Origin of the sequence: Streptomyces sp. NPDC032161 (assembly GCF_040636995.1) — a bacterium.
In the GTDB taxonomy this organism is placed as follows: Bacteria; Actinomycetota; Actinomycetes; order Streptomycetales; family Streptomycetaceae; genus Streptomyces.
Map to the genome: position 1 here is coordinate 113,433 of NZ_JBEZVN010000002.1, position 115,343 is coordinate 228,775.

97 protein-coding genes, 2 tRNA genes and 1 pseudogene (2 of these 100 cut by a window edge) are annotated in these 115,343 nt (G+C 71.0%); 42 read left to right on the plus strand and 58 right to left on the minus strand.

From position 1 onward, the window contains the following. Window positions 1-689 carry the 5' portion of an antibiotic biosynthesis monooxygenase gene (locus AB0E67_RS06310; RefSeq protein WP_362021732.1) on the minus strand. The gene continues 25 nt to the left of window position 1, outside the view, so only the first 689 of its 714 coding nucleotides appear in the window; it begins with the start codon at window positions 687-689; its stop codon lies beyond the left edge, outside the window. Window positions 690-969: 280 nt separating this feature from the next. Between AB0E67_RS06310 and AB0E67_RS06315 the strand changes: the two genes are divergently transcribed. After that, window positions 970-2,103, plus strand: a complete 1,134-nt coding sequence (locus tag AB0E67_RS06315) for a peptidoglycan bridge formation glycyltransferase FemA/FemB family protein (RefSeq protein ID WP_362021735.1) — start codon at window positions 970-972, stop codon at window positions 2,101-2,103. Window positions 2,104-2,158: 55 nt separating this feature from the next. On the opposite strand, the gene AB0E67_RS06320 is transcribed toward AB0E67_RS06315, so the two are convergent. Together AB0E67_RS06320 and dapD are read right to left on the minus strand one after the other, a co-directional pair. Then, window positions 2,159-2,821: a DUF4232 domain-containing protein gene (locus AB0E67_RS06320; protein ID WP_362023505.1), complete on the minus strand. Its 663-nt coding sequence runs from the start codon at window positions 2,819-2,821 to the stop codon at window positions 2,159-2,161. Window positions 2,822-3,286: 465 nt separating this feature from the next. Then, a complete protein-coding gene (gene dapD / locus AB0E67_RS06325) occupies window positions 3,287-4,276 on the minus strand; it encodes a 2,3,4,5-tetrahydropyridine-2,6-dicarboxylate N-succinyltransferase (RefSeq protein ID WP_362021738.1) in 990 nt (329 codons plus the stop codon). Between the two features lie 246 nt (window positions 4,277-4,522). On the opposite strand from dapD, the gene AB0E67_RS06330 reads away from it, so the two are divergent. Then, the gene (locus AB0E67_RS06330) at window positions 4,523-5,410 is read left to right on the plus strand and encodes a winged helix-turn-helix transcriptional regulator (protein ID WP_362021741.1); all 888 of its coding nucleotides are present in this window, start codon (window positions 4,523-4,525) and stop codon (window positions 5,408-5,410) included. A gap of 140 nt (window positions 5,411-5,550) precedes the next feature. Here the strand turns inward: AB0E67_RS06330 and AB0E67_RS06335 are convergent, their stop codons facing one another. Then, window positions 5,551-6,087, minus strand: coding sequence for a TetR family transcriptional regulator (locus AB0E67_RS06335; RefSeq protein ID WP_362021743.1), 537 nt, complete (start codon window positions 6,085-6,087; stop codon window positions 5,551-5,553). Next, complete coding sequence (locus AB0E67_RS06340; RefSeq protein WP_362023507.1) at window positions 6,087-6,407, minus strand: multidrug efflux SMR transporter; 321 nt, start codon at window positions 6,405-6,407, stop codon at window positions 6,087-6,089. The genes AB0E67_RS06335 and AB0E67_RS06340 overlap by 1 nt, the downstream gene beginning before the upstream one ends. A gap of 204 nt (window positions 6,408-6,611) precedes the next feature. Here AB0E67_RS06340 and AB0E67_RS06345 point away from each other — a divergent pair, with 204 nt between their 5' ends. After that, entirely contained in the window at window positions 6,612-7,649 is a 1,038-nt protein-coding gene (locus tag AB0E67_RS06345) for a hypothetical protein (RefSeq protein WP_362021746.1), read from the plus strand. Between the two features lie 91 nt (window positions 7,650-7,740). Here the strand turns inward: AB0E67_RS06345 and AB0E67_RS06350 are convergent, their stop codons facing one another. Next, the gene (locus tag AB0E67_RS06350) at window positions 7,741-9,135 is read right to left on the minus strand and encodes a hypothetical protein (RefSeq protein WP_362021748.1); all 1,395 of its coding nucleotides are present in this window, start codon (window positions 9,133-9,135) and stop codon (window positions 7,741-7,743) included. 248 nt (window positions 9,136-9,383) lie between these two features. On the opposite strand from AB0E67_RS06350, the gene AB0E67_RS06355 reads away from it, so the two are divergent. Beyond that, window positions 9,384-10,538, plus strand: a complete 1,155-nt coding sequence (locus AB0E67_RS06355; RefSeq protein WP_362021751.1) for a cation diffusion facilitator family transporter — start codon at window positions 9,384-9,386, stop codon at window positions 10,536-10,538. Between the two features lie 137 nt (window positions 10,539-10,675). On the opposite strand, the gene AB0E67_RS06360 is transcribed toward AB0E67_RS06355, so the two are convergent. The 8 genes from AB0E67_RS06360 to AB0E67_RS06395 are packed head-to-tail and all read right to left on the minus strand — an operon-like array spanning window position 10,676 to window position 17,279. Beyond that, on the minus strand, window positions 10,676-11,050 hold the full coding sequence (locus AB0E67_RS06360; protein WP_362021754.1) for a metal-sulfur cluster assembly factor: 375 nt from the start codon (window positions 11,048-11,050) through the stop codon (window positions 10,676-10,678). Then, the gene (gene sufU / locus AB0E67_RS06365) at window positions 11,047-11,502 is read right to left on the minus strand and encodes a Fe-S cluster assembly sulfur transfer protein SufU (RefSeq protein WP_093899506.1); all 456 of its coding nucleotides are present in this window, start codon (window positions 11,500-11,502) and stop codon (window positions 11,047-11,049) included. The genes AB0E67_RS06360 and sufU overlap by 4 nt, the downstream gene beginning before the upstream one ends. A 24-nt stretch (window positions 11,503-11,526) precedes the next feature. Then, window positions 11,527-12,783 carry a cysteine desulfurase gene (locus tag AB0E67_RS06370; RefSeq protein WP_073788543.1) on the minus strand — a complete coding sequence of 419 codons (1,257 nt, stop codon included), beginning with the start codon at window positions 12,781-12,783 and terminating at the stop codon, window positions 11,527-11,529. Continuing rightward, window positions 12,780-13,544 (minus strand): Fe-S cluster assembly ATPase SufC, encoded by a 765-nt coding sequence (sufC, locus tag AB0E67_RS06375; RefSeq protein WP_362021757.1) that lies wholly within the window; start codon window positions 13,542-13,544, stop codon window positions 12,780-12,782. The genes AB0E67_RS06370 and sufC overlap by 4 nt, the downstream gene beginning before the upstream one ends. 7 nt (window positions 13,545-13,551) lie before the next feature. Beyond that, window positions 13,552-13,869: a bifunctional 3-phenylpropionate/cinnamic acid dioxygenase ferredoxin subunit gene (locus AB0E67_RS06380; protein ID WP_073788547.1), complete on the minus strand. Its 318-nt coding sequence runs from the start codon at window positions 13,867-13,869 to the stop codon at window positions 13,552-13,554. Further along, window positions 13,869-15,050 carry a Fe-S cluster assembly protein SufD gene (gene sufD / locus AB0E67_RS06385; protein WP_362021760.1) on the minus strand — a complete coding sequence of 394 codons (1,182 nt, stop codon included), beginning with the start codon at window positions 15,048-15,050 and terminating at the stop codon, window positions 13,869-13,871. Before sufD ends, AB0E67_RS06380 begins: the two co-directional genes overlap by 1 nt. A 58-nt stretch (window positions 15,051-15,108) precedes the next feature. Further along, complete coding sequence (sufB, locus tag AB0E67_RS06390) at window positions 15,109-16,530, minus strand: Fe-S cluster assembly protein SufB (RefSeq protein WP_362021762.1); 1,422 nt, start codon at window positions 16,528-16,530, stop codon at window positions 15,109-15,111. Beyond that, on the minus strand, window positions 16,527-17,279 hold the full coding sequence (locus tag AB0E67_RS06395) for an ArsR family transcriptional regulator (RefSeq protein ID WP_362021764.1): 753 nt from the start codon (window positions 17,277-17,279) through the stop codon (window positions 16,527-16,529). Before AB0E67_RS06395 ends, sufB begins: the two co-directional genes overlap by 4 nt. Before the next feature lie 200 nt (window positions 17,280-17,479). On the opposite strand from AB0E67_RS06395, the gene AB0E67_RS06400 reads away from it, so the two are divergent. The 3 genes from AB0E67_RS06400 (at window position 17,480) to AB0E67_RS06410 (ending at window position 20,303) form a co-directional block, all read left to right on the plus strand. Beyond that, the gene (locus AB0E67_RS06400; protein WP_362021767.1) at window positions 17,480-18,406 is read left to right on the plus strand and encodes an ABC transporter ATP-binding protein; all 927 of its coding nucleotides are present in this window, start codon (window positions 17,480-17,482) and stop codon (window positions 18,404-18,406) included. Continuing rightward, on the plus strand, window positions 18,403-19,170 hold the full coding sequence (locus AB0E67_RS06405; protein WP_362021769.1) for an ABC transporter permease: 768 nt from the start codon (window positions 18,403-18,405) through the stop codon (window positions 19,168-19,170). Before AB0E67_RS06400 ends, AB0E67_RS06405 begins: the two co-directional genes overlap by 4 nt. A gap of 119 nt (window positions 19,171-19,289) precedes the next feature. Continuing rightward, window positions 19,290-20,303: a COX15/CtaA family protein gene (locus tag AB0E67_RS06410; protein ID WP_362021772.1), complete on the plus strand. Its 1,014-nt coding sequence runs from the start codon at window positions 19,290-19,292 to the stop codon at window positions 20,301-20,303. Between the two features lie 105 nt (window positions 20,304-20,408). Here AB0E67_RS06410 and AB0E67_RS06415 read toward each other — a convergent pair whose 3' ends face one another. Together AB0E67_RS06415 and AB0E67_RS06420 are read right to left on the minus strand one after the other, a co-directional pair. Then, window positions 20,409-20,765, minus strand: coding sequence for a hypothetical protein (locus AB0E67_RS06415; protein WP_362021775.1), 357 nt, complete (start codon window positions 20,763-20,765; stop codon window positions 20,409-20,411). 107 nt (window positions 20,766-20,872) lie between these two features. Continuing rightward, entirely contained in the window at window positions 20,873-21,826 is a 954-nt protein-coding gene (locus tag AB0E67_RS06420; protein ID WP_362021778.1) for a heme o synthase, read from the minus strand. Window positions 21,827-22,460: 634 nt separating this feature from the next. On the opposite strand from AB0E67_RS06420, the gene tkt reads away from it, so the two are divergent. The 5 genes from tkt to pgl are packed head-to-tail and all read left to right on the plus strand — an operon-like array spanning window position 22,461 to window position 29,095. Continuing rightward, on the plus strand, window positions 22,461-24,563 hold the full coding sequence (gene tkt / locus AB0E67_RS06425; RefSeq protein ID WP_362021781.1) for a transketolase: 2,103 nt from the start codon (window positions 22,461-22,463) through the stop codon (window positions 24,561-24,563). A gap of 35 nt (window positions 24,564-24,598) precedes the next feature. After that, window positions 24,599-25,717, plus strand: a complete 1,119-nt coding sequence (gene tal, locus AB0E67_RS06430) for a transaldolase (RefSeq protein WP_362021784.1) — start codon at window positions 24,599-24,601, stop codon at window positions 25,715-25,717. A gap of 5 nt (window positions 25,718-25,722) precedes the next feature. After that, window positions 25,723-27,255, plus strand: a complete 1,533-nt coding sequence (zwf, locus tag AB0E67_RS06435; protein WP_362021787.1) for a glucose-6-phosphate dehydrogenase — start codon at window positions 25,723-25,725, stop codon at window positions 27,253-27,255. Then, complete coding sequence (opcA, locus tag AB0E67_RS06440; RefSeq protein ID WP_362021790.1) at window positions 27,252-28,316, plus strand: glucose-6-phosphate dehydrogenase assembly protein OpcA; 1,065 nt, start codon at window positions 27,252-27,254, stop codon at window positions 28,314-28,316. The genes zwf and opcA overlap by 4 nt, the downstream gene beginning before the upstream one ends. After that, on the plus strand, window positions 28,313-29,095 hold the full coding sequence (gene pgl / locus AB0E67_RS06445; RefSeq protein WP_362021792.1) for a 6-phosphogluconolactonase: 783 nt from the start codon (window positions 28,313-28,315) through the stop codon (window positions 29,093-29,095). The genes opcA and pgl overlap by 4 nt, the downstream gene beginning before the upstream one ends. A gap of 168 nt (window positions 29,096-29,263) precedes the next feature. On the opposite strand, the gene AB0E67_RS06450 is transcribed toward pgl, so the two are convergent. The 14 genes from AB0E67_RS06450 to uvrA form a co-directional block, all read right to left on the minus strand. Further along, the gene (locus tag AB0E67_RS06450; RefSeq protein WP_362021795.1) at window positions 29,264-30,853 is read right to left on the minus strand and encodes a PH domain-containing protein; all 1,590 of its coding nucleotides are present in this window, start codon (window positions 30,851-30,853) and stop codon (window positions 29,264-29,266) included. Beyond that, window positions 30,850-31,353, minus strand: coding sequence for a PH domain-containing protein (locus AB0E67_RS06455; protein ID WP_362021798.1), 504 nt, complete (start codon window positions 31,351-31,353; stop codon window positions 30,850-30,852). The genes AB0E67_RS06450 and AB0E67_RS06455 overlap by 4 nt, the downstream gene beginning before the upstream one ends. Before the next feature lie 4 nt (window positions 31,354-31,357). Continuing rightward, window positions 31,358-33,010 (minus strand): glucose-6-phosphate isomerase, encoded by a 1,653-nt coding sequence (gene pgi / locus AB0E67_RS06460; RefSeq protein ID WP_362021801.1) that lies wholly within the window; start codon window positions 33,008-33,010, stop codon window positions 31,358-31,360. Window positions 33,011-33,161: 151 nt separating this feature from the next. Then, on the minus strand, window positions 33,162-33,449 hold the full coding sequence (locus tag AB0E67_RS06465) for an RNA polymerase-binding protein RbpA (protein ID WP_242434136.1): 288 nt from the start codon (window positions 33,447-33,449) through the stop codon (window positions 33,162-33,164). 158 nt (window positions 33,450-33,607) lie between these two features. Beyond that, a complete protein-coding gene (gene secG, locus AB0E67_RS06470; RefSeq protein WP_335935959.1) occupies window positions 33,608-33,841 on the minus strand; it encodes a preprotein translocase subunit SecG in 234 nt (77 codons plus the stop codon). A 114-nt stretch (window positions 33,842-33,955) separates the two neighbouring features. Next, the gene (tpiA, locus tag AB0E67_RS06475; protein WP_362021803.1) at window positions 33,956-34,732 is read right to left on the minus strand and encodes a triose-phosphate isomerase; all 777 of its coding nucleotides are present in this window, start codon (window positions 34,730-34,732) and stop codon (window positions 33,956-33,958) included. 6 nt (window positions 34,733-34,738) lie between these two features. Next, a complete protein-coding gene (locus AB0E67_RS06480) occupies window positions 34,739-35,950 on the minus strand; it encodes a phosphoglycerate kinase (RefSeq protein WP_362021805.1) in 1,212 nt (403 codons plus the stop codon). A 109-nt stretch (window positions 35,951-36,059) separates the two neighbouring features. After that, the gene (gap, locus tag AB0E67_RS06485) at window positions 36,060-37,067 is read right to left on the minus strand and encodes a type I glyceraldehyde-3-phosphate dehydrogenase (RefSeq protein ID WP_362021808.1); all 1,008 of its coding nucleotides are present in this window, start codon (window positions 37,065-37,067) and stop codon (window positions 36,060-36,062) included. Between the two features lie 286 nt (window positions 37,068-37,353). Beyond that, the gene (gene whiA / locus AB0E67_RS06490) at window positions 37,354-38,343 is read right to left on the minus strand and encodes a DNA-binding protein WhiA (RefSeq protein WP_073788620.1); all 990 of its coding nucleotides are present in this window, start codon (window positions 38,341-38,343) and stop codon (window positions 37,354-37,356) included. Next, window positions 38,334-39,368 (minus strand): uridine diphosphate-N-acetylglucosamine-binding protein YvcK, encoded by a 1,035-nt coding sequence (gene yvcK, locus AB0E67_RS06495; protein WP_073788622.1) that lies wholly within the window; start codon window positions 39,366-39,368, stop codon window positions 38,334-38,336. Before yvcK ends, whiA begins: the two co-directional genes overlap by 10 nt. Continuing rightward, a complete protein-coding gene (rapZ, locus tag AB0E67_RS06500; RefSeq protein WP_073788624.1) occupies window positions 39,365-40,354 on the minus strand; it encodes an RNase adapter RapZ in 990 nt (329 codons plus the stop codon). Before rapZ ends, yvcK begins: the two co-directional genes overlap by 4 nt. Next, entirely contained in the window at window positions 40,351-42,456 is a 2,106-nt protein-coding gene (uvrC, locus tag AB0E67_RS06505) for an excinuclease ABC subunit UvrC (protein WP_362021812.1), read from the minus strand. Before uvrC ends, rapZ begins: the two co-directional genes overlap by 4 nt. Before the next feature lie 189 nt (window positions 42,457-42,645). Then, entirely contained in the window at window positions 42,646-43,074 is a 429-nt protein-coding gene (locus AB0E67_RS06510; protein ID WP_362021815.1) for a Rieske (2Fe-2S) protein, read from the minus strand. 361 nt (window positions 43,075-43,435) lie between these two features. Next, entirely contained in the window at window positions 43,436-46,495 is a 3,060-nt protein-coding gene (gene uvrA, locus AB0E67_RS06515) for an excinuclease ABC subunit UvrA (protein WP_362021818.1), read from the minus strand. Window positions 46,496-46,671: 176 nt separating this feature from the next. Here uvrA and AB0E67_RS06520 point away from each other — a divergent pair, with 176 nt between their 5' ends. Continuing rightward, on the plus strand, window positions 46,672-47,361 hold the full coding sequence (locus AB0E67_RS06520) for a maleylpyruvate isomerase family mycothiol-dependent enzyme (RefSeq protein WP_362021821.1): 690 nt from the start codon (window positions 46,672-46,674) through the stop codon (window positions 47,359-47,361). Window positions 47,362-47,371: 10 nt separating this feature from the next. Next, window positions 47,372-48,028, plus strand: coding sequence for an MBL fold metallo-hydrolase (locus tag AB0E67_RS06525; protein ID WP_362021824.1), 657 nt, complete (start codon window positions 47,372-47,374; stop codon window positions 48,026-48,028). 211 nt (window positions 48,029-48,239) lie between these two features. Here AB0E67_RS06525 and AB0E67_RS06530 read toward each other — a convergent pair whose 3' ends face one another. The 5 genes from AB0E67_RS06530 to AB0E67_RS06550 form a co-directional block, all read right to left on the minus strand. Further along, window positions 48,240-49,244 (minus strand): TerC family protein, encoded by a 1,005-nt coding sequence (locus AB0E67_RS06530; protein ID WP_362021827.1) that lies wholly within the window; start codon window positions 49,242-49,244, stop codon window positions 48,240-48,242. Between the two features lie 285 nt (window positions 49,245-49,529). Then, on the minus strand, window positions 49,530-51,479 hold the full coding sequence (locus AB0E67_RS06535; protein WP_362021830.1) for a TerD family protein: 1,950 nt from the start codon (window positions 51,477-51,479) through the stop codon (window positions 49,530-49,532). A gap of 194 nt (window positions 51,480-51,673) precedes the next feature. Continuing rightward, window positions 51,674-52,252 carry a TerD family protein gene (locus tag AB0E67_RS06540; protein ID WP_073788639.1) on the minus strand — a complete coding sequence of 193 codons (579 nt, stop codon included), beginning with the start codon at window positions 52,250-52,252 and terminating at the stop codon, window positions 51,674-51,676. 132 nt (window positions 52,253-52,384) lie between these two features. Then, window positions 52,385-54,499, minus strand: a complete 2,115-nt coding sequence (uvrB, locus tag AB0E67_RS06545) for an excinuclease ABC subunit UvrB (RefSeq protein ID WP_362021833.1) — start codon at window positions 54,497-54,499, stop codon at window positions 52,385-52,387. A 93-nt stretch (window positions 54,500-54,592) separates the two neighbouring features. Beyond that, on the minus strand, window positions 54,593-55,480 hold the full coding sequence (locus AB0E67_RS06550) for an MHYT domain-containing protein (RefSeq protein WP_362021836.1): 888 nt from the start codon (window positions 55,478-55,480) through the stop codon (window positions 54,593-54,595). A gap of 448 nt (window positions 55,481-55,928) precedes the next feature. On the opposite strand from AB0E67_RS06550, the gene AB0E67_RS06555 reads away from it, so the two are divergent. The 3 genes from AB0E67_RS06555 (at window position 55,929) to AB0E67_RS06565 (ending at window position 59,084) form a co-directional block, all read left to right on the plus strand. Next, window positions 55,929-56,756, plus strand: a complete 828-nt coding sequence (locus tag AB0E67_RS06555) for a glycerophosphodiester phosphodiesterase family protein (protein ID WP_362023510.1) — start codon at window positions 55,929-55,931, stop codon at window positions 56,754-56,756. 160 nt (window positions 56,757-56,916) lie between these two features. After that, the gene (locus AB0E67_RS06560; protein WP_362021839.1) at window positions 56,917-57,459 is read left to right on the plus strand and encodes a methylated-DNA--[protein]-cysteine S-methyltransferase; all 543 of its coding nucleotides are present in this window, start codon (window positions 56,917-56,919) and stop codon (window positions 57,457-57,459) included. A gap of 305 nt (window positions 57,460-57,764) precedes the next feature. Further along, complete coding sequence (locus AB0E67_RS06565; protein WP_362023513.1) at window positions 57,765-59,084, plus strand: MFS transporter; 1,320 nt, start codon at window positions 57,765-57,767, stop codon at window positions 59,082-59,084. A gap of 247 nt (window positions 59,085-59,331) precedes the next feature. Here AB0E67_RS06565 and AB0E67_RS06570 read toward each other — a convergent pair whose 3' ends face one another. After that, window positions 59,332-59,694, minus strand: coding sequence for a cupin domain-containing protein (locus AB0E67_RS06570; RefSeq protein WP_073788646.1), 363 nt, complete (start codon window positions 59,692-59,694; stop codon window positions 59,332-59,334). 170 nt (window positions 59,695-59,864) lie between these two features. On the opposite strand from AB0E67_RS06570, the gene AB0E67_RS06575 reads away from it, so the two are divergent. Beyond that, window positions 59,865-60,866 carry a pseudouridine-5'-phosphate glycosidase gene (locus AB0E67_RS06575; protein WP_362021842.1) on the plus strand — a complete coding sequence of 334 codons (1,002 nt, stop codon included), beginning with the start codon at window positions 59,865-59,867 and terminating at the stop codon, window positions 60,864-60,866. A gap of 310 nt (window positions 60,867-61,176) precedes the next feature. Beyond that, on the plus strand, window positions 61,177-62,139 hold the full coding sequence (locus tag AB0E67_RS06580; RefSeq protein ID WP_362021845.1) for a sugar kinase: 963 nt from the start codon (window positions 61,177-61,179) through the stop codon (window positions 62,137-62,139). Between the two features lie 115 nt (window positions 62,140-62,254). Here AB0E67_RS06580 and AB0E67_RS06585 read toward each other — a convergent pair whose 3' ends face one another. The 3 genes and pseudogenes from AB0E67_RS06585 to AB0E67_RS06595 all read right to left on the minus strand — a co-directional run bounded on the left by AB0E67_RS06585 (window position 62,255) and on the right by AB0E67_RS06595 (window position 64,742). After that, window positions 62,255-62,902, minus strand: coding sequence for a uridine kinase (locus AB0E67_RS06585; RefSeq protein ID WP_362021848.1), 648 nt, complete (start codon window positions 62,900-62,902; stop codon window positions 62,255-62,257). Between the two features lie 275 nt (window positions 62,903-63,177). Beyond that, window positions 63,178-63,651, minus strand: a pseudogene (locus AB0E67_RS06590) (cupin domain-containing protein). A 356-nt stretch (window positions 63,652-64,007) separates the two neighbouring features. Then, window positions 64,008-64,742 (minus strand): helix-turn-helix domain-containing protein, encoded by a 735-nt coding sequence (locus AB0E67_RS06595; protein ID WP_362021851.1) that lies wholly within the window; start codon window positions 64,740-64,742, stop codon window positions 64,008-64,010. Between the two features lie 86 nt (window positions 64,743-64,828). On the opposite strand from AB0E67_RS06595, the gene AB0E67_RS06600 reads away from it, so the two are divergent. After that, window positions 64,829-66,040, plus strand: coding sequence for a pyridoxal phosphate-dependent aminotransferase (locus AB0E67_RS06600; protein ID WP_362021854.1), 1,212 nt, complete (start codon window positions 64,829-64,831; stop codon window positions 66,038-66,040). Between the two features lie 13 nt (window positions 66,041-66,053). Continuing rightward, the gene (locus AB0E67_RS06605) at window positions 66,054-66,734 is read left to right on the plus strand and encodes a peptidase (RefSeq protein WP_362021857.1); all 681 of its coding nucleotides are present in this window, start codon (window positions 66,054-66,056) and stop codon (window positions 66,732-66,734) included. A gap of 306 nt (window positions 66,735-67,040) precedes the next feature. Here AB0E67_RS06605 and AB0E67_RS06610 read toward each other — a convergent pair. The 3 genes from AB0E67_RS06610 to AB0E67_RS06620 all read right to left on the minus strand — a co-directional run bounded on the left by AB0E67_RS06610 (window position 67,041) and on the right by AB0E67_RS06620 (window position 68,788). Beyond that, a tRNA-OTHER gene (locus AB0E67_RS06610) sits at window positions 67,041-67,126 on the minus strand. A gap of 31 nt (window positions 67,127-67,157) precedes the next feature. Then, window positions 67,158-67,889 carry a hypothetical protein gene (locus AB0E67_RS06615; RefSeq protein WP_362021859.1) on the minus strand — a complete coding sequence of 244 codons (732 nt, stop codon included), beginning with the start codon at window positions 67,887-67,889 and terminating at the stop codon, window positions 67,158-67,160. Between the two features lie 371 nt (window positions 67,890-68,260). Beyond that, entirely contained in the window at window positions 68,261-68,788 is a 528-nt protein-coding gene (locus AB0E67_RS06620) for an HXXEE domain-containing protein (protein WP_362021861.1), read from the minus strand. 82 nt (window positions 68,789-68,870) lie between these two features. Here AB0E67_RS06620 and AB0E67_RS06625 point away from each other — a divergent pair, with 82 nt between their 5' ends. Continuing rightward, window positions 68,871-69,494: a TetR/AcrR family transcriptional regulator gene (locus AB0E67_RS06625; protein ID WP_362021864.1), complete on the plus strand. Its 624-nt coding sequence runs from the start codon at window positions 68,871-68,873 to the stop codon at window positions 69,492-69,494. Between the two features lie 144 nt (window positions 69,495-69,638). Next, window positions 69,639-69,947, plus strand: coding sequence for a hypothetical protein (locus AB0E67_RS06630; protein WP_362021866.1), 309 nt, complete (start codon window positions 69,639-69,641; stop codon window positions 69,945-69,947). Window positions 69,948-70,105: 158 nt separating this feature from the next. Here AB0E67_RS06630 and AB0E67_RS06635 read toward each other — a convergent pair whose 3' ends face one another. From AB0E67_RS06635 to AB0E67_RS06645, 3 genes are all read right to left on the minus strand, one after another. Beyond that, complete coding sequence (locus tag AB0E67_RS06635; RefSeq protein WP_362021869.1) at window positions 70,106-71,650, minus strand: SWIM zinc finger family protein; 1,545 nt, start codon at window positions 71,648-71,650, stop codon at window positions 70,106-70,108. After that, window positions 71,647-74,730: a DEAD/DEAH box helicase gene (locus AB0E67_RS06640; RefSeq protein WP_362021871.1), complete on the minus strand. Its 3,084-nt coding sequence runs from the start codon at window positions 74,728-74,730 to the stop codon at window positions 71,647-71,649. The genes AB0E67_RS06635 and AB0E67_RS06640 overlap by 4 nt, the downstream gene beginning before the upstream one ends. Before the next feature lie 185 nt (window positions 74,731-74,915). Further along, the gene (locus AB0E67_RS06645) at window positions 74,916-76,079 is read right to left on the minus strand and encodes a slipin family protein (protein WP_362021874.1); all 1,164 of its coding nucleotides are present in this window, start codon (window positions 76,077-76,079) and stop codon (window positions 74,916-74,918) included. A gap of 277 nt (window positions 76,080-76,356) precedes the next feature. Between AB0E67_RS06645 and AB0E67_RS06650 the strand changes: the two genes are divergently transcribed. Next, window positions 76,357-76,704 (plus strand): hypothetical protein, encoded by a 348-nt coding sequence (locus AB0E67_RS06650; protein WP_362021876.1) that lies wholly within the window; start codon window positions 76,357-76,359, stop codon window positions 76,702-76,704. A 95-nt stretch (window positions 76,705-76,799) separates the two neighbouring features. Here AB0E67_RS06650 and AB0E67_RS06655 read toward each other — a convergent pair whose 3' ends face one another. Continuing rightward, the gene (locus AB0E67_RS06655) at window positions 76,800-78,182 is read right to left on the minus strand and encodes a helix-turn-helix domain-containing protein (RefSeq protein WP_362023516.1); all 1,383 of its coding nucleotides are present in this window, start codon (window positions 78,180-78,182) and stop codon (window positions 76,800-76,802) included. Window positions 78,183-78,369: 187 nt separating this feature from the next. Here AB0E67_RS06655 and AB0E67_RS06660 point away from each other — a divergent pair, with 187 nt between their 5' ends. The 3 genes from AB0E67_RS06660 (at window position 78,370) to AB0E67_RS06670 (ending at window position 82,595) form a co-directional block, all read left to right on the plus strand. Continuing rightward, the gene (locus AB0E67_RS06660; RefSeq protein WP_362021878.1) at window positions 78,370-79,272 is read left to right on the plus strand and encodes an SGNH/GDSL hydrolase family protein; all 903 of its coding nucleotides are present in this window, start codon (window positions 78,370-78,372) and stop codon (window positions 79,270-79,272) included. A gap of 185 nt (window positions 79,273-79,457) precedes the next feature. Beyond that, window positions 79,458-81,398: a hypothetical protein gene (locus AB0E67_RS06665; protein WP_362023518.1), complete on the plus strand. Its 1,941-nt coding sequence runs from the start codon at window positions 79,458-79,460 to the stop codon at window positions 81,396-81,398. Between the two features lie 102 nt (window positions 81,399-81,500). Then, window positions 81,501-82,595, plus strand: coding sequence for a tyrosine-protein phosphatase (locus AB0E67_RS06670; protein ID WP_362021880.1), 1,095 nt, complete (start codon window positions 81,501-81,503; stop codon window positions 82,593-82,595). 137 nt (window positions 82,596-82,732) lie between these two features. Here AB0E67_RS06670 and AB0E67_RS06675 read toward each other — a convergent pair whose 3' ends face one another. Beyond that, a complete protein-coding gene (locus AB0E67_RS06675) occupies window positions 82,733-83,851 on the minus strand; it encodes an ADP-ribosylglycohydrolase family protein (protein ID WP_362021883.1) in 1,119 nt (372 codons plus the stop codon). A 94-nt stretch (window positions 83,852-83,945) separates the two neighbouring features. Here AB0E67_RS06675 and AB0E67_RS06680 point away from each other — a divergent pair, with 94 nt between their 5' ends. After that, window positions 83,946-84,224, plus strand: coding sequence for a DUF6343 family protein (locus AB0E67_RS06680; protein WP_362021886.1), 279 nt, complete (start codon window positions 83,946-83,948; stop codon window positions 84,222-84,224). Window positions 84,225-84,317: 93 nt separating this feature from the next. Here AB0E67_RS06680 and AB0E67_RS06685 read toward each other — a convergent pair whose 3' ends face one another. The 3 genes from AB0E67_RS06685 to AB0E67_RS06695 form a co-directional block, all read right to left on the minus strand. Further along, the gene (locus AB0E67_RS06685) at window positions 84,318-84,686 is read right to left on the minus strand and encodes a tetratricopeptide repeat protein (RefSeq protein WP_362021889.1); all 369 of its coding nucleotides are present in this window, start codon (window positions 84,684-84,686) and stop codon (window positions 84,318-84,320) included. 147 nt (window positions 84,687-84,833) lie between these two features. Next, on the minus strand, window positions 84,834-85,439 hold the full coding sequence (coaE, locus tag AB0E67_RS06690; RefSeq protein WP_362021892.1) for a dephospho-CoA kinase: 606 nt from the start codon (window positions 85,437-85,439) through the stop codon (window positions 84,834-84,836). A 57-nt stretch (window positions 85,440-85,496) separates the two neighbouring features. After that, window positions 85,497-86,435, minus strand: a complete 939-nt coding sequence (locus AB0E67_RS06695) for a PAC2 family protein (RefSeq protein ID WP_362021895.1) — start codon at window positions 86,433-86,435, stop codon at window positions 85,497-85,499. A 487-nt stretch (window positions 86,436-86,922) separates the two neighbouring features. Between AB0E67_RS06695 and AB0E67_RS06700 the strand changes: the two genes are divergently transcribed. Then, the gene (locus AB0E67_RS06700) at window positions 86,923-87,900 is read left to right on the plus strand and encodes a right-handed parallel beta-helix repeat-containing protein (RefSeq protein WP_362021898.1); all 978 of its coding nucleotides are present in this window, start codon (window positions 86,923-86,925) and stop codon (window positions 87,898-87,900) included. A gap of 195 nt (window positions 87,901-88,095) precedes the next feature. Here AB0E67_RS06700 and rpsA read toward each other — a convergent pair whose 3' ends face one another. Then, window positions 88,096-89,604: a 30S ribosomal protein S1 gene (gene rpsA / locus AB0E67_RS06705; protein ID WP_073788681.1), complete on the minus strand. Its 1,509-nt coding sequence runs from the start codon at window positions 89,602-89,604 to the stop codon at window positions 88,096-88,098. A 412-nt stretch (window positions 89,605-90,016) separates the two neighbouring features. Between rpsA and AB0E67_RS06710 the strand changes: the two genes are divergently transcribed. Further along, a complete protein-coding gene (locus AB0E67_RS06710; protein ID WP_362023521.1) occupies window positions 90,017-90,817 on the plus strand; it encodes a methyltransferase domain-containing protein in 801 nt (266 codons plus the stop codon). A 166-nt stretch (window positions 90,818-90,983) separates the two neighbouring features. Beyond that, a complete protein-coding gene (gene hrpB, locus AB0E67_RS06715) occupies window positions 90,984-93,491 on the plus strand; it encodes an ATP-dependent helicase HrpB (protein ID WP_362021901.1) in 2,508 nt (835 codons plus the stop codon). On the opposite strand, the gene AB0E67_RS06720 is transcribed toward hrpB, so the two are convergent. The 3 genes from AB0E67_RS06720 to AB0E67_RS06730 all read right to left on the minus strand — a co-directional run bounded on the left by AB0E67_RS06720 (window position 93,478) and on the right by AB0E67_RS06730 (window position 96,612). Then, window positions 93,478-94,494, minus strand: coding sequence for a DUF3068 domain-containing protein (locus AB0E67_RS06720; RefSeq protein ID WP_362021904.1), 1,017 nt, complete (start codon window positions 94,492-94,494; stop codon window positions 93,478-93,480). The genes hrpB and AB0E67_RS06720 overlap by 14 nt on opposite strands. Before the next feature lie 89 nt (window positions 94,495-94,583). Beyond that, on the minus strand, window positions 94,584-94,724 hold the full coding sequence (locus tag AB0E67_RS06725; RefSeq protein WP_362021906.1) for an SPW_0924 family protein: 141 nt from the start codon (window positions 94,722-94,724) through the stop codon (window positions 94,584-94,586). A 166-nt stretch (window positions 94,725-94,890) separates the two neighbouring features. Then, window positions 94,891-96,612 carry a lytic murein transglycosylase gene (locus AB0E67_RS06730; protein ID WP_362021909.1) on the minus strand — a complete coding sequence of 574 codons (1,722 nt, stop codon included), beginning with the start codon at window positions 96,610-96,612 and terminating at the stop codon, window positions 94,891-94,893. A 351-nt stretch (window positions 96,613-96,963) separates the two neighbouring features. Between AB0E67_RS06730 and AB0E67_RS06735 the strand changes: the two genes are divergently transcribed. Then, complete coding sequence (locus AB0E67_RS06735) at window positions 96,964-97,821, plus strand: DUF4184 family protein (protein WP_362021912.1); 858 nt, start codon at window positions 96,964-96,966, stop codon at window positions 97,819-97,821. A gap of 156 nt (window positions 97,822-97,977) precedes the next feature. On the opposite strand, the gene polA is transcribed toward AB0E67_RS06735, so the two are convergent. Next, window positions 97,978-100,689, minus strand: a complete 2,712-nt coding sequence (gene polA / locus AB0E67_RS06740) for a DNA polymerase I (RefSeq protein WP_362021914.1) — start codon at window positions 100,687-100,689, stop codon at window positions 97,978-97,980. 211 nt (window positions 100,690-100,900) lie between these two features. Here polA and AB0E67_RS06745 point away from each other — a divergent pair, with 211 nt between their 5' ends. From AB0E67_RS06745 to AB0E67_RS06775, 7 genes are all read left to right on the plus strand, one after another. Beyond that, entirely contained in the window at window positions 100,901-103,177 is a 2,277-nt protein-coding gene (locus tag AB0E67_RS06745; RefSeq protein ID WP_362021917.1) for an FdhF/YdeP family oxidoreductase, read from the plus strand. A gap of 357 nt (window positions 103,178-103,534) precedes the next feature. Then, window positions 103,535-104,005, plus strand: a complete 471-nt coding sequence (locus AB0E67_RS06750) for a hotdog fold thioesterase (RefSeq protein ID WP_362021919.1) — start codon at window positions 103,535-103,537, stop codon at window positions 104,003-104,005. Between the two features lie 736 nt (window positions 104,006-104,741). Then, window positions 104,742-105,968 carry a branched-chain amino acid ABC transporter substrate-binding protein gene (locus AB0E67_RS06755; RefSeq protein WP_362021921.1) on the plus strand — a complete coding sequence of 409 codons (1,227 nt, stop codon included), beginning with the start codon at window positions 104,742-104,744 and terminating at the stop codon, window positions 105,966-105,968. A 104-nt stretch (window positions 105,969-106,072) separates the two neighbouring features. Continuing rightward, window positions 106,073-107,002 carry a branched-chain amino acid ABC transporter permease gene (locus AB0E67_RS06760; protein WP_362021924.1) on the plus strand — a complete coding sequence of 310 codons (930 nt, stop codon included), beginning with the start codon at window positions 106,073-106,075 and terminating at the stop codon, window positions 107,000-107,002. A 5-nt stretch (window positions 107,003-107,007) separates the two neighbouring features. Continuing rightward, window positions 107,008-108,804, plus strand: coding sequence for a branched-chain amino acid ABC transporter permease (locus AB0E67_RS06765; RefSeq protein ID WP_362021927.1), 1,797 nt, complete (start codon window positions 107,008-107,010; stop codon window positions 108,802-108,804). A 5-nt stretch (window positions 108,805-108,809) separates the two neighbouring features. Beyond that, window positions 108,810-109,748 (plus strand): ABC transporter ATP-binding protein, encoded by a 939-nt coding sequence (locus AB0E67_RS06770; RefSeq protein WP_362021929.1) that lies wholly within the window; start codon window positions 108,810-108,812, stop codon window positions 109,746-109,748. After that, the gene (locus AB0E67_RS06775) at window positions 109,745-110,461 is read left to right on the plus strand and encodes an ABC transporter ATP-binding protein (protein WP_362021932.1); all 717 of its coding nucleotides are present in this window, start codon (window positions 109,745-109,747) and stop codon (window positions 110,459-110,461) included. The genes AB0E67_RS06770 and AB0E67_RS06775 overlap by 4 nt, the downstream gene beginning before the upstream one ends. Before the next feature lie 115 nt (window positions 110,462-110,576). Here the strand turns inward: AB0E67_RS06775 and AB0E67_RS06780 are convergent, their stop codons facing one another. Further along, window positions 110,577-111,269 carry a response regulator gene (locus AB0E67_RS06780; RefSeq protein WP_362021935.1) on the minus strand — a complete coding sequence of 231 codons (693 nt, stop codon included), beginning with the start codon at window positions 111,267-111,269 and terminating at the stop codon, window positions 110,577-110,579. Between the two features lie 98 nt (window positions 111,270-111,367). On the opposite strand from AB0E67_RS06780, the gene AB0E67_RS06785 reads away from it, so the two are divergent. Both AB0E67_RS06785 and AB0E67_RS06790 read left to right on the plus strand, forming a co-directional pair. Further along, window positions 111,368-111,442 (plus strand) — tRNA-Leu (locus AB0E67_RS06785). A gap of 109 nt (window positions 111,443-111,551) precedes the next feature. Beyond that, window positions 111,552-112,328, plus strand: coding sequence for a transcriptional regulator (locus AB0E67_RS06790; RefSeq protein WP_362021936.1), 777 nt, complete (start codon window positions 111,552-111,554; stop codon window positions 112,326-112,328). Window positions 112,329-112,335: 7 nt separating this feature from the next. Here the strand turns inward: AB0E67_RS06790 and pyk are convergent, their stop codons facing one another. Both pyk and AB0E67_RS06800 read right to left on the minus strand, forming a co-directional pair. Then, the gene (gene pyk / locus AB0E67_RS06795; RefSeq protein WP_362021939.1) at window positions 112,336-113,769 is read right to left on the minus strand and encodes a pyruvate kinase; all 1,434 of its coding nucleotides are present in this window, start codon (window positions 113,767-113,769) and stop codon (window positions 112,336-112,338) included. A gap of 156 nt (window positions 113,770-113,925) precedes the next feature. Then, window positions 113,926-114,621, minus strand: coding sequence for an SIMPL domain-containing protein (locus AB0E67_RS06800; protein ID WP_362021942.1), 696 nt, complete (start codon window positions 114,619-114,621; stop codon window positions 113,926-113,928). A gap of 310 nt (window positions 114,622-114,931) precedes the next feature. Between AB0E67_RS06800 and AB0E67_RS06805 the strand changes: the two genes are divergently transcribed. Further along, window positions 114,932-115,343: the 5' portion of a 5'-nucleotidase C-terminal domain-containing protein gene (locus tag AB0E67_RS06805; protein WP_362021944.1), read on the plus strand. It continues 1,394 nt past the right edge of the window; 412 of the gene's 1,806 nt are visible here — the first part of the coding sequence; its start codon is at window positions 114,932-114,934; the stop codon falls past the right edge of the window.

The following is a 115,343-nucleotide window of genomic DNA, read 5'->3' on the forward strand; positions in this document are numbered from 1 at the left end:
CTGAGCGCGGGCGCGTAGCGGTTCACGGTGCTCGCGGCCACTCCCGGGTAGGACCGCACGCGCTCCCACTGCGGCGTCCTGGACCCGATCCCGTCACCGGGCGCGGCCAGCGCGTCGGCGTGGGCCCGAGCGCTCTCCCATTCGGCGTAGTTGACCACTCGGGTCCCGTCGACGCTCACGTGGAAGTGCGCGGAGATCCCTCCGGGGGCGAGCGCCGGGTCGGTCCCCAGTGCCTCGAACACCGTGTCCACCCAGTCCCGTTGGCGGGCCTTGTCCGCCCCCTCGAACTCGACGTCGACGATCACCACGCATCCCGGCTCCCGCCCGTCCCCCTCCCCCGGGCCCGTCGAGCGGTACATTTCGAGGCTGTGCAGCCCGAGCCGCCGGATGCCCGGCACGGCGGCGTCGATGTCCGCGTTGCGCGCGTCCCGGCCGTGCCGGAAGAAGTCCTGGTACGCCTGCTCCCCACTCCACTGGGTGTAATGGAACAAGGTCTTTCCGTCCTCACCGGTATGGACGGTGTACGAAAGCAGTCCCGCATGCGGCCACTCCCTGCTGTCCCACGCCTCGCGGATCGCCTCGACCGTCCGCCGTTGGCGCTCCGGAGTGCCGACGTCCCAGGTGCTCGCCTTGACCAGTCCGACGTCATTGCGGGCAGGATCGGGACGGGATTCGAAACGCACACTCATGACGGGTCCTCCTGACCCGGCGCACCCGTGCGGTACGCCGCCGACGGCCACACTGCTACGTCAAGCACGCTCGAGGTCAACGGCGCTCCCGCCGCCGGAACCGATGGGACGAACGGGGCGGACCAGAGGACCCAGCGGACCAGAGGACCAGAGGACCGGAAGAGCGAGCGGACCAGAAGACGAACCGAACCGGATGGCGAGCAGAACCGGATGGCGAACCGGGCCGGATGACCGAATGAGCCGGAAGACGGCCGGAACCGGAAGACGATCGGAGCACCGCATGAACCCGCACCTCAGGGCGATCACCCGCGAGGAACATCTGGCATTCGTCGCGAGCAGGCCCGCCGTGAGCCATATGCAGGTTCCGTCGTGGGGCGATGTGAAATCCGACTGGCGCGCGGAGAGCATCGGCTGGTTCGAACCGGACAGCACCGGCCGGGAACAGCTCACCGGAGCGGCGCTCGTGCTCCACCGTCCGATCCCCCGGACGAGGCGCACACTGGCCTATCTGCCGGAGGGCCCCGTCATCGACTGGAACGACCCCGACCCGGGGCGGTGGCTCGGGCCGATGCTGGCGCACCTGAAGTCGGGCGGCGCGTTCGCGGTGCGCATGGGCCCCCCGGTGATCGCCCGGTACTGGGACGCCGAGACCGTCAAGGAGGCCGTCGCGGACCCGGCGGCCCGGCGCCTGCGCGACGTACGGGCGGACGCGGACGATCCGCGGGCCGCCGCGCTCGTCGACCGGCTGCGCGGGATGGGCTGGCGACGGGGCGAGGAGGACGGCGAGGACGGCTTCGCCGCCGGGCAGCCCCGGTACGTCTTCCAGGTGCCGCTCGCCGGGCGGTCGCTGGAGGAGGTCCGGACCGGTCTCAACCAGCAGTGGCGGCGCAACATCAAGAAGGCGGAGAAGGCGGGCGTCAAGGTCGACGAGGGCGGCTACGAGGACCTGTCGGTCTTCTACGAGCTGTACCGCGAGACCGCCGAGCGCGACCGCTTCGCCCCCCGCCCGCTCGGCTACTTCCAGCGCATGTGGACCGCGCTGCGCGCCGAGGACCCCGACCGCATGCGGCTCTACCTCGCCCAGCACGAGGGCGAGACACTGGCCGCCGCGACGATGCTGACCGTCGGCAACCACGTCTGGTACTCCTACGGCGCCTCGACCGCCCGCAAGCGCGAGGTCCAGCCCGGCAACGCGATCCAGTGGCGCATGATGAGCGACGCGCACGAGCGGGGCGCGGCGGTGTACGACCTGCGCGGGATCACCGACACCCTGGCCGAGGACAATCATCTGCTGGGCCTGTTGCGTTTCAAGGTCGGCACCGGTGGCCGGGCCGCCGAGTACGTCGGTGAATGGGACTACCCCATCAACAAGCTGCTCCACCGGGCCTTCACGCTCTACATGGCACGCCGCTGACCCCGCCCGCGCGACGCGACACCGACCATCCATGGGGCGCGGCGCCCGTGCCGCACTACGCGGGGCCGGTCCGCCAGGCGGTCATGTTCAGTTCGTCGAGCAGCCGCACGTCGCTGCCCTCCAGCGGGAAGACGCGCGCCTCCATGCCGGGGGCCGGTGCGATCTCCAGCGCGTCGCCCTCGACGAGGTCGCCGCCGGTCGGGGTGGAGACCCAGGCGAGCAGCGACCGCACCGTCTGCCCCGGTTTCAGCACGACCTCCTGCGGGCCCCGATCGGTCCCCATGTACGAGGAGGCCGGGTTCACCGGCACCGGCAGCGGGTCGCCCGCCCCGTCCAGGGCCCGGACGGACGGGTAGCCGTGGACGCGGTACGGCTTGCCGCCGCAGTTGGTGAGGGTGAGCCCGACGGCCCGATGTCCCAGCGCGGCCTCGATCCCGCCCATGCCGACGACGACCCCGGAGGACGGACAGTCCGCCCGGCCGCTCGCGGTGGGCGTGGGGGCGGGCCCTTGCGCCGACGGGGGCGACGGCCGGTCGAGGAGCTCCGCGGGAACGCTCGGGAAGGGCGAGGGCAGCTCGTCGGCGTGCACGGAGCCGGGCGGATACGACGCGCTCGGCATCGCCGCCGGAGCCGACTCCGGTTCGCCCTCGCCCGCCGGTACGAGGAACCCCGCGCATGCCGAGAGCGACAGCCCCAGAGCCCCCGTCGTGAGCGCCACGCGCACGGCCGCCGCCGGTCCCCGTCTCCCGGCCCCGGTTCCCGCCCGTTCTCGTGCCCTTGCCCCCGCGATCGCGCCTGCCCGCATCCGTGCCCGTCTCCGTGCCCACACGCTCATGCACCCGCCCCCACGTCGGCCTGCCGCATAGGCGTTCGATCATGCCAGAGCCCACCGGAGCCCAGGAGGCCCGCCGGGCGCGGGGCGACCGACGGGCCGGGCGGAGCCTACGAGGAACTGCTCGCCGACACGGAGCGGAGGACGGGCACTCTCTCTCCTGCCCCGGGGGCCCCAGGGCGTGTTTCGGAAGTAGCGTCGTCCGCCCGAAGGGCGGGGCCTGCGGCGTCCGGTGCGGTGCATCGCAAGGCGGAGGGTCGTCCTCGTACTGGGCGTACGTGGACGATCCCGACAACGTGGCGAGGCGCCGTGCCGGGCGTCGCGGGCCGGACGGGACTTTCGAAACACGCCCTAGTTGTGGCTGTGCAGGATGTCGTTGAGACCGTCCCACACCGCGTTGTTCGGACGGGCCTCGACCGTGCCGGTGACCGAGTTGCGGCGGAAGAGGATGTTCGAGGCACCGGAGAGCTCACGAGCCTTGACGATCTGGCCGTCCGGCATCGTGATGCGGGTGCCCGCCGTGATGTAGAGCCCGGCCTCGACGACGCACTCGTCGCCGAGCGCGATCCCGACCCCGGCCTCGGCGCCGATCAGGCAGCGCTCGCCGATGACGATGCGCTCCTTGCCGCCCCCGGAGAGGGTGCCCATCGTGGAGGCGCCGCCGCCGATGTCGGAGCCGTCGCCGACCACGACGCCCGCGGAGATCCGGCCCTCGACCATCGACGTGCCCAGGGTGCCCGCGTTGAAGTTGACGAAGCCCTCGTGCATGACGGTGGTGCCGGGGGCCAGGTGCGCGCCGAGCCTGACCCGGTCGGCGTCGGCGATCCGGACGCCCTTCGGGGCGACGTAGTCCGTCATCCGGGGGAACTTGTCGACCGAGGTGACCTGGAGGTGCAGACCGTCGGCGCGGGCGTTCAGCCGCACCTTCTCGACGTCGTCCACGGCGACCGGGCCGAGCGAGGTCCAGGCGACGTTGGCGAGGAGCCCGAAGAGGCCGTCCAGGTTCTGGCCGTGCGGCCGGACGAGACGGTGCGAGAGGAGGTGCAGACGCAGGTACGCGTCGTGGGCGTCGAGCGGCTTGTCGTCGAGCGAGGCGATGACCGTGCGTACGGCGACGACCTCGACACCGCGCCGGGCGTCCACCCCGATGGCCTTGGCGGCACCCGCGCCGAGGAGGTCGACGGCCTGGTCGGGAGTGAGCCGTTCGGTCCCGGCCGGGCCGGGGGCGTCGGCGAGTTCGGGCGCGGGGAACCAGGTGTCGAGAACGGAACCGTCACCTGCGACGGTGGCGAGGCCGGCGGCGACGGCGCCGGTGGTGCGGGGAGAAGTCGTATCGCTCATGCACGAAACCTAACCGGGCATGTGTGATCGGAGCCAACCGGTCTCGCCGGGTGGTCGCGGCAAGCCCCCCGGAAGGCCGCGCCCGCTCCCCGCAGGGCTCACCGGGACTCCCGGACCTTTCCCGGACCGCACTCGGTCTCTTTTGGGAACCGACCATGGCATCATGGTTCCCCGGCGCCGATCCGGGCGACGGGCCGGGAACGGAGACCCGGAGACCCGGAGAACCGGAGACCCACGGAGAATCCCATGCCCCAGCGCACCAGCCTGGCCGACGCCGACTGCGCGATCGCCCAGGCGCTCGACGTCGTCGGCGACTGGTGGACCCTGCTGGTCGTGCGGGACACGGCACGCGGAGTGCGCCGTTTCGACGCGCTCCAGTCGGAACTGGGCGTGTCCCGCAAGGTGCTGACCGAGCGGCTGCGGCTGCTGGTCGACGCGGGCGTGCTGTCGCGCGAGCCGTACCAGGACCGGCCGCCCCGGTACGAGTACCGGCTCACCCCGCGCGGACACGCGCTGCTGCCCGTGCTGATCGCGCTCCAGGACTGGGGCGACACCTGGGTCATGGGGGAAGGGGACGTGATGGCGACGGCCGCGGAGAACTCGAAGGAGGCGGCCCGGGTGCACGCCCTGGTGGGCACCCGCCTGCCCGAACTGCGCCTGCTGGACCACGACGGCGAGTGGCGCGACCCGGTCGCCGACACACCGCGCACCGTCCTGTACTGCTTCCCCGGCGCCTATGCCCGCCGCGACGCCTATCCGCCGGGCTGGGCGGGCATCCCGGGCGCGAGCGGCTGCACGCTCGAATCCTGCACATACCGCGACCAGTTGGCCGAGTTCACGAAGGCCGGCGCGACCGTGCACGGCGTGTCCACCCAACGGCCCGACGAGCAGCGGGCGTTCGCGGCGGCGGAGCGGCTGCGCTTCCCGCTGCTCTCGGACGCCGAGCTGGATCTGACCGCGGCCCTGCGGCTGCCGACCTTCCGGGCGGCCGGTGTCAGCCGGCTGAAGCGGCTGACGCTGGTGGTCGACCGGGACCGGACGATCCGCGAGGCGCTGTACCCGGTCACGGACATCGAGGCGAGCGTACGGGCGGCGCTGCAGGCCGTACGAGGAGCGGCCCGGCCGGACGAGTAAGAGGTCGCGCGCAGAGGCGGGGCGGCGTCGCGTGCCGATGGGCGGCGCCTGGCGGCGTTGTCGTCGGTCGGCGGGCAGCCGCCATGGTCGGCGCACACCGGACGCCACACGTCGGCAACGCACCACGCGCCGAGGACCGGTCAGCCGACGACGCGCCCCATCATCTCCCGCGTGTACGCCTCGTCGTACTCCCCACCGGTGAGCAGCACCTGCAGGCAGATCCCGTCCATGAGCGCGATCAGGGCACGCGCCGTGGCCGGATCGGCGCGCCGGGACAGCAGCTCGGCCGCGCCCTCGGTCCACTCGGCGGCGACGGGCCGCAGCGCGGGTCTGCGGAGTGCGGCGAGGTACAGCTCGTACTCCAGCTCCGCGCGTCCCCGCCCGCCGCGGAAGTACTCCCCCAGCAGCCGGGCCAGTTCCTCGGCGAGGTCGGCCGCGGGGTCGGCGAGGGCCCGGCTCTCCCGCATGACCTTCGCGAAGTTCTCGTTCGACCGGCGCAGCGCGGCGATCAACAGCTCGTCCAGCGAGGCGAAGTGATACGTCGTCGAGCCCAGCGGCACATCGGCCTCGGCGGCGACGGAACGGTGGCTGAGGCCCGCGATGCCCTTGGCGCCGACCACGCGGATCGCGGCGTCGATGATGCGATCACGCCGCTCGGGGTCGTACCGGCGGGCCATCAGTGGGCCCCGCCCAGGTTCAGCACCACCACTCCGGCGATGACGAGCGCTATGCCCGCGAGCTTGACCGGGCCGCCGGACTCTCCCATGAAGAGGACGCCGATGGCGGCGACCGCGGCGGTGCCGATACCGGCCCATATCGCGTAGGCGGTCCCCACCGAGAGCGTCTTCAGCGCCCGGGCGAGCAGCGTGAAGGCGGTGAGGTAGCCCACGACGGTGATCAGCGAGGGCCACAGCCGGGTGAAGCCCTCGCTGTACTTCATCGCCGTCGTGCCGGCGACCTCCGCCGCGATCGCCGCGGCAAGCAGTCCGTAACCCATGTGTACGAGTGTACGCATCGCCGCTCCTCATACGGTACGACGACTTCTCGCCGATGGGGAGCTACGGTGTCCCGGACCGGGGCGCGGACGGCGGCAACGGACACGAGACACGACGGAGCAGCAGTGACGCAGGACGCAGGGTGGGGTGGCGGGGCACCGTACGGAGGAGCGCCCTACGGAGGACCGCCCGGTTGGGGTGGCTGGATGCCGCCGCCGAAGCCCGGAGTGATACCGCTGGCGCCCCTGAAGCTCGCGGACATACTCGGGGGCGCCTTCGGCACGACGGGCCGTTACTGGAAGCAGCTGCTCGGGGTCGGCGGGGCCGCGTACGGCGGGACGCTGGCCGTCGTGGCGGTGACGGCCCTGGTCGCGTACGCGGCGGCCGGTGAGCACCTGCGCCGGCTCCTGGAGCTCAGCGCGGACGAGGACCCGGCGGCGGGCGATGTCGTACCGGTGCTGACCGGTCTGGGCGCCGTCTGGCTGGTCGGCGTGGTCACCTTCGTGCTGGCGACGGCCCTGGTCTACGCGGCGGTGCCGACCGTCCTCCAGGAAGCGGTGCTGGGCAGGCCGACGACCTTCTCCGCCGTCTGGCGCCGGGCCTGGTCCCGTGTACCGTCGGTGGCCGGGACGGTGATCCTCGTGTCCCTGGTCGTGATGATCCCCGTCGTGCTCGCGATGGTCGGCTTCATCGCCCTCGTGGTCAGTGTGATCACCCTGTCGGACAGCGCCGGCGCCGCCGTGCTGTGGTCCGCCTTCGGGCTCCTGGGCGCCCTCGCCACCGCCCCGCTGGCCGCCTGGCTCTGGGTGAAGTTCAGCCTGGCCCCCTCCGCCGTGGTCTTCGAGGGCCTGCGACCGGTGGCGGCCATGCGCCGCTCGGCGCAGTTGGTGCGCGGCGACTGGTGGCGGATCTTCGGAATCGCCCTGCTGGGCCTCGCCATGGCCGCGGTGGCGAGCTACATGATCCAGATGCCGTTCTCGTTCCTCGGCATGTTCTCCGGCGCCATCGGCGGCGCGACCCTCGACGCGGACCCGAACCCCGCCTCGGTCGTCCTCGCCATGAGCGGCTACATGGTGATCATGCTGCTGGGGCAGCTGGTCGGCCAGTTCATCTCGGCGACGTTCCCCCAGCTGGTGATCGGGCTTCTCTACGTCGACCGGCGCATGCGTACGGAGAACCTGGGCCCGGTCCTGGCCGAGGCGGCGGCCGCCGCTCCGACCCCGTACGGCCCGCACGGCCCGTAGCGGTGCTCGCGGCGCCCGGGACCCGGCGCCCGGCACTTCCGAGCGGCCTCCGGCCCGGCGACCAGGGACCGGGCCGGTGCCCGTCGTGCCGTCAGTCGCCGACGGTGAACCGGACGGCGCGCGACTTCTTCCATTCGGCGTGGTCGAGGTCCTTCGCCTCCGTGCCGTCCCCGTACAGATCGGCCGACCCCGAGTCCGTGATCAGCTGGACCCGGGCGCCCGGCACCGTCAGGTCCGGGACGTCGACGACGGCCTCCCAGCCGCCCGGGTCGCCTGTGGGCAGGTCCAGCCGCCTGACCGGGGCGTGGGCGGCGACCCCGTCCCAGCTGTAGAGGGCGTACGGATCGGAGTTGTCGTCGGCCGCCCAGGAACCGGCCACGATCAGGTACTGGTCGGCGGCGTTCTTCCGGATGTCGCGGATGCTGAGCCCGCCGAGGTCCAGCTCGATCGGCGTGCCGATGACCGCCTTCGCCCCGCCGCCGACCACCCTGTCGAAGTTGGTGACGGGCACGATCAGCGCCTTGCCGCCCGTCTTCGGCGGCACGAGAGGGGCCCGGAAGCCCAGGTACGCGGTGGTCGTGGAGCCGGGCGCGAACTCCAGGCCCTCGATGTTGAACCCGTCGATCTGCTTGGGCACCTCGCCGTCCGCCGTCCCCGCCGCGAATCCGAACCGGTCGCCGTGCGCCTCGTCCCAGGCGACGAGGTCGTCCCGGAGCCTCTTGTACGAGCCGCCCATCGTCAGCCGGGTGTCGGCCCCCGTCCCGGTCACCGTCGTGGTGAACACCGTGTTGCGGTCGGCCTTGTACTCGCCGCTCTTGTTGTTGCCGAGCGAACCGGTCCAGTAGATGGTGTTCCCGACCCGGGCCGCGGCCTCGATGTCGATCTCCTTCGACACCCCGAGCTCCGGACCGACGTCCCAGCTCCTGAGCGGCGCGCCGGAGACGGAACGGTCGTACAGGCGCAGCGTGTTGGACTCGTCGTCGGCGACGACCGCGTAGCCGCCGCCGACGTCCACGGCGGCCGAGGCGTCCGACGAGCCGGTGAGGTAGCGCGTGTCGGCGGCGTCCCGCACGGCGGCCGACGCCGCGTAGTGCAGCTTCTTGGTGGCGGTCCTGCCGCCGAGTCCGGTGACCTTGATCGTGAGGTCGGTGAAACCGCGCCCGCGGGCGGCGACGGACAGGGTCCGGGTGGTGCCCGTCCCGGCCACGGTCACATCGCCGGCCCCGGCGACGGACGGCTTGGAGCTGGCGGACGCCGCCACCGTGAGCGCCCCGGCGTCGGCACCGCTCTGCGCGACGGTGACGGTGACCACGGGGTCGCCGGTCGCACCGACGGCGCCGGAGAGGTAGGAGACTGAGAGCCCGATGGTCGGCGTCCCGTAGCTCGCGGCGTGCGCGGGGGCGTTCGGCCCGAAGGCGGTCAGCGCGAGAACGGCGCCCGTGGCGGCGGCCGTCCGGCGGTTCCGTAACGAAGACGTGTGCAGCACGGCATGCCTCTCGTCGGCGTGGTGGCGCGGAAGGTGCGGAAGGTGCGGAAAGGCTCCGATACCCGCGACGACACCGGGCACACCGAGCAGACTTCGGGCGTACGTTCTGTGTCCGGTTCGGCGCGCCGGGCCGGTACCGGCCGTCGGCACCGGGCGCCACAGCAGCGCTGTTGCGAGCACATCGCACCTGGTCACAGGGCGTACGACGGCTGTAGCCGCAATCGGATTCGTGTGCCACCGTGAACCGCATGGAGGGGAATCGGCACACTCACGCACACGACCGCCACGACCACGGACGGCTCCCCGACCACGGCCACGACGGCCGACACGGCCACGCAGGGAGCCGCACGCACAGCCACGGCCACACGCCCGGCGAGGCCGGACGCCGGCCCGGTCACGGCGTCTCCCGCACCGCGCGTCTGCGGCACCGGCTCGCGCACCTCGTCACGCCGCACGGCCACGAAACGGCCGACAAGGTCGACACGGCGATGGAAGCCTCCCGCGAGGGCATGCGCACGCTGTGGATCTCACTGGTCGTCCTCGGTGCCACGACCGTCGCCCAGGCCGCCGTCGTCGCCCTGTCGGGGTCGGTGGCCCTGCTGGGCGACACCGTCCACAACGCCGCCGACGCGCTGACCGCCGTCCCGCTGGGGGTCGCCTTCCTCCTCGGCCGACGGGCGGCGAACCACCGCTACACCTACGGCTACGGCCGGGCGGAGGACCTGGCCGGCGTCCTGATCGTCGCGACCATCGCCGCCTCCGCCGTCCTGGCCGCCTGCGCGGCGGTGGACCGGCTGCTCCACCCCCGCGACATCACCCACCTGTGGGCCGTCTCCGCCGCCGCGCTCATCGGTTTCATCGGCAACGAATGGGTGGCCCGCTACCGCATCCGCACCGGGCGCCGCATCGGCTCCGCCGCGTTGGTCGCCGACGGGCTGCACGCCCGGACCGACGGATTCACCTCGCTGGCCGTCCTGCTGGGCACGGGCGGCGCGGCGCTCGGCCTGCCCGCCGCCGACCCCGTGGTCGGCCTGCTCATCGCCGTGGCCATCCTGATGGTCCTCAAGGACGCCGCCCGCGAGGTCTGCCGACGTCTGATGGACTCCGTCGACCCCGGCCTCGTCACCGCCGCCCACTCCGCCCTGCGGAACGTCGACGGCGTCCTGGACACCGGGCGCGTGCGGATGCGGTGGATCGGCCATGAGCTGCGCGCCGAGACCGAGGTCGTCGTCGATCCGCGGCTGACCGTCGTCGAGGCCCACCGCATCGCCGTCGCCGCCGAGCACGCCCTCGTCCACGCCGTGCCCCGGCTGACCGCCGCGACCGTGCACATGGACCACGCCCCCGTCGCGGGAGACCCGCACGCCGTCCTCGCCCACCACGGCGAACGGCCCCCGGTGTGAACCGGAGGCCGTTCGTCGGTCGGTACGGATGCCACGCGCCGCCCCGCGCTGCCACATCGTGCGACGCGGCACGACAGCGAACGCGGCGACGCGTACGGGGTGACACGCAAGGGGGTTCCGCGTACGACGCGGTGGGATCAGACGTTGAAGCCCAGCGCGCGCAGCTGTTCCCGCCCGTCGTCCGTGATCTTGTCCGGACCCCACGGCGGCATCCAGACCCAGTTGATCCGCAGCTCGTTGACGATGCCGTCGGTCGCCGACTTCGCCTGGTCCTCGATGACGTCGGTCAGCGGACAGGCCGCGGACGTCAGGGTCATGTCGAGGGTGGCGATGTTGGCGTCGTCGATGTGGATGCCGTAGATCAGCCCAAGGTTGACGACATCGATGCCCAGCTCGGGGTCGACGACGTCGTACAGGGCCTCGCGGACCTCCTCCTCGGAGGCCGGCTTGTTCACCGGGGTCTCTTCGGAGGTCACCGGGGTCTCCTCGGAAGTCACCGTGTTCTCGCTCATGCCGTCTTCCCTTCGGACAGCGCCTTCGCCGTCGCGTCCTTCCACGCCATCCAGCTCAGCAGCGCGCACTTCACCCGGGCGGGGTACTTGGAGACACCGGCGAACGCGACGGCGTCCTCCAGCACCTCCTCCATGGCGTCGTCCGGCTCCAGCTGGCCCTTCGACTGCATCAGCTCCAGAAAGGTCTCCTGGATCTTCTGCGCCTCGCCCAGCTCCTTGCCGACCAGGAGGTCGTTCAGCACGGACGCACTGGCCTGGCTGATGGAGCAGCCCTGACCCTCGTACGACACGTCGACGATGGTCTCGCCGTCGTACTTCACCCGGAGAGTGATCTCGTCGCCACACGTCGGATTGACGTGGTGCACCTCGGCGTCGCCGTCCCGCAGGCCGCGCCCGTGGGGGTGCTTGTAGTGGTCCAGGATCACTTCCTGGTACATGGAATCAAGCTTCACCAGTCAACCTCAGCCGCTCGTCCCTCATCCGAAAAAGTTCCGTACGTGCTCCAGGCCGGCCACCAGGGCATCGACCTCGGCGGGCGTGGAGTACAGATAGAATGACGCTCGCGTCGTCGCGGGAATTCCGTACCGCAGACAGACCGGCCGTGCGCAGTGGTGTCCGACCCGGACCGCGATGCCCTGCTCGTCGAGCACCTGGCCCACGTCGTGCGGGTGGATGTCGCCGAGCGTGAAGGAGATCGTGGCGCCGCGGTCCTCGGCCGTCGCCGGACCGATGATCCGCAGGTCGGGGACCTCCAGCAGCCGCTTCACCGCGTACTCGGTGATCGCCTGCTCGTGGCGGTGGATCTTCTCCATGCCGATCGACGAGAGGTAGTCCACGGCCGCGCCGAGGCCGACGGCCTGCGCGATCGGGGGCGTACCGGCCTCGAACTTGTGCGGCGCGGGGGCGTACGTCGACGAGTGCATCGACACGGTCTCGATCATCTCGCCGCCGCCGAGGAACGGCGGCAGGTCCTCCAGGAGCTCCTGCCGTCCCCAGAGCACGCCGATGCCGGTCGGGCCGACCATCTTGTGGCCGGTGAAGGCCACGAAGTCGGCCTGGAGCGCCTGCACGTCGAGCACCATGTGCGGGGCCGCTTGCGAGGCGTCGATGCAGACCAGCGCGCCGACCTGCTGGGCGCGGCGGACGATCTTCTCGACCGGGTTGATCGTGCCCAGGATGTTCGAGACCAGCGTGAAGGTGACGATCTTCGTCTTCTCGGTGATGATCTCGTCGATGTCGGACAGGTCGAGACGGCCGTCGTCGGTGATGCCGAACCACTTCAGCTTCGCGCCGGTGCGCTGCGAGAGCAGCTGCCAGGGCACGATGTTGGAGTGGTGCTCCATCTCCGTGGTGACGATCTCGGTGTCATGGTCCACCCGGTAGGGCTCGTCGGCCCAGCCGAGCATGTTGGCCACGAGGTTCAGCGACTCGGAGGCGTTCTTGGTGAAGATCACCTCGTCGCGGCTGGGCGCGTTGATGAACGCGGCGACCTTGTCACGGGCGCCCTCGTACAGCGCCGTGGCCTCTTCCGCGATCGTGTACACACCGCGGTGCACGTTGGCGTTGTGGCGCTCGTAGTACTCGTTGAGTGCGTCGAGGACCTGGCGCGGTTTCTGCGAGGTCGCCGCGCTGTCCAGGTAGACGACCTTCTTCCCGTCGTGGACCGTGCGATCCAGAAGGGGGAAGTCCTTGCGGATCGCCTCGGTGTCGAGGAGGCCCGGCAGCTGTGTCACGCGGAAGCGCCACCCTTCACGTATGCCTCGTAGCCCTCGTTCTCCAGCTTGTCGGCGAGCTCGGCACCGCCGGACTCGGCGATGCGGCCGTTGGCGAAGACGTGCACGAAGTCGGGCTTGATGTAACGGAGGATCCGCGTGTAGTGCGTGATCAGCAGCGTGCCGACCTCGCCGGTCTCACGGACCCGGTTGACGCCCTCGGACACGATCCGCAGGGCGTCGACGTCGAGACCGGAGTCGGTCTCGTCAAGGATCGCGACCTTCGGCTTGAGGAGCTCCAGCTGGAGGATCTCGTGGCGCTTCTTCTCACCGCCGGAGAAGCCCTCGTTGACGTTGCGCTCGGCGAAGGCCGGGTCGATCTGGAGCCGCTCCATGGTCTCCTTGACCTCCTTCACCCAGGTGCGCAGCTTGGGCGCCTCGCCGCGGACGGCGGTGGCGGAGGTGCGCAGGAAGTTGGAGACCGAGACGCCGGGGACCTCGACGGGGTACTGCATCGCGAGGAACACGCCCGCGCGGGCGCGCTCGTCGACGGTCATCTCCAGGACGTCCTCGCCGTCCAGGGTCACCGAACCGCCGGTGACCGTGTACTTGGGGTGACCGGCGAGCGAGTACGCGAGGGTGGACTTGCCGGACCCGTTGGGGCCCATGATGGCGTGGGTCTCGCCCTGCTTCACGGTCAGGTCGACGCCCTTGAGGATCTCCTTCGTGGCGTTGTCGGCCTCGACGGTGACGTGCAGGTCGCGGATTTCAAGCGTTGCCATGGGTGACTCAGGACTCCTGGGTGACGGAGACGAGCACATCGTCCCCTTCGATCTTGACGGGGTATACGGGGACGGGGCGCGTCGCGGGAAGGCCGGACGGCTTGCCGGTGCGGAGGTCGAAGCTGGAGCCGTGCAGCCAGCACTCGATCATGCAGTCCTCCACCTCTCCTTCGGACAGCGACACGTTCGCGTGCGAGCAGATGTCGTTGATCGCGAACACCTCGCCCTCGGTACGGACGACGGACACCGGGACGCCGTCGAGCTCCACACGCTTCGGGGTGTCCTCTTCCAGCTCACTGAGCGTGCAGACTTTGACGAAGGCCATCAGACGGACGCCTTCAGCTCGGTCTCGATCTTGTCGAGCAGCCGCGCCTCGACGTCCGGCAGGCCGATCTGCTGGACGAGCTCGGCGAAGAAGCCGCGTACGACGAGTCGGCGGGCCTCCTCGGCCGGGATGCCGCGCGCCATCAGGTAGAACAGCTGCTCGTCGTCGAAGCGGCCGGTCGCGGAGGCGTGGCCGGCGCCGACGATCTCGCCGGTCTCGATCTCCAGGTTCGGCACGGAGTCGACGCGCGCGCCGTCCGTGAGGACGAGGTTGCGGTTCATCTCGTAGGTGTCGGTGCCCTCGGCGGCGGCCCGGATCAGCACGTCGCCGATCCACACCGCGTGCGCGTCGTCGCCCTGGAGCGCGCCCTTGTAGGCGGCGTTGGACTTGCAGTGCGGGGTGTTGTGGTCGACCAGGAGGCGGTGCTCCTGGTGCTGGCCCTTGTCGGTGAAGTACAGGCCGAACAGCTCGGCCTCGCCGCCGGTGCCCGCGTAGCTGACGCGCGGGTGGAGGCGGACGAGGTCGCCGCCGAAGGTGACGACGATCGACTTGAACGAGGCGTCCCGGCCCACCAAGGCGTTGTGCTGGCCGACGTGGACCGCGTTCTCGTCCCAGTCCTGCACGGAGACGACGGTGAGCTTCGCGCCGTCGCCGAGGACGTAGTCCACGTTGGCAGCGAGCACCGCATCACCGGTGTGGTCGATGACGACGACGGCCTCGGCGAAGGCACCCAGCTCCACGACCTGGTGACCGAAGGCCACCCCGCCCTCGCCGTGCACCGTGATGCGGATCGGCTCGGTGAGCACGGCCTCCTTGGGGACCGTGACCACGGAGGCCTGCTCGAAGGACGAGTACGCCTGGGCGGCGACGCGGTCCACCGGGGTACCGGCCCGGCCGAGCCGGGAGTCGTCGCGGCCGACGGTCTCGACCGTGACGCCCTCGGGGGCCTCGATGGCGACCTTGACGCCGTCGCCGGTGGCCACCGCCGTGCCGTCGTGCAGCCCGCGCAGCCGGTCCAGCGGCGTGAACCGCCACTCCTCCTCGCGGCCGTGCGGGACCGGGAAGTCCGCGACGTCGAAGGACGGCGGCGCGCTCATACGCGTGGCGACGGTCGATTCGGCGGCCACCGCGATGGAACCGGTGGTGGTGGATCCCGCCGGGATGTTCTGAGCCTCAGCCATGGCTGTCGTAGTGCTCGCTTTCTCAGTGAAGTGTCCGGGGATTCGGTCGTGGGCCGGGTCAGCCGACCGAACCCTCCATCTGCAGCTCGATCAGCCGGTTGAGTTCGAGCGCGTACTCCATCGGCAGTTCCTTGGCGATCGGCTCGACGAAGCCGCGCACGATCATCGCCATCGCCTCGAACTCCGTCATACCGCGGCTCATCAGGTAGAACAGCTGGTCCTCGGAGACCTTGGAGACGGTCGCCTCGTGCCCCATGGACACGTCGTCCTCACGGACGTCGACGTACGGGTAGGTGTCGGAGCGCGAGATGGTGTCGACCAGCAGCGCGTCGCAGAGCACGTTCGACTTCGCGCCCGGAGCGCCCTCGCCGATCTCGATCAGACCGCGGTAGGAGGTGCGGCCGCCGCCCCGCGCCACCGACTTGGAGACGATGTTGGAGGAGGTGTTCGGCGCCATGTGGACCATCTTGGCGCCGGCGTCCTGGTGCTGGCCCTCGCCCGCGAAGGCGATGGACAGGGTCTCGCCCTTGGCGTGCTCGCCCATCAGGTAGACGGCCGGGTACTTCATGGTGACCTTGGAGCCGATGTTGCCGTCGACCCACTCCATGGTCGCGCCCTCGTAGGCCACGGCGCGCTTGGTGACCAGGTTGTAGACGTTGTTCGACCAGTTCTGGATCGTCGTGTAGCGGCAGCGGCCGCCCTTCTTCACGATGATCTCGACGACCGCGGAGTGCAGCGAGTCCGAGGAGTAGATCGGAGCGGTGCAGCCCTCGACGTAGTGCACGTACGCGCCCTCGTCGACGATGATCAGCGTCCGCTCGAACTGGCCCATGTTCTCCGTGTTGATACGGAAGTACGCCTGGAGCGGGATGTCGACGTGGACGCCCTTGGGCACGTAGATGAACGAGCCGCCGGACCACACGGCCGTGTTCAGCGAGGCGAACTTGTTGTCGCCGACCGGGATGACGGTCCCGAAGTACTCCTGGAAGAGCTCGGGGTGCTCCTTCAGCGCGGTGTCGGTGTCGAGGAAGATGACGCCCTGCGACTCCAGGTCCTCACGGATCTGGTGGTAGACCACCTCGGACTCGTACTGCGCGGCGACGCCGGCGACCAGGCGCTGCTTCTCCGCCTCCGGGATGCCGAGCTTGTCGTAGGTGTTCTTGATGTCCTCGGGCAGGTCCTCCCAGGACTCCGCCTGCTTCTCCGTGGACCGCACGAAGTACTTGATGTTGTCGAAGTCGATGCCCGACAGATCGGAGCCCCAGGTGGGCATGGGCTTCTTGTCGAAGAGCCTGAGGCCCTTGAGGCGCAGCTTCAGCATCCACTCGGGCTCGTTCTTCTTCGCGGAGATGTCGCGGACGACGTCCGCCGAGAGCCCGCGCTTGGCCTCGGCGCCTGCCGCGTCGGAGTCGGCCCAGCCGTATTCGTACCTGCCCAGCCCCTCGAGTTCGGGGTGGGCGGTCTCCGTGGGGAGCGTCATGCGGGGTTCCTCCCGGCCTTGCTTGCAGATGCTGAATGAGTGGTCTTCGGTGCTGTGCGGCGACCGCTGCGCGGGATGTACGTCGTGCACACCTCGTCGCCGTGGGCGATGGTGGCCAGACGCTGCACATGCGTACCGAGAAGGCTGGAGAAGAATTCCGTCTCCGCCTCGCACAGCTGCGGATACTGCTCGGCGACATGAGCGACCGGGCAGTGGTGCTGGCACAACTGCTCGCCCTGCTGCGGGCCGGGCGCGCTACGCGCCGTAGCAGCGTACCCGTCGGCGGACAAGGCCTTGGCCAACGCCTCGGTGCGCGAATCGGGATCCGCGGCCTCGATCGCCGCCCGGTAGGCCTCGGTCTGGGCCGCGATCCTCGCTCGGGCGAAGGCGGCGACCGCGGCCTCGCCCGAGGTCTCGGCGATCCACCCCAGGGCGTCCACCGCGAGCTTGTCGTAGGACTGGTCGAATGCGTCCCGTCCGCAGTCGGTCAGGGCGAACGCCTTGGCCGGACGGCCACGCGTCCGTGCTCCGTAGACCCGCTGCTCACGGGCCTCGACGACGCCGTCCGACGCGAGGGTGTCGAGATGGCGGCGGACCGCGGCCTGGGTGAGACCGAGGCGCTTGGCCAGCTCGGCGACGGTGGACGGGCCGTGGTCCAGGATGGAGCGCGCGACCCTGTTGCGCGTCGAACGCTCGCCGGTCGCGAGTTCCTCCTGGGGTGTCTCCCGCTTGGTCTCGCCGTTTTTCACAACGCCATTGTTGCGTAATTAATCCGGCCCTGACAACCACGGTCCGGAACGATCTACGGTGCGCTTCATCACTTAGGGTCACCTAATCCACCTCCGCGCACCGGTCCGGGAACCGGGCCGCGAGCCCCTCCCGACGGGGGTCCGGCGGGACGCCCCCGCGCCCGCCGGGGGCAAAGTGGCAGCCCTTAGACTTACCGGCCATGAAGAGCGAGCCGGTCGTCCAGATCCGCGGGCTGGTGAAGCGGTACGGCCGCAGGGCCGCGGTGGACGGCCTCGACCTGAGCGTCCGCGCCGGTACGGTCACCGCCGTCCTCGGCCCCAACGGCGCCGGCAAGACCACCACCGTCGAGACCTGCGAGGGCTACCGCCGCCCCGACGCCGGGACGGTGCGGGTCCTCGGCCTCGACCCGGTCGCGGACGCCGCCCGGCTGCGCCCTCGGATCGGCGTGATGCTCCAGTCCGGTGGCATCTACTCCGGGGCGCGCGCGGACGAGATGCTCCGCCACATGGCGAAGCTCCACGCCCACCCCCTGGACGTCGACACGCTGATCGACCGCCTCGGCCTCGGCACCTGCGGCCGCACCACCTACCGCAGGCTCTCCGGCGGCCAGCAGCAGCGCCTCTCCCTGGCGATGGCCGTGGTGGGCCGCCCCGAGCTGGTCTTCCTCGACGAGCCGACCGCCGGGCTCGACCCGCAGGCCCGGCGCTCCACCTGGGACCTCGTGCGCGAGCTGCGCGCCGACGGCGTGTCCGTGGTCCTGACCACGCACTTCATGGACGAGGCCGAGGAGCTCGCCGACGACGTCGCCGTCATCGACGCGGGCAGGGTCATCGCCCAGGGCAGCCCCGAGGCACTCTGCCGCGGCGGCGCCGACAACACCCTGCGCTTCACCGGCCGCCCCGGCCTCGACCTGGGCTCCCTGCTCAAGGCACTGCCCGACGGCGCGGAGGCGGCCGAGCCCACCCCGGGCACGTACCGCATCACGGCCGACGTCGACCCGCAGCTGCTGGCCACCGTCACCTCCTGGTGCGCGCAGCACGGGGTGATGCCGTCCGGCATCTCCGTCCAGCGGCACACCCTGGAGGACGTCTTCCTCGAACTGACCGGCAAGGAGCTGCGCGCATGAGCGCCGGTACGTACGCCCCGCGGCCGGGCGCCGCCCCGCTCTCCCGGATGATCGCCGCGCAGGCGGCGCTGGAGACGCGGATGCTGCTGCGCAACGGCGAGCAGCTGCTGCTGACCGTGATCATCCCGGCGCTGCTGCTGGTGCTGTTCAGCGCGGTCGACGTCGTGGACACCGGCGCCGGGCGGTCCGTGGACTTCCTCACGCCCGGCGTCCTGGCGCTCGCCGTGATGTCCACGGCCTTCACCGGCCAGGCCATCGCCACCGGTTTCGAGCGGCGCTACGGGGTGCTCAAGCGGCTCGGTGCCTCGCCGCTGCCGCGCTGGGCGCTGATGACCGCCAAGACCCTCTCGGTGCTGGTCACCGAGGTGCTGCAGGTGGTGCTCCTGACGGTGATCGCGTTCGCGCTGGGCTGGTCGCCGCACGGCGACCCGTTCGCCGTGGTGCTGCTGCTGGTGCTCGGCACCGCCGCGTTCTCCGGGCTCGGGCTGCTGATGGCCGGGACGCTGAAGGCGGAGGCCACGCTGGCCGCGGCCAACCTGGTCTTCCTGCTGCTGCTGGTCGGCGGCGGGGTGATCGTGCCGCTGGACAAGTTCCCGGACGCGGTGCAGTCGGCGCTCGGGCTGCTGCCCATCGCGGCCCTGTCGGACGGGCTGCGCGACGTGCTCCAGCACGGCGCCGGGATGCCGTGGGGCGAGCTCGCTGTGCTGGCGGTGTGGGCGGTGCTCGGGCTGGGCGCGGCGGCGAAGTTCTTCCGCTGGGAGTGAGCCGGACGGGTGCGGGGGCGCCCGGGTCCGGGTGCTCGACGTGAGTCCTCTGCAGCGCACCGTCGCCGTTTCGCGCTACTCGTCCCCCTCGTGAAAGCTTGCACAAGCCGCCGCCTACGATGGTGCGCGTGCCCAAGCTGACCCGAGCCGAAGTCGCTCAAGCCGCGCGGAACCCGCTTCCCTACATCGCCGAACGGTGGACGCCGACGGAACGCATCGTCCGCCGCGCCGTCATGTCGGCCGTCGTCATGTCCGTCGTCATCGTCGTCACCGGCGGTGCGGTACGGCTGACCGGTTCCGGCCTCGGCTGCCCCACCTGGCCCAAGTGCACCGAGGACAGCCTCACCTCGACGAGCGAGATGGGCATCCACGGTGTCATCGAGTTCGGCAACCGCCTGCTGACGTACGTCCTGTGCGCGGCGGTCGGCTGGGCGATCATCGCCGCCCGCTCGGCGAAGCCCTGGCGGCGCAGCCTCACCCGGCTCGGCTGGGCCCAGTTCTGGGTGGTCATGGGCAACGCGGTGCTCGGCGGCATCGTGGTGCTGGTCGGCCTCAACCCGTACACGGTCGCGGCGCACTTCCTGCTCTCCACGACGCTGATCACGGTCGCGATGGTGATGTGGCAGCGGGTCCGCGAGGGCGACGAGGCTCCCCGGCCGCTGGTGGGCAAGGCGGTGTCCCAGCTGACCTGGCTGCTCGTGGTGGCCGCGGGACTGCTGATCGCGGTCGGTACGGTCGTCACGGGCGCCGGGCGGCACGCGGGAGACTCCAGCGACGTGCACCGCATCCCGGTCGACTGGAAGATGGTCGCGCAGCTGCACGCCGACCTGGCCTGGGTCGTGGTGGCGCTGACCGTCGCCCTCTGGTTCGTGCTGAAGGCCGTGGACGCGCCGGTCGGCCCGCGGAGCCGGGCCCGCGACCTGTTCCTGGTGCTGCTGGGGCAGGGCGTGATCGGCTACGTCCAGTACTTCATGGACACCCCGGAGATCCTGGTCGGCCTGCACATGTTCGGTTCGTGTCTGGTGTGGATCGCGGTGGTGCGGGTGCTGCTGTCGCTGCGCGAGCGCCCGGAGGCCGTACCCGCGACGGCCGTCCCCGCCGCCGAGAAGCCGGAGCCGGCCGCCGCGGGGTGAGCCGGGGCGGGGCCCGCGCGGGCCCCGATACGTCTGTACGCCGATGCCGGGCGGTCCTTGATCAGGACCGCCCGGCATCGGCGTACAGACGTATCGGGGCCGCTCTCAGTCCTTGTTGGACGGGCCGCCCACCTGGATCCCCGCCATCCGCGTCCACTCGTACCGGCCGGTGCGGACCTTCGCCGCGAGCTCCCCGTCGAAGGACTCGTGCATCGTGATCCCGGCCTTCCGGGCGGCGCTCTCGGCGACCGCGTACGAAGGGGCGACCAGATCGCCCCAGCCGCCGTCCTCGCCCACGAGAACGATGCGGGCGCCCATCTGCCCGAGGTAGGCGAGCTGCCCCTCCGCGCCGCCGTGCGCCTTGGAGAAGGCACCGATCTGCTTGGCGAGCTTCGCCGCCCTGCGCTCCGCGCGGGCCGCCCGCTTGCCGCTCTCCACCTGGGTCTCAGCCGTCTCTGCCATGGTCAGGATGCTATCGATGGGCAGATCGACGTGCGACGGGCGGGGTACGTGGCGTGGGCCACGTACCCCGCCCGTCGGCGGGACCGCTTCGGTGGAGCGGGGCGGGACTACCTCAGGAAGGGGTCGATCGCCACGGCGAGGAAGAGCAGCGAGACGTAGGTGATCGACCAGTGGAACAGCCGCATCTCCTTGAGCTTCGCGCCGGTCACCCCCGCCTTGGCCCGGTTGAGCAGGGCGTGCGCCTCCCAGAGCCAGAAGCCGCCGGTCAGCAGCGCCACCGCGGTGTAGAACCAGCCGGTGTAGCCGAGCGGGGTCAGCAGCAGCGAGACGATCACCATCGCCCAGCTGTAGAGCACGATCTGGCGGGCCACCACGCGGTTGGACGCGATGACCGGGAGCATCGGGACCCCGACGCGGGCGTAGTCGTCCTTGACCTTCATCGAGAGCGGCCAGTAGTGCGGCGGCGTCCAGAAGAACATCACGACGAAGAGGATGACCGCGGCCCACGACATCGAGTTCGTCACGGACGACCAGCCGATGAGGACCGGCATGCAGCCCGCGATGCCGCCCCAGACGATGTTCTGCGCGGTACGCCGCTTCAGCACCAGCGTGTAGCCCACGACGTAGAACAGCAGCGCGCCGAGCGCGAGCGCGGACGACAGCCAGTTGACCAGCAGCCCGAGCCAGACCGTGGAGACCACCGCGAGGACGATGCCGAAGGCCAGGCACTCGCGCGGGCTCACCATGCCGGTGACCAGCGGGCGCTGCGACGTACGGTGCATCACCGCGTCGATGTCGCGGTCGATGTACATGTTCAGGGCGTTGGCGCCGCCCGCGGAGAGGTATCCGCCGATGGTGGTCGTGAGCACGAGCCACAGATCGGGTACGCCCTGGGCCGCCAGGAACATCACCGGCACGGTGGTGATCAGCAGCAGTTCGATGATCCGAGGCTTGGTCAGCGCCACGAATGCCTTGACACGAGTCCCGAACGGGCGATGGCCCCCCGGGCTGGAAGTCAAGGCGACCCCTGCGGGTCGGGACTCGACGGCCGTCACGCACACCCCTGACAGAGAAATCCAGCAAGCTCCGGGCGTGAGGACCCGGTAAAGACTTGCGCGAACCAGACCACTGTAGACGTTGGGAACATGCCGTCCTTCGTGGGGGTCGGATCGTGTTGGCGTGGCACGGAAGCGGGGAATCACGCCCGTCACGGCGGTGTCGGGGCGGCGACGGGCGCCCCTCGCGGCGACGCGGGAGGACCACCGGAGCGGCACACTCCGCACACCTCCGGGCGCCGTGCCCCCGCGCACCCCGGCGGGACACGCCCACCGGATCGACACACGGACGGACGGTCCGGCGCGCGTACCGGTACGGGTACGGCTCCCGCGGCCTCGCCCGCGGGAGCGGCACGCAGGCTCCGGACGCCACTCGTCGGAGCGGTCACGGAAACGCGGAACCCCGCTCACCGGAGCGGCACGGAAGGGCCCTCGCCCGCTCACCGGAGCGGCGCAGAAGTGAGCCCCCGCGCTCATACGGGAGGCGGACCCGTCGGGCCGCCCACACCCTGGAAAGCAGCGGAAAACGCGCGTTCCGACACAGGTAGGCTCGACCATCCCGGTGCGGTCACAGACACCGGAATCCCCGGTGCGGTCACAGACACCGGTTGACAACAGTGGAGAGGAGCCCTGACTCAGGGTGAGCACCAAGCCGACCACCACAGATCTCCAGTGGACCGAAGTGGACCAGCGGGCCGTGGACACCGCTCGCGTCCTCGCCGCCGACGCCGTTCAGAAGGTCGGAAACGGCCACCCGGGCACGGCGATGAGCCTGGCTCCCGCCGCGTACACCCTCTTCCAGAAGGTGATGCGGCACGACCCCGCCGACCCGGAGTGGACCGGCCGCGACCGGTTCGTGCTCTCTGCCGGCCACAGCAGCCTGACCCTCTACATCCAGCTCTACCTGGCCGGCTACGGCCTGGAGCTCGACGATCTCAAGTCCTTCCGGACCTGGGGCTCCAAGACCCCGGGCCACCCGGAGTACGGACACACCGCGGGCGTGGAGACGACCACGGGCCCGCTGGGCCAGGGCGTCGCCAACGCCGTGGGCATGGCGATGGCCTCCCGCTACGAGCGCGGGCTGTTCGACCCGGAGGCGGCCCCCGGAGCCTCCCCGTTCGACCACATGGTGTGGGTCGTCGCGGGTGACGGCTGCCTCCAGGAGGGCATCGCCGCCGAGGCGTCCTCGCTGGCGGGGCACCAGAAGCTCGGCAACCTGGTCCTGCTGTGGGACGACAACCACATCTCGATCGAGGGCGACACGGAGACCGCGGTCTCCGAGGACACCCTGAAGCGGTACGAGGCGTACGGCTGGCACGTCCAGCGCGTCGAGCAGCTGCCCAGCGGCGATCTGGACCCGGCGGGTCTGTACCGGGCGCTGGAGGCCGCCAGGGCCGAGACCGGGCGCCCGTCCTTCATCGCCGCCCGCTCGATCATCGCGTGGCCCGCGCCGAACGCCCAGAACACCGAGGCGTCGCACGGCTCGGCGCTGGGCGAGGAGGAGGTCGCCGCGACGAAGAAGGTCCTCGGCTTCGACCCCGAGAAGTCCTTCGAGGTCTCCGACGAGGTCATCGCGCACACCCGCAAGGCGCTGGACCGCGGCCGTGAGGCCCGGGCCGAGTGGGAGAAGTCCCTCGCCGCGTGGCGCACCGCCAACCCGGAGCGCGCCGCCGAGTTCGACCGGATCTCCGCGGGCGAACTGCCCGCGGGCTGGGAGGACAGGCTCCCGGTCTTCGAGCCCGGCAGGAGCGTGGCCACCCGCGCCGCCTCCGGCAAGGTGCTCCAGTCGCTCGGCGAGATCGTCCCCGAGCTGTGGGGCGGCTCCGCCGACCTGGCGGGCTCGAACAACACGACGATCGACAAGACGTCGTCGTTCCTCCCCGTGGGCAACCCGCTGCCCGGCGCGGACCCGTACGGGCGCACGATCCACTTCGGCATCCGCGAGCACGCCATGGCCGCGGCCATGAACGGCATCGCGCTGCACGGCAACACCCGCGTCTACGGCGGCACCTTCCTGGTGTTCTCCGACTACATGCGCAACGCCGTACGGCTCTCCGCGCTGATGCACCTGCCGGTGACGTACGTGTGGACGCACGACTCGATCGGTCTCGGCGAGGACGGCCCGACCCACCAGCCGGTGGAGCACCTGGCCTCGCTGCGCGCCATCCCGGGTCTGAACATCGTCCGTCCGGCCGACGCCAACGAGACCGCCATCGCGTGGCGCGAGATCATGCGCCGCCACACCAAGGTGTTCGGCGAGGGGACCCCGCACGGTCTGGCGCTGACCCGCCAGGGCGTGCCGACGTACGAGGCGAACGAGGACGCGGCCAAGGGCGGTTACGTGCTCCTCGACGCCGAAGGGCCCGAAGGGCAGCACGCGTCGCCCCAGGTGCTGCTGATCGGCACGGGCTCCGAGGTGCACCTCGCCGTCGAGGCGCGCGAGGAGCTGCAGGCGGCCGGCATCCCGACCCGTGTGGTGTCGATGCCGTCGGTCGAGTGGTTCGAGGAGCAGGACCAGGCGTACAAGGACAGCGTCCTGCCGCCGTCGGTGAAGGCGCGGGTCGCGGTCGAGGCCGGCATCGGCCTGACCTGGCACCGGTACGTCGGGGACGCCGGCCGGATCGTCTCGCTGGAGCACTTCGGTGCCTCGGCCGACGCCAAGGTCCTCTTCCGTGAGTTCGGCTTCACCGCCGAGCACGTCGCCGCCGCCGCGCGGGAATCTCTCGCCGCCGCCGCGCGCTGACGCCCTTATAGAGACAAGTAGGAGATGCAACTCTCATGACAGACGCACTCAAGCGCCTCTCCGACGAGGGCGTGGCGATCTGGCTCGACGACCTGTCGCGCAAGCGGATCACGTCGGGCAATCTGGCCGAGCTGATCGACGAGCAGCACGTGGTGGGCGTCACCACCAACCCGTCGATCTTCCAGAAGGCGATTTCGAGCGGGGACGGCTACGAGCGGCAGCTGACCGACCTCGCCACCCGCAAGGTCACCGTCGACGAGGCCATCCGCATGATCACGACGGCCGACGTGCGGGACGCGGCGGACATCCTGCGCCCCGTCTTCGACGCCACGGACGGCCAGGACGGCCGGGTCTCCATCGAGGTGGACCCACGTCTGGCCCACCACACCGCCGCCACCGTCGCCGAGGCCAAGCAGCTGGCCTGGCTGGTGGACCGGCCCAACACGCTCATCAAGATCCCGGCGACGAGGGCCGGCCTCCCGGCGATCACCGAGGTCATCGGCAAGGGCATCAGCGTCAACGTCACGCTGATCTTCTCGCTGGAGCGCTACCGCGAGGTCATGGACGCCTACCTGGCAGGTCTGGAGAAGGCCAAGGCCGCGGGCCTGGACCTGTCCAAGATCCACTCGGTGGCGTCGTTCTTCGTGTCCCGGGTGGACACCGAGATCGACAAGCGGCTCGACACGATCGGCACTCCCGAGGCCAAGGCGCTCAAGGGCAAGGCGGCGCTCGCCAACGCCCGCCTCGCCTACCAGGCGTACGAGGAGGTGTTCGGTTCGGAGCGCTGGGCCGCCCTGGACAAGGCGCAGGCCAACAAGCAGCGCCCGCTGTGGGCCTCGACCGGCGTCAAGGACCCCGCGTACAAGGACACCCTGTACGTCGACGAACTGGTCGCCCCCGGCACGGTCAACACCATGCCCGAGGCCACCCTGGACGCCACCGCCGACCACGGGCGGATCACCGGCAACACCATCGCCGGCACCTACGAGCAGGCCCGCGCCGAGCTCGACGCCGTGGCGGAGCTCGGCATCTCCTACGACGACGTCGTCCAGCTGCTGGAGGACGAGGGCGTCGAGAAGTTCGAGACGTCCTGGATCGACCTGCTCAACTCGACCGAGGCGGAGCTCAAGCGCCTCGCCCCTTCGGAGGGCTGACCGCCTTGTCTGGTGTTCCCGGAGCCAATCCGCTTCGTGACCCCCAGGATCGACGGCTCCCGCGCATCGCGGGGCCGTCGGGCCTGGTGATCTTTGGCGTCACGGGTGATTTGTCCCGCAAGAAGCTGATGCCCGCCGTCTACGACCTGGCCAACCGCGGCCTGCTGCCGCCGGGCTTCTCGCTCGTCGGTTTCGCGCGCCGGGAGTGGCAGGACGAGGACTTCGCACAGGAGGTCCACGACGCCGTCAAGCAGCACGCTCGCACCCCGTTCCGCGAGGAGGTCTGGCAGCAGCTCATCCAGGGGATGCGCTTCGTCCAGGGCAACTTCGACGACGACGAGGCGTTCGAGACGCTGAAGGCGACGATCCAGGAGCTCGACGAGGCACAGGGCACGGGCGGCAATTTCGCCTTCTACCTGTCCGTGCCCCCGAAGTTCTTCCCCAAGGTCGTCCAGCAGCTCAAGAAGCACGGGCTGGCCGACCAGAAGGAGGGCTCCTGGCGGCGTGCCGTCATCGAGAAGCCCTTCGGACACGACCTGCAGAGCGCGCAGGAGCTCAACCGGATCGTGCACGACGTCTTCCCGCCCAACGAGGTCTTCAGGATCGACCACTACCTCGGCAAGGAGACGGTCCAGAACATCCTGGCGCTGCGGTTCGCCAACACGATGTTCGAGCCGATCTGGAACAGGTCGTACGTCGACCACGTCCAGATCACGATGGCCGAGGACATCGGCATCGGCGGCCGGGCCGGTTACTACGACGGCATCGGTGCCGCCCGTGACGTCATCCAGAACCACCTGCTCCAGCTGCTGGCGCTGACCGCGATGGAGGAGCCCGGCTCCTTCCACCCCAAGGCCCTGGTCGCCGAGAAGCTCAAGGTGCTCGCGGCCGTGGAACTGCCGGAGGACCTGGGCAAGCACACGGTGCGCGGCCAGTACGTGCACGCCTGGCAGGGCGGCGAGGAGGTCCCCGGCTATCTGGAGGAGGACGGCATCGACCCCGGGTCGACGACCGACACCTTCGCCGCGATCAAGCTGACGATCAACAACCGCCGCTGGGCGGGCGTGCCGTTCTACCTCCGTACCGGAAAGCGGCTCGGCCGCCGGGTCACGGAGATCGCGGTCGTCTTCAAGCGCGCTCCGTATCTGCCGTTCGAGTCCGGCGCGACGGAGGAGCTGGGCGGCAACGCGCTGGTCATCCGGGTCCAGCCGGACGAGGGCGTGACCGTCCGGTTCGGCTCCAAGGTGCCCGGCACCTCGATGGAGGTCCGGGACGTCACGATGGACTTCGCGTACGGCGAGTCCTTCACCGAGTCGAGTCCGGAGGCGTACGAGCGGCTCATCCTCGACGTGCTGCTCGGCGACGCCAACCTCTTCCCGCGGCACCAGGAGGTCGAGCTCTCCTGGAACATCCTCGACCCGATCGAGGAGTACTGGGCCGAGCACGGCAAGCCCGCGCAGTACCCGGCGGGCACGTGGGGCCCGGCCGAGGCGGACGAGATGCTCGCACGAGACGGACGGAGCTGGCGCCGGCCATGAAGATCGACCTCACGGAGACCACCTCCAGCAAGATCAACCAGGCGCTGGTGTCGGCCCGGCGTGCCATCGGCACCCCGGCCATCGGCATGGTGCTGACCCTGGTCATCGTCACCGACGAGGAGAACGCGTACGACGCCCTCAAGTCGGCCGGTGACGCCTCGCGCGAGCACCCCTCGCGGATCATCGCGGTGATCAAGCGGCTCAGCCGCTCGCCGCGCAGCCGCCGCGACGCCCGGCTCGACGCCGAGGTGCGGGTCGGCTCCGACGCGGGCACCGGCGAGACGGTCGTGCTGCGCCTCCACGGCGAGCTGGCCAACCACGCCCAGTCGGTCGTCCTGCCGCTGCTGCTGCCGGACGCCCCGGTCGTGGTCTGGTGGCCGCAGGACGCGCCCGCCGAGCCGGCGAAGGACCCGCTGGGCGCGCTCGCGCAGCGCCGGATCACGGACGCCTACTCGGCGGAGCACCCCTGCGACGAGATCACCCTGCGCGCCCGGTCGTACGCCCCCGGCGACACCGACCTGGCCTGGACCCGCGTCACGCCGTGGCGCTCGATGCTGGCCGCCGCGCTCGACCAGCAGCACGCCGAGATCGTCTCGGCGACGGTCGAGGGCGAGTCGGAGAACCCGAGCTGCGAGCTGCTCGCCATGTGGCTGGCGGACCGGCTCGGCGTCCCCGTCGAGCGCACCCAGTCCGACGGTCCCGGCCTGACGGCCGTGCGGATGGAGACCAGGAGCGGTGTCATCGTCCTGGACCGGCCGGACGGTTCGATGGCCACGCTCTCGATGGAGGGCCAGCCGGACCGCGCGGTGGCGCTCAAGCGGCGGGACACCGCCGAACTGCTCGCCGAGGAGCTGCGGCGTCTGGACCCGGACAACACCTATGAGGCGACGGTGAAGTTCGGCGTGGACAGGCTCGGCGGACCGGCACGGCCGAAGGCGGAGGGCTCGAAGCCCGCCGATCCGAAGCCGGCCGACCCGGAGCCCGCCGGGGCCGCCCCCGCCCCGCCCGCCGCGAAGAAGGCCACGGCCAAGTCCCCGGCCAAGAAGGCGGCGTCGAAGTGAGTGCCCCTCAACTCGTCGTGCACCGCGACAAGGAGCTGATGGCACAGGCCGCCGCGGCCCGGCTGATCACGAAGGTGGTGGACGCCCAGGCCGCGCGCGGTCACGCCTCGGTGGTCCTCACCGGCGGGCGCAACGGCAACGGCCTGCTGGCCGCCCTCGCCGCCGCGCCCGCCCGGGACGCGATCGACTGGTCGCGGCTCGACCTGTGGTGGGGCGACGAGCGGTTCCTGCCGGAGGGCGACCCGGAGCGCAATGTCACGCAGGCCCGTGAGGCACTGCTGGACACGGTGCCGCTGGACCCGTCGCGGGTGCACGCCATGCCCGCGTCGGACGGCCCCTGGGGCAACGACGCCGACACGGCGGCGGCCGCGTACGCCGCCGAGCTGGCCGCCGCGGCCGGTCCGGAGGACCACGGGCCGGTGCCGACGTTCGACGTGCTGATGCTGGGCGTCGGCCCGGACACGCATGTCGCGTCGCTCTTCCCGGAGCTGCCCGCGGTACGGGAGACCGAGCGCACCGTCGTCGGTGTGCACGGCGCACCCAAGCCGCCGCCCACCCGTGTCTCGCTGACGCTGCCCGCGATCCGGGCCGCGCGCGAGGTGTGGCTGCTCGCCGCGGGCGAGGACAAGGCGGAGGCCGCGGAGATCGCGCTCTCGGGCGCCGGGGAGATCCAGTCCCCGGCGGCCGGTGCGTACGGACGCGCCCGAACGCTGTGGCTGCTGGACGCGGCGGCGGCCTCGCGGCTGCCGCGCGCCCTGTATCCGCCGGCCTCGTCCTGATCGGTCCCGGCACCGACGCCCGCGGGCCCGGTCCGCTCCTCGGAGCGACCGGGCCCGCGGGCGTTCCGGGAGGCGGCCATGCCCAGGGCGTACCGGAAGCGGGGCCGCGCCGGGCACACCGTCCTCGCGGCCTCGGCCCGTACCGGCAGAGGAGCCGTCCTCGCGGTCTCAGCCGGTGGGCGGGGTGCGCTCCAGGAAGGGCTCCAGCAGGCCCGGGACGGCCCGGAAGGCGAAGTCCAGGCCCTCGCTCTCGTCGGCGTCGTAGGCCGTGTACGCGCCCGCCCCGGCGGCCGTGGTCGCGGTGATGCCGATCACCCCGGACCGCCGCTGGAAGTACGTCTGCCGGACCGTCCAGCCGATGACCCCGGCCCGCTCCAGCGCGGCGGTGGAACGCCTGAGCGTGCCGGACCGGACCACCAGGTAGTCGCCGCTGAGCACGTGCCCCAGGCCCCGGTAGGCGTCCCGGGCCAGGAACAGCCCGAGCGGCAGCCCCACGACCGCGCAGACGAGCGCCGCCCACAGCAGGACGGGGGTCAGCAGCAGCCCCAGCACGACCAGGACGAGCACGGGCACGGCGACGGCCCACAGGGCCCGGCGCAGCCGCCGTCCCCGCGCCGCCGTGGGGTGGGGGGTCAGCGCGGCACCGGTCGGGGAGACGGACTCGCGCAGGACGTCGGCGGCCACCGCGTCGGCCACGGGCCGGGGCGCGACGGGCAGCAGGGTGTCCTGGTCTCGGTGCCGCTCCTCGTCGTCCTTGGCGAGTCCGGTGGTGATCGCGTCGACCCGGGCGGCACCGAACAGCCGGACGCCGAGCGGTTCGACGAGATCGACACCGCGCAGTCGGCGTTCCTCGATGGAGACGGAACGTGAGGTCAGCAGCCCGCGCCGGATGCGCAGGGTGCCGCCCGGTTCGCGCTCCAGCCGGTAGTTCCACCACATCTCGATCCACAGACCGAGCGCGCCGACGACACCGGCGGCCAGCACGACGAGGGCGACGACCCCGATCACGGCCGGCAGCGCGGTGTCCCGGAACCGGTCACCGACCCAGCCGATGACCTTGCCCTGCGCCCCGAACCAGTCGCTGACCTGCATCACCGCACCGGCCGCCGCGCCGCCGAGCGCCGGGGCGACGAACGACACCGGCGCGTAGCGGATCCAGCGCGGGTCCAGGACGGCGAGCTCGCCCTCGCCATGAGTGCCCGGGGCGCCCGTGTCCGCGCGCTCCAGCAGTTCGCGGCGGAGCCGTTCGCCCTCGGCCCGTGCGACCGGGTCGAGTTCCAGGGTGGAGTCGTTTCCGGAGTGCTCGCCGGTACCGATGCGGACGGTGACCAGGCCGAGGACCCGTTGCAGCGGATGGGCGGTGAGATCGACGCTGCGGACGCGCTCACGGGCCAGCGAGCGCTTCTTGACCATGAGCAGCCCCGTGTGCAGCTCGACCCGCTGGGCACCGACGCGGTAACGGGTGCGACGCCACCGCACGTAGTCGCCCGCCGCGGCGCAGCCGACCAGCGCGAGCGCACCGGCCACCACGAGGGCCACCGCCGCCCCGAGCCCGAACCGCCCGGAGAGCCCGAGCGTGACGGGCACGGACGCGCCGACCGCGACACCGGCCGTGAGCAACGCGCTGACGAGGACCGTGCGCCGGTCCAGCCGCCGCCAGGCGATGCCGTCGCCGGTCGCCGTCACCGCGCCGGTGGCATCGGTGTCGACGCCGTCCTCGCCCGCTCCGGGCGGCGGAACGGTCGCCTCCGTGCTCATGTGGCGTCCCCGGGGGTGTCCTGGGTGATCCTGGTCAGGCGTTCGGCCAGCTCGGCCGCCGACTCGTGACCCAGCCCCGCGATCCGTACCGCGCCCTTGGACGAGGCGGTGGTCACGGTGACGGTGGCGAGCCGGTAGAGCTGTTCGAGCGGTCCGCGCACGGTGTCCACGGTCTGGATGCGGGACATCGGGGCGATCCGCCACTCCTGCCACAGGAGGCCCGTCCTGACGTAGACGGCTTCGTCGGTGACCTCCCAGCGGTGGGTACGGAACCACCAGAGCGGGAAGAGGACGGCGCAGCCGGCACCGAGCACCGCGAGAACCGCGGCGGGCAGCAGCAGCCAGAACCTGGCGGGCTCGATGAACACACCCAGTACGACGAGGACCACCACCGGTAGCGCGGTCAGCAGCAGCCACTGGGCGCGCCACCAGTCGACCGCCCTCGGATCCAGGGTGTTGTTCGGCGGCCTCAGCCGCACCGTCCGCTCCCTCGCACTCACCGGCTCAACGCCCCCTGCGGGCGCGGTACGCCCCGACGAGGGCCGCGGTGGAGCTGTCCAGCCCCTCGCCACCACTGCCGTCGGTCAGCACCGGCTCGATCCGCTTGGCGAGGACCTTGCCGAGTTCGACGCCCCACTGGTCGAAGGAGTCGATGTTCCAGACGGCTCCCTGGACGAAGACCTTGTGCTCGTAGAGCGCGATGAGCTGGCCGAGGACGGACGGGGTCAGCCGGTCGGCGAGGATCGTCGTCGTCGGGTGGTTGCCCTTGAAGGTCCTGTGCGGCACGAGTTCCTCGGCGACGCCCTCGGCACGGACCTCGTCCGGCGTCTTGCCGAAGGCCAGCGCCTGGGTCTGTGCGAAGAAGTTGGCCATCAGCAGATCGTGCTGGGCGACCAGACCGGGCAGCAGGTCCTCGACCGGCTCGGCGAAGCCGATGAAGTCCGCCGGGATGACCTTGGTGCCCTGGTGGATCAGCTGGTAGTAGGCGTGCTGTCCGTTGGTGCCGGGGGTGCCCCAGACGACCGGTCCGGTCTGCCACTCGACGGGGCGGCCGTCCCGGTCCACGGACTTGCCGTTGGACTCCATGTCCAGCTGCTGCAAGTACGCGGTGAACTTGGACAGATAGTGGCTGTACGGCAGCACGGCATGCGACTGGGCGTCGAAGAAGGCCCCGTACCAGACGCCCAACAGGCCCATCAGCAAAGGGGCGTTGGCCTCGGCGGGGGCGGTGCGGAAGTGCTCGTCGACGAGGTGGAAGCCGTCGAGCATCTCGCGGAACCGCTCCGGGCCGATCGCGATCATCAGGGAGAGGCCGATGGCGGAATCGTACGAGTAGCGACCGCCGACCCAGTCCCAGAACTCGAACATGTTGGCGGTGTCGATGCCGAAGTCCGCGACCTCGCCGGCGTTGGTGGACAGCGCCACGAAGTGCTTGGCGACCGCTTCCTGACCGGCGTTCAGGCCGGTCAGCAGCCAGTTGCGGGCGGAGGTCGCGTTGGTGATCGTCTCGATCGTGGTGAAGGTCTTCGACGCGATGACGAACAGCGTCTCGGCGGGGTCGAGGTCGCGCACCGCCTCGTGGAGGTCGGCGCCGTCCACGTTGGACACGAAACGGACGGTGAGCGAGCGGTCGGCGAAGGAGCGCAGCGCCTCGTAGGCCATGGCGGGGCCGAGGTCGGAACCGCCGATGCCGACGTTGACGACGTTCCTGATGCGCTTGCCGGTGTGGCCGGTCCACTCACCCGACCGGACGCGGTCGGAGAACGCCGCCATCTTGTCGAGCACCGCGTGCACGCCCGGCACCACGTTCTCGCCGTCGACCTCGATCACCGCGTCGCGCGGGGCGCGCAGCGCCGTGTGCAGGACGGCGCGGTCCTCGGTGGTGTTGATCTTCTCGCCGCGGAACATCGCGTCCCTCAGCTGCGCCACTCCGGTGGCGGCGGCGAGGTCGCGCAGAAGACGCAGCGCCGTGTCGTCGACCAGGTGCTTGGAGTAGTCGATGTACAGGTCGCCGACCTGGAGGGTGTAGCGGGCGCCGCGTTCCGGATCGTCGGCGAAGAGCTGCCGCAGACGCGCTTCCCCGAGCTGCTCACGGTGCTTGCCCAGAGCCGCCCATTCGGGGGTCCGGTTGAGACTGGTTCGGTTCGGTGTGTTCATCCCGGTTGTCGGCCCACTTCTTCTCGTGATTGCAGATGCCCCGCCGAGTCCCCAACTTAATTGATCGAAGGGGCCGACGAGGCAACGGCGAAGTGCGGCACCGGTGGATGCACTCCGGCCGGGCCCCTCATGGGTACCCGGCCGGTGGTTTTCAGATCTCGCCCCGGAGTTTCGCCAGGGCCTCGGCGAGGATGGCTTCGCCGTCCGCGTCACTGCGCCGCTCGCGCACGTACGCGAGGTGCGTCTTGTACGGCTCGGTGCGCGGCGGGTCGGGCGGGCAGTCCCGGTCCTGGCCGGCCGGGAAACCACAGCGCGGGCAGTCCCACGTCTCGGGTACCTGCGCGTCACTGGCGAAGCTCGGCTGCGTCTCGTGCCCGTTCGAGCACCAGAAGGAGATGCGGAGACGCGGCGCGGACTCGCCCCGCTCGGCCTCCCCCATCGGCCCCGCCCCGACCCGGCTCCCCCGGATCGCGTTGCCACTTGCCACGGTCGTAACTCCCCTGCGTGATGGTGCTCGAAGATGCCCCAGTCTACGTAAGGCCCAACGCGCGTCCAGTGAAAGGAGTTACACCCTCACCGGGATTCGCTCACGACGCGTCAGTCCAGCTTGATCAGCAGACCGAGCACGACGATGCACGCGAACCAGAGCAGGCCCACGACCACCGTGATCCGGTCGAGGTTGCGCTCCGCGACCGAGGAGCCGCCCACGGACGACTGCATGCCGCCACCGAACATGTCGGAGAGGCCGCCGCCCTTCCCCTTGTGCATCAGCACCAGCAGCATCAGCAGCAGGCTGAAGACGATCAGGGCGATCTCGAACCCCAAAATCACGGCTGGTCCCTACTTTCCGGAGTCCTCTGGACTGCATGTGCGAGCAACGGGGGCCGGGAGGCTGAGCCCTTCCCGGCCCCCGCAAGGGTACGACGGATCCGCGCTACCGCATACTCACTGGTCGCGGAAGCGGACGATCTTGACGAACTCGTCGGTGTCGAGCGAGGCACCTCCGACCAGGGCGCCGTCCACGTCGGGCTTCTCCATGATCTCGGCGACGTTCCCGGACTTCACGGAGCCGCCGTACTGGATGCGGACCTTGTCGGCCAGGTCCTGGGAGTACAGCTCGGCGAGGCGCCCGCGGATCGCCGCGCAGACCTCCTGCGCGTCGTCGGCGCCGCACACCTTGCCGGTGCCGATCGCCCAGACCGGCTCGTACGCGATCACGATCGACTCGGCCTGCTCGGCGGGCAGGTCCTTCAGCCCGCCGTCGACCTGGGCGAGGGTGTGCGGGACGTGGTTGCCCGCCTCGCGGACGGGCAGTTCCTCGCCGACGCAGAGGATCGGGGTCAGGCCGTGCTTGTAGGCGGCCTTCACCTTGGCGTTGCAGAGCTCGTCGGTCTCGCCGTGGTACTGGCGGCGCTCGCTGTGCCCGACGGCGACGTAGGTGCACTTCAGCTTGGCGAGCATCGGTCCGGAGATCTCACCGGTGTACGCGCCGGAGTCGTGCGCCGAGATGTCCTGGGCGCCGTACTTGATCCGCAGCTTGTCGCCGTCGACCAGGGTCTGTACGGAGCGCAGGTCGGTGAAGGGCGCCAGGACGGCGACCTCGACGGCTTCGTAGTCCTTGTCGGCCAGGGCGAAGGCGAGCTTCTGGACGTGGGCGATGGCCTCCAGGTGGTTGAGGTTCATCTTCCAGTTGCCCGCCATCAGCGGGGTGCGGGTGGTCATGAAAGTTCAGTCCTCCAGAGCGGCGAGGCCGGGAAGCGTCTTGCCCTCGAGGTATTCGAGGCTGGCGCCACCACCGGTCGAGATGTGTCCGAATGCGTTGTCGTCGAAGCCCAGGGTGCGGACGGCCGCGGCGGAGTCGCCGCCGCCCACCACGGTGAAGCCCGGGGAGTCGGCGAGGGCCTGGGCCACGGCCCTGGTGCCCTCGGCGTAGTCGGGGTGCTCGAAGACACCCATGGGGCCGTTCCAGAAGACGGTGGCCGCGTCGGCGAGCTTCGAGGCGTACAGCCGGTTGGTCTCGGGACCGTTGTCGAGGCCCATGAAACCGGCCGGGATGGCGTCCGCGGGCACCGTGCGGTGCTCGGTCGGGGCCTTGGCCCCGAGGTCGGGGAACCGCTCGGAGACGACCACGTCGACGGGGAGCACGAACTCCACGCCCTTGTCCTCGGCACGCTTCAGGTACTCCAGCACCACCGGGATCTGCTCCTCCTGGAGGAGGGAGCTGCCGACCTCGTGGCCCTTGGCCTTGAGGAAGGTGTACGCCATGCCGCCGCCGATGAGGATGCGGTCGGCGCGCTCCAGCAGGTGGTCGATCACTCCGAGCTTGTCGGAGACCTTGGAGCCGCCGAGCACGACGGCGTACGGACGCTCGACGTTCTCGGTGAGCTTCTTCAGGACGCCGACCTCGGTGGCGATCAGGTCGCCGGCGGCGTGCGGGAGGCGGGCGGGGAGGTCGAAGACCGAGGCGTGCTTGCGGTGCACCGCACCGAAACCGTCGCCCACGTACACGTCGGCGAGCTCGGCGAGCCGGTCGGCGAACTCGCCGCGCTCGGCGTCGTCCTTGGACGTCTCACCGGGGTTGAAGCGGAGGTTCTCCAGGACGGCGACCCGGCCGTCGGCGAGCCCGGCGACCGTGGCGCGCGCGGACTCGCCGACCGTGTCGGTCGCGAAGGCCACGTCGGCCCCGATGATCTCGCCGAGCCGGGCGGCGGCGGGCGCCAGGGAGAACGCCGGGTCGGGAGCGCCCTTGGGGCGGCCCAGGTGCGAGGCGACGACGACCCGCGCACCTGCCGCGGCGAGCTTCTCCACGGTCGGCGCGACGGCGCGGATGCGTCCGTCGTCGGTGATGGTGGTGCCGCTCAGCGGCACGTTGAGGTCGGCGCGGACGAATACGCGCCTGCCGGTGACCCCTTCGGCGAGGAGTTCGTCGATCGTCTTCATTCCTGCTGGACTCCTTGGAGGACGAGAGAACATGCGACGGGGCCCGAACGGCGCGCCAGTGCGCCGTTCGAGCCCCGTACTCACATCGAGGTGCCTGCCGACCGGACGGTCAGAGACGGCTGCCGACGAAGACGGTCAGGTCGACGAGGCGGTTCGAGTAACCCCACTCATTGTCGTACCAACCGATGATCTTCACCTGCGAGCCCTCCGCCATGGTCAGCAGGGAGTCGAAGGTGCAGGACGCCGGGGTCGAGACGATGTCCGAGGAAACGATCGGGTCCTCGGTGTAGAACAGCTTGCCCTTGAGCGGGCCTTCCTCGGACGCCTTCTGGAAGGCGGCGTTGACCTCGTCGCGGGTGACCTCGCGCTCCAGCGTGACCACGAGGTCGGTGACCGAGCCGTCCGGTACGGGAACCCGCATCGCGAGACCGTCGAGCTTGCCCTTGAGCTGAGGGAGCACCAGGGCGGTGGCCTTGGCGGCACCGGTGGTCGTCGGGATGATGTTCTGCGCGGCTGCACGGGCACGGCGCAGGTCCGAGTGCGGGAAGTCCAGGATGCGCTGGTCGTTGGTGTACGCGTGGACCGTCGTCATCAGGCCCTTGACGATGCCGAAGTTCTCGTCCAGGACCTTCGCCATCGGCGCGACGCAGTTGGTGGTGCAGGAAGCGTTGGAGATGACGTGGTGGTTGGCCGCGTCGTAGGTGTCCTCGTTGACACCCATCACGATCGTGATGTCCTCGTTCTTGGCCGGAGCCGAGATGAGGACCTTCTTGGCGCCGCCGGCGAGGTGCTTCTCGGCGTCCGCCTTCTTGGTGAAGATGCCGGTCGATTCGACGACGATGTCGACGCCCAGCTCGCCCCAGGGGATGAGCTCCGGGTTGCGCTCGGAGAGGACCTTGATGGTGTGGTCGCCGACGGTGATGCTGTCGGCGGTGTGGCTGACCTCGGCCTCCAGACGACCCAGGATGGTGTCGTACTTCAGAAGGTGAGCCGTGGTCGCAGTGTCACCCAGGTCGTTGACAGCCACGATCTCGATGTCCGCCCCCTGCTCCAGCAGCGCGCGGAAGTAGTTACGACCGATGCGACCGAAGCCGTTGATGCCTACGCGGATCGTCACGAAACCGATCTCCTCGTCAGGTACGCCGATTCCTAGGAATCGGCGAGTTGTATACGGATGTCCCCGACCGCCTCCGACCCTACCTCTCCGAGGGGCGGGGAGTGACATCGAACGGGTCCGGACGAAACCGCGGAGGCCCGTACTCCACGGTAGGGGTACGGGCCTCCGGAGACATGGCCGCTCATCGGGTGGGTGTCACGGAGCGTCAATACACGTACGTGTGTTGCCTGTTCCGCATTCAGCCGGTTTCTCGCCTTTCGGCTCACCTCACCAAGCGATTGTCAGGTCATCCCACGAGACCGTCGGCGAGCTCGTCACTGAGAGTGGACTCGGTACCCGGGATCCCCAGGTCCTGCGCCCTCTTGTCGGCCATCGCCAGCAGCCGGCGGATCCGGCCCGCGACCGCGTCCTTGGTGAGCGGCGGATCGGCGAGCGCGCCCAGCTCCTCCAGGGACGCCTGCTTGTGCTCCATGCGCAGCCGGCCGGCCGCGGCGAGGTGCTCGGGCACGTCCTCGCCCAGGATCTCCAGCGCGCGCCCGACCCGGGCGCCCGCGGCGACCGCGGCCCGCGCGGAGCGGCGCAGGTTGGCGTCGTCGAAGTTGGCGAGCCGGTTGGCGGTGGCGCGGACCTCGCGACGCATCCGCCGCTCCTCCCAGGCCAGCACCGAGTCGTGGGCGCCGAGCCGGGTGAGCAGGGCGCCGATCGCGTCGCCGTCGCGGACGACGACCCGGTCCACCCCCCGGACCTCGCGGGCCTTCGCCGCGATGGAGAGCCTGCGCGCCGCACCGACCAGGGCGAGCGCGGCCTCCGGACCCGGACATGTCACTTCCAGGGAGGAGGAGCGGCCGGGTTCGGTGAGCGAGCCGTGCGCCAGGAAGGCACCGCGCCAGGCGGCCTCGGCGTCGCAGGTGGCCCCCGAGACCACCTGCGGGGGCAGGCCGCGGATGGGACGGCCGCGGCCGTCCACCAGGCCCGTCTGGCGGGCCAGCTGGTCGCCGCCCGCCACCACGCGTACGACGTAGCGGGAGCCGCGCCGCAGTCCGCCGGGGGCCATCACGATCAGCTCCGAGCTGTGCCCGAAGATTTCCAGGATGTCCCGCTTCAGCCGGCGCGCCGCCATCGAGGTGTCCAGCTCCGCCTCGATCACGATCCGGCCGCTCACCAGGTGGAGCCCGCCCGCGAACCGAAGAATCGCCGAGACCTCCGCCTTCCTGCAGCAGGTCCGGGTCACCGGAAGCCGGGAGACTTCGTCCTTCACCGCCGGCGTCATCGCCATGGGCCGATCCTTCCATGCATCCGAAAAATACGGTCGTACGCGGCGGCCAACAGCTCCGGATCATGGATCGGAACGCCGTCGGGTGAGGCCACCGGCGCCAGCTCGACCGCGGCGCCGAGCCGCTTGGCGGCATCGACGAGGGACTCACGATCGGGCACGGCGGCTTCGTCGGCCAGCACCACGTCCATGGCGAGTTTAGGGGCGTGTCGTCCCAAAACCTCCAAATGACGCTGCGGGGAGAAGCCATCAGTTTCGCCGGGTTGCGGAGCGAGATTGAGCGAGAGGACCTTGCGGGCCCTGGTCTCGACCAGTGCTTCGAGCAGTTCCGGGACGAGCAGGTGCGGGATCACGGACGAGAACCAGGACCCCGGGCCGAGCACCACCCAGTCGGCGTCCAGGACCGCGGCGACGGCCTCGGGGACGGCCGGCGGGTCGTTCGGGACGACATGGACGGACTGCACCTCGCCCGGGGTCAACGCCACCGTCGCCTGGCCGCGCACCGTGTCCACGTCGTCCGGGCGGGCCGGGTCGTGTCCGCGTACGAGCGCCTGGAGCTCCAGCGGCACGGCGGACATGGGCAGCACCCTGCCGTGCGCGCCGAGGAGCCTGCCGACCAGGTCCAGGGCCTGGACGTGATCGCCGAGCTGCTCCCACAGGGCGACGATCAGCAGATTGCCGACGGCGTGCTCGTGCAGGTCGCCCTTGGACTGGAAGCGGTGCTGGATGACCCGGGCCCACGTCTGGCCCCAGTCGTCGTCGCCGCACAGGGCGGCCAGCGCCTTGCGCAGATCACCCGGCGGCAGCACGCCCAGCTCCTCACGGAGCCGGCCGCTGGAGCCGCCGTCGTCGGCGACGGTGACCACCGCCGTGAGGTCGCCGGTGATCCGGCGGAGCGCCGCCAGCGAGGCGGACAGCCCGTGGCCGCCGCCGAGGGCGACGACCTTGGGCTGCGTACCGCGTTTGCGGCCGGACAGCGCGGAGGTGGCTCTGCGCAGTCGGCGCAGGCGCTGGTTGCGGCTGGTCACTCGCGCCCCATGTCCCGGTGCACCAGAACGGTCTCGATCCCTTCGGTCGCGAGCCTGGCCGCGAGCTTCTCGGACATGGCGACCGAGCGGTGCTTGCCGCCCGTGCAGCCGACGGCGATCGTCACGTAGCGCTTGCCCTCGCGACGGTATCCGGCGGCGACGAGATGGAGCAGTTCCGTGTACTGGTTGAGGAACTCCTTGGCGCCGGGCTGGTCGAAGACGTAGGCGGAGACCTCCTCGTTGAGTCCGGTGAACGGGCGCAGCTCGGGGACCCAGTGCGGGTTGGGCAGGAAGCGGCAGTCGACCACCAGGTCGGCGTCGACCGGCAGGCCGTACTTGAAGCCGAAGGACATCACCGTGGCGCGCAGCTCCGGCTCCTCCTCACCGGCGAACTGGGCGTCCATCTTGGCGCGCAGCTCGTGCACGTTGAGGCTGGAGGTGTCGATCACCAGGTCGGCGTCGCCGCGCAGCTCGCGCAGCAGGTCGCGCTCGGCGGCGATGCCGTCGACGATCCGGCCGTCGCCCTGGAGGGGATGCGGGCGCCGGACCGACTCGAAGCGGCGGACCAGGGCGTCGTCGGAGGACTCCAGGAAAACGATCCGCCGCGTGACGTGCTTGGCCTCCAGGTCGGCGAGGGACTCGCGGAGGTTGTCGAAGAAGCGGCGGCCTCGCACGTCGACGACGACGGCGATGCGCGCCACGTTGCCCTGCGATCGGGCGCCGAGCTCGACCATGGTGGGGATCAGGGCGGGCGGCAGGTTGTCGACGACGAACCAGCCGAGGTCCTCCAGGCACTTGGCCGCGGTGCTGCGGCCTGCGCCCGACATCCCGGAGATGATCACCAACTCGGGGATGGCCCCGTCGCCGTTGTCGATCGTGGTGCCCGTACTCACGTGTCCTGCTCCGTCTGTTCGGTCGGTGCCGCCGTGCTCGACCCGGTACTCGTGACCGGTCTTGTGCTGATTCTCGTGTTCGTGCTCAGTCATGTCGTGCTGCCCCCGTCGTCCTCTTCGATGATCTCTCCGGTCGCCGTGTTCACGGCGGGCGCGGCCGGGGCCGCCGTGGCCAGGGCGACGGCCACGGACTCCGCCGTCCGGCGGCCTATGCCCGGGACCGCGCAGATCTCGTCGATTGTCGCCTGCCTCAGCTTCTTCACTGAGCCGAAATGCTTGATCAACGCCTGTTTCCGGGTCTCGCCGAGTCCGGCGACGGCGTCGAGGGGACCGGAGCGGATGCGTTTGGCCCGCTTGGTGCGCTGGTACGTGATCGCGAACCGGTGGGCCTCGTCGCGCACGCGCTGGAGGAGATAGAGCCCCTCGCTCGACCGGGGCAGGACGACGGGGTCGTCGTCGTCCGGCAGCCAGACCTCTTCGAGCCGCTTGGCGAGGCCGCACACGGCGATGTCGTCGATGCCCAGTTCGTCGAGGGCCCGTTTCGCCGCCGCGACCTGGGGCTGCCCGCCGTCGACCACGACGAGCTGGGGCGGATAGGCGAACCGCTTGGGACGGCCGTCGTCCTCACGGGGCTCGCTCCCCGGACCGGTCTCGGCGTCCGGGGCGGGACCGACGGGTCCGGACGCGGTCGGAAGTCCGTCCGGGGAAGGAGCGACGGGGTCCTTCGCGGCGAGGCCGTCCGGGAACGCGGTGGAGTCCGTCGGGTCGGTCGTCTCCCCCCACTCCCCCGTCCGCTCCTTCTCCTGGAGGTACCGCTTGAAACGGCGACCGATCACCTCGTGCATCGACCGGACGTCGTCCTGACCCTCGAAGCCCTTGATCTGGAAGCGTCGGTATTCGCTCTTGCGGGCCAGCCCGTCCTCGAAGACGACCATGGAGGCGACCACGTCGTCGCCCTGGAGGTGCGAGATGTCGTAGCACTCGATACGGAGCGGGGCGGTGTCGAGACCGAGCGCCTCGGCGATCTCCTCCAGCGCGCGGGAGCGGGTCGTCAGGTCGGAGGCACGTTTCGTCTTGTGCAGCGCCAGGGCCTGCTGGGCGTTGCGCTGGACCGTCGCCATCAGGTCCTTCTTGTCGCCGCGCTGCGGGATGCGCAGGCTCACCTGGGAGCCCCGGCGGCCGGCGAGCCACTGGGAGACCGCGTCCGGGTCCTCGGGCAGGGCCGGGACGAGGACCTCCTTGGGGACGGCGTCGCCCGTCTCCTCGCCGTACAGCTGTTGCAGGGCGTGCTCGACCAGACCCGAGGTGTCGACGTTCTCGACCTTGTCGGTGACCCAGCCGCGCTGCCCGCGCACCCGGCCGCCGCGCACGTGGAAGATCTGGACGGCGGCTTCCAGCTCGTCCTCGGCGACGGCGATCAGGTCGGCGTCGGTGGCGTCGGCGAGGACGACGGCGCTCTTCTCCATGGCCCGCTTGAGGGCTTCCACGTCGTCGCGGAGCCTGGCCGCCCGCTCGTACTCCATCTCCTCGGCCGCCGCCATCATGTCCTTCTCCAGGCGGCGGATGTACGTGCCGGTGCGACCGGCCATGAAGTCGCAGAAGTCCTCGGCCAGTTCGCGGTGTTCCTCGGGGGTGACCCGGCCGACGCAGGGGGCCGAGCACTTGCCGATGTAGCCGAGGAGGCACGGGCGGCCGGTCCTGGCCGCGTTCTTGAAGACCCCGGCGGAGCAGGTGCGCACCGGGAAGACCCGGAGCATCAGGTCGACCGTCTCGCGGATCGCCCAGGCGTGCCCGTAGGGGCCGAAGTAGCGCACGCCCTTCTTCTTGGCACCGCGCATGACCTGGACGCGCGGGAACTCCTCGTTGAGCGTGACCGCGAGGTAGGGATAGCTCTTGTCGTCGCGGTACTTGACGTTGAACCGGGGGTCGAACTCCTTGATCCAGGAGTACTCCAGCTGGAGCGCCTCGACCTCCGTGGAGACGATCGTCCATTCCACCGACGCGGCCGTGGTGACCATCGTGCGCGTACGCGGGTGGAGGGAGGCCAGGTCCTGGAAGTAGTTGGCCAGACGCTGGCGCAGGTTCTTGGCCTTGCCGACGTAGATCACCCGGCGGTGCTCGTCGCGGAATCTGTAGACCCCCGGGGAGTCGGGGATCTGTCCCGGCTTGGGTCGGTAGCTGGAGGGGTCTGCCATGTGTCCCACCCTACTTGCGGGCAGTGACAGTGCGGCCTGTCCGGACGCGCCCCTTCGCCCGGCGCGGCCCGGGACGGGTCGGCGCCGGGCGGAGCGGCGGGACCGGGCGGATCGCCGGCACGGGCGACGCGGATGGCCGGTCGCCGCCGTGGCGGGGACGCCCGGTCCCGGGGGCGGTCGTGGCGGGTCTCAGGCCTTGGGGCCGGCGACGAGCTTGCCGCCCTCGATCCTGACCGGCACCTCGGGCAGCGGCGCGGTCGCCGGTCCCTTCGTCGCCGTGCCGGTCGTCGTGTCGAAGTGGCTGCCGTGACAGGGGCAGCTGCCCACGTTGTCCTCGACCTTGTCCAGCACGCAGCCCCCGTGGGTGCACTGGGCGCTGAACGCCTTGTACTGCCCCTTCGCCGGACAGCTGACGACGACCCGCTGCTCGCGGTAGAGCTTGGACGCGCCGACCGGGATCTCCTCCGGCGCGCCGAGGCCGACGGGGGCGGTGGGCGTGGGCGGCCCGGCGTGGCCGAGCACCGATTCGGTCGAGCAGGCGGCCGCTCCCAGCCCGGCGACGCCGACGAGAGCGGCGCCCTTCAGCACGGTACGGCGGGCGGCGGGCTGGCCGGGCATGCGGTCTCCACTGGTCGGAGGGGTGGAAGGTACGGAGGTCGCCCGGCGACGGGGACACGGGAGTACCGGAGGTACACGGGCATCGGCGCCATCGGTGACGGAACCGACGATACCGGCGAGGGCCGAGCGGCCGACGCGCGGGCCACCCGAGACCGGTTCCCGCTGGTCAGGGGCACATTCGGGCCCGGATCGGTACGGCTTGCGCTGTGCCGACGGGACCGGGGACGACGCCGGGAGCGGCCCGTGGATCCGGCGACGGCGGCGGGCCCGCGACAGCGACGAGGCCGGCCCGGGAAGTCCCGCTACAGCGACGAGGCCGACAGCCCCCTTCGTCGGAGGCCGCCGGCCAGGGACGCGGTCGTCAGGACTTGCGCGCGCCGGTCGCCTTCTTCACCGCGGGCTTCTTCGCCGCGGTCGTCTTGGCCGTCCTGGCCGTGGTGGACTTGGCGGCCTGCCCCGCGCTCGTCCTGGCCGTGGCCGTCTTCCTGGCCGGGGTCGCCTTCGCGGCGACCGCCTTCTTGGCGGCGACCTTCCGCATCGGCTTGCGGGCCGCGGGAACCGCTGCCTCGCTCACCCGGTCCGGGTCCAGGATGTCCTGGAGGAACTTGCCGGTGTGGCTCGCCGGAACTCCGGCGACCTGCTCCGGTGTCCCCTCGGCGACCACCTGGCCACCGCCGTTGCCGCCCTCGGGGCCCATGTCGACGACCCAGTCCGCGGTCTTGATCACATCGAGGTTGTGCTCGATCACGATCACCGAGTTGCCCTTGTCGACCAGCCCGGACAGCACCTTGATGAGCTTGCTGATGTCCTCGAAGTGCAGGCCCGTGGTCGGCTCGTCCAGCACGTAGACGGTGCGGCCGGTGGAGCGCTTCTGCAGCTCGCTCGCCAGCTTCACCCGCTGGGCCTCACCGCCGGAGAGGGTCGGCGCGGACTGGCCGAGCCGTACGTATCCCAGGCCGACCTCGTTGAGCGTACGGAGGTGCCGGGCGATGGTCGGGACGGCCTCGAAGAACTCCAGGCCCTCCTCGATCGGCATGTCCAGCACCTCGGCGATGGACTTGCCCTTGTAGTGGACCTCCAGGGTCTCGCGGTTGTACCGCGCACCGTGGCAGACCTCGCACGGGACGTAGACGTCCGGCAGGAAGTTCATCTCGATCTTGATCGTGCCGTCGCCGGAGCAGTTCTCGCAGCGGCCGCCCTTGACGTTGAAGGAGAAGCGGCCCGGCAGGTAGCCGCGCACCTTCGCCTCCATCGTCTCCGCGAACAGCTTGCGGATGTGGTCGAAGACACCGGTGTACGTGGCCGGGTTGGACCGGGGCGTACGTCCGATGGGCGACTGGTCGACGTGCACCACCTTGTCGACCTGGTCGTCGCCGTCGACCCGGGTGTGCCGTCCCGGCACCGACTTGGCACCGTTCAGCTCGCGCGCCAGGTGGGTGTAGAGGATGTCGTTGACCAGCGTCGACTTCCCGGACCCCGAGACGCCCGTGACGGCCGTGAGCACACCGAGCGGGAAGGAGACGTCGATGTCCTGGAGGTTGTTCTCCCGGGCACCGTGCACCGTGAGGCTGCGGGACGGGTCGACGGGGCGCCGGAAGTCGGGCGTCGTGATCGCCTTCGTGCCGTTCAGATACTGGCCGGTGATCGACTCGCCGTTGCCCAGCAGTTCCTTCAGCGATCCGGAGTGGACCACCTTCCCGCCGTGCTCACCGGCGCCGGGGCCGATGTCGACGACCCAGTCGGCGACCTTGATGGTGTCCTCGTCGTGCTCGACGACGATGAGCGTGTTGCCCATGTCGCGGAGCCGGACGAGGGTCTCGATGAGGCGGTGGTTGTCCCGCTGGTGCAGGCCGATGGACGGCTCGTCCAGCACGTACAGCACACCGACCAGGCCGGAGCCGATCTGGGTGGCCAGCCGGATGCGCTGGGCCTCACCGCCGGACAGGGTGCCCGCGGCACGGTTCAGCGAGAGGTAGTCGAGACCCACGTCGACCAGGAACCGCAGCCGCTCGTTGACCTCCTTCAGCACCCGCTCGGCGATCTTCTTGTCCCGGGCGTTCAGCGTCAGCCGGCCGAGGAATTCCGCGCACTCGCTGATCGACATCGCGGAGACCTCGGCGATGGACTTCTCCATCACCGTCACCGCGAGGACGATCGGCTTGAGGCGGGTGCCCTCACAGGTCGGGCAGGGCACCTCGCGCATGTACCCCTCGAAGCGCTCCCGGCTGGAGTCGCTCTCGGCCTCGGAGTGACGCCGCTTGACGAACTGCACCGCGCCCTCGAAGGCGGGGGTGGTGTACGCGCGCTCGCGTCCGTAGCGGTTGCGGTAGCGGACCTCGGTCTGGATCTTGTGACCGTAGAGGAGTGCCTTCTTGGCACGCTGCGGCAGCCCGGCCCACGGAATGTCCGTGCGGAAGCCCAGGGCCTTGGCGAGGGCTCCGATCAGCCGGCCGAAGTACTCCTTGGTGTGGCCGTGCGACCAGGGGTGGATGGCGCCGGCGTCGAGCGACCTCTCCTCGTCGGGGACGACCAGCTCGGGGTCTACCTCCATCCGCGTGCCGATGCCCGTGCAGTCGGGGCAGGCGCCGAAGGGCGAGTTGAACGAGAAGGAGCGCGGCTCCAGCTCCTCGAAGGAGAGGTCGTCGTACGGGCAGTAGAGGTGCTCGGAGTACATCCGCTCGCGCTCGGGGTCGTCCTCGGGGAGGTCGACGAAGTCGAGCACGACCATGCCGCCGGAGAGCCCGAGCGCGGTCTCGACCGAGTCGGTCAGCCGCCGCTTGGCGCCCTCCTTCACCGTGAGGCGGTCGACGACCACCTCGATGGTGTGCTTCTCCTGCTTCTTCAGCTTGGGCGGCTCGGCGAGGTGGATCGTCTCGCCGTCGACGCGGGCCCTGCTGTAACCCTTGGTCTGGAGATCGGCGAAGAGATCGACGAACTCGCCCTTGCGCTCGCGCACCAGCGGCGAGAGCACCTGGAAGCGGCTTCCTTCGGGGAGACCCAGCACCTTGTCCACGATGGCCTGCGGCGACTGGCGCGCGATGGGCCGGCCGCACTCGGGGCAGTGCGGCTTGCCGATCCTGGCGAACAGCAGCCGGAGGTAGTCGTACACCTCGGTGATGGTGCCGACCGTCGAGCGCGGGTTGCGCGAGGTCGACTTCTGGTCGATGGAGACGGCGGGCGAGAGGCCCTCGATGAAGTCGACGTCCGGCTTGTCCATCTGGCCGAGGAACTGCCGGGCGTACGAGGAGAGGGACTCCACGTAGCGCCGCTGGCCCTCGGCGAAGATCGTGTCGAACGCGAGGGACGACTTGCCCGACCCGGAAAGCCCGGTGAAGACGATGAGCGAGTCGCGGGGAAGGTCGAGGGAGACGTTCTTGAGATTGTGCTCGCGAGCGCCACGGACGATGAGACGGTCGACCACGCCGGTCCGCACCTTTCTAGAGAGAAGTGGGGGAACTGAGCCCCTGTCCCAGGGTATGGGGGGCGCCACAGCGGTGTACGAAGCTTTTCGACTCCGAGCGTATAGCACGCACATTCGATTTACGGACGGCTGTCGCTCCCTTCACCCGAATGAGTGGGCGGGCTACGCTCGGCGCCATGACTGATCACGCGCACGACCTGCGCGCCGTACGTGAAGCGACCGATCGGCTGCTCAGCGCCACCCGGAAATTGGACGACGCCGCGCTTGCCGAGCCCTCGCACCTGCCGGGCTGGAGCCGCGGCCATGTCGTCGCGCACCTCTCTCGTAACGCCGACGCGCTCGTAAATGTTCTCCAGGGCCGCCCGATGTACGCAGACAGCGAAACCCGCGACCGGGACATCGAACGCGGCGCGCCCCGGCCGAAGGCGGAGCAGCTGACCGACCTCGCCGACAGCGCGGCCCGCTTCGCGGACGCTGCCTCGGCCCCGGCCGACTGGTCCCGCACCGTCACACTGCGCAACGGCGTGACGGACTCGGCCTCCCGGATCCCCTTCCGCCGCCGCGGCGAGGTCGAGCTGCACCATGTCGACCTGGACGTCGGCTACGAGCTGGAGGACCTGCCGGACGAGTTCGTCGCCCGGGAGATCGACTTCCTCGCCGAACGGTTCGCCGGACACTCCGAGGTCGTGGCCACGCGGATCACCGCCGACGACGGCCGTGCCTGGTCCACGGGCGGCGGCGCCGAGGGCGCCCCCGTCGTGGTCCGCGGCACCGCGCCCGAGCTGCTCGGCTGGCTCTGCGGACGCCGCGACGGATCGGCGCTGGCCGTCGACGGCGGGCTCCTCCCCGCACTGCCTCCGCTATAGGCTGGAACGCATGACGTACAGCGGAGCGGTCAAGGTCGGCGGTCGTGCTGACGTACACGAGTTGACGGATCTGATGATCTCCAAGGTCGCCGTGGGGCCGGGGAACAACAACGCCTATCTGCTGCGCTGCCGGGCCACCGACGAGCAGCTCCTCATCGACGCGGCCGACGAGGCCGGGACGCTGCTGCGGCTCATCGGTGACGACGGCATCGCCTCCGTCGTCACCACCCACCGGCACCCCGACCACTGGCAGGCGCTCGGCGAGGTCGTCGCCGCCACCGGAGCGCGTACGTTCGCCGGCAGGTACGACGCCGAGGGCATCCCGGTCCCGACCGATGTCCTGGTGGACGACAACGACACGATCCGGGTGGGCAGGGTGGAACTGACAGCCCGTCACCTCGTCGGCCACACCCCGGGGTCCATCGCGCTCGTCTACGACGACCCGCACGGCGCCCCCCACCTGTTCACCGGGGACTGCCTCTTCCCCGGCGGTGTCGGCAACACCCGCAAGGACCCCGAGGCGTTCGCGAGCCTGATCCACGACGTGGAGACCAAGCTCTTCGACCAACTGCCCGACGAGACCTGGGTCTACCCGGGCCACGGTCTCGACACCATGCTCGGCGTCGAACGCCCGCGGCTGCCCGAGTGGCACGCACGCGGCTGGTGACACCCGGCCGCTCCCGCGGCCGCTTCGCCCGTGCCGGGCCCATCGGGTCCACGCGGGACACGCACGTGATTCCGGAGCGCCCCGCCCCTCCCGCCTCCCGGCGGACACGGGCCGGGGCGCGCCCCCGTGTCCCCGTCGCAAGCGGCACGGGCACGGGGGCGCGCCCCTCACGGCTGTCGGCCGACGGCAACCGCGTCGGCCGACAGCCGCGTCAGGCGTCGATGCCGGCCTTCTCGTCCGCGGCCCCGCCCGCCTCCACGGCCGCTTCGGCCCGCTTCCGCTTCCGGCCCGCGATCAGGCTGGTGATCGTGGTGATCACCAGGACACCGCAGATGACGCCGAGCGAGACCGGTATCGAGATCTCGGGGACGTGCACCCCGGACTCGTGCAGCGCGTGCAGCACCAGCTTCACGCCGATGAAGCCGAGGATCACCGAGAGCCCGTAGCTGAGGTGGACCAGCTTCTTCAGCAGGCCGCCGATCAGGAAGTACAGCTGCCGCAGCCCCATCAGGGCGAAGGCGTTCGCCGTGAACACGATGTACGGGTCCTGGGTCAGGCCGAAGATCGCGGGGATGGAGTCCAGGGCGAACAGCACATCGGTGGTGCCGATGGCGAGCATGACGACCATCAGCGGCGTCAGGACGCGCTTGCCCTTGTCGCGTATGAAGAGCTTGGTGCCGTGATACCGGTCGGCGACCCCGAAGCGGCGCTCGATCGACTTGAGCAGGCGGTTCTCCTCGAACTCCTCCCCTTCTTCGTCGGCCCGCGCCTCTTGGACGAGCTTCCAGGCGGTGTAGATCAGGAACGCGCCGAAGATGTAGAAGACCCACGAGAAATTGGCGATGACCGCGGCACCCGCGGCGATGAAGACCGCTCGGAGCACCAGCGCGATCAGCACGCCGACGAGCAGCACGCGCTGCTGGAGATGGGAGGGGACCGAGAACTTCGCCATGATCAGGACGAAGACGAACAGGTTGTCGACGCTGAGCGACTTCTCCGTGATGAAGCCTGCGAAGAACTCGCCCGACGCCTGGCTGTCGCCGAAGACCAGCAGGCCGAGCCCGAAGAGCACGGCCAGCGTGATCCAGATGATCGTCCAGATTCCGGCTTCTTTGGTCGACACGTCATGGGGCCTGCGCCCGATGAAGAAGTCGACGGCGATGAGGGCCGACAGACCGAGAATGGTCAGCGCCCAGAGGGTCCATGAAACGTCCACTGCGCCTCCGGCAGTTCACTACGGCTACTGATTCAGCGTCGTCGCTGCCGGAGGTCTCTTCCGCCCGGGCGCGCGATGCGCACCAGGACCGGCGCCCCGGGACCGGTCAGGGTCCGTACTGACGGGAACGCCGCGTGTGGGAGTACTCCCCTCCGCCCAAGAAACAGTACAGGAAACACCAAAGGGAGGTAAAGAGATAGCTAAAGAATCACCAAAACACCAGGTCGGAGGCGGTGTGAAGGAGAGTGGGGCGGTGTGGTCAGAGGCCGCTCGGGGCGCCTCGGCTCAGCGGCGCCAGGTACGGCGGGCCGCGGCCACCTGGGCCAGGACGTCGTCGAGCACCCGGCTGCCGGGCGGCACCCTGAGCGGCTCGTACGTCCAGGCGTGACCCACCCAGGGGTCGGCCAGGTGGTCGTCGGCGACCGGGGTGAGCCGGAGCAGCGAGCGCCACAGCGGGTCGAGCACCGGCCCGTAGGCGGCGGCGTCCTCGCGATCCGCGACCATCAGCAGATGGACGCCGACCGAGGGCCCCTCGTCGGCCAGGTAGCGCAGCTGGGTGACGGCCCGGTCGTCGAAGCCGTGGGGGAAGTCGTTGACGATCAGCAGGTGCTGGCCGGTGTCCACGTCCGGCGGCAGCGAGTCGGCGGCACCCGCGCGGATGGCCATCTGGACCAGGTCCACGCGCCGGGTGAGCCGGGTGAGGACCGAGGTGACCCCGCCGGGGCCTGCGGCGGGCGGCTCGACGAGCGCCCCGGACCGCACCAGCGGGGCGAGCGGTCCGGCCGCCGCGCCCGCGGGGTCGATGACGTGCACGGAGAACTCGTCGGCCGGGTACACGGCCAGCAGCCGGGCCGCGTGCGCGACGGCGCTCTCCACGGCCAGACGGCGCAGTTGCCCGGTGTCCGCCAGGGCCGCCGCCCCGGACGCCGTACGGCCGCTGTCGACCCAGATGCCGCGCTCCAGCGGGAGCCGTACCAGCAGCGGGATGCGCAGACCGGTGGCCTCGGGCAGATGGAGGTCGCCGATCCGCAGTGCCATGGGGATCTCCATCGGGACGCGGTAGGCGTGCCAGACGGGGTTGTCCCATCCCGCGTACGCGGTGGGGAGCGCGGGTTCCACCACGGCGGCTTCGGCGGTGAGCTGCGCGATGTCGCGGTCGAGTGCCTCCTTCGCCCGGGAGGTGAGTTCGTCGCGCTTGGCACGGGCCTGTTCACGGGCCCGGTCCCCGGCGCCACCGATCCGGTTGCGCGGGTCGGACAGCGTCCGGTCGAGTTCCTGGTCCATGCGGGACTCGGCGAATTCGACGGCGCTGCGGTACGCGGCGGTGGTGCGGGCCAGGTCTTCGAACATGCCCCAGATCTGGTTGTAGAGGCGCTCCTCCATGGACCAGCCGGTGGCGTCCCCGGCGACGGGCTGGGCGGGGCTGCCGGGCGCGGCGGGCGGCGCGGTGGGAGGGGGCGGCGGGGGTGCGGAGGTCTGGCGGCGCGGGTGGGTGTAGTCGACGGGGCCGCCCGTGGCGGCGGTGCCCGGCGGCGGAGCGGGCTGGGTGAGTGGCTCGGCCCCGGGGGTCGTGGGCGGTGCGGCAGGCACCGGGGGGACGTCCGGGGCCGGTGCGGGGCGCGGGCAGTGGCCGACGCGATCACCGTCCGGGGTACGGGGCGGGGGCGGTGCGACCGTGCGGGCCGTCGCGCGGGTGACGGCGTCCTGGATCGAGTGGGCCAGCTCGGCCGCCCCGTTCAGGCCCTGGTCGGCGAGCATGGCGGCGAGGCCGCCCGCGTAGCCCTGACCGACGGCGCGGACCTTCCAGGCGCCCTGGCGGCGGTAGAGCTCCAGGGCCGCGACGGCCGATTCGGTGTCGAGCCCGGTGAGGGTGAAGGTGGCGATCTCGTCGCCGTCGAGCCCGGTGACCGCGACGAAGGGCGCGGCGACCGCGCCGAAGCGGACCGGGCCGCCGATGCCCGTGGGCAGGGCCAGCAGCACGGTGATCCGGTGCACCTGGGCCGGCACGGCGTCGAGGTCGGCGGCGAGCCGGTGACCGGCGGCGGCCTGACGGGGCACTTCGAGCCCGGGCAGCCGGGGCGCGCCGGGATGGGCGACCCACTCTGCGCCGTGGACGGTGCCGTTCTCGTCGGCGAGCGTGACACCTGCCACGACGGGCGTGCCGGCCGATACCCGGATCTCCAGTCGGGTCTGGGGCAAGGTGTGGTTCTGCCCCCGGACCAGCTCGGCCGTCATTGCCCTGTCCCCTCGACGAGTTGCTGCTGCGCTGTGCGGTGTCGCCCGGTGCCGTGCGGCATCATGTGGTGCAGCTCCCGGCGGCCGTTGCCTCCGGGAGCTGCGCGTATCCCTGTCGGCCGGCTGGTCCGGCCGTGCTCACGAACCCGGGGCGGACAAGGAGCGGGAGCTCCGCCCCCTGCCGCCCCAGGTCGTTACAGATGCGGCAGGATCGCCGGCATCAGGTCCTGGAAGGTACGGCCGTTGGCCGGGTTGCCGAGGGCGGTCATCTGCCACCCGTTCCCCGAACGGTGCACCTTCGCCATGATCTGGGCGGTGTACTGCCCGCCGCCGTCCAGCGTGTAGCGGGCGAGCTCCTGCCCGTTGGTCTCGTCGACGAGGCGGCAGAAGGCGTTCTGCACCTCCTGGAACGTCTGGCCGGTGAAGGAGTTCACCGTGAAGACGATCTGGTCGATGTGGACCGGCACGCGCTGGAGGTCGACGAGGATCGCCTCGTCGTCGCCTCCCGAACCGGCGCCTCCGACCAGGTTGTCCCCGGTGTGCTTGACCGATCCGTCGTCACTGACGAGGTGACGGAAGAAGACCACGTCGACCGGCTGCTTGTCGGCGAACAGCACCGCCGACGCATCGAGGTCGATCTCCCGCGTGCGCGAACCGAACAGGCCGCGGCGCGGTGCCGCCTGCCAGCCGAGCCCCATCCGCACCGCGGTCAGGGTTCCCCCGTCGCTCTTCTGCAGGCTGATGGCCTGGCCCTTGGTCATATTGACCGTCACGCGCTGTCCCCTCTCGGCTTGCCCCGCAACCATCCGTGCGCGGTGTTCTCAGCACCCTACGCAGTCGCACTGACAACGAGGCCGCTTGAGGTGTTTTTGTGTCGGTCCTGCAACACATCGACCGCATGGCGGTCAGGCGAGACCCGCTTCCCGCATCTGGCGCAGCTCCTTCTTCAGCTCGCCGACCTCGTCGCGCAACCGGGCCGCCACCTCGAACTGCAGGTCCGCGGCGGCCGCCCGCATGCGTTCGGTCATCTCCTCGATGATTCCGGCGAGTTCGGTGGCGGGGCGGTCGGTGACCACGGCGGCGGCCTTCTTCCCGGAGCCGGACGCCTTGGCACCGAGTGCGGGGACAGGGGCCTTGGCCCCCTTGGCCTGGCGGTAGCCGGTGCCGAGCAGCTGCTCGGTGTCGACCTCCTCGCGGGCGATCGTCGCGACGATGTCGTTGATCTTCTTGCGCAACGGCTGGGGGTCGATGCCGCGCTCGGTGTTGTAGGCGATCTGCTTCTCGCGGCGACGGTTGGTCTCGTCGATGGCCTGCGCCATCGCCGGGGTGATCGTGTCCGCGTACATGTGGACCTGCCCCGACACGTTGCGGGCGGCGCGCCCGATGGTCTGGATCAGGGACGTGCCCGAGCGCAGGAAGCCCTGCTTGTCCGCGTCGAGGATGGCGACGAGCGACACCTCGGGGAGGTCGAGGCCCTCTCGCAGGAGGTTGATGCCGACCAGGACGTCGTACTCGCCGGAGCGCAGCTCGCGCAGCAGCTCGACACGGCGCAGGGTGTCCACGTCGCTGTGGAGGTAGCGGACCTGGATGCCGAGCTCCAGGAAGTAGTCGGTGAGGTCCTCGGCCATCTTCTTGGTGAGGGTGGTGACGAGGACGCGTTCGTCCCTCTCGGTGCGCTTGCGGATCTCGTGCACCAGGTCGTCGATCTGACCCTCGGTGGGCTTGACCACGACCTCCGGGTCGACGAGGCCGGTGGGACGGATGATCTGCTCCACGAAGCCGTCGCTCCGGGACAGCTCGTACGTTCCGGGGGTGGCCGAGAGGTAGACCGTCTGGTTGATCCGGCCCAGGAACTCCTCCCACTTCAGCGGACGGTTGTCGAGCGCGGAGGGCAGCCGGAAGCCGTGGTCGACGAGGGTGCGCTTCCGGGACGCGTCGCCCTCGTACATGGCACCGATCTGCGGCACGGTGACGTGCGACTCGTCGAGGACGAGGAGGAAGTCCTCGGGGAAGTAGTCGAGAAGGGTGTTGGGGGCGGTCCCGGGCGAGCGGCCGTCGAAGTGCATCGAGTAGTTCTCGACGCCGGAGCAGGTGCCGATCTGCCGGAGCATCTCGATGTCGTACGTGGTACGCATCCGCAGGCGCTGGGCCTCCAGCATCTTGCCCTGCTTCTCCAGCTCGGCGAGGCGCTCCTCCAGCTCCCGCTCGATGCCGTTGACCGCCTTCTCCATGCGCTCGGGGCCCGCGACGTAGTGGCTGGCGGGGAAGACGTGGAGGGACTGGTCCTCGCTGATCACCTCGCCGGTGAGCGGGTGGAGGGTGGAGAGCGCCTCGATCTCGTCGCCGAACATCTCGATGCGGACGGCGAGCTCCTCGTAGACCGGGAAGATCTCGATGGTGTCGCCGCGGACCCGGAACGTGCCGCGGGTGAACGCGAGGTCGTTGCGGGTGTACTGGATCTCGACGAAGCGGCGCAGCAGCTCGTCGCGGTCGATCTCGTCGCCGACCTTGAGCGGAACCATCCGGTCCACGTACTCCTGCGGCGTACCGAGGCCGTAGATGCAGGAGACGGAGGCGACCACGACGACATCGCGCCGGGTGAGCAGCGAATTCGTCGCGGAGTGGCGCAGCCGCTCGACCTCCTCGTTGATCGAGGAGTCCTTCTCGATGTAGGTGTCCGACTGGGGGACGTACGCCTCGGGCTGGTAGTAGTCGTAGTACGAGACGAAGTACTCGACGGCGTTGTTGGGCAGGAGCTCACGGAACTCGTTCGCCAGCTGGGCGGCGAGCGTCTTGTTCGGCGCCATCACGAGGGTGGGGCGCTGCAGCTTCTCGATCATCCAGGCGGTGGTCGCCGATTTGCCGGTGCCGGTCGCGCCGAGCAGGACGACGTCCTTCTCGCCCGCGCGGATGCGCCGGTCCAGCTCGGCGATGGCCGCGGGCTGGTCGCCGCTGGGCTGGTAGGGACTGACGACCTCGAAAGGCGCCACCGTACGTTCGATCTTCGAAACGGGCCGCATGACACCACGGTACGACCCCCCACTGACAACCGGGTCGGCTCGGCCGTCACGCCGGTCACGGAACCCGCGGCCGACGCCGGGCCGGGGCCGGGGTCACCAGTCTCCGGGCGGTGCGGGGTCGCGCGGGCGGGAGTGGAACGAGGCCGGGTCGGCGTACGTGCCGAAGCTGGGGACCTGCCGCCGTGCCGGGGCTCCGGCCGGTCCGTCGGCCCCGCTCCCGGTCCTGGTGTCGTTCCAGTCCGGGGTGCCCATCACCATCAGGGGGTCGAACATCACGACGACGGCGGCGAGCAGCAGGAAGCAGCCGGGGCCGACCAGTAACGGCAGGAGGGGCACGGTCGAGCTGTCGGTGGCGGCGTCGCCGGTCAGGGCGGCCGGGTGCAGATGGACGCTGAGCGCGGCCATGCCCGTGTAGTGCATGCCGCTCACGGCGACGCCCATGACGACGCTGGCACCGAGACCGGCCAGGAAGCCCTGCACGGAGACGGCCGCCCAGAGCGCGGTCGTGGCGGCCACCACGGCGATGACGACGGAGAGCACCACGGTGAGCGTGTCGTACTCGAGCCGTCCCTCCAGTCGCATTCCGGCCATGCCCAGGTAGTGCATGGTGGCCATGCCGAGCCCGGTGATGGTGCCGCCGGTCACCAGCGCCATGCGGGTGGCGCGCCGGTATCCGACGACGAAGATGCCGACGGCGACCATGCCGATGACGACCGCGAGGCTGGCGAAGGTGATCGGCTTGTCGTAGCCGATGGTCACCCCGTCGATGGTGAAGCCCATCATCGCGACGAAGTGCATCGTCCATATGCCGGAGCCGATGGAGGTCGCGCCGAGGGCCAGCCAGCCCGCCTTGAAGGAACGCTCGGTGCGCAGCGAACGGGTCGTGCAGCGCAGCCCGAGGGCCGCGCCGAGACAGGCCATCAGAAAGGCCGCGACGGGCGTCACCGCGCCGTAGCTGAAACCATCGATCGTGCCCTGCATGCTCGTACGCCCTTCGCGGAAGCCCGGGTCCGGGGGTGACCCTAAGCCGCGAGGCCCGGCAAACAAACAGAAGAGCTGCATTTTATCGACACGGAGATCGGCCCGTGACCCGGTCCCGACGGCGGCCTCGGGTTGTGGCCGTCCTTCGTCTGTCGCCCGCCGGGTCACCACTGGCACTCTCGGCCCGTCCGTAACTCCGACGCGAGGAGTACACGTGCACGCACGTACCGCAACCGCCTTCGTCGCCGCCGTCCTGCTGGGCGTCGGCGCGCTGCCGATATCGGCGGCCGACGCGCGGACCACGGCCGACGCGCGGACCACGGGTGGGCCCACGGTCACAGCCGGCCCCACGGGAACGAGCCCGGTCACGGGTTTACGGGCCGGGGACGCCCGGACCCCCGTCACCGAACCGCTCAGCCCGGCCGCCTCGGCCCTCTCGACCGTCCCGATCGTCTCGGCTGCCTCGACCGTCTACACCGCTCCGGTCACCCCGGCCGACGCGGTCGCTCCGGTCGTCCTCGCCCACCGGGGTGCTTCGGCCTACGCTCCGGAGAACACCCTGGCCGCCGTCGACAAGGCCGACGCGCTCGGCTTCGACTGGGTGGAGAACGATGTCCAGCTGACCCGCGACGGCGTGCTGGTGGTCATGCACGACACCGATCTGACACGGACCACCGATGCCGAGGAGGTCTTCCCGGACCGTTCCCCCTGGGCGGTCAGGGACTTCACGGCGGCCGAGATCGCCCGACTGGACGCGGGCAGCTGGTTCGGTCCGCAGTTCACCGGCACCCGGGTGCCGACCCTCACGCAGTACCTGGAGCGCGTCGAGCGCAACGACCAGAAGCTGCTGCTGGAGATCAAGAGCCCGGAGATCTACCCGGGGATCGAGAAGGAGACCCTTCGGGTGCTGCGCCAGAAGGGGTGGCTCGACCGCGCGCACGTCAGGAAGAGGCTCGTCGTCCAGAGCTTCGGCGCAGACAGCGTGAAGCGGGTGCACCAGCAGCGACCGGACGTCACGACCGGCTTCCTCGGGACGCCTCCGGTGGCCGACCTGCCCTCGTACGCGACGTTCACCGATCAGATCAACCCCTCGTTCACGTCGGTCTCGGCGGACTACGTGGAGGCGGTGCACGCCCTGAAGGGCGCCCACGGCAAGGCGCTCCGGGTCAACACCTGGACGGTCGACGACGCGACGAACGCGGTGAGGGCGGCGGGCTTCGGTGTCGACGGGATCATCACGAACAGGCCGGACGTCGTGCGCGAGGCAACGGGCTGACGGCGGCGCGCAGCCGCGGGCGGCGGCACGCACGCTCGTTGGCGGGGCGCGCGGTTGTCCGCGGCGCGCGTCGGCGGCCCACGGTCCGCCGGGCCGGGGCCGGGGGCGGTGTCAGCCGGGCCGGAGGCCGGTGTCAGTGGTCGGTCGTACGGTGGCTCCCATGAACAGCAACGGGGTTGTCGAGTGGGCCGTCGTCGAGAGCGACATCGGCCCGCTGCTGCTCGCCGCGACCGGTACGGGTCTGGTGAACGTGGTGTTCCACGCCCGCCCCGAGGTGCGGGAGAAGGCACTCGCACAGTTGCGGGCGCGGCTCGGTGCGGAACCGGTGGAAAATCCCGGTTCCGCACGGCTCGCCGGGCCGATACGCGAGCTCGCGGCGTATTTCGCGGGTTCGTCGCGGGAGTTCTCGCTCGAACTGGACTGGTCGCTGACCTCCGGCTTCAACCGCCAGGTGCTGCGCGAACTGGCGGTGGGCGTGCCGTACGGGACCGTCGTCGGCTACGGCGACCTGGCCGCGCGCGTGGGACAGCCGGGGGCGGCACAGGCGGTGGGGGCGGCCATGGGTTCCAATCCGCTGCCGGTGGTGGTGCCGTGCCACCGGGTGGTGGAGAGCGACGGCGGGCTGGGCGGGTTCGGCGGCGGGCTCGACACCAAGCGGGAGCTGCTGGCCCTCGAAGGCGTGCTGCCGCAGCCGCTGTTCTGACGTCCTGGCGCGGGCCGCCACCTTCTGCTCACGTGCTCCGGCGCGCCCCTGCTCCGGCACTCCTGAACGGCTGGCTCCCGTGCTTCGCTCCGGGCGGGTGAGGCCGCGCGCCCTGCCGTACGCCGTACGGGGCCCGATCGCGCACGTCCCCGTTCCACGCCCGCGTCGCACGGTCGTATTTCGTACCTGGTGCGGGCTGGCACACTGCGTCAGTGACCAACCCCCTCGATGCTCCTGACACATCCACCCGGCCCGCCCGGTCCGCCCGGTCCGCGGACCGGGTCTCCGCGGGCGATCTTCCCGCGCTGCGACGCAGAACGTCCGCCGTGCTGATAGCCAGCCAGATACTCGGCGGCCTCGGCGTGCCCATCGGTATCGCGCTGGCACCGGTCCTGGCCTCCGAGGTGAGCGGTTCCGAGGCCCTGTCGGGTCTGGCCCCGACCGCGTCGGTGGCGGGCACCGCGCTGCTCTCGCTGCCATTGGCGGCGCTGATGACCTCGCGCGGCCGGCGCCCCGGTCTCGTGCTCGCGTATCTGATCGGTGCCCTCGGCGCGGGGCTCGTGGTCGCGGCGACCGTCGTGGAGAACTTTCCGCTGCTGCTGTTCGGGATGGCCGCGTTCGGTGCCGGATCCTCGGCCAATCTGCAGGCCCGGTTCGCCGCCGCTGATCTGGTCGAGCCGGACCGCCGGGGGCGGGCGATCTCCACCGTCATCTGGGCCACGACCATCGGCTCGGTTCTCGGCCCGAACATCGCGGCCCCGGTGGGGCGGCTCTTCCGCGGCACGGCGATATCCGAGCATGCGGGCCCGTTCTTCTTCGCGGCCGCGATCTTCCTGTTCGCCGCCCTCCTCGTCGCGGTGCTGTTGCGACCGGACCCGCTGCTGACCGCTCGGGCCCTGGCTCCGCAGGGCGACACGTCGCCCGCGGGCCGGTCGCTGCGGGCCGGATTCGCTGCGGTCCGGGGATCGGCGAGGGCGCGCCTGGCTCTGGTGACGGTGGCCGTGTCGCACACCGCGATGGTGTCGATCATGGTGATGACGCCCGTCCACCTGGGCCACCACGGCGCCGGACTCCAACTGATCGGGCTCGTCATCAGCGGCCACATCGCGGGGATGTACGCGTTCTCCCCGGTGATGGGCTGGCTGTCCGACCGGTTCGGCCGACTGGCCGTGATCGGTCTGGCGATCGGGCTGCTCTTCTGCGCCGCGCTTCTGGCCGGCACCGCGGGTGCCAGCCACGGCCGGACCGCTGCGGGCCTGTTCGTGCTGGGCCTGGGCTGGTCGGCCGGGCTGGTCTCCGGTTCGGCGCTGCTCACCGATTCCGTACCGCAGCCCGCCCGCGCCGCCGTGCAGGGGCTTTCGGACCTGACCATGAACACGGCGGCGGGCGTCGGCGGCGCCATCGCCGGGCTGATCGTCGCCCGGGCGGGCTACGGCTGGCTGAACGCGGTGGCGGCATGCCTGCTGCTCCCGCTCGCGGCGATGGCACTGCGCCGGTCCCTCGCCCGGCCCGCCGCGCACGAAGCACCCGGGACGCCGACCCCCGACGCGCCCGGTACTCCGGCGCCCGGCACGTCGGCGCCCACGACAACCGCGGCACCCGTGCCGCCCGCCACCGAGCTCTGACGTCACACCGAAACGATCGCCGACGCCTCGGAGGCGCCCGTGAAGCCTCACGAGCGGAGCGACCTCACGTTCCGGGCGCCCTCGCGGTCGGTGCGAGGGCGCCACGGGCGGTGCGAGGTCACCATCGGTACGGCTTCGACCGAAGCGTCGGGGGTGGCCGCCGATCCATCAGCAACTTCAGAGGCTTCAGCGGCTCCAGGGGCTCCAGGGGCTCCAGGGGCTCCAGGGGCTTCAGGCTTCAGAGGCTTCAGAGGCAGATGTGGTACGCCTTGCGCAGCGTCTCGTGCACGGTCCACGTCGTACGGTCGCCCTCACGCAGTACGCAGGCGTCCCCCGGCCCGATCTCCAGCGTCGCCCCGCCCTCGACCGCCACGGTGGCCCGGCCGCTGACGACCACGAACAGTTCGTCGGCCTCCGTGTCGGTGACGACGCCGGGCGTGATCTGCCAGATGCCTCGCACCTGCTTGCCGTCGGGCGATTCCCACAGGACCTTGCCCGTCACGACAGGTTCGCCCGAGACGATCTGAGCAGGGTCGAGCGGTTCGGGTTCGAGTTCCGCGTCCGGGATGTGCACGACGAACGAGGCCGGAGACTGATCATGTGTAGTCATGGCCGGTCACCATAGCGGCCCCTTCCCGACGTTTCGCCACCAGGATCGAAAGCTTCTCGCCACCAGGGCCGGAAGAGCGCCCGAAGAGCACGCGCATGGGGAGGCCGGAGCGTCCGTACGTTTGAGGACGGCACGTTTGAGGACGACACACCCGCGACAGGGATGTGGACATGTCATTGACTGCGTCGGACGCCGCGCACCCCTACACCCCCGTCCTCTCCACCGAGGTACGGGCGGCTCTCGCCACGCACCAGCCCGTCGTCGCCCTGGAATCGACGATCATCGCCCACGGCCTGCCGCGTCCCCGCAACCTGCGGGTCGCCGAAGAGCTCGAAGGACTGGTGCGGGCCGCGGGCGCGGTCCCCGCCACGATCGCCGTGCTCGACGGAAGGGCCCACATCGGCCTGGACGAGGACGCGCTGGAACGGGTCGCCACCGATCCGGCGATGCGCAAACTGGGCCACCGCGATCTCGCCCCGGCCCTGGCGACGGGTGCGAGCGGGGCGACGACCGTGTCCGCGACGGCGTTCCTCGCCGCCCGCGGCGGACTGCGTGTCTTCGCGACCGGCGGGCTCGGGGGCGTCCACCGGGAATGGACACGGACCCAGGACGAGTCGGCGGACCTGCGGCTCCTCGCACGGACCGGCATCACGGTGGTGTGCGCGGGGGTGAAGTCGATCCTGGATGTCCCCGCCACCTTGCAGCGGCTGGAGACGCTGGGTGTCGGGGTCCTCGGCTACGGCACCGAACACTTCCCCGGCTTCTACCTGCACAGTTCGGGCGAACCGGTCGACTGGACGGTGCGGACGCCCGAGGAGGTCGCGGAGGTGATGCGGGCCCAGGACGCGCTGGACGGCCCCGCCTCCGCACTGATCGTCGCCAACCCCGTGCCCGTACGGGACCAACTGGATCCCGGGCTTCACGACCGCGTGCTGGCGGAGGCCCTCGACGCCTGCCGGGAGCGCGGCATCGTGGGCCAGGCCGTCACCCCCTTCCTGCTGGACAGGCTGATGCGACGGACCGAGGGGGCCTCGTTGGAGGCGAATCTGGCGGCCGTACGCGGAAACGTGTCGCTCGCCGCCCGGATCGCCACCGCCTGGACGGCCCGCGCACACGACACGGCGGAGCACTCCGACGACCGGAACACGTCGCGCCGCGACGGTACGCAGTGAACGGAGCCGGACCGAGAGGTACGGGGAACGTCGCCGGACCAGGAGGCACGAGAAAAGCGGCCGGACCGGAAGGTGACGCGGCGGGCCCCGGAGGTACGGGAAGCGCCGCGCGTCGGACGGCGCGAGCGACAGGACCGGTCCGGAACGCGCGAGGTCCGGAGCCGGACCGGGACGTGCGGGAGTCCCCGCCGTGCCGACGCCCACGGGTCCCGGTACCGCGTCGACGACCATGGGTTCCCGCGCCGTGCCGACGCCCGTGGGTTCCCGCGCCGTGACGGCGCCCACGGGTCCCGGTACCGCGTCGACGACCATGGGTTCCCGCGCCGTGCCGACGCCCGTGGGTTCCCGTGCCGTGACGGCGCCCGACGGCCGGTCGACGGCCCGCGGCGGGCTTCTCGTCATCGGAGACGTGGTCACCGACGTGGTGGCACGGCACACGAAGGAGCTGGCCCGCGGTACGGACACCGCCGCCCTGATCCGCACCCTGCCGGGCGGCGCGGGCGCCAACGTCGCCTGCTGGGCGGCGCGTTCGGGCTGTTCCGACGTACGGCTGCTGGCACGGGTCGGCGCCGACAGCGCGGCCTGGCACCGGGAGGCGCTGCGCCGGGCGGGCGTGCGCTGCCTGCTGGCCGTCGACGACGAGGCACCGACCGCCACCGTCGTCGCCCTCGTCGACTCCACCGCCGAGCGCACCTTCCTCACCGACAGCGGCGCCGTGCTGCGCCTCTCCCCCGGCGACTGGTCGCCGTCGATGCTCGACGGAATCGGTCATCTCCACCTCTCCGGGTACCTCCTCTTCGCCGCGACGAGCAGGGCGACCGTTCTGCTCGCGCTGCGGGAGGCACGACGGCGGCGGATCACGGTGAGCGTCGACCCGGCCTCGGCCGGATTTCTCGCCGAACTGGGCGTGGACCGTTTCCTGACCGCGGTGGAGGGCGTGGACCTGTTGCTGCCCAACACGGACGAGGCCCACCTGCTCACCGGGTTCACGGAACCGGCGGACGCCGCGGTCGAGTTGAGCCTCCGGGTGCCCCGGGTGGTCGTCACGCTCGGCGAGGGCGGCGCGCTGCTGGCCGTGTCGGGCACGGTGACGAGGCGCATTCCGGCCGTTCCGGTACAGGGGGCGGTGGACTCGACGGGCGCGGGCGACGCGTTCACCGGCGGCCTCCTCGCTGCCCTGCTGTCGGGGGCTGACGACGCCTCGGCCGTGGCGGCGGGCTGTCGTTCGGGGGCCGAGGCGGTCACCAGGGTGGGCGGCCGCCCGGGCCCGTGAAGGCTGACCGACGACCGGGTGGGGCGCGGTGTCGAACGGCCGGACCCGCGAAGGCTGCCCGCGGACCGGGACGTGAGTGCCCCGCCGTCGCCGGGTGGCTCCCGCCCGCCACTCGTCACTCGTTCCGCCGCCATCCGGTCCACGCGGGGCGCAGCGGGTCGTCGGCCCGTACCACCGCGTCCGCACGATCGCCGGGCGCCACCTCTTCCTCGTACCGCGCGAACGCGGGCAGGGTCCAGCGCCCGCCCTCCTCGGTGCGCCGCCGCAGCGCGCCCGGCGACAACCGAAGATGGACGCTCAGGTCGAACGGGAACCAGTGCCCCAGCAGCAACGGACCGTGCACCACCAGCACGCCTCCCTCGGGCAGGAGCCGGTACGGGCTGCGCGTGGCCCGGTCCGTCACGGGATCCCACAGGTCGGGCAGCACGCGCCCGCTGCCGTCCGCCTCCAGCGGACCGAGCACCTCGCGCCACAGCGCGCCCGTGTCGAACCAGCCGCTGTAGTACGAGTCGGGGTCCTCCTTGCCGTACTCGTACCGGAGGCTCGCCGGCCGGAGGAATCCCTCGGTCGACACGACGAGCACCGCACGTCCCCGGACCCGCAGAGCCTCTGCGACCTTCTGCGCCAGCTCACCCGTGCGGGCCGCCGGAGCCCCGTCGACGGCGATCCTCGTCCAGGGGCCGGCACCGGCCGGCTCCAGGCCGTCGGCACGCGCGGCGAACGACTCGGCCAGCCGCTCCCAGGTGATCGCTTCGAATCGCATCACGCGGAATCGCATCACGCCGGAGGCCGTCACGTCGAGCCCCGTCCCTTCCGGTCCCGTCGGGTCCAGCCCCGTCGCTTCCGGTCACATCGAGTCCGGTCCCGTCGCTTCCGGTCACGCGGAGTCCGATCGCGTCGAGTACGTCCCGTCGGATCGCATCGCATCGCATCACTTCGAACCACGCGCCACCGTCATCGCTCCCGCTCGGTGCGCCGGACCCGGTCGTTGCACGGGACGCGCGAACACGCCGCGCCGGATCCCCCTCGGACGCGCCACTACGTCGTGCCGCAGTCCGGCGCCTCGGCGTCGTCGGAGAGCTCGCTGCCCCCGGGGCAGCAGGTAGGTCACCCACAGCACCACCGGCTCCGACCCCAGGTTGCGCCCGATATGGCGGTGACGGGCTCCGGAGGGCTCGATGAACGACGAACCGGCGGACGTCGCCTCGACCGAGCAGTCGTGCAGCGTGCGCGTCAGCGTCCCGGACTTGACGACGGCGATCAGCTGACCGCAGTGGGTGTGCCAGCCTGTGGAACCGCCGGGCTCGACCGTGATGGTCGGAAGGTCACATCGGTACGGCCGTCGGGGGTCTTCACCTTCAGCTTCCCCTCCGACGTGCCCTTCGCGACCACCGTGCCACTCACACCACTGCCCGGGGTGGCCACGGCCGACGACGACGCGAACCCGAGCACGGCCACGCAGCCGCCCGTGACCAGGACCCGGGCAAGGCGTGCTCCTCGTCCCCGTCGCATCCACGCTCCCGTACGGCCGCGCCGTCCTTCGCTTCCCGGCCGTCCGCCGGTTGTGCGCTGTCCGCCGATCCTCACGTACGACTCCTCGCCTCGGCATCCGGAAGCCGCAACGCTCCGAGCGCATCAGCACGTGAGTACACCGGGCACATCAGCACACCGGGGCGCGCCGACCGCTCCGGACGTACCGACCACTCCGGACGCGTCGGCCATCCGGAGGCTTCCTGGGTCCTTCGAACGCCCCCACGCTACCCACCTGTTGCCCCACCGAACCCCCTCGTCCGCCGAGCCCCACGGGCCGCCGCCCGCGCACCCTCGAACGCGTCCACGCCGGAACCGCACCGCGTCCGGCCCGCCGTTCACTCCCCGCGGAGTTCGGCGGCGAGCGGTCCGTCGCCGGTCACCTCGGCGCGCCCGTTCCCGACCGCCTCGGCGAGGGTCAACTCGCCCCGCGCGAGCGCGAGACACACTTCGACGTCGAGCGCGATGCGGGCATCTGCACGGGCGGCCGGGCCGTCCCCGTACACCGTCGCATCGACCGACGGGTCCCTCGCACCGCCGTCCACGTCCGCGGTGCCGCCTCCCGCACCGCGCCCCGCGCCGGGCGTCCCGCCACCGGCACGCACATGGAACTCCCCTTCGTCCAGGCGGACTTCGACAACCCCCGCATGCGTCGTCCCGTCCAGGACGCGCAACAACGGCAGCGCGAACCAGTGCGCCCGTACGGCATCGGTGGGCCGCCGTTCGTCGAGCGCGGGCGCCCCCCATTCGGCGAGCGCGGAGAGCACGGGCAGCAACCCGCGGCCGCGTTCCGTCAGTTCGTACACCGAGGCCGCGGCGGGCGGCGGAAGCCGGCGGCGGGTGGCCAGGCCGTTCTGTTCCATGTCCTTGAGCCGGGAGGCGAGGACGTCCGTACTGACGCCCGGCAGGTCCGCGTGGAGGTCCGTGTAGCGGCGCGGTCCCGCGAGCAGTTCACGGACGATCAGCAGGGTCCACCGGTCGCCCACGGAATCGAGGGAGCGTGCGGCGGCACAGAACTGGTCGTAACTCCGGCGGCGGGGCGGACGCGTTGCGGCTTGCTGCTGACGTGGCATGCGACGCAGTCTAGACATGTTGTTGGACTTTCCAAGCCCGAGCTTGGTAAAACCAAGTATCGCAATCAGGTCGGGGAGGCCACCGCATGGAATTCCGGCAGTCCAGCAAGCTCGACGAGGTCTGTTACGAGATCCGGGGCCCGGTCATCGAGCACGCCAACGCCCTGGAGGAGGCGGGCCACAGCGTGCTCCGCCTCAACACCGGCAACCCCGCGCTGTTCGGTTTCGAGGCGCCCGAGGAAGTCGTCCAGGACATGATCCGGATGCTTCCGCAGGCGCACGGCTACACCGACTCGCGCGGCATCCTCTCCGCGCGCCGAGCGGTGGTGCAGCGCTACCAGGCGATGGGACTGACGGATGTCGGCGTCGACGACGTCTTCCTCGGCAACGGCGTCTCCGAGCTGATCTCCATGGCCGTCCAGGCACTGCTGGAGGACGGTGACGAGGTCCTCGTCCCGTCTCCCGACTACCCGTTGTGGACGGCGGTGGTGACCCTCGCGGGCGGCAAGGCGGTGCACTACGCCTGCGACGAGGCCTCGGACTGGAATCCCGACCTGGAGGACATGGCCTCGAAGATCAGCGACCGCACCAAGGCCGTAGTGATCATCAATCCGAACAACCCGACCGGCGCCGTCTATCCGCGCGAGCTCCTCGAAGGCATCCTCGATCTGGCGCGCAGGCACGGCCTGATGGTGTTCGCCGACGAGATCTACGACCAGATCCTCTACGACGACGCCGAGCACCACACCGTGGCGTCCCTCGCCCCCGACCTGCTCTGCCTCACGTTCAGCGGCCTGTCGAAGACGTACCGCGTCGCGGGCTTCCGCTCCGGCTGGCTGGTGATCTCCGGCCCCCAGCAGCACGCCCGCGGCTATCTGGAGGGGCTCACCACCCTCGCTTCCATGCGCCTGTGCCCCAACGCGCCGGCGCAGTACGCCATTCAGGCGGCGCTCGGTGGCCGGCAGTCGATCCGGGAACTGGTCGCGCCCGGCGGCAGACTGCACGAGCAGCGGAACCGGGCCTGGGAGAAACTGAACGAGATCCCCGGTGTGTCGTGCGTGAAGCCGAAGGGTGCGCTGTACGCGTTCCCGCGCATCGACCCGAAGGTGCATCCGATCGTCGACGACGAGAAGTTCGTCCTGGACCTGCTGCTGCGGGAGAAGATCCAGGTCGTACAGGGCACGGGCTTCAACTGGCCGCGGCCCGACCACTTCCGGATCCTGACGCTCCCGTACGCTGACGACCTCGACGCGGCCATCAGCCGCATCGGCCGCTTCCTGACCGGATACCGCCAGTGATCGGATGCCCCTGGTGACCTGCTCCGCATGCCGTGTTCCCGTCCTCACCCAGTTCGCCTCGCCCGACCTCGTCGGACCGATCGTCGAAGGCGGGGTCGATCCGGCGACGGACCCTGCCTGGGCGGAGTCGGGTGCCGCGTCACGGGACGAGTACGCGCGCTGGTCCGGTCATCTGTGCGGTATGACCTGCCTGCGCATGGTGCTCGGCACCGGGGCCCCGTCCCTGTTCGCGCTGCGCGACGGGGCGGTCCGGTACGGCGCGTACACACAGGACGCGGAGGGTGTGATCCGGGGGCTGGTCTACGCCCCGTTCGCGGAATACGCCCGGGAGGTGCACGGCCTCGACGCCACGGTCCACCGTCCCTTGTCGTCGCGGGAGATCCTCGACCTGCTGGACGGCGGCCGTACGGTCCTGGCATCGGTGCACTACGGCATCCGGAGGCCGGAACTGTCTCCTCCGGGACGGGGCGGGCACCTGGTACTGCTGACGTCCCGTACGGCCGACGGCACCGGCGTCCACTTCCACAACCCGTCCGGCACGACGGCCGGAACGCGCGCCGCGGACCTTTCCCTGCCCGACTTCGAGCGATTCTTCGCGGGGCGCGGTGTGTCGCTGGGGGCACGCGACACCCCGTCGGCGGGGTGCGGTGCGCCGAAGGTGGTGCGTGTGCGGCGGGACGCACCGCACACGTGATCAGGAACGGGAGCGGGCCCGGAGGCGTAGCCGGCCCCCGGGCCCTGAGAGTGCCACCCATGCGGCACGCCGACACTTTTAAGAACCCGCGTCAGGTTTATGTCGTCGCGTCCTGCCTTTAGACCATCGGAGACCGAAGCTCTCCGAGCCGGAGTCGAACCGGCATTTCGACGCCCATGGGCACGGGCCCGAGCGATTCGGCGATGGGTGGCGAATGCTGAGCCTGGAGCAAGAGTCTGAGATTGATCGCGGTCTGCCTCTGCCAGTTGGGCCACCCCGGCCCGTTGGTGCGACGGGCGCACCGAGTGCCGGGGGGAGGACTCGAACCTCCACTGGAACCGCGTCGTCACGACAAGCCTCAGTTTCAGCTTGCGCTCCTCGCGCACCCCGGCCGTAGTGGACGGCCGGGGAGTCCATGGTCGGTCACCCGAAGAGGTAACCGAATATCGCATCACCCACCCGCTGGTCGGTGACGTCCACGCCGTTGGCCTCCTCACGGGCGAACTTCACGGCCTGCTGGAGCTTCTCCACCCGGTCCAGCAGTTCGTTGACGCGCCGCGCGGGGAGGGCACCGGAGAACTTCACGGTCGTCCAGTAACCGATCGGAACGTCCTCGTAGTACACCTCGACCTGCGCCGGGTGCTTGTCGGTCGCCTCCGCCTTCACGTGGTTGCGGGGAACCTTCTTCGTACGGAGCGTCCGCACCGGCTCGGTCTTCCAGGAGTCCGTCGACGGGTCCTGGACCCACGCCTCGGCGGCATCGAGCACCGGGAGCTTGCGGACGAACGTGTTGATGTCCGTCAACTGCTTCTCCAGGAAGAGCAGATACGACACCGGCACGTCGCTCACGAGCACCTGCCCGTCGACCTTCACGTCCGCACGGGCGGTGCAGTTCGCCCAGTCCTTCGTGGCGGTCACATCGAAGAGGCGGGTCAGCGTCGTCGCGGTCTGCCTCAGCACGTCCTCGGCCTTGACCTGCACCAGGGTCGACTCGGGCGGCAACTGCTCGCCCTCCTCGTCCTTCGGCTGGTAGGTCCGGGAGATACCGGCCAGCAGACCGGTCTTCTGAAGGCCGTGATGCGCCGCCGTCAGGTCCTGGTGTGCCTTGGACTTGACGCCCTTCTCCACTGCGATGATCTGATTGAGTTTCGCCACGTCGAGAAAGTTAGCAGCGTCAAGTCCGCGACTGCCACGGGTTTCCCGCACCTTCGTTCGAAGGACTTACGTCCCTCGCGACCGGCTCAGGACCGGCATGGGACCGCCGTCGGCTTGCGCGCCGGGGCTGCCCGTCGGTCCGCTGTCGGGCCCGCCCGTCGGTCCACCGTCGGCGATGATCAGGGTGTGCCTGCGAGGCCTTCGGTCCGGTCGGCCAGGGCGGCAGTGAGGTCGACCTCGACCAACTGGCCGGGGAAGCCCGGGCACGCGACACCCAGCAGCGTGCCCGTGCCCCGGCCCGCCGGGCCCCGCCCCTCCCTCGATCGCCACCTGTCCGTGGGCACGAGCGGACTCCCACCCGTGCCGGGCCCTCATCCGCCCGGACGCGTGATCCTGCGTGCCAGCACGTGGGCGCCCGCGACGACCGCCGGAAGCAGCACCGGTGCCACCGCCGAAACGCGGGCGGCGCCGATCCCGATGCCGGCCGCCTTCAGCCGTCGCGCCGCCCAGAGCGAGTACGGGACGACCACGGTCGGCGCCGTGGCGACGCCCGGTGTGTAACCGCGGTACGCCAGCGACTGGGCCACGTGCGCGACTCCGTGCAGCCCGAACCCGGCGAGCACGGTACGGAAGAACGGGCTCCGCCCGCCGGTGCGCGCACCGTCCGCCGAGGCCGCGGCCACGACCGCACCCACGAGGCCGATGGCGACGCCGACTTCACGCCGCGAGAGGTCCATCCGCGCCCAGACCCGTTCGGGCACCCTCGGAAACCGTTCCCGGAGTCGGGGGCGGGCGGAGCGCGCCCATCCCGCCATGGTGACCAACTCCTCCAGATCATTGGCCACCCAGGCGGCGAGCAGCCCCCAGGTCACCGCCTTCGAAACCCTTGCCTCCGCCATGTCGGCCCCCCTGCCTCGCAGTACGATGACGGCATCACCTTATAGCGCAACGCAACGTTGCGTTGCATTTCGAGGAGTACTCATGGCCGACCCGACCGTGGTCCGTCGCCGCGGCAAGGGCCCGCGCGCTGCCGAGGCGATCTTCGGCACCACGCTGCGCCATCTCGCGGAGCGCGGCTACGCCGGTCTCACCATCGAGGCCGTCGCCCAGGACGCCGGGGTCAACAAGACGACGATCTACCGCTGGTGGCCGTCGAAACCCGCACTGCTGCGGGCGGCCCTGGTCCACGCCCGGGCCCTGGACGTCGACATCCCCGACACGGGCAGCCTGCGCGGTGACCTCGTCGCCCTGACCGAGCAGATCATCGCCCTGCTCACCGACGGGCGCACCGAATCGGTCGCGCGCGCCCTGACCTCCGGCACCGGCCTGCCGGACGACGAACTCGCCGCCCTCACCCGCGATTTCTTCGCCGACCGCTTCTCCCGCGAGCAGCCGGTGTTCGTCCGCGCCACCGCCCGCGGCGAACTTCCGGAGCACGCCGACCCGATGCTGCTGCTCGATCTGGTCGCGGGCGCGGTGTGGATGCGGGTGCTGCTGCGCCGCGAACCGCCGCCGCCCGGCTTCGCACAGGACATCGTCGACGCGGTACTGCCCCGAGCCGAGGGCGGGCGGGCTCGCCGGAGCGACGGAAGGCCGCCGCGCTGAAGGCGGACGGGGCAGCGGTCGAGGCAGCGGTCGAGGCAGCGGTCGGGTAACGTGCCGCGACCGCGTCCGGGACGATTCCCGGGCGCGGATCTCAGGCTCGGATCTCTGGCACGGATCTCTTACACGGAACGGGGAGCGATACGCATGGGTGCGCCGGTACGCCACTACACAGCCACGACGTCCGACGGGCAGGTGTTCACGGTCGATGTGGAGCGCGACTTCCGGTACGACCCGTACCGTGACTTCCTCGTCTGCACGCACTGCGACTGGTCGCCGTCGCTCCTGACCATGAAGAGGATCGATGACATGGCCTGGGAGCACCTGGCTTCGGCGCACGGCGCGAACCGCGCCGCGTCCTGGCAGGAGGACGAGTCGTTCCGCAAAGCGCGGCTGATCGTACTGCCGCTCGTCGCCGTCCTGCTGGTCGTCCTCCTCATCATCGCCACGAGCTGAGGGCCGGCATCGCCACGAACTGAACGCCGTCATCGCCACGAGCTGAAGGCCGGATCCGGGGCACGGCTTCGCAACGGGCCGTGCCGGGGCGGCCCCGGGGCGCGAGCCCGCACCGGAGCGCGGCTCGGCCTCACGAGTCGGAGGCGGGAAAAGCGGTGTCAGCCTCCGCCGAGTGCCGTGAGCGTGCCGACAGGATCGATGTCCGGAGTGGCGCGGGGCCACCAGTCGTCCTCACCCGGCTCGGACTCGTAGCCGTACCAGCGGCCGTCGTGGCCGAAGCGGAGCTGAAGTGTTCCGTCGGGGTGCGTGAGGCGGTTGCGCCAAGGGTGGAAGCGGGGGAAGTCGGCCGCGGCGAGCGCGGGACGGGCCCGGTCGAAGGGGCCGGCAGGAGGGTCCCAGGGCGTTTCGAGGACGGCCAGCCCTTCGGCACCGCCCTGGCGCCAGGCGGCGACGGCTCGGGCCAGATCGGTGGGGGTACGGCCGGTGGCGTACGCGAGTTCACGGTAGAGGGCGCGGGTGGTCGCCGTGAGCCCGGCGGTGGGGCGGGACGCGGCCAGCCGTACCGCGTCCTGCCACGGGGTGAGGCGGGCGAGCGGGTCGACGCCGGTGATGAGGAGCGTGTGCGCGCGTGCCGCCGCGTCCGTGGCGAGATGGTCGAGGGCGAGCGGGTCCCGGGCACCGGGCAGGCCCGGGTACGCGGGCGGCTGCCCCGGGTGCTGCGGGACCGGGAGCGGGGCGGGAAGCGGCGGGAGGGGACGGTCGGCGAGGGCCTCGCGGGCGGGCACCGACGGTGTCGTGGCGGCGCAGGGGCGTTCCCGGGCCTCGTGCGCGGCGTTGCGGTGACCCAGCTCCTCCAGGAGTTCGCGTTCGCCACGGCCGCGCAGCAGCAGGAGGACGAACGGGTCGGCGTCCAGGAGCCGGGCCATCTGGTAGCAGAGCGCGGACACGTGCTTGCAGGGCCAGCCGCGGTCGGGGCAGGTGCAGCCGGGGTCGAGGTCGTCGGGGGCGGGCAGCAGCACGACACCGGCCTCGGCCGCCGCGTCGACCAGTGAGTGCGGCATCTCCTTGTCGAGCAGTGCGGCCAGGTGACCGGGACGGGCGGCGACCGCGTCGAGAAAGGTGTCCCAGTCCGGGTCGGTCAGCACCCGCAGGCGCAGTTCGGTGCGGTAGGGGCGGGGACGGCTGCCGTGCACGTAGGCGACAACGCGACCGGGGGTGACCGTGATCGCGGCGACCTTGCCGCTGTCGGCGTACGTACGGCCGCGGGCGAGCCGTGCCTCGTCCATCGACAGGGATTCCAGGGCGTCCACCCAGGCGCGTCCCCACCAACTGTCCGCGAAGGGTTCGTCGCCCTGGGAGGTGCGGGGCGGCACGGCCTCGAAGGTACGGCGCAGATCGTCCGGACCGGGACGCGGGCGCACGGCGGAACGGTTGTCACCGACGACGCTCCGACGGGTCTCGGTACGGGCATCGGGGCCGGTCGGCCTGCGGCCCTCGGGGCGAGGATCCGGACCGGTGGGGCGACGGACTCCGGGGCGGGAATCGGGGACGGCGAGCCGGCGGGCATCGGCGCGGGCATCGGCGGCGAGGCGGCGAACCTCGGCACGCGGGTCGGCAGCGGTGAGCCGACGGGCCTCGGCACGGGAGTCGACGGTGCGGGAATCGGCGGTGGAGGGCCGACGGGCCTCCGGGCGAGGTGTCATTCCGGCCTCCTGAGCGAGACGAGGTCGGCCAGATCACGGTCACTGAGCTCGGTCAACGCGGTCTCGCCGCTGCCGAGGACGGCGTCGGCCAGATCCCGTTTGGCCTTCAGCAGCTCACCGATCCGGTCCTCGACCGTGCCTTCCGCGATCAGCCGGTGCACCTGGACGGGTTGCGTCTGGCCGATGCGGTACGCCCGGTCCGTGGCCTGTTCCTCGACGGCGGGATTCCACCAGCGGTCGTAGTGGATGACATGGGCGGCCCGGGTGAGGTTCAGTCCGGTGCCCGCCGCCTTGAGGGAGAGCAGGAAGACCGGGACCTCACCCGACTGGAAGCGGTCCACCAGCCGTTCCCGCTCGGCCACCGGCGTTCCACCGTGCAGGAGTTGGGAGGGGACGGCCCGCGCCGCGAGGTGGGCGGAGAGCAGCCGGGCCATCGTCACGTACTGGGTGAAGACGAGGACGGAGCCGTCCTCGGCGAGGATCGTGTCGAGGAGTTCGTCGAGCAGTGCGAGCTTTCCCGACCGGCCGACGAGGCGGGTCGGCTCCTCCTGCAGATACTGCGCGGGGTGATTGCAGATCTGCTTGAGCGAGGTCAGGAGCTTCATGATCAGGCCGCGTCGGGCGATGCCTTCCGATGCCTCGATGGCTCCCATCGTCTCGCGGACCGCGGCCTCGTAGAGCGTCGCCTGCTCCCGGGTGAGGAAGACGGGGTGGTCGGTCTCCGTCTTGGACGGCAGCTCGGGCGCGATCCCGGGGTCGGACTTCCTCCGGCGCAGGAGGAAGGGACGGACCAGGCGGGAGAGCCGTTCGACCGCTTCGTCGTTGGCGAGCCCGGCTGCCGTCCCGGTGTTCTCGACGATACGGGCATGGCGGGCCCGGAACGCCTTGAGGGGGCCCAGCAGGCCGGGCGTGGTCCAGTCGAGCAGGGCCCACAGCTCGGAGAGGTTGTTCTCGACGGGGGTACCGGTGAGGGCCACCCTGGCCGGGGCCGGGATGGTGCGCAGCGCCTTCGCCGTGGAGGAATGCGGGTTCTTCACGTGCTGGGCCTCGTCGGCGACGATCATCCCCCAGCTGTGATCGGCCAGTTGTGCCGCGCTGGAACGCATCGTGCCGTAGGTGGTGAGGACGAAACCGCCGTCGGGCTCGGCGAGCGTGCGGTCGGTGCCGTGGAAGCGGCGGACGGGCACTCCGGGGGCGAATCGATTGATCTCCCGGTGCCAGTTGCCCAGCAGGGAGGCGGGGCAGACGACCAGGGTGGGCGCGGGATGGGCGCGGCGCAGGTGGAGCGCGATGAGGGTGATCGTCTTGCCCAGCCCCATGTCGTCGGCGAGACAGCCGCCGAGACCGAGCGAGGTCATCCGGTCCAGCCAGGCGAGGCCGTGGAGTTGGTAGTCGCGGAGTGTGGCGGCGAGACCGGGGGGCGGAGCGACGACGGTGGTGTCGGCGGTGATGCGGGCTCGAAGTGCGGCCAGCGCGCCGACGGGCACCGCCTCGACCCGCTCGCCGTCGACCTCGGCGCTGCCGGTGAGCGCCACGGAGAGCGCGTCGACCGGATCGAGCAGGCCGAGCTCCCGCTTGCGCGCCTTGCGGACGAGCGCGGGGTCGACCACGACCCACTGGTCGCGCAGGCGGACCACGGGTCGGTGCGCCTCCGCGAGGACGTCCATCTCCTGCTCGGTGAGCTGCTCGCCGCCCAGGGCCAACTGCCAGTTGAAGGAGAAGAGTTGCTCGGCCTCGAAGAACGATGTGCCGTCGGTGGCCGAGCCCGGCGCGGGCCGCACGACGGCGGTGGCGGTCAGGGAACGGGCGAGCTCCCTTGGCCAGTGGACGCCCACCCCGGCCGCGGCCAGCCGCGTCCCGGCCTCGCCCAGCAGCTCGTACAACTCGTCCTCGTCGAGTGCCAGCACATCGGGCACCGGCTGATCCAGCAGCCGCTCCAACGGCGCCCAGACGCGAGCGGCCCGGCGCAGCGCGAGCACGGCGTCGATCCTGGCCCGCGGGCCGAACGGCTCCCCCGCCCCGCCGTGCCACAGTGTGGCCGCGTCGACGACGTGGGTCGGGTCGGCGAGGCTGTGCACCTGGGTGATCGCCGCGGCGGCGTGGCGCGCGGCGCTGATCGTCTCGGCCGCGCCGACCTTCCCATGCGGGTCGACCGCCTCGGTCGCGCTGCCCCTCCCAGCCGCGTTGATCGTTCCGGCCGCGCTGATCGTCTCGGCCGCGCCGGTCGTCCCGTACGGGACGACCGGGTCGGTCGCGGCGGCCGTGTCGGTCCTGTCGGATGCGGCGGCCGTATCGGCCGTGTCGAAGAGTTCGTACGCCGACAGGTCGAGACGCAGCGAGACCCGTACGCCCGCGTCGAGTCCGGCGGCGACGTCGACGGCCCAGGCGCGGGCCCCGGGCAGGTGCTGGGCTTCTCGGGCCGCGAAGGGCGCGCCCAGCGCGTAGGCGGCGGCCGGCGTGCGGGGCAGGGTGTCGGCCACGGCGTCGAGGAACGCCCCGAGCAGCCATTCCGGGTCGGGGAGCCGGAGCGGCGTAAGGTCCGGGACCGGGACCACGTACCCCTCCGACGGCATGGCGGCGGCGATGGCCCGCAGATGGGCGATGTCCTCGGCGTCACGCGGACCGGCCCGCCAGGCGTCGAAGCCGTCACCCGTCAGGCCGGGGAGCAGCCTGCCGCGCGCCACCAGATTGAGCGCCTGGAGCGCGGCGGCGCCCCAGCAGCGAGTGGCGGGATGCGCGAGCCCGTGGTGCCGCGCACGCACGAGCAGGGGCAGCGCGTCGGTCACGGGCAGCAGGATCGCCGGCACGGCGCTCCGACGGGCTCCGCCCCGCTGTCCGTGCCTGCGGACGACGGTGATCTCCGCGGTGGTGGCGCCGCGTGCGGGGGCCGCCCCGCACGCGGCGGCCGCGCTCCCGCTCCCGGGATCCAAGCGATCCATGGGCGGGAGCGCGCCGCCGTCAGGGTCCCAGAAGGCGACGCGTCCGTCCCTCGGCAACGGCGCGGGCAGGAACACGGCGGCACACCCGAGGAGGCGGACGACGGAGGCGTCGGTGTCCGGCTGGCGTTGTGCCGTGGTCATCGGTCCCCTCCCCCACCGCTCCGGTCGTCTCGATCACCCTGATCCTCATGACTCCTGCGAGTCTAGGCGGGGGGTCCGACAATCGGCTTCGCGGTGGCGTTCCCGCAGGTGGGAAGCCATATGCACCCTGTCCGCCGCCGGTCCCGGAACGGGGGCGATGCGTGCGAGGGGGCCGGATCAACGGATCAGTGCGGGGCGAGCGGCTTCGACGGCTTCGGCGGCTTCGAACGAGGGGGTCGCGTGGAATCGGACGACGAGGACGGGGACGGGGAGGACGGGGAGGACGGGGCCGCCGACGAGGAGGACGGGGCCGCCGACGAGGCCCCGGAGGGCGGCGAAGGCGTGGACGCGGGCGCGGAGGACACGGACGCCGGGGGCGCGGGAGGCGGAGCGGGCGAACGCTGCGGCGGGCGCGGCCTCGGGTGCGCCTGCGGTGTCTGCGCGGTGCGCTGCCCCTGGGCGGGACGCTGGGCCTGGGCCTGCGCGGGACGCTGCGTCGGCGCCGGACGTGGCGCCTGTGCCGGGGACGCGGAGGGCTGGGAGGGGCGGAGGGCCTGCTGCGAGGCGGGCGCCGCGTCCTGAGGTGCGGACGGTTGGGCCCGCTCCAGGAAGCGGAGCAGCTCCACCGGGAACGGGAGCACCAGCGTGGAGTTCTTCTCTGCGGCGACGGCCACCACCGTCTGCAGCAGCCGCAGCTGCAACGCGGCGGGCTGGGAGGACATCGCGCTCGCCGCCTCGGCGAGCTTCTTCGACGCCTGGAACTCGGCGTCCGCGTTGATCACACGGGCGCGACGCTCACGGTCGGCCTCGGCCTGGCGGGCCATGGAACGCTTCATCGTCTCCGGAAGCGAGACGTCCTTGATCTCCACCCGGTCGATCTGCACGCCCCACCCGACCGCCGGGCTGTCGATCATCAGTTCCAGGCCCTGGTTCAGCTTCTCGCGGTTGGACAGGAGATCGTCCAGATCGCTCTTGCCGATGATCGACCGCAGCGAGGTCTGCGCCATCTGCGACACCGCGAACCGGTAGTCCTCCACCTGGATCAACGCACTCGCGGCGTCGACCACCTTGAAGTAGATGACGGCGTCCACCCGTACCGTCACGTTGTCCCGGGTGATGCCGTCCTGCGCCGGCACCGGCATCGTCACGATCTGCATGTTGACCTTGCGCAGCCGGTCGATACCGGGGACCACCATGGTGAATCCTGGCCCGCGCACATCGTCGCGCAGCCTGCCGAGCCTCAGGACGACTCCGCGCTCGTACTGTTTGACGATCTTGGCCGCCGCGGCCAGGTACAACACACCCGCCGAGGCCGCCGTCACTACCGCGATCACGAGATCCTGGACCATGACGGCCCCCTGAAAGTCGGAACACCTGATACCACGGTATGCCCAGTATCCGCCGATATGAAGGCATCCATGTGGCAGCGCATCCGCCCACACGCGCCCCCACGCCCACAACCGGATCAGCTACGAGAGGGCCCCTTCGCCCGCCCGGCCGCACACCGGATGCCGGGGCGTCGGGGGACGGGCAGGGTGGCCAGCATCGGCACGCGCCGGTTCCGGTGATGCCGACGCATCCGATGGCGCCGACGAACGACCGGACGAGACAGACGAGGATCCGCCCATGCCCGTGATCGATCACCGACGCCGCCGTCTCGGCATCGCCGCCGTGACCACGCTCCTGGCCCTCACCGTCGCGGGCTGCTCCGGTCTCGGCCGGACCGCGGTCGGACCGGTCACGTACACGACCGGGCGGGATGCCACGGTCACGCTGCACAGCCCGCTGGTGCGGGGCTGCCACAAGCTCGACCCCGCGGGCGCCAAGGCGGTGAGCAACAGCACCCTGGTCGACATCATCCTGTACCCCACACCCGACTGCACCGGGCCGGGCTCGACGTACCTCGCGACCACGCTCACGGACGTCAACGCCGCCAGTGCGCCTCCGTGGCACAGTTTCCGTACGGTTCACTGACCCGCACCGTACGCTTCGACGCCGCCGGTTCTCCCGCCTCCCGCCTTCCCCCTTCCTCCTCCCTCTCACGGTGTTCCGTCTCCTTGCGGTGTCCGTCACACCGAGCGGCGCGCCACCAGCGCCGCGCTGATGTGCTGGAGGTCGGCAGGACGGGACGGCGAGAGGCCCGTCAGGCGGTCGATGCGGCGGATGCGGTAGTCGACGGTGTTGGGGTGGATGTGCAGGGCGGCCGCGGTGGTCCTCCGGTCCAGACCGAGTTCGAGGTACGTCTCCAGGGTGTGCAGCAGTTCGGGCTTGGTCTCCAGTGGCCCCAGCAGGCGCGCCAGCCCGGGCAGCGCCTCGCTGGGCCGGCTGAGCTGGTACTCCAGCAGGACATCGGCGAGCCGGTACAGGCCGGGCGGGCGGCCCGTTCGGGCGACCAGGTCGACGATCTCGGAGTTGCGGGCCACGGCGGCCGGAACGGCTTCCGGCTCCACGGTCTCCGCCGCTGCCGTGACGGGGACCCCGGCGGCACGGGCCGCCTCGTCGATCAGCGTGCACAGCCCGCCCGGACCATGCCATTCCGGCGGCTCCTCGACGGGCAGCAGCACCGTGCCGCCGGACGCGTCGAGGGCGGTGAGCACCGGCGTACCCGCGTAGTGGTCGAGGACCGTACGGATCCGGCGGATCTTGCGCCGGGCCGCGACACCGGCACCCGACCCTCGTCCGGTTCCCGCCCCCGACGTCAGGACGGACCCCGCCCCCGAGGTCGTCCCGGGCTCCGCTCCCGCCCCTGACCCCGCCTCAGCCCCACCCTCAGCCCCGGAGCCCACTCCCGCCCCAGCCTCAGGTCCAGCCCCGCCAGACCCCGCTCCCGCTCCCGCTCCCGCTCCCGACGACTGGGCCAGTTCGTCGGGGTGCGGCGCCAGTGCCAGGGTCAGCGCGAGGTACCGCGCGGCCGGGCGGGGCCCGGTGGGATGTGTGAAGCGGTCCAGCGGCTCACCGGCCAGCAGTGCGGCCATCAGGGCGTGCCGTCCGCCGTGCTCCTGGCTGTCGAGGATCCGCCGCGCCTCCAGATAGGCGCCGCTGACGGCGGACGTCAACTGCCGTTGGAGCACCATGATGCGGTCCGTGATCTCCAGGACGACGGGGAGATCGCCGGGCAGTGCCTCCTTCGCCGCCTCCTGCCAGCACATGGCCGTGCCGACCTGGTACGCCGTGAGGATCGCGTCCAACGGGACGCCCTCCTCCGCCCGCTGCGCCGCGGAGTCGCGCTGCTGGGCCAGTTCCGCCTCGGTCGCATGACGCCGGTATTCGACGATGTCGGCGAAGAGGCGCAGGTTGTGCTGGACGATGTCCGCGATGTCGCCGGAGATCTCCTCGCGGGGAAGGTCCGCGTAGACCGGTAGGTCGGAGAGGAGCCGGGCGACGACCCGCCCGGTCAGGGCGGGGGCACGGGCCCGCAGGCGTGCGGCCACCGGACGGCCCGCGATGGTCAGCGGGGCGGAATCCGGCCGCCCGGAGCCGTGCCGTTCACCGCACGCGACGAGCCGCTGATTGTCACGCGTCACAAGTTCTCCCGCGGAAGTCTGCGCTACCCACCAGTTAAACGACGGCACTCGAGTCTGCATGATGACCGGCGTCACACGCCATGCCCCACCTCACCCCCCACCGCCGGAGGAATCTGTGAACTCACCGCAGAACAAGGGTTTCTGTCGTTCCATCAGAACATTCCTGAGTGCGGTCGCCCTGGCCGGTCTGGCTGTGGGGACCGGAGCGGCACCGGCGTCCGCAGCCGCCGCCGACGGCCCCATGTCCTACGTCGCGCTCGGCGACTCGATGGCCTCTGGTCCGCTCATCCCGGACATCACGGGCCCGGTGGCCTGCGGACGTTCGACACACAACTACCCGCACGAACTCGCGGCGCGGCTCGGCGCCTCGCTCCGGGACGTCACATGTAGTGGCGCCGCGTCGAAACACATGACCGAGAAACAGTCGCTCTCGCTCCTCGACATCCCGATGGGATCGGCCCCGCCCCAGTTCGACGCGTTGCGTCCGGACACCGACCTGGTGACCCTGACCATCGGCGGCAACGACGCCGGGCTCGTCGGCATCGCGCAGAAGTGCACCACCCTCGACCCCAACGCCACCCCGTGCAAGGAGAAGTACACCGAGGGCGGCGTGGACCAAGTGGCGCAACGCATCGCGGAGTTCGCGCCGAAGCTGGGTGTCGTGCTGGACACGATCCACCAGCGTTCGCCGCACGCCCGAGTGGTCGTCACGGGGTACGGCCTCTACATCAAGCCCGGCGGCTGCTGGCCGTTGCAGCCGGTCCTCCCGGTGGACGCCGACTTCCTGCAGGGCAGCGTCGACCGGATGAACACGGCGATCGCCGAGCAGAGCGCCGCGCACGGCGCCGAGTACATCGACCTGGCCACGCCGAGCGTGGGACACGACGCCTGCCAGGCCCCGTCGGACAAGTGGGTCGAGGGGTACGTCCCGACCGCGGCCGCCGCCCCGCTGCACCCGAACCGGAACGGCGAGGCGAACTACGCCGCCATCATCGGCGCCCGCATAAAGGGGAGTTGACCCCGTTGCGGCACCGACTGCTGCGCGGGCCGGCGGCGGTGGCGCTCTGCGTCGCCGCCGCGCTCGTGCCGACCGCGCCGACGGCACGGGCCACCTCACCGCACGCGACCACGCCACCGGCACAGACCGCCACCGCACCACAATCGCCATCGCCATCGCCATCGCCCCAAGCCATCACCGCACCACTGCGGCCACAGCACACCGCACCGCAGGCACAGGCCGGCACGCCGCACGGACCGGGCTGCGATCCGCTGGCACCCACCGAGTGCCTGCTGCCGTTCCCCAACGACTGGTACACCCGGCCCGATCCGAGCACCGACACCGGACGCCGGGTGGCCTTCACCTCCGCGGGGCTGCCGCAGGCCGCGGCCGGTCTTCCCATCGACCCGACGGCCTGGAACCGGTCCGACGGCTTCTCCCCCGGCTCCGCGCTCATCGCCCACGTGCCCGGCCTCGACCTGGCGGCGACCGGCGCGGCCCCGCTCACCGACATCGGCCGCTCCCTCGCCCCGGACGCACCCGTCGTCCTGCTGGACACCCGGACCGGCGAACGCTGGCCGTACTGGGCCGAGTCGGACGCGAACGCGACGGACCCGGCACGCCGAGCGCTGCTGATCCACCCGGCGCGCAACTTCCGCGACGGCCATCACTACGTCGTCGCCCTGCGGCGGCTCAAGGACGGCGCCGGGCACACGATCCCCGCCGCCGCGCCGTTCGCCGCCGTCGTCGGCAAGCCGCTCCCCACCACTGATCCGCTGCACGCGCGTCAGCGCCAAATCCGCCCCTCTCTCAGGGCGTTGCGCCGCGCCGGGGTGGGGTCCGAGGATCTCCACCTCGCCTGGGACTTCACCGTCGCGAGCACGCGCTCTCTCACCGGAGATCTGTTCACCATCCGCGACGACGCGTTCCGCCGACTGGGCCGCCGCGCCCCCGCCTTCACCGTCACCGGTGTCACCGACCTCACGGCCGAACAGGACCCGAGGATCGCCCGGGAGGTGACGGGCCGGATCAGTGTGCCCGGGTACCTGAACCCACCGGGCGGACCGCCCGGCTCCGTCCTCGACCGGGGCCACGACGGAACCCCGCGGCGGCTCCCCTCGAACACCCAGGTCGCCGAGTTCCGCTGCGAAATACCGCGCTCCGCGTTCCGCGCCCCCTCCCGCCCCGCCCTGTACGGGCACGGCCTTCTCGGCCGCCGCTCCGAGGTCGGCGCGGGCAACGTCAAGGCGATGGCGGCGGAAGGCGGGTTCACGTTCTGCGCGACCGACTGGATCGGGATGGCCGAGGAGGACGTCCCCGTGGTCCTCGGCGCGCTCGCGGACCCGAACCTCTTCCCCGCCATTCCGGAACGCAGCGAACAGGGCATGCTCAACGCCCTGTTCCTGGCCCGCGCCCTGATCCACCCCGACGGGCTGACCGCCGACGCCGCCTTCCGCGACGGCGAGGGACGCCCGCTCGTCGACATCCGGCACGGCATCGCGTACGACGGGAACAGCCAGGGCGGAATCCTCGGCGGTGCCCTCGTCGCCGCCTCGCCCGACATCCGCCGCGCAGTCCTCGGTGTCACCGGCATGAACTACGGCCTGCTCCTGAATCGCAGCGTCGACTTCGCACCGTTCCAGCAGGTCATGAACCTCTCCTACCCGGACAAGCTGCGGCAGCAGATCGTCCTCCAGTTGTTCCAGATGGTGTGGGACCGCGGCGAGACCAACGGGTACGCGAACCATCTCACCGACCGCCACCAGGTCCTGCTGCACATCGCCTACGGGGACCATCAGGTCGCGAACGCGGCGGCCGACGTGGAGGCGCGCACCATCGGCGCCCGTCTCCTCACCCCGGCGCTCACGGCCGGCCGCAGCCCGGACACCGTTCCATACTGGGGCATCCGGACCATCGACCATGGTCAACTCCCCCACCGGGGCTCCGCGATGACGGTGTGGGACAGCGGTACGCCCAGCCCGCCGGTCACCAACACCCCGCCCATGGGGCCGCAGTACGGCCGCGACCCGCACTCCGATCCCCGCAACTCGTCGGCCGCCCGTCAGCAGAAGGCCACCTTCCTGACCACCGGCCGTGTCATCAATGTCTGCGGCGACACACCGTGCACCGCCGCCCCCGCTTCCTGACACCCCGCTCCAGTACAGGGAAACACCGCCAGCCTCCAGGAAAAGCCGACCTCCTGCCCAGGGAACACAGACCTCCCCCAGGGAACGCAGACAAGGAGCACCATGCGCACGCACCGCATCACCCACGCCGCCGTCCTGGCCGCCCTGCTCGCCGGCACCGTCCTGGTCCCGCCCGCCGTCGCCGCCGCGCCGGACGCCTCGCCGAAGGCGGGGGCCGCCGCCACGGTACGGGCCGCCGTGCCGTTCACCGCGGCGACCGCCCAGCGCGCCGCGGACGGTGGACACACGCTCTCCTGGTCGTCCCCCGCCGCATCGGTGACCGTCACCGCCGTCACCTCCCCCGACGCCACCACCGGCATCCCGGTGGGCACCGCGCCCGGCACCGGCTCGCTGACCGTCCCCGCCGGGACGCTCCCCGAGGCCGGACGCTGGTACTTCCGGCTGACGCCGGACGGCGGCTCGCCCCTCGTCGTCGCCGACCGCTCGCTCGGCATCGAGTCCGCCCGCAACTTCCGTGACATCGGCGGCTACCGCACCACCGACGGCCACTGGGTGCGCTCCGGCCTGGTCTACCGCTCCAACAAACTCAGCGGCCTCACCGACGCCGAGCAGCAGCGGCTGGTCTCCCAGCGCGTCACCCTCGACGTGGACCTGCGCAACGCGATCGAACGGCACGAGGACCCCGACCGGCTGCCCGCGGGCGTGAAGTACCAGGTCGCGGACGTCGCGTCGCTCAGCCACGGCCTCCGCTTCCACGACTCGGCCCTGACCACCCTGGCCAAGGCCATCGCGGCCGGACTGCTCTCCGGCTCGTCCGACCTCGGCCAGTCCATCGGCTACCCGTTCATGGTCGACTTCGTGGGCGCCGACTACGCGTTCCGCGATCTGCTCACCGCCGTCGCCACGAACGGCTCCGGCGCGACCGTCTTCCACTGCAGCGCGGGCAAGGACCGCACCGGCTGGGGCACGGCCGTCCTGCTCACCGTGCTCGGTGTCCCGCGTGACACCGTCGAGGCGGACTTCCTCGCCAGCAACCAGTACACCGGCAACCCGAAGGCCGTCGAGCTCGGTTGGCTGCGCGCGGCCTTCGCCGAGGTGGACCACCTGTACGGCGACTTCGACACCTACGTACGGGAAGGGCTGAAGATCGACGACGCGACGGTGGCCGCGCTGCGCGCCAAGCTGCTGACCGACTGACACGACCGACCGCCCCGCGGTCACCGGCGCACAGCAGCTGACCCGACGTCACCGGCCCTCATGCGGGGGGTCATCGCCGAACGCCGCACACACCCGCTCCCCGGCCGGTGTGTGCGGCGGACGACGGACGGGTTCCGTCAGCACATCGGATAGCGGTCGGCGGGCCACACGACCGATTGCTCGAACTCCAGGCACAGATCGTCGGCCAGCCCGCCGATCACCGTGCGCCCCTCGGTCGCCACCAGCCAGGACGGCGGAAGGTGGACGTCGCCGTGGCGGGCGCCTAGCAGATTGCCGCAGACCGCCCCGGTGGAGTCGCTGTCGCCGGAGTGGTTGACCGAGAGCAGCAGCGCCTGCGCCACCTGATCGGCGCCCGGCAGCACCAGAGCGCAGTACACGGCGATGGCCAGGGCCTCCTCCGCGATCCAGCCCGCGCCCAGGGTCTCCACCTTCTCGGCCGTCGGCTGCCCCTCGGCGGCCAGGTCCACAGCAGCGCGCAACGCCGCCGTGGTCTCCTCGTGCCCGGGATGGCGGCCCAGCAGTTCCATGGCCCGCAGCACCGCGCCCGCCATCGAGTCGCCCTCCAGGAGATGGGCGACGATCGCCGCGAGCGCCCCGGCCGCGTACCCGCCGGTCGGATGACCGTGGGTGATCTGCGCGCACCAGTAGGCGAGCCGGAAACCCTCTTCCGCATCCGCCCCCACCAGGCCGAACGGCGCCGACCGCATCACGGTGCCGCACCCCTTGGACCCGGTGTTCACGGGGCCCGGCCCGCCGAGCCGGGCCATCGGCTCCGGCACATGACCGGTGGCGAGACCGGTCAGGCAGGCGTTGCCGGGTGCCCGGCGCGCGTACAGCCAGGGCTCCAGCCTGAGCCGCCCGGTCCGCACCGGGTCGTCGCCGCCGCGAGCCGGCGGGGCGGGGTGATTCTGGGTGTCCAGCCAGCGCAGATAGGCGTTCCGCAGGATCGCGGGTTCGGCGCCGCCGATGCCCTTCGCCGCCGCCCGGGAGTGGGCCCTGATCAGCCCCTCGGCCGTGAACAGGGTCATCTGGGTGTCGTCCGTGACCCGGCCGACGACGCCTTCCTCGTCCGCGAGGAGCCCCCGCACGCCGTGCTCACCATGCGCGCGCCGGATACCGGCGAGCGAAAGGAACTCCACCGGATTCCCCAGGGCGTCCCCTATCGCCCCGCCCAACAGACAGCCCCGCACCCGCGCCCTGCGGCCTGTGCGGTCCTCCCATGACGCGCCGTTCACGCATGATCCCCTCGACTCGCTGCCGACCCGGATCGGTGTCGACATGTCCCCAAAACGCCGTCGCGGGTCCATCCTGGTAGGAGAGGCGATCATCATGCGTACCGGTAACGAACCGACGACCGCCCGTAGTCCTCTGCGACTGCGGCTGTGCCTGAGTCTATGGGGGCTGGCCTGGGCCGTCTTCGGTCTGACCGCCTTCACGCTGGCCGACCACCCGGGCTGGGCCGCCGCCTGCGGTCTGCTGCTCCTGCTGGTCCTCGCGGACATCGTGGTGATCGTCCACCACATCCACCAGGGCCCGCACTACCAGCCGGGCCGCGACATCCCTCCGTACGAACCCGACCACGGCGGACGCGGACGGTACGGTCACTGACCCGGCGGCCCTGCGGCGGGCGGGCGCCCTCGCCCGTCGTGTGCCCTTCCCGGGCCGTCGGCCCGCGCCGGAAGCTCGGCCGTTCCCGGAACGTCAGTTCCCGGTCCGGAAGCGGGCCGCCTCCAGATACTCCGGCTTCGGATCCAGCGCGGCGGCCAGCCGGAAGTGACGGAAGGACCGCTCGGAACGGCCGGACCGCTCGAAGGTGCGGGCGAGCGCGAAGTGCGCGAAGGCGTTGTCCGGTTCACGCTCCAGCACGAGCTCGAATTCGAGCTCGGCCGCGCGCAGTTGGGCTGCGGCGAAGAACGCGCGGGCACGCAGCAGACGGGCCGCCGTGTTCTCCGGATGAGCCGCGATCACCGAGTCCAGGAGCTTGACCGCGCCCCGGGGGTCACGAGCCGCCAGCAGGTGCTCGGCGGCGCGGAAGTCGATCACGTCGGTCTCCGGGGTCCTCTCGGGCACGATCAGGCCCTCCCTTCGTCTCCCCCTTCTCAACACCCGGCCGCGGCCCGCTGTTCCGGTACGGCGTACGCCGGGCACGGGCCGCCGGCCTCGCTGCTCGTCCCGGCCCAACGACCGCGGCCGTCCCGGCCCTTGGCCGCGGTCGCCTCAGCCCTTGGCCGCGGCCCGCCGGGTCAGCTCCGCCCACACCGCGCGGACCTGCGGCTCCAGTTCCTCCAGCGGGCCGTCGTTGTCGATGACCAGGTCGGCCACGGCACGCCGCTGCTCCCGAGTGGCCTGCGCGGACATCCGGGCGCGGGCCTCGGACTCGGTCATGCCGCGCAGCCGTACGAGCCGGTCGAGCTGGGTCCGCGGACCGGCGTCCACGACGACCACCACGTCGTAGAGCGGGGCGAGCCCGTTCTCGGTGAGGAGGGGGACGTCGTGCACGACGATCGCGTCGGGGCCCGCCGCCCGTTCCAGTTCGGCGGAACGGGTGCCGACCAGCGGGTGGACGATCGCGTTGAGCGTGGCGAGCCGGTCGGCGTCGGAGAACACGATCGAGCCGAGCTTCGGGCGGTCCAGGGCGCCCTCGGCGGTCAGCACGTCCGTGCCGAACGCGTCGACGACGGCCGCGAGACCGGGCGTCCCCGGCTCGACGACCTCGCGCGCGATCCGGTCCGCGTCGATCAGTACCGCCCCGTAGCCGACGAGCAGCCGCGACACTTCACTCTTGCCGGCACCGATACCGCCGGTCAGGCCCACTTTCAGCATGCCGGGCAGCCTAGTGCCGTGACCGGCGCCCCCATGGAGGCGGCCCGGGACGAACGGTCAGGCATCCCCTTCACGCTCCGCGAGGAAACGCTCGAATTCGCGGCCGATCTCGTCGGCGGACGGCAGCTCGACCGGCTCGGCGACCAGACTGCCCCGGGTCTCGGCACCCGCGACCGCGTCGTACTGGTGCTCAAGGCCCTCGACGAGCGAGACGAGCTCCTCGTCCCCCTGGCCGATCTGCCGCTCGATCTCGGTCTGGGTGCGGTGCGCCTCGGTGCGCAGCGCATGGGCGACGGACGGCAGGACCAGCCCGGTCGCGGCCGTGATCGACTCCAGGGCGGTGAGCGCCGCGTCCGGGTAGGCGGAGCGGGCGACGTAGTGCGGCACATGCGCCGCGACGCCGAGGACGTCGTGCCCGGCCTCCATCAGCCGGTACTCCACCAGGGCTTCGGCCGAACCAGGGACCTGCGCCTCGTCGAACGGGCTGCGGTGGCCGGGCATCAGGTCCGTGCGGTTTCCGTGCGGGGTGATGCCGACGGGGCGGGTGTGCGGGACGCCCATCGGAATGCCGTGGAAATTGACCGCGAGGCGGACACCGAGGCGCTCGACGATCTGCTCGACGGCGGCGGCGAAGCGCTCCCACTCCACGTCCGGCTCGGGCCCGGAGAGGAGCAGGAACGGCGCGCCGGTGGCGTCCTGCACGACGCGGACCTCCAGCACCGGGGCCTCGTAGCCCGCCCACCGGTCGCGCCGAAAGGTCAGCAGCGGCCGACGCGCGCGGTAGTCGACGAGCCGGTCGTGGTCGAAGCGGGCGACGACCTGGTGCGGCAGCGTTTCGATCAGGCCGTCGACGATCTGCTCGCCGGTCTCACCCGCGTCGATGTACCCGTCGAAGTGGTAGAGCATGACCAGACCGGCCGATTCCTGGGCGAGCGCCATGTCGACGACGGCCAGTCCCTTCGGCTCCCATTCGTACAAACTCTGCGGATCAGGCACGGTTACCGCTCCTCCTCGTGTTCCTGGACAAGAACATCCGACGGGACATGAGCATTCCCGGGCCGCGGCTCCTCGGACGAGGGTTAACGGGACCGTTCACTCCAGAACCCGTACGCGAACGCGAGCGTCCCCGGCGCCGACGCTCTCCCCACCGGGAAGGCACACACCGCCGGCCCGCCGGGCCCCGCGCGATTCCGCCAGGACTCCCGCACGCCGCCGCACGATCAGGCGGCGACAGCCGGGGCGTTGGCGTTCACGTCGCTGAACTCGCCCGTGTGCCGGACGAGTTCACACCACATCACAGCACCGGCCACCGCCGCGAACCCTGGTCCATACCTTGACACTCCCCCACCACATCCCTACCGCCGCTGAGCAAAAGTTCACGGACTCACCCGATGTTCATGTACGAGAATGGCATGAAGCGCTCATGTCCGAGAGCGACGTGAGGCGAGCACGCCCTGGACTCCTCGACGGGAAGGCACCCCACATGCGCACCCGCGTCCTGCTCCCCGCCCTGCTGGCCTCCGCACTCGCCGCCGGCGCCCCCACCCCGGCCGCCGCGGCCACCACCGACGTGGACGCGGCCACCACGGCCGAGGTCATCGACGTGAGCACCGCCGCCCAGCTCAAGTCCGCCCTCGCCGCCGCCACCCCCGGCGACACGATCCGCCTCGCCGACGGCACGTACCAGGGGAACTTCAAGGCGACGGTCCCCGCCGCCGCCTCCGCCCGGATCACCCTCACCGGCTCCGCCAGGGCGGTCCTCACGGCTGGCGGCGGCTACGGGCTGCATCTCGACGGCGCCTCCTACTGGACCGTCCGGGGCATCACCGTCACCGGCGGTCAGAAGGGCATCATGGCCGACGCCGCCACGGACGTCGTGATCGACTCCGTGACCGTGCACGATCTGGACATGGAAGGCGTCCACTTCCGCAGGTCCAGCGGGAACGGCGTCATCAAGAACTCGCGGATCCACGACACCGGGCAGGACGGCAGTGGCATGGGCGAGGGGGTGTACGTCGGCACGGCGGGGGATCTCTCTGACCGGAGCGACGGGGTCCAGATCCTGAACAACACGATCGGCCCCGGAGTCGGGGGCGAGAACATCGACATCAAGGAGGGCACCACCGGGGCGAGGGTCATCGGCAACACCTTCGACGGCGGCGGCCTGACCGGCGCCAACTACGACGACTCCTGGGTGGACGTGAAGGGCAACGACGTCCTGGTCCAGGGCAACCGGGGCTCGCGTACCACGAACAACGGCTACGAGACCCACACCCAGCAGAAGGGCTGGGGCTGCGGCACCGTGTTCCGCGACAACGCCTCGGACCTGTCCGGCTCCACGGGCGACAAGCGAATCGCGATCAACGTCACCAACTACGGCGCGAGCTGCCCGACCACCGTCTACAGCAGCAACACGGTGACCGGAGGCCAGGGACTCACCAACATCACCGTCACCCCGTAGAAACGCCCCGCGCGGAACGAGGCCACCCGCACGGAACGGAACCACCCACGCGGACCACCCCCTCAGCGGGCGCCCGAAGCCGCCCCGCGCGGAGCCGCCCCGCGCACACGCATGAGGCCCGTTCCCCGAAGGGAACGGGCCTCACCGTCAGCTGCTCCGGTCATTCACCGACCGGAGGGGCCAGGGGGCAGAGCGTCAGCTCTGGCCACCCGCCAGCTTCTCGCGCAGAGCGGCCAGGGCCTCGTCCGACGCCAGGGCGCCGGAGTTGTCCGCCGACTCCGAGGAGTACGAGCCACCGCTGCCGCCGGAGGCGGCCGGGGCACCACCGGCCGGGGCGGCAGCGCCCTCGGCAGCGGCGGCCTCGTCGGCCTCGCGGGACTTGATGACCTGGGCCTGGTGCTGCTCGAAACGCTGCTGCGCCTCGGCGTACTGCGTCTCCCACGCCTCGCGCTGAGCCTCGTAGCCCTCGAGCCAGTCGTTGGTCTCGGGGTCGAAGCCCTCGGGGTAGATGTAGTTGCCCTGGTCGTCGTAGGACGCGGCCATGCCGTACAGGGTCGGGTCGAACTCGACCGACGCCGGGTCGGCACCGAAGGACTCGTTGGCCTGCTTCAGCGAGAGGCTGATGCGGCGGCGCTCCAGGTCGATGTCGATGACCTTGACGAAGATCTCGTCGTTGACCTGGACGACCTGCTCCGGGATCTCCACGTGGCGCTCGGCCAGCTCGGAGATGTGGACCAGGCCCTCGATGCCCTCGTCGACGCGCACGAACGCACCGAACGGAACGAGCTTGGTGACCTTACCGGGAACGACCTGCCCGATCTGGTGCGTACGGGCGAACTGCTGCCACGGGTCCTCCTGCGTCGCCTTGAGCGACAGGGAGACGCGCTCGCGGTCCATGTCGACGTCGAGGACCTCGACCGTGACCTCCTGGCCGACCTCGACGACCTCGGAGGGGTGGTCGATGTGCTTCCAGGACAGCTCGGAGACGTGCACGAGACCGTCGACGCCGCCGAGGTCCACGAACGCACCGAAGTTGACGATCGAGGAGACGACGCCGGAGCGGACCTGGCCCTTCTGCAGGGTCGTGAGGAACGTCTGGCGGACCTCGCTCTGGGTCTGCTCCAGCCAGGCACGGCGGGACAGGACCACGTTGTTGCGGTTCTTGTCCAGCTCGATGATCTTGGCCTCGAGCTCCTTGCCCACGTAGGGCTGGAGGTCACGGACACGGCGCATCTCGACGAGGGAGGCCGGCAGGAAGCCGCGGAGGCCGATGTCGAGGATGAGACCACCCTTGACGACCTCGATGACGGTACCGGTGACGATCCCGTCCTCTTCCTTGATCTTCTCGATCGTGCCCCAGGCACGCTCGTACTGAGCGCGCTTCTTGGACAGGATGAGGCGACCTTCCTTGTCCTCCTTCTGGAGAACCAGGGCCTCGATCTCGTCGCCGACCTTGACGACCTCGTTGGGGTCGACGTCGTGCTTGATCGAGAGCTCGCGGGAGGGGATGACGCCTTCGGTCTTGTAACCGATGTCGAGCAGGACCTCGTCCCGGTCGACCTTCACGATGACGCCGTCGACGATGTCGCCGTCGTTGAAGTACTTGATCGTCTCGTCGATCGCGGCGAGGAAAGCTTCCTCGTTACCGATGTCGTTGACCGCTACCTGCGGGGTGGTGGCGGTGGTCTCGGTGCTGCTCGTCATGTGGGAAAGGGCTCCGGTACGGACAGTGAGTCGTAGGTACTGCTACGCCGGGAGCCCGTATCGCCTCTGCAGAAGCCGGACAGCCCGGGAAGCACCGGACCCGCCGTACGGGAGGCGCCTCGTGAACCGAGGGGACATACAACAGATGCGAGCGCGACCTGCTAGGTCTGAGGCGCGCAGGCTCGCAGCGCAACTTGTAGCATACGGGGGCAGCCGGGCACGGTCAATGCACGAAGGCGCACACCCGCGACGCATCAGCCCAATTCCGGCACATTTCGTGTTCCACGAGGCCGCGTCGGCCGCAGGGCGCGTTCCCTTCGTACGGAGCCCCGCTGGTCGGACGGCCCCTGCGTGCATATCGCGTACGACGGGGTGAAGGCAAACTACAACGACGGACACGATGAGCCAAGAGATGCACCTGCCCGAGCCGGAGGCGACCCGCCGCGCGGCCTCGGAGACCGAGAGCAGCCGGGCCAGTCGCGGCTGGTGGGACCGGAACGCCGACGAGTACCAGAGCGACCACGGCGCGTTCCTCGGCGACGACCGCTTCGTCTGGGGTCCCGAGGGGCTCGACGAGGCCGAGGCCGGTCTGCTGGGCCCGGCCGAGTCGCTGAAGGGCCTCGATGTCCTGGAGATCGGCGCCGGCGCCGCGCAGTGCTCGCGCTGGCTGGCAGCGCAGGGGGCCCGCCCGGTCGCCCTGGACCTGTCGCACCGGCAGCTGCAGCACGCCCTGCGGATCGGCGGCGGGGTGCCGCTCGTGGAGGCCGACGCCGGGGTGCTGCCGTTCCGCGACGGCGCGTTCGACCTGGCGTGCTCGGCGTACGGCGCGGTGCCGTTCGTCGCCGACCCCGTGCGCGTGTTCCGCGAGGTGCGCCGGGTACTGCGGCCCGGCGGGCGCTGGGTGTTCTCGGTGACGCACCCGGTCCGCTGGGCGTTCCCGGACGAGCCGGGGCCCGAGGGCCTGTCGGTCGCGGCCTCCTACTTCGACCGCACGCCCTACGTCGAGCAGGACGAGCGCGGCGAGGCGCTGTACGTCGAACACCACCGGACGCTGGGCGACCGGGTGCGGGACGTGGTGGCCGGCGGGTTCCGGCTGGTCGACCTGGTCGAACCGGAGTGGCCCGCCTGGAACCAGCAGGAGTGGGGCGGCTGGTCCCCCCTGCGCGGCCACCTGATCCCGGGCACGGCGATCTTCGTCTGCGAACGGGACTGAGCCCCGGATCCGACCGCGGCCGCCGCCCTGCCACGGGGCGCCCGTTCCGGCCCCGGGCCCCGGCCCGCCCACACGGAAGCCGGCGCCGGTCCCGGTTCATGGCCGCCGACCGGCCGCGTACGAGACCGGTTGCGGGCACCGCGCGGCCTCGTACCAGACTGGGGGCGTGATCCGCGCCCACGCCCTGGAACAGCTGCCCGTACGCACCGCCGTGCCCGCCCTCGAGCGGGCGCTCGACGACCACGGCACCGCGGTGCTGTGCGCACCGCCCGGCACCGGCAAGACGACCCTGGTGCCGCTGGTCCTGGCCGGGCTGACCGGCGGCGGGCCGGCCCGCCGCGTGGTGGTCGCCGAACCGCGCCGGATCGCGGCGCGGGCGGCGGCGCGGCGGATGGCCTGGCTCCTCGGGGAGCGGGTCGGCGGGCGGGTCGGGTTCACGGTCCGCGGCGAGCGGGTGGCGGGGCGAGACACCGTGGTGGAGGTGGTGACCACCGGGGTGCTCCTCCAGCGGCTCCAGCGCGACCAGGAGCTGACCGGGGTCGACGCGGTGATCATCGACGAGTGCCACGAGCGGCACCTGGACGCGGACACGGTCGCCGCGTTCCTCCTCGACGTGCGGGAGACCCTCCGCCCCGATCTGCGGCTGGTCGCCGCGTCCGCGACCACCGACGCGGCGGGTTGGGCACGGCTGCTGGGCGATGCCCCGGTGGTGGAGGCGCGGGGCGCCTCGCATCCGGTGGAGGTGGTGTGGGCGCCGCCCGCCGGGCCGGTGCGGCCGCCGCACGGCATGAGGGTCGATCCGGCGTTTCAGGCGCACGTCGCGGCGACGGTGCGCCGGGCGCTCGCCGAACAGGACGGCGACGTGCTGTGCTTCCTGCCCGGTGTGGGCGAGATCGGACGGGTGGCGGGGCAGCTCGCCGGGGTGGACGCCGAGGTGCTCCAGGTGCACGGGCGGGCCCCGGCGGCGGTGCAGGACGCGGTGCTGGCCGGGTCGTCCGGCGGCCGGCGGGTGGTGCTGGCGACCTCCGTCGCGGAGTCGTCGCTGACGGTGCCCGGGGTGCGGGTCGTGGTCGACTCGGGGCTGGCCAGGGAGCCCCGTACCGATCACGCGCGGGGGCTGAGCGCCCTGACGACTGTGCGCGCCTCGCAGGCCACGGGACGGCAGCGGGCGGGCCGGGCCGGGCGTGAGGCGCCCGGGGTGGTGTACCGCTGCTGGGAGCAGGCGGAGAACGGGCGGCTCGCGCGGTTCCCGTCCCCGGAGATCGCGGTGGCCGATCTGACGGCGTTCGCGTTGCAGGCGGCCTGCTGGGGCGATCCGGAGGCGTCGCGGCTGGCGCTGCTCGATCAGCCGCCCGCCGGTGCGATGGGCGCGGCACGCGAGGTGCTGACGGCGGTCGGCGCCGTGGACGCCCGGGGTCGGGTCACCGACCGGGGCGTACGGATGTCCCGGCTGGGCCTGCACCCCCGGCTGGCGCGGGCGCTGCTGGACGGCGCCGCGGAGGTCGGCGGGCGACGGGCGGCCGAGGTCGTGGCGCTGCTGGGCGAGGAGCCGCCCCGGGAGTACGGGGACGATCTGGCGGCGGCGCTGCGGACCGCCCGGCGGGGCGGGGACGGGTACGCGGCGCGCTGGCGGCAGGAGGTCCGGCGGTTGTCCGCGCCGGTCGGGGAGACCGGGGGCGGCTCCCCGGCCGGCATGACCGACGACGCCGCCGTCGGCCTGGTGGCCGCGCTGGCGTTCCCCGAGCGGGTGGCACGGGCGCGCGGCGAGGGGGCGTTCCTGATGGTGTCGGGCACGGGTGCGGAGACCCGCGGGGGTTCGGGGCTGCGGGGTGCGCCGTGGCTGGCGGTCGCGGTCGCCGACCGGCCCGCGCACGCGGCGTCCGCGCGGGTGCGGCTCGCCGCCGTGATCGACGAGTCCACGGCGCGGGCCGCCGCCGGACACCTGCGGTACGCGGGCGAGGAGGTGCGCTGGGCGGACGGCGACGTCGTGGCCCGCCGGGTGGAGCGGCTGGGCGCCGTGGAGCTGTCGGTGCGTCCGTTGGCGGAGCCCGATCCCGCAGTGGTGCGCGAGGCGCTGGTGGAGGGCCTGCGGCGCGAGGGGCTCGGGTTGCTGCGCTGGACGCGGGAGGCCGGGCAGTTGCGGGAGCGGCTCGCGTTCCTGCACCGGACGGTGGGGGCGCCCTGGCCCGATGTGGCGGACGAGGCGCTGGCGGCGCGTGCCGGGGACTGGCTGGAACCCGAGCTGTCGCGGGCCCGGCGCCGCTCCGACCTGGGGCGGATCGACGCGGGGCAGGCGCTGCGGCGGCTGCTGCCGTGGGCGACGGGTGAGGCGGCCCGGCTGGACGAGCTGGCGCCGGAGCGGATCGAGGTGCCGAGCGGATCCCGGGTCAGGCTGGAGTACGGCGGGGAGCGGCCGGTACTCGCGGTGAAGCTCCAGGAGCTGTTCGGCCTGGATCGGACGCCGAGGGTGGCCGGGGTGCCGGTGCTGGTCCATCTCCTCTCCCCCGCCGGGCGGCCCGCGGCGGTCACCGCGGACCTGGAGTCGTTCTGGCGGGACGGCTACCGGGCGGTGCGCGCGGAACTGCGGGGCCGTTACCCGAAGCATCCGTGGCCGGAGGACCCCGCGACGGCGACGGCGACCCGGCTGACCAACGCCCGGCTCAGGCAGGAGTAGGGGGCGTGTCCGGGGCGGGCGTCGTCGCGCCGGCGCGCCGTTCGGCGGGCCCCTCCGGGCGCCGGGAGCGTGCTTCCAGCCACAGCGCGAGGGCGAGCAGCGCGGCGCCGACGACCAGGAACCCCCGCGGCAGGTACGAGGTCAGCAGCAGGATCGGCAGGCGCTGCGAGGTGACCAGGGCGACGGTCGACTCGATGTAGTCCTCGCGCATCTTCACGTGTCCGGCGAAGACGGTGACGGTGTCCTGCGGAAGGCCCATCGCCTTGGCGTTGCGCAGTTCCTCCTTGTGGATCTCCTCGCCGTTGACGGGCGCTCCGGTGACCGGGTCGACCCAGAACATCCGCTTGGTGGTGTACCAGCGGGTCATGCCCGTCTTCGCGATCTGTTCCGGGGAGACGCCCTTGATGGGCATCTTCTTCGGCATCGGGACCTTCGTCCACGGGACGGTCTGCTCGAAGTAGTAGACGTCCATGCCGCGGAAGGTGCGGGTGCCCTTGTAGTGGATGGGCGAGCTGGTACGGGACTGGGCGTCGAAGTACTCGTAGTCGCGCTTCTCGGTGAGGAAGGGCCACTTGAACTCGATGCCCTCGCGCCTGACCGGGTCGCCGTCGACCATTTCGCCGGTGGCGTGGACGGGTGCCTGGCTGTGGGCGTCGAAGATGTAGCGCTCGGGGATCTCGGAGACCATCTTGCCGTCGGGTCCGGCGACGAAGCTGAGGGCGTCCCAGACGACGACGTCGCGTCCGGCGTCGCGTTCGATCCTCTCGGACTCCTCCACGTTGCCCTTGAGGGTCTGCACGATGGTGACCTTCGGGACCTGCTTGACCTTCATGCCGTCGTTGTAGTCGAGGAGGGTGGCGGGCTTCGCCTCCAGCACCATCTCCTGGTACTGGCTGGGCGGGATCTTGGCCAGCCTCGGAAAGGCGTACCAGCGCAGCAGGGGCGCCATGGCGGCGAAGAAGACGGCGAGGGCCAGGAGTACGAGGCTGGCTCGGCGGCGCATGGTGGTGCCCTCCCTCAGCTTTCGTGGCTGCTTCCGCTGTGCGTTTCGTGTCGCGCGGCTGCTTCAGGTGGTTCCCGGTTCCCGGGAGGTCACTGCTTCTTGGGTCCCGGGACGGTGGTCAGCAATGGTTCGGGCGAGGTCTCTCCGGGCGGGGCCCCGATGGCGGCGACGGTGAGGACGAGCGCGAGGGCCGCGGCAAGTCCGATGGCGGCGGCGACGAGGGCACGCATGCCGGTCCTCCCGGTGAGCACGGATCCGACGGCGACGGACCTGACAGGTCGTCAGGGTTGGGGCACCGTAGCAACACGGGCGCGAGAGGGGAACACGTGGAACAGCCCCTCCGCCGGGTGGTGGCGGAGGGGCTGTCGGGGCGCGGGGTGCCGGGCGGAGACTGCGTCAGGTCGCGGTGGCCTCGATCACGAGGTCGATGACGAGCGTGGCGCCGCCCTCGGCGGTCAGGCGCAGCTTGTACGTGCCCGGGGTGCCGCCCGCGTAGAGCTCGGGGAGCTCCAGCCTGCCGTCCGCGCCCGTCCTCAGGCCGGTGAGCGTACGGACCGCCTTGTCGTCCTCGTCCTTGAAGTACGGGCCCTTGTCGTTCTCGGTCGGCTCGTTCCCTGCGGGCTCGGCCTCATCGGTGATCAGGGTGGCGGTCACGGCGACACCCGCGGCGATCGCGTTCTTGTAGGTGGCCTCGATCTCGACGGTGTCGGCGAACGCCGTGCCGGGCGCGGCGGTCAGGGCCTTGTCACCGATCCTGGTGATCTCGTCGGCCTGCCGGGCGGTGACGGTGGCGGTGTAGGCGGCGCCGGGCAGCGCACGGCCGGTGGCGACGGCACGCACCCTGAACTCCCCCGTGCGCTCGCCCGCCTTCAGCACCGGGGCGGTGACCGTGCCGTCGGCCCCGGTGGAGACCGTGACCTCGGGCTTGCCGCCGGCGAAGACGGCGTCCGTGTCGCCGGTGACGGTGAAGGTGACGGACACCCCGGCCATCGCGCCGCCGAGGGTGTCCCGGGCCCGCACCTTGATCCGCTCGGTGAACGCGCTGCCCGCGGTGGCGGTCAGGGGGCCGGTCCCGGCGTTCTCCACCCGTGCGAGGGGCCGGGACGGCGTGGGGGTGGGGGTGGGGGTGGGAGTCGGCGTCGGGGTGGGGGTCGGACCGGTCGAGCCGCCGGGCTCCGGCGTGGGCGGCTTCGGCTTGGGCTCGGAACCGGGCTTCGGCTTGGTCTTCCCCGGCGGCGTGGGAAAGGGGCCGGTGGTGCCGGAGCCCGAGCCGGCTCCGGAGTCCGAACCCGTGCCGCTGCCGAGGGCGGGCGGAAGGGTGCCGGTGCCGTCGGGGATCTCGTGGCTGCCGCGCTTGTAGTAGTCGAACCACGAGCGGACCGTGCGGAGGTAGACGTCCGAGTGGTTGTAGCTCAGGACCGCCCGGTCGAGATCGGCGGCGACGGACAGGTTTCGCGAGCCCGCGCAGAGATAACGCGCTGCGGCGAGCGCGGCGTCGTAGACGTTGTTGGGGTCCTTGCGGCCGTCGCCGTTGCCGTCCTGGCCCCAGGTCGCCCAGGTGGACGGGATGAACTGCATCGGGCCGACGGCACGGTCGTGCGTCGCGTCCCCGTCGTACGCCCCGTTGTCGGTGTCCTTGATCAGGGCGAAGCCCCGGCCGTCGAGCACCGGGCCGAGGATCGGGGCGAAGGTCGTGCCCTCCGCGTCGACCCGTCCGCCGCGGGCGTGACCGGACTCCACCTTGCCGATCGCGGCGAGCAGTTGCCACGGCAGCCGGCATGCGGCATCGCTGTCGGCCACGGTCCGTTCGGCCTTCTTGTACGCGGCCAGGACCGAGGCCGGTATGCCGGATTCCGAACCCCCGGTGAGGGGCGACTCGGTGGTGGTTCCCGGCTTGTGGGGCGAGTTCAGCGGCGGCAGTTCCGTGTAGTACGGCGAATTCCCGGTGGCCGCGCCCTCGTCGGGCTGCGGCGCCGCTCCCGTGGACCGCGCGTCGCCGCTCGCACCGGCCAGTGGCGTACCGGGAGCACCCGAGGCGGACAGCGCCGCCACGGCGACGGCGGCCACGGCGGTGGTGGTCGCCCCCTTGCGAAGTCGGCGACCGAACTGCGCTGCCATACCCGTGACCCCTCCCGTCGTCGGCTGCCCGCGCTCCCCGGCGCCAGGACTCGGAGCCCGTCCGATCGCCTTCGGCCGGGAAGCGGACGCGGTGTGGTGCGTGCGATTCCAAGGCGCCGAGTTGGTCTCGTAGCGGAGCTACCAGGCCATTTCGGCAACGGCGGAAGCGTGCGCGCCAGGGCGTGGCCACCCGGTCGGGGGGCACCCGACAGACTCTCGGGCGACCCTACGGCAACTCATGCGACTGACGCAGTGTCTACTGACCGATTGTTACCTGTTTTTCACGTTCCGGTCCACAAGTTGTACGGCGGCTGTCCGGCTGGTGAGGACGGCTCCCGCATACTTGCCGCCATGCCGTTCACACTCAGTCACGCCGCGGCCGTACTGCCGGGCATACGACGCGGCGGCACCGCCCGCGGCCCGCTCGTCGCCTCGGCGCTCGTCGCGGGTTCGTTCGCCCCTGATCTGACGTACTTCGCGGACAGTGTGGTTCCCGGTGCCATGGAGTTCGGGGAGGTCACCCACTCGGTACGGGGCGTGCTCACGGTCGATGTGCTGATCACCGCGGTGGCGGTGGCGGTGTGGCTGTTGTTGCGCGAGCCGCTGGTGGCACTGCTGCCGGACGCCTGGCAGGGACGGGTGCACGCGTTCCTGCGGGGCCGGCCCGCGGCCGGACGGGAGAGGCACAGGGTCCGCGACGGTGCGTGGTTCGCGGTGTCGGCGGCCGTCGGGGCCACCACCCATGTCGTCTGGGACGCCTTCACCCATCACGACCGCTGGGGCGTGCGACTGGTCCCGGGGCTCGACGGCAGCCTCGGCGGACGTCCCGTGTTCCAGCTGGTGCAGTACGGCAGTTCGGCGGTGGCCCTGGCCGTGCTCGTGTGGTTCACGACCTCGGGCCTGCGGCGGACCGGGGCGCGGCCGGTCCCGCCGGACGTACCGGTACTGGGCCGCCGGGGACGACGGGCGGCGGGAACCCTGCTGGGCCTCTGCGTCCTGCTCGGCGTCGTCCACCGGTGCGCGCGCTGGTACGCGTACTTCGGCGGCGTCCACGACCCGCTCGACATCGTCCCGACGGCCTGCTTCGGCGCCGGGGCCGGACTGGCGGCGGGCCTGGTGCTGTACGGGGTGTGGATGCGGCTGCGCCGACCGCGCACACCCGCACCCCCGTCCCCCACCGCGGCCGGACGGGCCCCGTCACCGCACTGACCCGACGCCCGGACTCCCCTCTCGGGACGGCTCCGCACCCCCCGGCGGCCTCGGGCGGCCCGGAACTCCCGGCACCCGAGCGCCCCAGGGCGTACCGTCCGGCGCCGTCGGCCCTGCGGACCACGCCCACGGGTCGGCGTGGTGGCCGCGCCCGGGTCAGTGGGCCGCCGACTCCCAGTCCGTACCCACACCCACCGACACGTCCAGCGGGGCGCGCAACTGCACGGCCGTGGACATCTCGCGGCGCACGATCTCCTCCACCCGCGCACGCTCCCCCGCCGCGATCTCCAGGACGATTTCGTCGTGGACCTGGAGCAGCATCCGCGACTTCATCTCCGCCCCGGTCAGCGCCCGGTCCACCTTGAGCATGGCGACCTTGACGATGTCCGCCGCCGTGCCCTGGATCGGCGCGTTGAGCGCCATGCGCTCGGCCATCTCGCGCCGCTGGCGGTTGTCGCTGTTGAGATCCGGGAGATAGCGGCGGCGGCCGAAGACCGTCTCGGTGTATCCGGTGGCCCTGGCCTCCTCCACCACACGGTGCAGATAGTCGCGCACCCCGCCGAACCGCTCGAAGTAGGTGTCCATCAGACCGCGCGCCTCACCCGCCTCGATGTTCAGCTGCTGGGAGAGACCGAACGCGGACAGCCCGTACGCCAGCCCGTAGCTCATGGCCTTGATCTTGCGGCGCATCTCCGGGTCGACGGCCGACTTGTCGACGCCGAACACCTGCGAGGCGACCGTCGTGTGCAGGTCCTCACCGGAGGTGAACGCCTCGATCAGGCCCGCGTCCTCGGAGAGGTGCGCCATCACCCGCAGCTCGATCTGGCTGTAGTCGGCCGTCATCAGCGACTCGAAGCCCTCGCCGACGACGAAGCCCCGGCGGATGGCCCGGCCCTCGTCCGTACGCACCGGGATGTTCTGCAGGTTGGGGTCGGTGGAGGAGAGCCGCCCCGTCGCCGCCACCGTCTGGTTGAACGTCGTGTGGATACGGCCGTCCGTCGCGATCGTCTTGATCAGACCCTCGACCGTGACCCGCAGCTTCGCCTGCTCGCGGTGGCGCAGCATGATCACCGGCAGCTCGTGCTCCGTCTGCCCGGCCAGCCAGGCCAGGGCATCGGCGTCCGTCGTGTACCCCGTCTTCGTCTTCTTCGTCCTGGGCAGCCCCAGCTCACCGAAGAGGACCTCCTGGAGCTGCTTGGGCGAGCCGAGATTGAACTCCCGGCCGACCGCCGCGTGCGCCTCCTTCACCGCCTGCTGCACCGCACCGGCGAACTGCTGCTCCATGCCCTCCAGATGAGCCCGGTCCGCCGCGATGCCCTGCCGCTCCAGGCGGGCCAGCAGCGCGGACGTCGGCAGCTCCATGTCATGCAGCAGCTCCGCCGCGCCGACCTCCGCCAGCCGGGCGGTGAACGCCTCTCCCAGATCCAGGACCGCGCGGGCCTGCGCCATCAGGGCGTCGGCCTCCGCCCGGTCGTCCGCGCCGAAGGCCAGCTGCCCGTCGGGCGCCGCCGCGGGCGCCAGCTCCCGGCCCAGGTACTCCACCGCCAGCGCGTCGAGCGCGAACGAACGGCGGCCCGGCTTGACCAGGTAGGCGGCCAGCGCCGTGTCCATCGTGACGCCCTCGACCCGCCAGCCGTGCTCCGGGAAGACCCGCATGGCGCTCTTCGCGTTGTGCATCACCTTGGGCCGCGCCGCGTCGGCGATCCAGGCGGCGAACGCCCGCTCGTCGCCCTCGTCGAGCTCCGCGGGATCGAACCAGGCCGCCGCGCCACCCGCCGCCGCCAGCGCGACCTCGGTGACCGTGCCCGCGCCGAGCGCCCAGGTGTCGACCGTGGCGACACCCAGCGGCTCCCCGCCGTGCTCCGCCAGCCACGGCGCCAGCTCGCCCGCGCCCAGCACCGCACCGTCCAGCTCGACGCCCGCCGCGGGCACCGGGGCACCAGTCTCGGCCGCGCCCGGATCGACGGCCAGCAGCCGCTCGCGCAGGCTCGGGTTGCGGATCTCCAGGACGTCCAACACACCCGCCACCGCCGTACGGTCGTACGGAGCGCGCTCCAGGTCCCGCGGGGTCTTCGGCAGCTCCACGTCACGGACCATCTCCGTCAGCCGGCGGTTCATCCGCACCGCGTCCAGGTGGTCCCGGAAATTCTGCCCGGCCTTCCCCTTGACCTCCTCCGCGCGCTCCACCAGCTCGGCGAACGAACCGAACTGCTTGATCCACTTCGCGGCGGTCTTCTCCCCGACGCCCGGAATACCCGGAAGATTGTCCGACGGGTCACCGCGCAGCGCCGCGAAGTCCGGATACTGCCGCGGCGAGAGCCCGTACTTCTCCTCGACCTTCTCCGGGGTGAACCGCGTCAGCTCCGACACGCCCTTCGTCGGATACAGCACCGTGACGTTGTCCGTGATCAGCTGGAACGAGTCCCGGTCACCGGTGACGATCAGCACCTCGAAACCGGCCGCCTCGGCCTGCGTCGCCAGCGTGGCGATGACGTCGTCCGCCTCGAAGCCCTCGACCGCGAAACGGTCCGCACGCATCGCGTCGAGCAGCTCACCGATCAGCTCGACCTGCCCCTTGAACTCGTCCGGGGTCTGCGAACGATTCGCCTTGTACTCCGGGAACTCCTCAGCGCGCCACGTCTTGCGGGAAACGTCGAACGCCACCGCGAAATGCGTTGGCGCCTCATCACGCAGCGTGTTCGCCAGCATCGACGCGAAGCCGTACACCGCGTTCGTCGTCTGCCCCGACCCCGTCGTGAAATTCTCCGCGGGCAGCGCAAAGAACGCCCGGTACGCCAGGGAGTGCCCGTCCATCAGGAGCAGGCGCGGTCGGTTGTCTGCCGTCTTCTTCGATGCCGTCTCAGCCACGCCCCCGATCCTGCCACGGACCACTGACAATGCCCGACCGGGCGTCGCTCGCCGCATTCGACGACGCACGACCGTCCCGCCGGCCCGGCCCGCGTGACAGGATCGAGGGACGAGCAAAAGGGAGAAGCCGGGGAGCACGGCGCCCCGCGCGGCACACACGCGACGCGCACGGAACGACACGGTCCGCACCCGGCCCGAAAGGAAGCGCACCATGGCCACGAAGCCCCCCACCGGTGACCCGGTCCAGGACGCGCCCCGGGTCGGACCCGCCCGGCACACCGCCGCCGGCCTGCCCGCCGTCGCCCACAGCCTCGCCGTCGCCCGGCAGCAGATGGGCATCCGGCGCACCGCGCAGACCCTCCTCAAGGTCAACCAGAAGAACGGCTTCGACTGCCCCGGCTGCGCCTGGCCCGAGGGCGACCACCGGCACACCGCGGAATTCTGCGAGAACGGCGCCAAGGCCGTCGCCGAGGAAGCGACGCTGCGCCGCGTCACCCCCGAGTTCTTCGCCGCGCACTCCCTGCCCGTCCTCTCCGCCCGCAGCGGATACTGGCTCGGCCAGCAGGGACGGATCACCCACCCGATGTACCTCCCCGAGGGCGCCGACCACTACGAGCCGGTGACCTGGGACCGCGCCTTCGGCATCATCGCCGAGGAACTGCGCGCCCTCGCCTCCCCCGACGAGGCCGTCTTCTACACCTCGGGCCGCACCAGCAACGAGGCCGCGTTCCTCCTCCAGCTGTTCGCCCGCGAATTCGGCACCAACAACCTCCCCGACTGCTCCAACATGTGCCACGAGTCCTCCGGCTCGGCACTCACGGAGACCATCGGCATCGGCAAGGGCAGCGTCTCCCTGGAGGACCTCCACCGCGCCGACCTGATCATCATCGCCGGACAGAATCCCGGCACCAACCACCCGCGGATGCTCTCCGCCCTGGAGAAGGCCAAGTCCGCCGGAGCCAGGATCATCTCGGTGAACCCGCTGCCCGAGGCCGGTCTGGAACGGTTCAAGAACCCGCAGACGCCGCGCGGCATGCTCAGGGGAACCCCGCTCACCGACCTCTTCCTGCAGATCCGCATCGGCGGCGACCAGGCCCTCTTCCGACTCCTCAACAAGCTCGTCCTGCAGACCGACGGCGCCGTCGACGAAGCCTTCGTCCGGGAACACACCCACGGCTACGAGGAATTCGCCGCGGCCGCCCGCGAGGCCGACTGGGACCGGACCCTCGCCGCCACCGGCCTCGACCGCGCCGCCATCGAAGAAGCCCTCGCCATGGTCCTCGCCTCGAAACGCACCATCGTGTGCTGGGCCATGGGCCTCACCCAGCACAAGCACTCCGTGCCGACCATCCGCGAGATCGTCAACTTCCTCCTGCTGCGCGGCAACATAGGCCGCCCCGGCGCAGGAGTCTGCCCCGTGCGCGGACACTCCAACGTCCAGGGCGACCGCACCATGGGCATCTTCGAAAGGCCCCCGGCCGCGTTCCTCGACGCCCTCGACAAGGAATTCTCGATCACCTCGCCGCGCCACCACGGCCACGACGTCGTCCGCTCCATCCGGGCCCTGCGCGACGGAGACGCCAAGGTCTTCTTCGCCATGGGCGGGAACTTCGTCGCCGCCACCCCCGACACCGAGGTCACCGAGGCCGCGATGCGACGGGCCCGCCTCACCGTCCACGTCTCCACCAAGCTCAACCGCTCCCACGCGGTGACCGGCACCCGGGCCCTGATCCTGCCCACCCTCGGCCGCACCGACAAGGACGTCCAGGCGAGCGGCAGGCAGTTCGTCACGGTCGAGGACTCCATGAGCATGGTCCACGCCTCCCGCGGCAACCTCACCCCCGCAAGCCCGCACCTGCTCTCCGAACCCGCCATCATCGCCCGCCTCGCCCGCGCCGTCCTCGGACCCGGATCGGCCACCCCCTGGGAGGAGTTCGAGAAGGACTACGCGACCATCCGCGACCGCATCTCCCGCGTCGTCCCCGGCTTCGAGGACTTCAACGCCCGCATCGAGCACCCCGGCGGCTTCACCCTCCCCCACGCCCCCCGCGACGAACGCCGCTTCCCCACCGCGACCGGCCGCGCCAACTTCACCGCCGCCCCCGTCGAACACCCCGAACTCCCCGACGGCCGACTGCTGCTGCAGACCCTGCGCTCGCACGACCAGTACAACACCACGATCTACGGCCTCGACGACCGCTACCGCGGCATCGAGGGAGGCCGCCGCGTCGTCCTCGTCAACCCCGACGACGCCCGCGACCTCGGCCTGGCCGACGGCGCGTACACCGACCTCGTCGGCGAATGGAAGGACGGCGTGGAACGACGCGCCCCCGGCTTCCGCGTCGTGCACTACCCGACCGCCCGCGGCTGCGCCGCCGCCTACTACCCGGAGACCAATGTGCTGGTCCCCCTCGACTCCACGGCCGACACCAGCAACACCCCCGCCAGCAAGTCCGTCGTCGTGCGCTTCGAGAACATCCGGGGATGACCGGCGACGACCGGGGATGACCAGGGGGCGCCCGGGAGCGACCGGGCGTCTCCGGGCACGACCGGCCGTTCCCGGGGACAGCAGAAGGCGGCCGAGGACCGCCGGGGACGAGGCCCGGCCCGTCGCGGCGCTCCCGGGCCGGCCGCACCGGGAGCGCCCCTCTCGACGGGCCGGACCTCCCGACGGGCGGCGCCCGGCCCGACGGCACGGGGCCGGCGCACGAGCCGGAACGGCCCGGCGCCCAACACCGGGCCGTCCCGTACGTCACACGACCTAAGCGCCCGCTCAGTCGTCTGATATGAACGACGCAGACAGACCGAAGCCACCGGGCATCGCAGACGATCGGAGCCGGACAGCATGGGCGAGCACACCACCCCCACGTTCCCCCAGGAGATCATCGACGAATACGCCGAACTCGGCGTCGACCTCCCCGCCCTCTTCTCCGCCGGCCACCTCGGCGAACGCATGGGGGTCACGATCGTCGAGGCATCCGCCGACCGCGTCGTCGGCACCATGCCCGTCGAGGGCAACACCCAGCCGTACGGACTGCTCCACGGCGGCGCCTCCGCCGTCCTCGCCGAGACCCTCGGCTCGGTCGGCTCCATGCTCCACGGCGGCGCCACGAAGATCGCCGTCGGCGTGGACCTCAACTGCACCCACCACCGGGGCGTGCGCAGCGGACTCGTCACGGGCGTCGCCACCCCCGTCCACCGCGGCCGCTCCACCGCCACCTACGAGATCGTCATCACCGACGAGCACGACAAGCGGGTCTGCACCGCCCGCCTCACCTGCCTGCTCCGCGACGCACCGCGCCCCGACGCCGCCTGACCGGAACCCGACCCCACCCGGCCCCCAGGCCACCCGCGCCCCTGACCGAAACACAACCCAACACGCGACCCACCGCACACCACACACCACCACCGCGCGCCACGCGCCCGCACCACCGCCCGGCCGGACCGAGATCCGGCCGGGCATTCTCATTTCCCGCACAACTCCAGCACGACAAAGCCAAGTTGAGCGTCCACCATGGTCAACACCACTGACATCACGACGCGTTGAACGCCCCAATCGGCACCCCCACCACACCCGACCGCGGCGGCCGCACACGCGACACCGCGTCAACCACACCACGCCCGACATCACTCCCAGTAACCATCGGGCGATATGTGCAGGCCACGGACAACACGCCCGTATCCGGCCCCGCGAACACCGCCGCACCTCACCTCACCCGGCACCCGCTCCCCCTCGCCCACACCGGGCGACAGCACCAAGATCTGCTCAAGCCCCTTAGCAGAGCTGCGAGTTCTCACCATGCGGTCACTTTCGCCGACCGGTAAAAAGACGTACATGTCCGCACAGCCACCTCAAGCCTTGCTCAAGGGCATAACAAGAAAGTCACATCCTGCGGCGGACCCATCCCCCACCACCACACCTGCGCCTAGAGTCACGGCCAGTCACCGCGCCGCCGGGCGCGTCAACCAGCACGGCCCTGTACCACCCGTACGGCCCGGCGAACGACACGGCACCTCAAGCAGAGGAGGCCGCGCCAGGGAAAGGACCTTTCGTGCGACACCGTTCTTCGCTCATACTCACCGCAGTGCTCACCACAGGAGCACTGACACTCACCGCCTGCGGGTCGCGCGACGACAGCAACAACGGCGGCGGCGACGGCGGCACCAAGACCGTCGTCATCGGCGTCGACGCGCCCATCACCGGCGACCTCTCCGCCCTCGGCCTCGGCATCAAGAACTCCGCCGACCTCGCCGCCAAGACGGCCAACAAGGAAAAGACCGTCCCCGGCATCAAGTTCGAGGTCAAGCCCCTCGACGACCAGGCCCAGCCCTCCGTCGGCCAGCAGAACGCCCAGAAGTTCATCGACGACGACACCGTCGTCGGCGTCGTCGGCCCGCTCAACTCCGGCGTCTCCCAGTCGATGCAGAAGCCCCTCAACGACGCCGGCCTCACCCAGGTCTCCCCCGCCAACACCGGCACCGAACTCACCCAGGGCGAGAACTGGAAGACCGGCGACAAGAAGCGCCCCTACAAGACCTACTTCCGCACCGCCACCACGGACCAGATCCAGGGCGCCTTCGCCGCGAAGTACCTCTACAACAACGCGAAGATCAACCAGGTCTACCTCATCGACGACCAGAAGCCCTACGGCGCCGGCCTCGCCGCCTCCTTCAAGAACACCTTCACCTCCCTCGGCGGCAAGATCGTCGGCACCGACCACGTCAACCCCGACGACCGCGACTTCAACGCCGTCGTCACCAAGGTCAAGAAGTCCGGCGCCAAGGCCGTCTACTACGGCGGCGAATACCCCGCCGGCGCCCCCCTGAGCCAGCAGCTCAAGGACAGCGTCCAGATCCCCCTCATGGGCGGCGACGGCATGTACAGCGCCGACTTCATCAAGCTCAACAAGAAGGCCCAGGGCGACATCGCCACCTCCGTCGGCAAGCCCGTCGAAGAACTCGACTCCGCCAAGAAGTTCATCGCCGACTACAAGACCGCCGGATACAAGGACGCCTACGAGGCCTACGGCGGCGGCACCTACGACGCCACCTGGTCCATCATCGAGGCCGTCAAGATCGCCGTCGCCGACAACAACGGCAAGGCCCCCGACGACCTCCGCGCCAAAGTCCTCGAAGCCATGGCCAAGGTCAAGTTCGACGGCGTCACCGGCCCCGTCTCCTTCGACGAGTACGGCGACACCACCAACACCATGATGACCGCCTACCAGGTCGACGGCGGCAAGTGGGTCTCCAAGATCAGCGAGGTCTACAAGCCCTGACCACCGCCGCCCTCCCGGGCAACCCGAAGTGACCCAGACCGCGCGGGAGCGCCACCAGCGCCCCGCGCGGTGCCATATCCGAACCACTCCACGGAGGCCCTGCGGTGAACGAACTGCCGCAACAGCTGGCCAATGGACTCATCCTCGGCGCGATGTACGGACTCATCGCGATCGGCTACACGATGGTCTACGGAATCATCCAGCTCATCAACTTCGCCCACGGCGAGATCTTCATGATCGGAGGCTTCGGAGCTCTCACCGTGTACCTCTGGATGCCGGCCGGCGTCTCCCTCCTCGCGATCATCCCACTCATGATCATCGGCGGCGTCATATGCTCCGTCGCCGTCGGCACAGCCGCCGAACGCTTCGCCTACCGACCCCTGCGAGGCGCCCCCCGACTCGCCCCGCTCATCACCGCGATCGGACTCTCCCTCGCACTCCAGCAAGCCATCTGGAAGTGGTACCCCGACGCCAAGAAGGACCGCTCCTTCCCCCAGTTCAAGGGCGAAGCCTTCGACATCCTCGGCGCCCACATCCAACGTGGTGACCTCTTCGTCCTCATCACCGCCCCCATCTGCATGATCGCCCTCGGCCTCTTCGTCTCCAAGACCCGCGCCGGCCGCGGCATGCAAGCCACCAGCCAGGACCCCGACACCGCCAAGCTCATGGGCATCAACACCGACCGCATCATCGTCATGGCCTTCGCCATCGGTGCCGCGTTCGCCGCCGTCGCCGCCGTCGCCTACGGGCTCAAGAACGGCCAGATCGGCTTCAAAATGGGCTTCATCATGGGCCTCAAAGCCTTCACCGCAGCCGTACTCGGCGGCATCGGCAACATCTACGGCGCCATGCTCGGCGGCGTCGTCCTCGGCATCGCCGAATCCCTCGCCACCGGCTACATGAGCAACGTCCCCGGCATGGAACTCTTCGGCGGCGGCGCCTGGAAGGACGTATGGGCCTTCGTCCTGCTCATCATCGTCCTGCTGCTCCGCCCCCAGGGCCTGCTCGGCGAACGCGTCGCGGATCGGGCGTGATACGGATGACCACCAACCACACCACCACACCCCACACCGCCCCCCTCCTCCCCATCCCCCCGGCAGCAGCCCGCATCGCCACCCTCACAGGCGCCGCACTCGCACTCGCCGGAACCTTCCTCGCCTGGACCTGGACCAAGGAATTCCCCGGCGACCTCACCGTCACCGGCTACCCCGGCGGCCTCCAGGTCCTCACCCTCATCAGCGCCGCACTCACCCTCCTCCTCACACTCTCCGGATACGGCATCCGCGGCCTCGGCTGGCTCACCCCCGCCGGCACCAACAGCCCCGTCCGCCTCCTCGCCCTCGGCACCCTCGGCACCACCGGCTACGCCCTCGGCGCCATCTCCTACGCCCTCGGCGGCATCGTCAACCTGGAACCCGGCGCCTGGGTCAGCGGCATCGGCGCACTCATCGCCGCCATCGCCGCCCTCGGACTCCCCGCCGACCAGACACCCACCCCCGCCGGCACCACCACCGCCTGGGAACGCTTCCGCCACAGCCTCCGCGCCCCGTCCGCACCCCGGGCCAAAGCCCTCCCCGACTGGGCCGAAATCCTCATCATCGTCGTCGCGTTCGGCATCGGCCTCTACGTCTTCAGCTACGGCATCGACACCGACTACACCGAACTCTTCATCGGCTTCCTCATCACCACCGGCTTCGCCTTCACCGCACTCCACCGCGCCGGACTCGTCTCCCGCCTCACCGCGCTGACCGCGAAGCACCGCAACATCACCCTCACCGCCGCCCTCGTCGCCGCCGTCTGCTTCCCCTTCACCCAGCAGAAAGAGGAATACGCGCTCATCGGCGCCAACATCCTCATCTTCGGCACCGTGGCACTCGGCCTCAACGTCGTCGTCGGCCTCGCCGGCCTCCTCGACCTCGGATACGTCGCCTTCCTCGGCGTCGGCGCCTACGCCGCCGCCCTGGTCTCCGGATCCACCATGTCGGCCATCGGCGTCGAATTCCCCTTCTGGGCCGCCGTACTCACCGGCGCCGCCGCCTCACTCGTCTTCGGCGTCCTCATCGGCGCACCCACGCTCCGGCTGCGCGGCGACTACCTCGCCATCGTCACCCTGGGCTTCGGTGAAATCTTCCGCCTCACCGTGAACAACCTCAACGGCAACAGCGGCCCCGACCTCACCAACGGCTCCCAGGGCATCCCCAGCATCCCCGACCTCAACTTCTTCGGATTCGACTTCGGAACCAAGCACGACATCCTCGGCTTCAGCCTCGGCAGGTCCGCCAACTACTACCTGCTCATGCTCCTCTTCACCGCCGTCGTCGTCCTCGTCTTCCGCCGCTCCGGAGAATCCCGCATCGGCCGCGCCTGGGTCGCCATCCGCGAGGACGAGACCGCCGCCACCGCCATGGGCATCAACTCCTTCCGCCTCAAACTGCTCGCCTTCGCCCTCGGCGCGACCCTCGCCGGACTCGCCGGAACCGTCCAGGCACACGTCAACTACACCGTGACACCCGAGCAGTACCAGTTCGCCGGCTCCGTACCCCCCAACTCCGCCTTCCTCCTCGCCGCCGTCATCCTCGGCGGCATGGGAACCCTCAGCGGACCCCTCGTCGGCGCCGCACTCCTCTACCTCATCCCGGCCAAGCTGCAATTCATGCAGGACTACCAGCTCTTCCTCTTCGGCGTCGCGCTCATCCTCCTGATGCGCCTGCGCCCCGAGGGCCTGGTCGCCGACCGCAGGAAACAGCTCGAATTCCACGAGACCGACCAGCCCGACGTACCGGAACCGCGACAGTCCGACACAACCGGCGCCGGCGTCGCCAAGGCGGGGGCGTGAACACCATGACCACCACGAAAACCCCCACCACGAACAACGCCACCACCGTCCTCGACGCCAGCGGGGTCACCATGCGCTTCGGCGGCCTCACCGCCGTACGCGAAGTCGACCTCACCGTCAACACCGGCGAGATCGTCGGCCTCATCGGCCCCAACGGCGCAGGCAAGACCACCTTCTTCAACTGCCTCACCGGCCTCTACGTCCCCACCGAGGGCAAGGTCAGCTACAAGGGCACCGTCCTGCCGCCCAAACCCCACCTCGTCACCCAGGCCGGCATCGCCCGCACCTTCCAGAACATCCGGCTCTTCGCCAACATGACCGTCCTGGAAAACGTCCTCGTCGGACGCCACACCCGGACCAAGGAAGGACTCTGGTCCGCCCTCCTGCGCCTCCCCGGCTTCACCAAGGCCGAGAACGCCAGCCGCGAACGCGCCATGGAACTCCTGGAGTTCATCGGCCTGGCGGACAAGGCCGACCACCTCGCGCGCAACCTCCCCTACGGAGACCAGCGCAAACTGGAGATCGCCCGCGCACTGGCCAGCGAGCCCGGCCTCCTGCTCCTCGACGAGCCCACCGCCGGCATGAACCCGCAGGAAACCCGCGTCACCGAAGAACTCATCTTCGCCATCCGCGACCAGGGCATCGCCGTCCTCGTCATCGAGCACGACATGCGGTTCATCTTCAACCTCTGCGACCGCGTCGCCGTCCTCGTCCAGGGCCAGAAACTCGTCGAAGGCACCGCAGACGTCGTCCAGAGCGACGAACGCGTCGTCGCCGCCTACCTCGGCACCCCCTTCGAAGGCGCCCCCGGCGCCGAAGAAGTCGCCGAGGTCGAAGCCGCCGAGGCCCACAGAACGACCGACACCGGCACGGCCGGCACCACCGCCACGGCGGACACCACCGGCACCACCGGCGCCGACGGCACCGAGGAGGACGCCCGATGACCACACTGCTGGAGGTCCAGGACCTCCGCGTCGCCTACGGCAAGATCGAAGCCGTCAAGGGCATCTCCTTCACGGTCGAAGCCGGCCAGATCGTCACCCTCATCGGCACCAACGGCGCCGGCAAGACCACCACCCTGCGCACCCTCTCCGGGCTGCTCAAACCGGCCGGCGGCAGCATCGTCTTCGACGGACAGCCCATCGGCAACATCCCCGCCCACAAGATCGTCTCCCTGGGCCTCGCCCACTCCCCCGAGGGACGCCACATCTTCCCCCGGCTGACGATCACCGAGAACCTCCAGCTCGGCGCCTACCTCCGCAACGACAAGGCGGGCATCGAACAGGACATCCAGCGCGCCTACGACCTCTTCCCCATCCTCGGGGAACGCCGCAAACAGGCCGCCGGAACCCTCTCGGGCGGCGAACAGCAGATGCTCGCCATGGGCAGGGCCCTCATGTGCCGGCCCAAGCTCCTGATGCTCGACGAACCCTCCATGGGCCTCTCCCCGATCATGATGCAGAAGATCATGGAGACCATCGCCGAACTCAAGGCCCAGGGCACCACCATCCTGCTCGTCGAGCAGAACGCCCAGGCGGCACTCTCCCTCGCCGACCAGGGCCACGTCATGGAGGTCGGCCGGATCGTCCTCTCCGGCACCGGCGCGGACCTCCTGCACGACGAGTCCGTCCGCAAGGCCTACCTCGGCGAGGACTGACCCCACCTGCTCCGCACAGGCACCCCGCGCGGCACCTGAGCCGCATACGGACGAGGCCCGCACCCGGTCGAAACCGGTTGCGGGCCTCCCCCGTACGCACACACGGGCTCCTCGGCTACTCGCCCGCCTTCTTCTCCTCGGCGGCCTGCTTCTCCGCGGCCGTCTTCTCCGCGGCCTTCTTCTCTGCCGCATCCGCGATCAACGCCTCGGCGAGCTGCTGCATCGACATCCGCCGGTCCATCGACGTCTTCTGGATCCACCGGAACGCGGCAGGCTCCGACAGACCGTAGTCCGTCTGCAGAATGCTCTTCGCCCGGTCCACCAGCTTGCGCGTCTCCAGCCGCTGCGCGAGATCCGCGACCTCGCTCTCCAGCGCCTTCAGCTCCGCGAACCGCGACACCGCCATCTCGATCGCCGGCACCACGTCGCTCTTGCTGAACGGCTTCACCAGATACGCCATCGCCCCGGCGTCCCGGGCCCGCTCGACGAGATCACGCTGCGAGAAAGCGGTCAGCATCAGGACGGGAGCGATGGACTCTTCGGCGATCTTCTCCGCGGCGGAGATACCGTCCAGGACCGGCATCTTCACATCGAGGATCACCAGATCGGGGCGGTGCTCCCGGGCCAGCTCGACCGCCCGCTGCCCGTCCCCGGCCTCGCCGACGACCGCGTAGCCCTCTTCCTCCAGCATCTCTTTGAGGTCGAGACGGATCAGCGCCTCGTCCTCGGCAATGACGACACGGGTCGTCAGCGGCGGAACGTGCGACTTGTCGTCGTCGGTGGGCTGGGGCGACTCGGGGGTGGTCACGGGGGCTCCTTGTTCCAGGACAGGTACAGCTCCCACGAGCCTACCTAGCTCCTGTAAGGTAGTGACGCACAGGGCAGCTAAACCCCTTGCTTTCTAAGGCCCCAGTACTCCAACTGGTTAGAGAGGCCGCTCTCAAACAGCGGACAGTGTGGGTTCGAATCCCACCTGGGGCACTTTTCCTTAGATTCCAAGGTTTCAGCGGAATCGGCGAACTTCACTTGATCTGAGTACGGGGACATCATTCCCACCCAGGGACCCCATAGCCCCGCAAGGCTCGGCCCCATGTACGACATCGGTACCCGAGAACGAGCGCTGGCGCTGGTCGAGCAGGGGCGCAGCCTCAATTCCGTAAGCAAGGAAACGGGCATATCCCGCGCCGCGATCCGCTCCTGGCAGACACGCCTCGAACCCCTCGACCGGGGCCGGGCCACGCCGTGTCCACGGTGCGGCGACACACCCACCGAGATGGAGAAGCCCGCCTCGTACTCCTACTTGCTCGGCCTCTACCTCGGAGACGGTTGCGTCAGCCGGTCCGGGCGAGATGTGTACTCCCTGCGCATCGCCTGCGCCGACACCTGGCCGGGCCTCATCGACGCCTGCACCGAAGCCGTGCGGCTCGTGCGACCGGGCAACAAGGTCTGCCGGGTCCAGCGGCCGGGCTGCCAGTACGTCACCTGCTGCAGCAAGCACTGGCCCTGCCTCTTCCCCCAGCACGGCCCCGGCAAGAAGCACGAGCGCCGGATCGCCCTCGCATCCTGGCAACAGGAGATCGTGGACGCGCACCCGTGGGATTTCGTCCGTGGTCTGATCCACTCCGACGGATGCCGTGTCATCAACTGGACCACCCGTGTCATCAGCGGCCAGCGGAAGCGTTACGAGTATCCGCGCTACTTCTTCACCAACAAGTCCGACGACATCCGCGAACTCTTCTCCGGCACCCTCGACAGGCTCGGCGTCGAGTGGACGCACTGCACCCGCGCGGGCAAGGCGTACAACATCTCCGTCGCCCGACGGGCGTCCGTCGCTCTCATGGACGCCCACGTCGGGCCGAAGTACTGACGAACGGCTACTTCCCGCCGTCGTCCTCGCCGATGCGATGCACCCGCACCAGGTTCGTCGAGCCCGGGACCCCCGGCGGCGAGCCTGCGGTGATCACGACGACATCGCCCTCCTTGCAGCGGCCGATCTTCAGCAGTTCCTCGTCGACCTGGGCCACCATCGCGTCCGTCGAGTCGACGTGCGGGCCGAGGAAGGTCTCGACGCCCCAGGTCAGGTTGAGCTGGGAGCGGGTCGCCGGGTCCGGGGTGAAGGCCAGGAGCGGGATGGGCGAGCGATAGCGGGAGAGGCGCCTGACGGTGTCGCCGCTCTGAGTGAAGGCGACGAGGAACTTGGCGCCCAGGAAGTCGCCCATCTCGGCCGCCGCACGGGCCACCGCGCCGCCCTGGGTGCGGGGCTTGTTGCGGTCGGTAAGGGGCTTGAGGCCCTTGGCGAGGACGTCCTCCTCGGCGGCTTCGACGATGCGGGCCATCGTGCGGACCGTCTCGACGGCGTACCGTCCGACGCTGGTCTCGCCGGACAGCATCACCGCGTCGGTGCCGTCGATGACGGCGTTGGCGACGTCGGATGCCTCGGCGCGGGTGGGGCGGGAGTTCTCGATCATCGAGTCGAGCATCTGGGTCGCGACGATGACCGGCTTGGCGTTGCGCTTGGCCAGGTTGATGGCGCGCTTCTGCACGATCGGCACCTGTTCCAGGGGCATTTCGACGCCGAGGTCGCCGCGGGCGACCATGATCCCGTCGAAGGCGGCGACGATGCTGTCGATGTTCTCGACGGCCTGGGGCTTCTCGATCTTGGCGATGACCGGGAGGCGGCGGCCTTCCTCGTCCATGATGCGGTGGACGTCCTCGATGTCGCGTCCGCTGCGCACGAAGGAGAGGGCGATGACGTCGGCGCCGGTGCGCAGGGCCCAGCGGAGGTCCTCGATGTCCTTGTCGGAGAGGGCGGGGACGGAGACGGCGACGCCGGGGAGGTTGAGGCCCTTGTGGTCGGAGACCATGCCGCCTTCGAGGACGGTGGTGTGGACGCGGGGGCCGTCGACTTCGGTGACTTCGAGGGTGACGCGGCCGTCGTCGACGAGGATGCGTTCGCCGGGGGTGACGTCGGTGGCGAGTCCGTCGTAGGTGGTGCCGCAGGTGTGGCGGTCGCCTTCCATGGGCTCGACGGTGATGGTGAAGGTGTCGCCGCGTTCAAGGAGTACGGGTCCTTCGCGGAAGCGTCCGAGTCGGATCTTCGGGCCTTGAAGGTCCGCGAGGATGCCGACGCTGCGGCCGGACTCGTCGGAGGCCTTGCGTACGCGGCGGTACCGCTCTTCGTGGTCGTTGTAGGTGCCGTGGCTGAGGTTGAGGCGGGCGATGTCCATTCCCGCCTCGACGAGTGCCTTGATCTGTTCGTACGAGGTGGTGGCGGGGCCCAGGGTGCAGACGATTTTCGCTCGGCGCATGGTTCGACCCTAGACCTTACCTACGGGTAGTTAATTGGCCGCGCGTGACTACCCAACGACCTTTGAATGAAGGGTTGTTGACAAGTGTTGAATTGGGCGCCGATGCGCTCGGATGAGCATTCCTCCCTTCCGGTATTCCTTTTTGCGGGTCGCGCCTCACAGTTCGGGCGGCGACATGATGAAGCGGGCGTTCACCTGGGCACAGACGCTCTGGCGTCGGGGTTCGAGGTCGAGGGCGGGGGCCGGCGCTGCCGCGGCGCCGTAGCCGGCGCTTCCCCGGAATCCCGCGGGCGGAGCGGGCAGGGCCGGGGCGACGTTCTCGGCTCCGAGGTCGGCGAGTTCGACGAGAGCCGTGAGGTGGGAGCCGAGGGCGTCGGCGTATTCGCGGGCTCGCTGGACGGCTTCGCGTACGGCCTGGCGGCGGGCGTTCGCGTGGGCGGGTGAGTCGGGGCGCAGGGCCCACCAGGGGCCGTTGACGCGGGTCATGTCGAGGGCTGCCACACGGGTGACCAGTTCACCGAGGGCGGTGAAGTCGTTGAGGACGGCGGTGATGTGGACGCGGCCGTGGTAGGCGCGGATCTTTTCGTCGCGGCCCTTCTCGGCGAGTTCGGGGTTGATGGAGAGGGCGCCGGTTTCGAGTTTCTCGACCGCCGGGCCGTAGGAGCGCAGGAGTTCGAGGACGGTTCCGTTGCGGCGGGTGAGGTCTTCGAGGGCGGTGCGGCGGTCCTTGCCGCGGGCGGTGACGGTGATGCTCAAGTGGGCGATTTCGGGGTCGACTTCGATGCGGGCTTCGCCCCGGACCGCGACGCGGGGGTGCTCGGGGGTGCCGTAGGGGGCCGTGGTGTCGGTCATGGTTCCACTGTGGCATGCGGGTACGACAGCGGCTGGTCACCGGATCGCAACCCTGTGGGGGTGTTGCTCGGTATGGCTCCTGCGTCATTATCTACGCGCGTTGTGCGCTGTATGTGCGCTGGGCGGGGTGCGGTGTGGGGCCGGTGCGGTGTGCCGGTCGTTCTCCGGGCCGCGTCGGCCGTGTGCCGGGGGTGTGGCGCCGCGCGGGTGCCGGCCCGCACGGCGACGGGGCTGCACGGGCACCGCGCTGGATGAGCGACCGCGCTGTACGAGAACCGAGCTGTACGAGAACCGAGATGTGGGAGACGAAATGCCGCTGAACCGTAGGACGTTCCTGGGCACGTCGGCGGCCGTGGGTGCCGGGGCGGCGATGGCGGGTGGTTCCGCCGTCCCCGCCGCGGCCCATGGTCATGGGCACGGCCACGGGCGTCCGCCGAAGCGGTACTCGTTCACCGTGATGGGCACCACCGATCTGCACGGGAACGTCTTCAACTGGGACTACTTCACGGACAAGGAGTTCGACGACAAGGACCACAACGATGTGGGTCTGGCGAAGATCTCCACGTTGGTGGAGCAGGTGCGCCGCGAGAAGGGCCGTCGCAACACCCTGTTGATCGATGCGGGTGACACGATCCAGGGCACCCAGCTGTCGTACTACTACGCGAAGGTCGATCCGATCACGGCGAGGCGTGGTCCGGTGCATCCGATGGCGCAGGCGATGA

Coding starts and splice junctions, on each gene's coding strand:
- AB0E67_RS06315 (WP_362021735.1), top strand. CDS start 970: ATGAACCCGCACCTCAGGGCGATCACCCGCGAGGAACATCTGGCATTC.
- dapD (WP_362021738.1), bottom strand. CDS start 4,276: ATGAGCGATACGACTTCTCCCCGCACCACCGGCGCCGTCGCCGCCGGC.
- AB0E67_RS06330 (WP_362021741.1), top strand. CDS start 4,523: ATGCCCCAGCGCACCAGCCTGGCCGACGCCGACTGCGCGATCGCCCAG.
- AB0E67_RS06335 (WP_362021743.1), bottom strand. CDS start 6,087: ATGGCCCGCCGGTACGACCCCGAGCGGCGTGATCGCATCATCGACGCC.
- AB0E67_RS06340 (WP_362023507.1), bottom strand. CDS start 6,407: ATGGGTTACGGACTGCTTGCCGCGGCGATCGCGGCGGAGGTCGCCGGC.
- AB0E67_RS06345 (WP_362021746.1), top strand. CDS start 6,612: ATGCCGCCGCCGAAGCCCGGAGTGATACCGCTGGCGCCCCTGAAGCTC.
- AB0E67_RS06355 (WP_362021751.1), top strand. CDS start 9,384: ATGGAGGGGAATCGGCACACTCACGCACACGACCGCCACGACCACGGA.
- AB0E67_RS06360 (WP_362021754.1), bottom strand. CDS start 11,050: ATGAGCGAGAACACGGTGACTTCCGAGGAGACCCCGGTGACCTCCGAA.
- sufC (WP_362021757.1), bottom strand. CDS start 13,544: ATGGCAACGCTTGAAATCCGCGACCTGCACGTCACCGTCGAGGCCGAC.
- AB0E67_RS06380 (WP_073788547.1), bottom strand. CDS start 13,869: ATGGCCTTCGTCAAAGTCTGCACGCTCAGTGAGCTGGAAGAGGACACC.
- sufD (WP_362021760.1), bottom strand. CDS start 15,050: ATGGCTGAGGCTCAGAACATCCCGGCGGGATCCACCACCACCGGTTCC.
- sufB (WP_362021762.1), bottom strand. CDS start 16,530: ATGACGCTCCCCACGGAGACCGCCCACCCCGAACTCGAGGGGCTGGGC.
- AB0E67_RS06400 (WP_362021767.1), top strand. CDS start 17,480: ATGAAGAGCGAGCCGGTCGTCCAGATCCGCGGGCTGGTGAAGCGGTAC.
- AB0E67_RS06405 (WP_362021769.1), top strand. CDS start 18,403: ATGAGCGCCGGTACGTACGCCCCGCGGCCGGGCGCCGCCCCGCTCTCC.
- AB0E67_RS06410 (WP_362021772.1), top strand. CDS start 19,290: ATGGTGCGCGTGCCCAAGCTGACCCGAGCCGAAGTCGCTCAAGCCGCG.
- AB0E67_RS06415 (WP_362021775.1), bottom strand. CDS start 20,765: ATGGCAGAGACGGCTGAGACCCAGGTGGAGAGCGGCAAGCGGGCGGCC.
- tal (WP_362021784.1), top strand. CDS start 24,599: ATGACAGACGCACTCAAGCGCCTCTCCGACGAGGGCGTGGCGATCTGG.
- opcA (WP_362021790.1), top strand. CDS start 27,252: ATGAAGATCGACCTCACGGAGACCACCTCCAGCAAGATCAACCAGGCG.
- AB0E67_RS06450 (WP_362021795.1), bottom strand. CDS start 30,853: ATGAGCACGGAGGCGACCGTTCCGCCGCCCGGAGCGGGCGAGGACGGC.
- pgi (WP_362021801.1), bottom strand. CDS start 33,010: ATGAACACACCGAACCGAACCAGTCTCAACCGGACCCCCGAATGGGCG.
- AB0E67_RS06465 (WP_242434136.1), bottom strand. CDS start 33,449: ATGGGGGAGGCCGAGCGGGGCGAGTCCGCGCCGCGTCTCCGCATCTCC.
- tpiA (WP_362021803.1), bottom strand. CDS start 34,732: ATGACCACCCGCACCCCGCTGATGGCGGGCAACTGGAAGATGAACCTC.
- AB0E67_RS06480 (WP_362021805.1), bottom strand. CDS start 35,950: ATGAAGACGATCGACGAACTCCTCGCCGAAGGGGTCACCGGCAGGCGC.
- whiA (WP_073788620.1), bottom strand. CDS start 38,343: ATGGCGATGACGCCGGCGGTGAAGGACGAAGTCTCCCGGCTTCCGGTG.
- rapZ (WP_073788624.1), bottom strand. CDS start 40,354: ATGACTGAGCACGAACACGAGAATCAGCACAAGACCGGTCACGAGTAC.
- uvrC (WP_362021812.1), bottom strand. CDS start 42,456: ATGGCAGACCCCTCCAGCTACCGACCCAAGCCGGGACAGATCCCCGAC.
- AB0E67_RS06510 (WP_362021815.1), bottom strand. CDS start 43,074: ATGCCCGGCCAGCCCGCCGCCCGCCGTACCGTGCTGAAGGGCGCCGCT.
- AB0E67_RS06520 (WP_362021821.1), top strand. CDS start 46,672: ATGACTGATCACGCGCACGACCTGCGCGCCGTACGTGAAGCGACCGAT.
- AB0E67_RS06525 (WP_362021824.1), top strand. CDS start 47,372: ATGACGTACAGCGGAGCGGTCAAGGTCGGCGGTCGTGCTGACGTACAC.
- AB0E67_RS06535 (WP_362021830.1), bottom strand. CDS start 51,479: ATGACGGCCGAGCTGGTCCGGGGGCAGAACCACACCTTGCCCCAGACC.
- uvrB (WP_362021833.1), bottom strand. CDS start 54,499: ATGCGGCCCGTTTCGAAGATCGAACGTACGGTGGCGCCTTTCGAGGTC.
- AB0E67_RS06550 (WP_362021836.1), bottom strand. CDS start 55,480: ATGCAGGGCACGATCGATGGTTTCAGCTACGGCGCGGTGACGCCCGTC.
- AB0E67_RS06560 (WP_362021839.1), top strand. CDS start 56,917: ATGAACAGCAACGGGGTTGTCGAGTGGGCCGTCGTCGAGAGCGACATC.
- AB0E67_RS06570 (WP_073788646.1), bottom strand. CDS start 59,694: ATGACTACACATGATCAGTCTCCGGCCTCGTTCGTCGTGCACATCCCG.
- AB0E67_RS06575 (WP_362021842.1), top strand. CDS start 59,865: ATGTCATTGACTGCGTCGGACGCCGCGCACCCCTACACCCCCGTCCTC.
- AB0E67_RS06580 (WP_362021845.1), top strand. CDS start 61,177: ATGGGTTCCCGCGCCGTGCCGACGCCCGTGGGTTCCCGTGCCGTGACG.
- AB0E67_RS06585 (WP_362021848.1), bottom strand. CDS start 62,902: ATGCGATTCGAAGCGATCACCTGGGAGCGGCTGGCCGAGTCGTTCGCC.
- AB0E67_RS06595 (WP_362021851.1), bottom strand. CDS start 64,742: ATGCCACGTCAGCAGCAAGCCGCAACGCGTCCGCCCCGCCGCCGGAGT.
- AB0E67_RS06600 (WP_362021854.1), top strand. CDS start 64,829: ATGGAATTCCGGCAGTCCAGCAAGCTCGACGAGGTCTGTTACGAGATC.
- AB0E67_RS06620 (WP_362021861.1), bottom strand. CDS start 68,788: ATGGCGGAGGCAAGGGTTTCGAAGGCGGTGACCTGGGGGCTGCTCGCC.
- AB0E67_RS06625 (WP_362021864.1), top strand. CDS start 68,871: ATGGCCGACCCGACCGTGGTCCGTCGCCGCGGCAAGGGCCCGCGCGCT.
- AB0E67_RS06630 (WP_362021866.1), top strand. CDS start 69,639: ATGGGTGCGCCGGTACGCCACTACACAGCCACGACGTCCGACGGGCAG.
- AB0E67_RS06635 (WP_362021869.1), bottom strand. CDS start 71,650: ATGACACCTCGCCCGGAGGCCCGTCGGCCCTCCACCGCCGATTCCCGC.
- AB0E67_RS06640 (WP_362021871.1), bottom strand. CDS start 74,730: ATGACCACGGCACAACGCCAGCCGGACACCGACGCCTCCGTCGTCCGC.
- AB0E67_RS06645 (WP_362021874.1), bottom strand. CDS start 76,079: ATGGTCCAGGATCTCGTGATCGCGGTAGTGACGGCGGCCTCGGCGGGT.
- AB0E67_RS06650 (WP_362021876.1), top strand. CDS start 76,357: ATGCCCGTGATCGATCACCGACGCCGCCGTCTCGGCATCGCCGCCGTG.
- AB0E67_RS06670 (WP_362021880.1), top strand. CDS start 81,501: ATGCGCACGCACCGCATCACCCACGCCGCCGTCCTGGCCGCCCTGCTC.
- AB0E67_RS06680 (WP_362021886.1), top strand. CDS start 83,946: ATGCGTACCGGTAACGAACCGACGACCGCCCGTAGTCCTCTGCGACTG.
- coaE (WP_362021892.1), bottom strand. CDS start 85,439: ATGCTGAAAGTGGGCCTGACCGGCGGTATCGGTGCCGGCAAGAGTGAA.
- AB0E67_RS06700 (WP_362021898.1), top strand. CDS start 86,923: ATGCGCACCCGCGTCCTGCTCCCCGCCCTGCTGGCCTCCGCACTCGCC.
- rpsA (WP_073788681.1), bottom strand. CDS start 89,604: ATGACGAGCAGCACCGAGACCACCGCCACCACCCCGCAGGTAGCGGTC.
- AB0E67_RS06710 (WP_362023521.1), top strand. CDS start 90,017: ATGCACCTGCCCGAGCCGGAGGCGACCCGCCGCGCGGCCTCGGAGACC.
- AB0E67_RS06720 (WP_362021904.1), bottom strand. CDS start 94,494: ATGCGCCGCCGAGCCAGCCTCGTACTCCTGGCCCTCGCCGTCTTCTTC.
- AB0E67_RS06725 (WP_362021906.1), bottom strand. CDS start 94,724: ATGCGTGCCCTCGTCGCCGCCGCCATCGGACTTGCCGCGGCCCTCGCG.
- AB0E67_RS06730 (WP_362021909.1), bottom strand. CDS start 96,612: ATGGCAGCGCAGTTCGGTCGCCGACTTCGCAAGGGGGCGACCACCACC.
- AB0E67_RS06735 (WP_362021912.1), top strand. CDS start 96,964: ATGCCGTTCACACTCAGTCACGCCGCGGCCGTACTGCCGGGCATACGA.
- AB0E67_RS06745 (WP_362021917.1), top strand. CDS start 100,901: ATGGCCACGAAGCCCCCCACCGGTGACCCGGTCCAGGACGCGCCCCGG.
- AB0E67_RS06750 (WP_362021919.1), top strand. CDS start 103,535: ATGGGCGAGCACACCACCCCCACGTTCCCCCAGGAGATCATCGACGAA.
- AB0E67_RS06765 (WP_362021927.1), top strand. CDS start 107,008: ATGACCACCAACCACACCACCACACCCCACACCGCCCCCCTCCTCCCC.
- AB0E67_RS06770 (WP_362021929.1), top strand. CDS start 108,810: ATGACCACCACGAAAACCCCCACCACGAACAACGCCACCACCGTCCTC.
- AB0E67_RS06775 (WP_362021932.1), top strand. CDS start 109,745: ATGACCACACTGCTGGAGGTCCAGGACCTCCGCGTCGCCTACGGCAAG.
- AB0E67_RS06790 (WP_362021936.1), top strand. CDS start 111,552: ATGTACGACATCGGTACCCGAGAACGAGCGCTGGCGCTGGTCGAGCAG.
- pyk (WP_362021939.1), bottom strand. CDS start 113,769: ATGCGCCGAGCGAAAATCGTCTGCACCCTGGGCCCCGCCACCACCTCG.
- AB0E67_RS06800 (WP_362021942.1), bottom strand. CDS start 114,621: ATGACCGACACCACGGCCCCCTACGGCACCCCCGAGCACCCCCGCGTC.